The organism is Robbsia andropogonis, from assembly GCF_034047095.1.
Taxonomy (GTDB): Bacteria; Pseudomonadota; Gammaproteobacteria; order Burkholderiales; family Burkholderiaceae; genus Robbsia; species Robbsia andropogonis.
Map to the genome: position 1 here is coordinate 3227463 of NZ_CP139170.1, position 115343 is coordinate 3342805.

At 59.8% G+C, this 115343-nt stretch carries 91 protein-coding genes, 5 tRNA genes, 6 rRNA genes and 4 pseudogenes (2 of these 106 cut by a window edge); 47 read left to right on the forward strand and 59 right to left on the reverse strand.

Features of this window, described 5'->3' with window-relative positions:
- The 4 genes from SJQ66_RS27515 to secA all read right to left on the reverse strand — a co-directional run.
- Positions 1-128, reverse strand: partial view of an NUDIX domain-containing protein gene (locus SJQ66_RS27515; protein WP_236693621.1) — the 5' end (the start) only. It extends 241 nt beyond the left edge of the window; 128 of the gene's 369 nt are visible here — the first part of the coding sequence; it begins with the start codon at positions 126-128; the stop codon falls past the left edge of the window.
- A gap of 122 nt (positions 129-250) precedes the next feature.
- On the reverse strand, positions 251-1126 hold the full coding sequence (locus tag SJQ66_RS27520) for an ATP-binding protein (RefSeq protein ID WP_253463819.1): 876 nt from the start codon (positions 1124-1126) through the stop codon (positions 251-253).
- Positions 1127-1163: 37 nt separating this feature from the next.
- Positions 1164-2408, reverse strand: coding sequence for a bifunctional glutamate N-acetyltransferase/amino-acid acetyltransferase ArgJ (gene argJ / locus SJQ66_RS27525; protein ID WP_024901870.1), 1245 nt, complete (start codon positions 2406-2408; stop codon positions 1164-1166).
- A 45-nt stretch (positions 2409-2453) separates the two neighbouring features.
- The gene (gene secA / locus SJQ66_RS27530; RefSeq protein WP_024901871.1) at positions 2454-5381 is read right to left on the reverse strand and encodes a preprotein translocase subunit SecA; all 2928 of its coding nucleotides are present in this window, start codon (positions 5379-5381) and stop codon (positions 2454-2456) included.
- Positions 5382-5652: 271 nt separating this feature from the next.
- Between secA and SJQ66_RS27535 the strand changes: the two genes are divergently transcribed.
- Positions 5653-6243 carry a DciA family protein gene (locus SJQ66_RS27535; RefSeq protein WP_081764755.1) on the forward strand — a complete coding sequence of 197 codons (591 nt, stop codon included), beginning with the start codon at positions 5653-5655 and terminating at the stop codon, positions 6241-6243.
- 149 nt (positions 6244-6392) lie between these two features.
- On the opposite strand, the gene lpxC is transcribed toward SJQ66_RS27535, so the two are convergent.
- The 27 genes and pseudogenes from lpxC to apaG form a co-directional block, all read right to left on the reverse strand.
- A complete protein-coding gene (gene lpxC, locus SJQ66_RS27540; RefSeq protein ID WP_320534793.1) occupies positions 6393-7310 on the reverse strand; it encodes a UDP-3-O-acyl-N-acetylglucosamine deacetylase in 918 nt (305 codons plus the stop codon).
- Positions 7311-8222: 912 nt separating this feature from the next.
- Positions 8223-9419 carry a cell division protein FtsZ gene (gene ftsZ, locus SJQ66_RS27545; RefSeq protein WP_024901875.1) on the reverse strand — a complete coding sequence of 399 codons (1197 nt, stop codon included), beginning with the start codon at positions 9417-9419 and terminating at the stop codon, positions 8223-8225.
- 291 nt (positions 9420-9710) lie between these two features.
- Complete coding sequence (ftsA, locus tag SJQ66_RS27550; protein WP_024901876.1) at positions 9711-10943, reverse strand: cell division protein FtsA; 1233 nt, start codon at positions 10941-10943, stop codon at positions 9711-9713.
- 117 nt (positions 10944-11060) lie between these two features.
- Positions 11061-11819, reverse strand: coding sequence for a cell division protein FtsQ/DivIB (locus SJQ66_RS27555; RefSeq protein WP_024901877.1), 759 nt, complete (start codon positions 11817-11819; stop codon positions 11061-11063).
- Between the two features lie 12 nt (positions 11820-11831).
- Positions 11832-12848 carry a D-alanine--D-alanine ligase gene (locus tag SJQ66_RS27560; protein WP_320535391.1) on the reverse strand — a complete coding sequence of 339 codons (1017 nt, stop codon included), beginning with the start codon at positions 12846-12848 and terminating at the stop codon, positions 11832-11834.
- A 77-nt stretch (positions 12849-12925) separates the two neighbouring features.
- On the reverse strand, positions 12926-14335 hold the full coding sequence (gene murC / locus SJQ66_RS27565; RefSeq protein ID WP_320534794.1) for a UDP-N-acetylmuramate--L-alanine ligase: 1410 nt from the start codon (positions 14333-14335) through the stop codon (positions 12926-12928).
- A 152-nt stretch (positions 14336-14487) separates the two neighbouring features.
- Positions 14488-15594: pseudogene (murG, locus tag SJQ66_RS27570) on the reverse strand (undecaprenyldiphospho-muramoylpentapeptide beta-N-acetylglucosaminyltransferase); the annotation flags it as partial.
- Between the two features lie 122 nt (positions 15595-15716).
- Positions 15717-17030, reverse strand: coding sequence for a putative lipid II flippase FtsW (gene ftsW, locus SJQ66_RS27575; protein WP_024901881.1), 1314 nt, complete (start codon positions 17028-17030; stop codon positions 15717-15719).
- Positions 17027-19045, reverse strand: a complete 2019-nt coding sequence (locus SJQ66_RS27580; protein WP_456153918.1) for a Mur ligase family protein — start codon at positions 19043-19045, stop codon at positions 17027-17029. The genes ftsW and SJQ66_RS27580 overlap by 4 nt, the downstream gene beginning before the upstream one ends.
- 1 nt (position 19046) lies before the next feature.
- On the reverse strand, positions 19047-20216 hold the full coding sequence (mraY, locus tag SJQ66_RS27585; protein ID WP_024901883.1) for a phospho-N-acetylmuramoyl-pentapeptide-transferase: 1170 nt from the start codon (positions 20214-20216) through the stop codon (positions 19047-19049).
- Between the two features lie 157 nt (positions 20217-20373).
- Positions 20374-21963: a UDP-N-acetylmuramoyl-tripeptide--D-alanyl-D-alanine ligase gene (locus SJQ66_RS27590; RefSeq protein ID WP_046153830.1), complete on the reverse strand. Its 1590-nt coding sequence runs from the start codon at positions 21961-21963 to the stop codon at positions 20374-20376.
- Positions 21960-23837, reverse strand: a complete 1878-nt coding sequence (locus tag SJQ66_RS27595) for a UDP-N-acetylmuramoyl-L-alanyl-D-glutamate--2,6-diaminopimelate ligase (protein WP_082103058.1) — start codon at positions 23835-23837, stop codon at positions 21960-21962. The genes SJQ66_RS27590 and SJQ66_RS27595 overlap by 4 nt, the downstream gene beginning before the upstream one ends.
- Before the next feature lie 80 nt (positions 23838-23917).
- Positions 23918-25849, reverse strand: coding sequence for a peptidoglycan D,D-transpeptidase FtsI family protein (locus SJQ66_RS27600; RefSeq protein WP_082103037.1), 1932 nt, complete (start codon positions 25847-25849; stop codon positions 23918-23920).
- 272 nt (positions 25850-26121) lie between these two features.
- Positions 26122-26433, reverse strand: a pseudogene (ftsL, locus tag SJQ66_RS27605) (cell division protein FtsL); the annotation flags it as partial.
- A gap of 65 nt (positions 26434-26498) precedes the next feature.
- Positions 26499-27473, reverse strand: a pseudogene (rsmH, locus tag SJQ66_RS27610) (16S rRNA (cytosine(1402)-N(4))-methyltransferase RsmH); the annotation flags it as partial.
- Positions 27474-27491: 18 nt separating this feature from the next.
- Positions 27492-27920 carry a division/cell wall cluster transcriptional repressor MraZ gene (gene mraZ, locus SJQ66_RS27615; RefSeq protein ID WP_024901889.1) on the reverse strand — a complete coding sequence of 143 codons (429 nt, stop codon included), beginning with the start codon at positions 27918-27920 and terminating at the stop codon, positions 27492-27494.
- 720 nt (positions 27921-28640) lie between these two features.
- Positions 28641-29270, reverse strand: a complete 630-nt coding sequence (gene coq7, locus SJQ66_RS27620; RefSeq protein WP_024901891.1) for a 2-polyprenyl-3-methyl-6-methoxy-1,4-benzoquinone monooxygenase — start codon at positions 29268-29270, stop codon at positions 28641-28643.
- A gap of 86 nt (positions 29271-29356) precedes the next feature.
- Complete coding sequence (locus SJQ66_RS27625; protein WP_024901892.1) at positions 29357-31120, reverse strand: AMP-binding protein; 1764 nt, start codon at positions 31118-31120, stop codon at positions 29357-29359.
- A 399-nt stretch (positions 31121-31519) separates the two neighbouring features.
- Positions 31520-33640 carry a molybdopterin-containing oxidoreductase family protein gene (locus SJQ66_RS27630; protein WP_407691580.1) on the reverse strand — a complete coding sequence of 707 codons (2121 nt, stop codon included), beginning with the start codon at positions 33638-33640 and terminating at the stop codon, positions 31520-31522.
- Between the two features lie 259 nt (positions 33641-33899).
- A complete protein-coding gene (locus SJQ66_RS27635) occupies positions 33900-34436 on the reverse strand; it encodes a transglycosylase SLT domain-containing protein (protein ID WP_024901894.1) in 537 nt (178 codons plus the stop codon).
- Positions 34437-34711: 275 nt separating this feature from the next.
- A 5S ribosomal RNA gene (rrf, locus tag SJQ66_RS27640) occupies positions 34712-34825 on the reverse strand.
- A 180-nt stretch (positions 34826-35005) separates the two neighbouring features.
- A 23S ribosomal RNA gene (locus tag SJQ66_RS27645) occupies positions 35006-37888 on the reverse strand.
- A 328-nt stretch (positions 37889-38216) separates the two neighbouring features.
- A tRNA-Ala gene (locus SJQ66_RS27650) sits at positions 38217-38292 on the reverse strand.
- Between the two features lie 79 nt (positions 38293-38371).
- Positions 38372-38448, reverse strand: a tRNA-Ile gene (locus SJQ66_RS27655).
- Between the two features lie 64 nt (positions 38449-38512).
- Positions 38513-40043, reverse strand: a 16S ribosomal RNA gene (locus tag SJQ66_RS27660).
- The 16S, 23S and 5S rRNA genes sit together here with 2 tRNA genes alongside, the layout of an rRNA operon.
- 620 nt (positions 40044-40663) lie before the next feature.
- Positions 40664-41809, reverse strand: a complete 1146-nt coding sequence (gene mltA, locus SJQ66_RS27665) for a murein transglycosylase A (protein WP_081765221.1) — start codon at positions 41807-41809, stop codon at positions 40664-40666.
- Between the two features lie 74 nt (positions 41810-41883).
- The gene (apaG, locus tag SJQ66_RS27670) at positions 41884-42258 is read right to left on the reverse strand and encodes a Co2+/Mg2+ efflux facilitator ApaG/CorD (protein WP_024905944.1); all 375 of its coding nucleotides are present in this window, start codon (positions 42256-42258) and stop codon (positions 41884-41886) included.
- Positions 42259-42681: 423 nt separating this feature from the next.
- Here apaG and rpe point away from each other — a divergent pair, with 423 nt between their 5' ends.
- From rpe to SJQ66_RS27715, 9 genes are all read left to right on the forward strand, one after another.
- Complete coding sequence (rpe, locus tag SJQ66_RS27675; RefSeq protein WP_024905945.1) at positions 42682-43389, forward strand: ribulose-phosphate 3-epimerase; 708 nt, start codon at positions 42682-42684, stop codon at positions 43387-43389.
- Positions 43390-43399: 10 nt separating this feature from the next.
- The gene (gph, locus tag SJQ66_RS27680) at positions 43400-44140 is read left to right on the forward strand and encodes a phosphoglycolate phosphatase (protein WP_024905946.1); all 741 of its coding nucleotides are present in this window, start codon (positions 43400-43402) and stop codon (positions 44138-44140) included.
- 445 nt (positions 44141-44585) lie between these two features.
- The gene (locus SJQ66_RS27685) at positions 44586-44819 is read left to right on the forward strand and encodes a hypothetical protein (RefSeq protein ID WP_320534796.1); all 234 of its coding nucleotides are present in this window, start codon (positions 44586-44588) and stop codon (positions 44817-44819) included.
- Between the two features lie 4 nt (positions 44820-44823).
- Entirely contained in the window at positions 44824-46320 is a 1497-nt protein-coding gene (trpE, locus tag SJQ66_RS27690) for an anthranilate synthase component I (RefSeq protein ID WP_320534797.1), read from the forward strand.
- A gap of 1 nt (position 46321) precedes the next feature.
- Positions 46322-46885 carry an anthranilate synthase component II gene (locus SJQ66_RS27695; RefSeq protein WP_024905949.1) on the forward strand — a complete coding sequence of 188 codons (564 nt, stop codon included), beginning with the start codon at positions 46322-46324 and terminating at the stop codon, positions 46883-46885.
- 83 nt (positions 46886-46968) lie between these two features.
- Entirely contained in the window at positions 46969-48021 is a 1053-nt protein-coding gene (trpD, locus tag SJQ66_RS27700; protein ID WP_036013297.1) for an anthranilate phosphoribosyltransferase, read from the forward strand.
- A 6-nt stretch (positions 48022-48027) separates the two neighbouring features.
- Positions 48028-48834, forward strand: a complete 807-nt coding sequence (trpC, locus tag SJQ66_RS27705) for an indole-3-glycerol phosphate synthase TrpC (protein ID WP_320534798.1) — start codon at positions 48028-48030, stop codon at positions 48832-48834.
- Positions 48835-48850: 16 nt separating this feature from the next.
- The gene (locus SJQ66_RS27710; protein ID WP_052738441.1) at positions 48851-49636 is read left to right on the forward strand and encodes a CYTH domain-containing protein; all 786 of its coding nucleotides are present in this window, start codon (positions 48851-48853) and stop codon (positions 49634-49636) included.
- Positions 49633-50397, forward strand: coding sequence for a uracil-DNA glycosylase (locus SJQ66_RS27715; RefSeq protein ID WP_024905953.1), 765 nt, complete (start codon positions 49633-49635; stop codon positions 50395-50397). The genes SJQ66_RS27710 and SJQ66_RS27715 overlap by 4 nt, the downstream gene beginning before the upstream one ends.
- Positions 50398-50524: 127 nt before the next feature.
- Here the strand turns inward: SJQ66_RS27715 and SJQ66_RS27720 are convergent, their stop codons facing one another.
- On the reverse strand, positions 50525-51124 hold the full coding sequence (locus tag SJQ66_RS27720; RefSeq protein ID WP_253466390.1) for an FMN-dependent NADH-azoreductase: 600 nt from the start codon (positions 51122-51124) through the stop codon (positions 50525-50527).
- A gap of 207 nt (positions 51125-51331) precedes the next feature.
- On the opposite strand from SJQ66_RS27720, the gene SJQ66_RS27725 reads away from it, so the two are divergent.
- Positions 51332-52444 carry a LysR family transcriptional regulator gene (locus SJQ66_RS27725; protein ID WP_320534799.1) on the forward strand — a complete coding sequence of 371 codons (1113 nt, stop codon included), beginning with the start codon at positions 51332-51334 and terminating at the stop codon, positions 52442-52444.
- Here the strand turns inward: SJQ66_RS27725 and SJQ66_RS27730 are convergent.
- From SJQ66_RS27730 to SJQ66_RS27740, 3 genes are all read right to left on the reverse strand, one after another.
- Entirely contained in the window at positions 52431-54398 is a 1968-nt protein-coding gene (locus SJQ66_RS27730; protein WP_082103083.1) for a M61 family metallopeptidase, read from the reverse strand. The genes SJQ66_RS27725 and SJQ66_RS27730 overlap by 14 nt on opposite strands.
- Positions 54399-54609: 211 nt before the next feature.
- Entirely contained in the window at positions 54610-55383 is a 774-nt protein-coding gene (locus SJQ66_RS27735) for a DsbC family protein (RefSeq protein WP_407691530.1), read from the reverse strand.
- A gap of 66 nt (positions 55384-55449) precedes the next feature.
- On the reverse strand, positions 55450-56712 hold the full coding sequence (locus SJQ66_RS27740; RefSeq protein WP_320534800.1) for a UbiH/UbiF family hydroxylase: 1263 nt from the start codon (positions 56710-56712) through the stop codon (positions 55450-55452).
- A gap of 190 nt (positions 56713-56902) precedes the next feature.
- On the opposite strand from SJQ66_RS27740, the gene ychF reads away from it, so the two are divergent.
- The 19 genes from ychF (at position 56903) to SJQ66_RS27835 (ending at position 69137) form a co-directional block, all read left to right on the forward strand.
- The gene (gene ychF, locus SJQ66_RS27745) at positions 56903-57997 is read left to right on the forward strand and encodes a redox-regulated ATPase YchF (RefSeq protein WP_024905959.1); all 1095 of its coding nucleotides are present in this window, start codon (positions 56903-56905) and stop codon (positions 57995-57997) included.
- A 185-nt stretch (positions 57998-58182) separates the two neighbouring features.
- Positions 58183-59385 (forward strand): tyrosine-type recombinase/integrase, encoded by a 1203-nt coding sequence (locus SJQ66_RS27750; protein ID WP_320534801.1) that lies wholly within the window; start codon positions 58183-58185, stop codon positions 59383-59385.
- Positions 59386-59480: 95 nt separating this feature from the next.
- Positions 59481-60290 (forward strand): hypothetical protein, encoded by an 810-nt coding sequence (locus tag SJQ66_RS27755; protein WP_320534802.1) that lies wholly within the window; start codon positions 59481-59483, stop codon positions 60288-60290.
- A gap of 110 nt (positions 60291-60400) precedes the next feature.
- Positions 60401-60610 carry a helix-turn-helix transcriptional regulator gene (locus tag SJQ66_RS27760; protein WP_320534803.1) on the forward strand — a complete coding sequence of 70 codons (210 nt, stop codon included), beginning with the start codon at positions 60401-60403 and terminating at the stop codon, positions 60608-60610.
- A gap of 12 nt (positions 60611-60622) precedes the next feature.
- Positions 60623-60910 carry a helix-turn-helix domain-containing protein gene (locus SJQ66_RS27765; RefSeq protein WP_046153530.1) on the forward strand — a complete coding sequence of 96 codons (288 nt, stop codon included), beginning with the start codon at positions 60623-60625 and terminating at the stop codon, positions 60908-60910.
- A 251-nt stretch (positions 60911-61161) separates the two neighbouring features.
- Positions 61162-61656 carry a hypothetical protein gene (locus tag SJQ66_RS27770; RefSeq protein ID WP_320534804.1) on the forward strand — a complete coding sequence of 165 codons (495 nt, stop codon included), beginning with the start codon at positions 61162-61164 and terminating at the stop codon, positions 61654-61656.
- Positions 61649-62002 carry a hypothetical protein gene (locus SJQ66_RS27775; RefSeq protein WP_320534805.1) on the forward strand — a complete coding sequence of 118 codons (354 nt, stop codon included), beginning with the start codon at positions 61649-61651 and terminating at the stop codon, positions 62000-62002. Before SJQ66_RS27770 ends, SJQ66_RS27775 begins: the two co-directional genes overlap by 8 nt.
- Positions 61999-62190: a hypothetical protein gene (locus SJQ66_RS27780; protein WP_046153488.1), complete on the forward strand. Its 192-nt coding sequence runs from the start codon at positions 61999-62001 to the stop codon at positions 62188-62190. The genes SJQ66_RS27775 and SJQ66_RS27780 overlap by 4 nt, the downstream gene beginning before the upstream one ends.
- Positions 62187-63557, forward strand: a complete 1371-nt coding sequence (locus SJQ66_RS27785) for an AAA family ATPase (protein ID WP_320534806.1) — start codon at positions 62187-62189, stop codon at positions 63555-63557. The genes SJQ66_RS27780 and SJQ66_RS27785 overlap by 4 nt, the downstream gene beginning before the upstream one ends.
- Position 63558: 1 nt before the next feature.
- Positions 63559-63993, forward strand: coding sequence for a hypothetical protein (locus SJQ66_RS27790; RefSeq protein WP_320534807.1), 435 nt, complete (start codon positions 63559-63561; stop codon positions 63991-63993).
- Between the two features lie 386 nt (positions 63994-64379).
- Positions 64380-64964, forward strand: coding sequence for a recombinase family protein (locus SJQ66_RS27795; protein ID WP_320534808.1), 585 nt, complete (start codon positions 64380-64382; stop codon positions 64962-64964).
- A complete protein-coding gene (locus tag SJQ66_RS27800) occupies positions 64961-65482 on the forward strand; it encodes a hypothetical protein (RefSeq protein WP_320534809.1) in 522 nt (173 codons plus the stop codon). Before SJQ66_RS27795 ends, SJQ66_RS27800 begins: the two co-directional genes overlap by 4 nt.
- 188 nt (positions 65483-65670) lie before the next feature.
- Positions 65671-66423: a hypothetical protein gene (locus SJQ66_RS27805; protein WP_320534810.1), complete on the forward strand. Its 753-nt coding sequence runs from the start codon at positions 65671-65673 to the stop codon at positions 66421-66423.
- Between the two features lie 450 nt (positions 66424-66873).
- Complete coding sequence (locus tag SJQ66_RS27810) at positions 66874-67029, forward strand: hypothetical protein (protein ID WP_157685836.1); 156 nt, start codon at positions 66874-66876, stop codon at positions 67027-67029.
- Between the two features lie 94 nt (positions 67030-67123).
- Positions 67124-67372 (forward strand): hypothetical protein, encoded by a 249-nt coding sequence (locus tag SJQ66_RS27815; protein ID WP_082102896.1) that lies wholly within the window; start codon positions 67124-67126, stop codon positions 67370-67372.
- 85 nt (positions 67373-67457) lie between these two features.
- Positions 67458-67703 (forward strand): helix-turn-helix domain-containing protein, encoded by a 246-nt coding sequence (locus SJQ66_RS27820; RefSeq protein ID WP_046153494.1) that lies wholly within the window; start codon positions 67458-67460, stop codon positions 67701-67703.
- 444 nt (positions 67704-68147) lie between these two features.
- On the forward strand, positions 68148-68585 hold the full coding sequence (locus SJQ66_RS27825; protein ID WP_320534811.1) for a PAAR domain-containing protein: 438 nt from the start codon (positions 68148-68150) through the stop codon (positions 68583-68585).
- A gap of 64 nt (positions 68586-68649) precedes the next feature.
- A complete protein-coding gene (locus SJQ66_RS27830) occupies positions 68650-68853 on the forward strand; it encodes a hypothetical protein (RefSeq protein WP_320534812.1) in 204 nt (67 codons plus the stop codon).
- 23 nt (positions 68854-68876) lie between these two features.
- Positions 68877-69137 (forward strand): hypothetical protein, encoded by a 261-nt coding sequence (locus SJQ66_RS27835; RefSeq protein WP_320534813.1) that lies wholly within the window; start codon positions 68877-68879, stop codon positions 69135-69137.
- A gap of 20 nt (positions 69138-69157) precedes the next feature.
- On the opposite strand, the gene SJQ66_RS27840 is transcribed toward SJQ66_RS27835, so the two are convergent.
- The 3 genes from SJQ66_RS27840 to SJQ66_RS27850 all read right to left on the reverse strand — a co-directional run bounded on the left by SJQ66_RS27840 (position 69158) and on the right by SJQ66_RS27850 (position 72480).
- Positions 69158-69367: a hypothetical protein gene (locus tag SJQ66_RS27840; RefSeq protein WP_320534814.1), complete on the reverse strand. Its 210-nt coding sequence runs from the start codon at positions 69365-69367 to the stop codon at positions 69158-69160.
- A 373-nt stretch (positions 69368-69740) separates the two neighbouring features.
- A complete protein-coding gene (locus tag SJQ66_RS27845) occupies positions 69741-70307 on the reverse strand; it encodes a DUF2939 domain-containing protein (protein ID WP_046153904.1) in 567 nt (188 codons plus the stop codon).
- 148 nt (positions 70308-70455) lie between these two features.
- Positions 70456-72480, reverse strand: a complete 2025-nt coding sequence (locus SJQ66_RS27850) for a glycosyltransferase family 9 protein (protein ID WP_320534815.1) — start codon at positions 72478-72480, stop codon at positions 70456-70458.
- A gap of 304 nt (positions 72481-72784) precedes the next feature.
- On the opposite strand from SJQ66_RS27850, the gene SJQ66_RS27855 reads away from it, so the two are divergent.
- Positions 72785-73036, forward strand: a complete 252-nt coding sequence (locus SJQ66_RS27855) for a hypothetical protein (RefSeq protein ID WP_036013329.1) — start codon at positions 72785-72787, stop codon at positions 73034-73036.
- Between the two features lie 132 nt (positions 73037-73168).
- Here the strand turns inward: SJQ66_RS27855 and SJQ66_RS27860 are convergent, their stop codons facing one another.
- Positions 73169-73852 (reverse strand): outer membrane beta-barrel protein, encoded by a 684-nt coding sequence (locus SJQ66_RS27860; RefSeq protein WP_024905963.1) that lies wholly within the window; start codon positions 73850-73852, stop codon positions 73169-73171.
- 274 nt (positions 73853-74126) lie between these two features.
- Here SJQ66_RS27860 and ettA point away from each other — a divergent pair, with 274 nt between their 5' ends.
- Positions 74127-75794 (forward strand): energy-dependent translational throttle protein EttA, encoded by a 1668-nt coding sequence (gene ettA / locus SJQ66_RS27865; protein WP_024905964.1) that lies wholly within the window; start codon positions 74127-74129, stop codon positions 75792-75794.
- Between the two features lie 99 nt (positions 75795-75893).
- Complete coding sequence (locus SJQ66_RS27870) at positions 75894-77282, forward strand: DUF748 domain-containing protein (RefSeq protein ID WP_320534816.1); 1389 nt, start codon at positions 75894-75896, stop codon at positions 77280-77282.
- A 156-nt stretch (positions 77283-77438) separates the two neighbouring features.
- Here the strand turns inward: SJQ66_RS27870 and SJQ66_RS27875 are convergent, their stop codons facing one another.
- Positions 77439-79253, reverse strand: a complete 1815-nt coding sequence (locus SJQ66_RS27875) for a M24 family metallopeptidase (RefSeq protein ID WP_320535393.1) — start codon at positions 79251-79253, stop codon at positions 77439-77441.
- Positions 79254-79492: 239 nt separating this feature from the next.
- A complete protein-coding gene (locus tag SJQ66_RS27880) occupies positions 79493-79948 on the reverse strand; it encodes a hypothetical protein (protein WP_052738444.1) in 456 nt (151 codons plus the stop codon).
- Between the two features lie 142 nt (positions 79949-80090).
- Here SJQ66_RS27880 and hemA point away from each other — a divergent pair, with 142 nt between their 5' ends.
- The 5 genes from hemA to SJQ66_RS27905 all read left to right on the forward strand — a co-directional run bounded on the left by hemA (position 80091) and on the right by SJQ66_RS27905 (position 84862).
- Positions 80091-81410 (forward strand): glutamyl-tRNA reductase, encoded by a 1320-nt coding sequence (gene hemA / locus SJQ66_RS27885; RefSeq protein WP_024905968.1) that lies wholly within the window; start codon positions 80091-80093, stop codon positions 81408-81410.
- Between the two features lie 254 nt (positions 81411-81664).
- Positions 81665-82750 (forward strand): peptide chain release factor 1, encoded by a 1086-nt coding sequence (prfA, locus tag SJQ66_RS27890; RefSeq protein ID WP_024905969.1) that lies wholly within the window; start codon positions 81665-81667, stop codon positions 82748-82750.
- 65 nt (positions 82751-82815) lie between these two features.
- Complete coding sequence (gene prmC, locus SJQ66_RS27895; RefSeq protein ID WP_046153911.1) at positions 82816-83823, forward strand: peptide chain release factor N(5)-glutamine methyltransferase; 1008 nt, start codon at positions 82816-82818, stop codon at positions 83821-83823.
- 149 nt (positions 83824-83972) lie between these two features.
- Positions 83973-84284: a Grx4 family monothiol glutaredoxin gene (gene grxD / locus SJQ66_RS27900; protein ID WP_024901896.1), complete on the forward strand. Its 312-nt coding sequence runs from the start codon at positions 83973-83975 to the stop codon at positions 84282-84284.
- A gap of 374 nt (positions 84285-84658) precedes the next feature.
- Positions 84659-84862: a cold-shock protein gene (locus tag SJQ66_RS27905; protein WP_024901897.1), complete on the forward strand. Its 204-nt coding sequence runs from the start codon at positions 84659-84661 to the stop codon at positions 84860-84862.
- A gap of 170 nt (positions 84863-85032) precedes the next feature.
- On the opposite strand, the gene SJQ66_RS27910 is transcribed toward SJQ66_RS27905, so the two are convergent.
- Entirely contained in the window at positions 85033-86313 is a 1281-nt protein-coding gene (locus SJQ66_RS27910; protein WP_024901898.1) for an Hsp70 family protein, read from the reverse strand.
- Positions 86314-86712: 399 nt separating this feature from the next.
- On the opposite strand from SJQ66_RS27910, the gene SJQ66_RS27915 reads away from it, so the two are divergent.
- Positions 86713-88191: an MFS transporter gene (locus SJQ66_RS27915; protein ID WP_024901900.1), complete on the forward strand. Its 1479-nt coding sequence runs from the start codon at positions 86713-86715 to the stop codon at positions 88189-88191.
- Positions 88192-88803: 612 nt separating this feature from the next.
- A complete protein-coding gene (leuA, locus tag SJQ66_RS27920) occupies positions 88804-90528 on the forward strand; it encodes a 2-isopropylmalate synthase (RefSeq protein ID WP_046153907.1) in 1725 nt (574 codons plus the stop codon).
- A 300-nt stretch (positions 90529-90828) separates the two neighbouring features.
- On the opposite strand, the gene SJQ66_RS27925 is transcribed toward leuA, so the two are convergent.
- Complete coding sequence (locus tag SJQ66_RS27925) at positions 90829-91341, reverse strand: winged helix DNA-binding protein (RefSeq protein WP_024901902.1); 513 nt, start codon at positions 91339-91341, stop codon at positions 90829-90831.
- Positions 91342-91569: 228 nt separating this feature from the next.
- Between SJQ66_RS27925 and pxpB the strand changes: the two genes are divergently transcribed.
- From pxpB to pxpA, 3 genes and pseudogenes are all read left to right on the forward strand, one after another.
- Positions 91570-92226, forward strand: coding sequence for a 5-oxoprolinase subunit PxpB (gene pxpB / locus SJQ66_RS27930; protein ID WP_024901903.1), 657 nt, complete (start codon positions 91570-91572; stop codon positions 92224-92226).
- Positions 92223-93389, forward strand: a pseudogene (locus SJQ66_RS27935) (5-oxoprolinase subunit C family protein); the annotation flags it as partial. The gene pxpB and the pseudogene SJQ66_RS27935, both read left to right, overlap by 4 nt.
- A gap of 387 nt (positions 93390-93776) precedes the next feature.
- The gene (pxpA, locus tag SJQ66_RS27940; RefSeq protein ID WP_024901905.1) at positions 93777-94547 is read left to right on the forward strand and encodes a 5-oxoprolinase subunit PxpA; all 771 of its coding nucleotides are present in this window, start codon (positions 93777-93779) and stop codon (positions 94545-94547) included.
- A gap of 56 nt (positions 94548-94603) precedes the next feature.
- Here pxpA and SJQ66_RS27945 read toward each other — a convergent pair whose 3' ends face one another.
- From SJQ66_RS27945 to SJQ66_RS27955, 3 genes are read right to left on the reverse strand one after another with little or no spacing between them, the layout of a single operon-like run.
- On the reverse strand, positions 94604-96724 hold the full coding sequence (locus SJQ66_RS27945) for a cation:proton antiporter domain-containing protein (protein ID WP_320534817.1): 2121 nt from the start codon (positions 96722-96724) through the stop codon (positions 94604-94606).
- A gap of 19 nt (positions 96725-96743) precedes the next feature.
- The gene (locus SJQ66_RS27950; RefSeq protein WP_024901907.1) at positions 96744-97145 is read right to left on the reverse strand and encodes a DUF423 domain-containing protein; all 402 of its coding nucleotides are present in this window, start codon (positions 97143-97145) and stop codon (positions 96744-96746) included.
- A 59-nt stretch (positions 97146-97204) separates the two neighbouring features.
- A complete protein-coding gene (locus tag SJQ66_RS27955) occupies positions 97205-98443 on the reverse strand; it encodes an MFS transporter (RefSeq protein ID WP_320534818.1) in 1239 nt (412 codons plus the stop codon).
- Between the two features lie 529 nt (positions 98444-98972).
- Here SJQ66_RS27955 and SJQ66_RS27960 point away from each other — a divergent pair.
- Positions 98973-99629, forward strand: a complete 657-nt coding sequence (locus tag SJQ66_RS27960; protein WP_024901909.1) for a DsbA family oxidoreductase — start codon at positions 98973-98975, stop codon at positions 99627-99629.
- A gap of 327 nt (positions 99630-99956) precedes the next feature.
- On the opposite strand, the gene rrf (SJQ66_RS27965) is transcribed toward SJQ66_RS27960, so the two are convergent.
- The 10 genes from rrf (SJQ66_RS27965) to eat form a co-directional block, all read right to left on the reverse strand.
- Positions 99957-100070, reverse strand: a 5S ribosomal RNA gene (gene rrf, locus SJQ66_RS27965).
- Positions 100071-100250: 180 nt separating this feature from the next.
- Positions 100251-103134: ribosomal RNA gene (locus SJQ66_RS27970) — 23S ribosomal RNA — on the reverse strand.
- A gap of 328 nt (positions 103135-103462) precedes the next feature.
- Positions 103463-103538, reverse strand: a tRNA-Ala gene (locus SJQ66_RS27975).
- Between the two features lie 79 nt (positions 103539-103617).
- A tRNA-Ile gene (locus SJQ66_RS27980) sits at positions 103618-103694 on the reverse strand.
- Positions 103695-103758: 64 nt separating this feature from the next.
- Positions 103759-105289: ribosomal RNA gene (locus tag SJQ66_RS27985) — 16S ribosomal RNA — on the reverse strand.
- Between the two features lie 734 nt (positions 105290-106023).
- Entirely contained in the window at positions 106024-106623 is a 600-nt protein-coding gene (locus tag SJQ66_RS27990) for a Pr6Pr family membrane protein (RefSeq protein WP_320535394.1), read from the reverse strand.
- Between the two features lie 292 nt (positions 106624-106915).
- The gene (locus SJQ66_RS27995; RefSeq protein WP_320534819.1) at positions 106916-108184 is read right to left on the reverse strand and encodes a helix-turn-helix domain-containing protein; all 1269 of its coding nucleotides are present in this window, start codon (positions 108182-108184) and stop codon (positions 106916-106918) included.
- Positions 108185-108349: 165 nt separating this feature from the next.
- Complete coding sequence (gene eutC / locus SJQ66_RS28000) at positions 108350-109186, reverse strand: ethanolamine ammonia-lyase subunit EutC (RefSeq protein WP_024901912.1); 837 nt, start codon at positions 109184-109186, stop codon at positions 108350-108352.
- Between the two features lie 27 nt (positions 109187-109213).
- Positions 109214-110599: an ethanolamine ammonia-lyase subunit EutB gene (locus SJQ66_RS28005; RefSeq protein ID WP_320535395.1), complete on the reverse strand. Its 1386-nt coding sequence runs from the start codon at positions 110597-110599 to the stop codon at positions 109214-109216.
- A 114-nt stretch (positions 110600-110713) separates the two neighbouring features.
- Complete coding sequence (gene eat, locus SJQ66_RS28010) at positions 110714-112162, reverse strand: ethanolamine permease (RefSeq protein ID WP_024901914.1); 1449 nt, start codon at positions 112160-112162, stop codon at positions 110714-110716.
- 375 nt (positions 112163-112537) lie between these two features.
- Between eat and SJQ66_RS28015 the strand changes: the two genes are divergently transcribed.
- From SJQ66_RS28015 to SJQ66_RS28025, 3 genes are all read left to right on the forward strand, one after another.
- Positions 112538-113167 carry a DUF938 domain-containing protein gene (locus SJQ66_RS28015; protein WP_320534820.1) on the forward strand — a complete coding sequence of 210 codons (630 nt, stop codon included), beginning with the start codon at positions 112538-112540 and terminating at the stop codon, positions 113165-113167.
- Positions 113168-113288: 121 nt separating this feature from the next.
- The gene (locus tag SJQ66_RS28020) at positions 113289-113690 is read left to right on the forward strand and encodes an FKBP-type peptidyl-prolyl cis-trans isomerase (protein WP_320534821.1); all 402 of its coding nucleotides are present in this window, start codon (positions 113289-113291) and stop codon (positions 113688-113690) included.
- A gap of 118 nt (positions 113691-113808) precedes the next feature.
- Positions 113809-113994 (forward strand): tautomerase family protein, encoded by a 186-nt coding sequence (locus SJQ66_RS28025; RefSeq protein ID WP_024901917.1) that lies wholly within the window; start codon positions 113809-113811, stop codon positions 113992-113994.
- A 221-nt stretch (positions 113995-114215) separates the two neighbouring features.
- On the opposite strand, the gene SJQ66_RS28030 is transcribed toward SJQ66_RS28025, so the two are convergent.
- From SJQ66_RS28030 to SJQ66_RS28040, 3 genes are all read right to left on the reverse strand, one after another.
- Positions 114216-114291 (reverse strand) — tRNA-Thr (locus SJQ66_RS28030).
- A gap of 29 nt (positions 114292-114320) precedes the next feature.
- Positions 114321-114941 carry a ClpXP protease specificity-enhancing factor gene (locus tag SJQ66_RS28035; RefSeq protein ID WP_024901918.1) on the reverse strand — a complete coding sequence of 207 codons (621 nt, stop codon included), beginning with the start codon at positions 114939-114941 and terminating at the stop codon, positions 114321-114323.
- Between the two features lie 148 nt (positions 114942-115089).
- On the reverse strand, positions 115090-115343 hold the end of the coding sequence (locus SJQ66_RS28040) for a glutathione S-transferase N-terminal domain-containing protein (RefSeq protein ID WP_024901919.1). Its footprint extends 385 nt past the window's final position; only the last 254 of its 639 coding nucleotides appear in the window; its start codon lies beyond the right edge, outside the window — the gene reads right to left on this strand; its stop codon occupies positions 115090-115092.

Genomic DNA, 115343 nt, shown 5'->3' on the forward strand with positions numbered 1-115343 from the left:
TCCCGCGCGAGCGCGGTCTCGACTGTCTCGTCCTCTTCCAGCTTGCCACCAGGAAATTCCCAATATCCGGCATACGGCTTGCCGTCGGGGCGTTGCGCCAGCAGAAAGCGTCCTTGCGCATCGAGCATCACTCCCACCGCAACCCGCGTAACAGGTCTCCCGTCGAGCGTGCGGGTGGGCGCGTCGCGGTCATTCGACGCGCCCACCGCTTCGGTAACGTCACGACTGACCTGGGATTGCGGGATGTCACTCATGGTGCCGACGCCATACGCTTGCCGCACCAATCCCGTGCGAACTGGAACGCCACCCGGCCGGAACGCGAGCCCCGCTCGAGCGCCCAGACCAACGCATCGCCACGCGCCGTTTCCACGGTGGTGTTGTCGCACCCGAAGTGACGCAGCCAGTGCGAAACGATCGATAGGTAGTCGTCCTGCTTGAATGGATAAAAACTGACCCACAAGCCGAAGCGCTCTGACAACGAGATCTTTTCCTCGATGACCTCGCCCGGATGAATCTCGCCATCGCTGGTGTGCTTGTAGGTCTCATTGTCCCGTTGATATTCGGGCAGCAGGTGACGACGATTCGACGTCGCGTAGATAAGCACATTGTCCGACTGCGCCGCGATCGATCCATCCAGCGCCACCTTCAGCGCCTTGTAGCCCGACTCGCCGTCCTCGAACGACAAGTCGTCACAGAAGATCACAAAGCGCTCCGGTCGCGCCGACACGAGGTCGACGATATCGCCAAGGTCGTGCAAATCGTCCTTGTCCACCTCGATCAGGCGCAGGCCGCGGGCGGCATATGCGTTCAGGCAGGCCTTGATCAACGATGATTTGCCTGTGCCGCGCGCCCCGGTCAGCAACACGTTATTGGCCGGACGGCCTTCGACAAACTGCCGGGTATTGCCGTCGATCGACGCTTTCTGGCGGTCGATGTTCTGCAAGTCCGCTAACGTGATCGAGGAAACAGACGGTACCGCCTGAAGATAGCCGCGTCCCTGACGCGTGCGCCAACGGAAAGCAATGGCCTGCTCCCAGGCCACCTCGGGCATCGTCGGCGGCAGCAGCGCCTCCAGCCGGCCGAGCAGTGCCTCGGCCCGCGTCAGAAATTGGTCAAGCTTTTCCATGGGCGCGGCCTCCTCCGCAAAGCGTCGTGTCGACAGGTCAGGACCGATAGTCGGCGTTGATGCTGACGTATTCATGCGACAAGTCGCACGTCCAGATCGTCGCACTGGCGTCGCCGCGCCCCAAGACCACACGTACGGTAATTTCGCTCTGCTTCATCACCCGCTGTCCGTCTTCCTCACGGTAATCCGGATTGCGGCCACCCGACTTCGCCACCCAGACATCGTCCAGATACAAATCGATCCCACCAACATCCAGATCGTCGACACCGGCGTAACCGATCGCGGCGAGGATACGCCCGAGGTTCGGGTCCGAGGCGAAGAACGCGGTCTTCACCAGCGGCGAATGGCCGATCGCATAACCGATCTTTCGGCACTCGGCCGGATTCGCGCCGCCTTCAACGCGGATCGTGATGAACTTGGTCGCGCCTTCGCCGTCCCGCACGATCAATTGCGAGATCTCCTGCGCCACCGCGAGCAAGGCATCGCGCAATGCCGCATAGGCGGGCGCATCGGCTGACATAATCGGCGGCAGTGACGAATGCCCAGTAGCCGCAATGATGAACGAGTCGTTCGTCGAGGTATCGCCATCGATCGTCACGCAGTTGAAAGAGCGGTCCGCGATGTCCTTGACCAATGCATCCAGCAAAGCGGGCGCGATGCCGGCATCGGTCGCCATGAAGCCCAACATCGTCGCCATGTTCGGCTTGATCATGCCGGCACCCTTGCTGATGCCGGTAATCGCCACGCGATGCCCGTCGATCGTCACTTCACGCGACGCCGCTTTCGGCAGCGTGTCCGTCGTCATGATCGCCTGAGCGGCCTCATGCCAATGCGCGGGCGACTGTTGCGCCAACGCCTGCGGCAGACCCGCGACCAGACGATCGACCGGCAGTGGTTCGAGAATCACGCCCGTGGAAAACGGCAGAATCTGCTTTGCATCCAACCGCAGTAACGCCGCGAGTTCGGCGCAAGTCTGACGCGCATGCGCCATGCCGGGCGCACCGGTCCCGGCGTTCGCATTGCCTGTATTGACCACCAGCGCCCGGACGCCCGGCGCGCCCGCCTCGCGCTGCGCCGACAGGTGTTCACGACACACGGTCACTGGCGCGGCGCAAAACCGGTTCAACGTAAAGACACCAGACACGCTCGTGCCCTCGTCGAACCGCATCACCAGCACATCCTTGCGGTTCGGCTTGCGAATATGCGCCTCGGCCCACCCCAGTGTCACGCCGGCGACGGGATGCAGTTGTTCGGCACGAATGTCAGGAAAATTAACGGCCATCGCGCGGCCCTCTCGAAAAAGATCTTCAGAAAAACACCGCCAGCATCAGCTCAGCTTGCCGTGACATTGCTTGTATTTCTTGCCGCTGCCGCAAGGACAAGGGTCGTTGCGCCCCACCCGCGGCACCGCCGCACCATCTTCCGCCACAGGCGTATGGGCCGGCGGCGCGGCAATCGGCGATTCATCGGTCTGCCCGTAGCGCCCGGCCGACGCCGCGGCCGGATGCACGCCGGCGGCCAGCATCGCGGCCGAACCGCTGGACACGGCGCCCGCCGCCACTGCAATCGGTGCCCGCGTGCCCGGCACACCTACACCGGATACGGCTACATCGCCATGCTGAACGATCTCCGCGCCAGTCTCGTCGCTGGAATGGAAGGCGACGCCGGCCAGCTCTTCCGCCGCCAGCTCCTCCACGCGTTCCGTCGCGTCTTCGAGCTGCTCTGGTGACTGGATCTGTACGGTCATCACGAAGCGGATCACCTCGGACTTGATCGCATCCAGCGTCTGCGCGAACAACTCGAACGCCTCGCGCTTGTATTCCTGCTTCGGGTTCTTCTGCGCATACCCACGCAGATGGATACCCTGACGCAAGTGATCCAGCGCGGCGAGGTGCTCGCGCCAGCGGGAGTCCAGTGTCTGCAACATCACCGAGCGCTCGAAACCATTGAAGCTCTCTCGGCTGACCATGCCGACCTTCATTTCGTAGGTGGCGTCAGCATCCTCGAGCACCTTCTCCAGAACGTCCTCATCGGTCACGTTCTGCGCCGCCTTGACCAGTTCCGTCAATGGCACGAACATCTGCCAGTCGTCGCGTAGTACCTGTTCCAGCCCCTCGAGCTGCCACTGTTCCTCGATACTGCCGGCGGGCACGTAGGTGCGGACCAGATCGTTGAACACCGACGCACGCATCGCCGCGATCGTCTCCGAGATGTCACTGGCTTCCAGCAGCTCGTTGCGCTGCTGATAAATGACCTTGCGCTGATCGTTCGACACATCGTCGTATTCGAGCAATTGCTTGCGGATATCGAAGTTGCGTGCTTCCACCTTGCGCTGCGCGGACTCGATCGACCGCGAAACGATGCCCGCCTCGATGGCTTCGCCTTCCGGCATCTTCAAGCGGTCCATGATCGCGCGAACGCGGTCCCCGGCAAAAATACGCAATAACGGATCTTCCAGCGACAGGAAGAAGCGCGACGAACCCGGATCACCCTGACGGCCCGCGCGACCGCGCAACTGGTTGTCGATGCGACGCGACTCATGCCGTTCGGTACCGATGATATGCAGGCCACCGGCACTCTTCACCTGCTCATGCAGCGTCTGCCACTCGTCGTGCAGTTTCTTGATCATCGCCGGTTTGGCATCGGCCGCAATGCTGTCGTCTGCCTCGACGAAACCGGCCTGCTTCTCGACGTTGCCGCCCAACACGATGTCGGTACCGCGACCGGCCATATTCGTGGCGATGGTGATGACGCCCGGACGTCCCGCCTGCGCGATGATCTCCGCCTCGCGCTCGTGCTGCTTCGCGTTCAGCACCTGATGCGGCAACTTCACCTGGTTCAGCAGATGCGACAGCAACTCCGAGCTTTCGATCGACGTCGTGCCCACCAGCACCGGCTGCCCGCGCTCATTGCACTCCTTGATCTCGCGAATGACCGCATCGTAGCGTTCCTTCGCGGTCTTATATATCTGGTCCTGGCGATCGGTCCGCTTCGGCGGCCGATTGGTCGGGATCACGACCGTTTCCAGGCCGTAGATTTCCTTGAATTCGTAAGCCTCCGTTTCCGCGGTACCGGTCATGCCGGACAGCTTCGCGTACATCCGGAAGTAATTCTGGAACGTGATGGACGCAAGCGTCTGGTTCTCGTTCTGGATCTTGACGCCTTCCTTCGCCTCCACCGCCTGGTGCAGGCCCTCGGACCAACGTCGGCCGGACATCAGACGTCCGGTGAATTCATCGACAATGACCACTTCGCCGTTCTGGACCACGTAGTGCTGGTCGATCAGGAACAACGTGTGTGCGCGTAGCGCGGCGTACACGTGGTGCATCAACGTGATGTTCTGTGGTGCGTACAGGCTCTCGCCCTCACCGATCAAGCCCCATTCCGACAACAACTTCTCGGCTTTCTCATGACCACTTTCGGTCAGGAACACTTGGCGCTGTTTTTCATCGACGGTATAGTCACCCGGCACTTCCACGCCGGTACCGTCGGATTTTTCTTCCCCGATCTGACGCGTCAATTCTGCCGGCAGTGCATTCATCCGCACGTACAGGTCGGTATGATCCTCGGCCTGGCCGGAAATGATCAATGGCGTACGCGCTTCATCGATCAAGATCGAATCCACTTCGTCGACGATCGCGAAGTTCAACTGGCGTTGCACGCGGCCTTCTACCTCATAGACCATGTTGTCGCGCAGATAGTCGAAGCCGAATTCGTTGTTCGTGCCGTACGTGATATCCGACGCATACGCCTGCTGCTTCGACGCGTGATCCATCTGCGACAGGTTGACGCCGACGCTCAGCCCAAGCCAGTTGTACAGGCGTCCCATCGACTCCGCGTCACGCTGCGCAAGGTAGTCGTTGACGGTGATCACATGCACGCCATGACCGGACAATGCATTCAGGTAGGCGGCAAGCGTGGCGCAAAGCGTCTTGCCCTCGCCGGTGCGCATTTCGCTGATCCGACCGTCATGCAAGGCCATCCCGCCGATCAACTGCACGTCGAAATGCCGCATGCCCAGCACGCGCCGGCTGGCTTCACGGCATACCGCGAACGCCTCCGGCAGCAACTTGTCCAGCGTATCGCCTTGCGCGATCCGTTGGCGGAACTCGACCGTCTTGCCTTGCAGCTCGGCATCGCTGAGCTTTTCGATCTGCGGCTCTAGCGCATTGATCACGGCGACGGTTTTACGGTACTGCTTGATCAGCCGTTGATTGTGGCTGCCAAATACCTTCTGGAGAATTCCGGAGATCATCAGGTCGTTTCTATGCGTCGCGCCGCGCTATGACGGCAGGTTGATCGGCAGCGGGGATCCCAGACGGATCGACGCATGGATCGCCCTGGCCGGGCCACGGCCCGACGCCGGCGCGGCGATAAAGGCAGCGGGCAGCGTCGGTTTGCTTGTAAAGTGAATTGGGCATTTTATCACGCGACACCCCGCAGCCGCGTGCAACGGTGGTATCTTAGACCATCTGGCGGAATCCACCCGAATCTCGTTCAGGTTATCTGTCCGTTCCTCGCTGCTTATGCCGCCTTTCTCGTCCGTCCCCTGGTCCGACTCTCCTGCTCAAGCGCCCGAGCGCGTCACCGACAAGCCGTCCGGCCAGGCGCCAGCACGCGGGCGTGGCGCCGATCGGCGAACCATTCGGCCGAACGGTCGACCGGATCGCGGCGACCGCGCCAGGCGTCCGGTAGCGATCAGCGATGCACTGGCATCGAACGATGCCTTTGCGGCACTCCGAGAGGGCGTTGCGCGACTTCAGGCGCTGGAGACCGATATCGGCGCCTGCTTGCCCGCCTACCTGTGTGGCAACGTCTCGCCAGCAGGCACGCAAGATGGCACGTTGACACTGCTGACGCCGCATAACGCTTTGGCCGCGCGCCTGCGGCACCTCGCACCAACGTTGGTATCGGCACTGCAGGCGCGCGGTTGGCAGATCGAGGCGATCAAGGTACGCATTCGTCCGGTTGCCGCAACGCCTCCACCCCAGCCGAAAACCGCACGGATCAGTCCGGTAGGGCTTGCCTGCCTCGATGCACTCCGCGCATCACTGGAACCGTCGCCGCTAAAGGATGCACTCGAAACGATGGTGTCGCGGCATGGCAGACATCGTTGAGCAATATGCGCGTGTAGCAAAAGCCGCGAGCAAACAAAGTGGCACGCGTAAAAAAACCTGCTGTGGTTCGTTAGAACGCACGCAGGTTTTTGCTTCCGGCCGACACGCCCAGCAACGCGCCTCAGCCAGTTGTCAATAGGCGCCGGCTTTCAGGCATAGACTGATTGCAGGTCCAACGCGACACCCTTGGGTGCCTTTTGAATATCGTCGAACGTAACGATCTCATAAGCGTCTTCATGCGCAAACATTTCGCGCAGCAGCAAATTATTCAATCCATGCCCCGACTTGTACGCAGTATAGGCGCCCAGCAGCGGATGACCGGCAACGTACAGATCACCAATCGCATCCAGGGTCTTATGCTTGACGAATTCATCGTCGTAGCGCAGTCCGTCATTGTTCAAAATGCGGTATTCATCGAGCACGATCGCGTTTTCCATGCTGCCGCCACGCGCCAGGCCCATCTCGCGCATCGCCTCGAACTCGTAAGCGAAACCAAACGTTCTCGCTCGCGCGATATCCCGGATATATGACGTCTCGGCGAAATCCACTTCCACCTCCTGCCCCGTCTTATCCACCGCCGGATGCTGGAAATCGATCGTGAACTTCAGCTTGAATCCGAAGTACGGATCGAGCCGGGCATATTTGTCACCCTCACGCACTTCCACCGGCTTCTTGATGCGAATGAAGCGCTTCAGCGCATTCTGCTCCTCGATTCCCGCCGATTGCAGCAAGAAGACAAACGATGCGGCGCTGCCATCCATGATCGGGATTTCTTCGGCAGTGATATCGACATATAGATTGTCGATTCCCAAGCCCGCGCAGGCAGACATCAAGTGCTCGATCGTCGACACGCGTACACCATCCTTCTCCAGCACGGAGGCCATGCGCGTGCCGCCGATCGCGTGCGCCCGCGCCGGGATCTCGACGACCGGGTCGAGGTCGACCCGCGTATATACGATGCCGGTGTCCTTGGGCGCCGGACGCAACGTCAGTTCCACCTTGCGGCCCGAATGCAGGCCGATACCGGTGGTCTTGACGATCGTCTTGATGGTTCGTTGTTTCAACATAAGCGTCACTCTTCGTGGTCCTGCGCGCGTTTTCCGCGATTGCCGATGCGCCACAGCGCAATCAACCCACGGAAATTACGTCGAGCGTGCCCCTGGATGGGGTGCCTGTCCAATCAATCGCATCGTTTAGCACACAAACGATTGATTTGATTAATCGGACGCTCTTATTCCATAGTCCGTATTCTACCAAAGCACGCTAAGGCACGATGCTTCATCGTGCTTCATTGTGTTTCGGTTTGTTATCCCTGCAACAACGTTTGCTACGCAAGGCCCTTTCGCTTGATATAGCAAAAACCGTGACAGCCAAATGACACAACGGCTCGACAGGTTGGGGGGAGGCATTCCCCATCCCGTCGAGCCGTTGTCTGAAAGTGCAACTTACGTTGCGTTTAAGCGACGCTCAGGCTCCGATTCCGCCGGCATCCTGCCCGAGATGCGTAATGACGATGTGTCGCCCCAACCTGAAACAGCCCGATGTCAGGCCTGAATCGCACCCTTCATCGGTTGGGAACGTGCCACCAATCGTCATATCGGCGGCGGTATCGGTGTCTGAATGAACATCCACTCTCACGTCCGGATACTGCCGTGCCGCTGCATCACGGTCGACTTTCGAGACAACTACGGATAAAGCGGGCGATCTTGCCGGATGTCCATCGGCAACCGTGCCGACAGCGCCGCCGAATGCAGATCATTCGTCGGTTCCTTTCATCCGATGTCCGTTTCGCCGGGGGGCGCGGTGCCCTGCGGGTCCTGAACCCACAATGATGCACGCCTCGCCGTCCTCATAGCTTGTCTAACGGACGATCACTCCGCAATCTTGAGTCAAAAGACTCACGCTTTTAGCGCATCCGCACTCCTGCTCTCTCGAAATCAACCCGTACCGCACCGTCACGACATGGCCGGCACGCGACGTCAGTCCGCCTGCTTGCGCAAGAAAGCCGGAATGTCGTGTGTTTCCACGCCCTTTTCACGCAACGCCGCCACGTGCGCCGACGCCGTCTCACGTGTGTTGCGCCACACCGCCGGTGTATCCAACGAACCGTAGTCGGCAACCCCACTGCCGACGTGGTGCGTGGCATTACCGTGTTGCATGTGGATCATCGCGTTGTCGGTACCGGTACGCAACAGCGTCATCGGTGCAGACTGTGCCTTTTTACCGGCACGACCAAGGCCCGTCGCCACAACCGTCACGCGCAGCGCATCACCCATTGCATCGTCGTACACGGTACCAAAGATCACCGTCGCGTCTTCCGCGGCGTAGCCCTTGATCGTGTTCATCACTTCACGCGTTTCCGACAAGCGCAGCGAGCGGCTTGCCGTGATGTTGACCAGCACGCCACGCGCCCCGGACAAGTCGACACCTTCCAGCAACGGGCTTGCCACGGCTTGCTCCGCGGCCAGGCGTGCGCGATCGACACCGGCAACCGTCGCCGTGCCCATCATCGCCTTGCCCTGCTCGCCCATGACCGTCTTCACGTCTTCGAAGTCGACGTTCACCAGACCGTCGACATTGATGATTTCCGCGATACCGGCCACGGCGTTATGCAGCACATCGTCGGCGCATTGGAAGCACTTGTCCATCTCGGCATCGTCGCCCATGACTTCGAACAACTTGTCATTCAACACGACGATCAGCGAGTCAACGTTCTCTTCAAGTGATTGCGCGCCGGCTTCCGCCACGCGCTTGCGCTTGCCGCCTTCGAACTCGAACGGCTTGGACACCACGCCTACCGTCAGAATCCCCATTTCCTTCGCGCATTGCGCAACCACCGGCGCCGCACCAGTACCGGTGCCCCCCCCCATGCCGGCAGTGATGAACACCATATGCGCGCCACGCAGTGCGTCGCAGATGCGCTCACGCGCTTCTTCCGCCGCCGCGCTGCCCATTTCCGGCTTTGCGCCTGCACCAAGGCCGGTCTTGCCCAACTGGATCACCGTGGTTGCCTTCATGCGTGCAAGCGCTTGGGCATCGGTATTCATGCAGACGAATTCCACGCCTTGCACGCCGCGATTGATCATATGCTCGACAGCATTGCCGCCAGCGCCGCCTACTCCCACCACCTTGATTACGGTGCCGTTGGTTTCGGTTTCCAGCATTTCGAATTCCATGTTTGCCTCCATCTTGAATTAAGAACGTTACCTCGACTCGGCGCTCACGCAGCACGGCAATCGTGCTTTGTATCGCGTCGTGGTACTCGGGCAAGTACCACGACGTGCGCCGCCGCCGCGCGACGCAAAAACCATCATGACTGTTCACTACCCTTCTACAGCAACCTGCTCTCTACTGCTGCAACCTTTTGCAACTGCCCCGCATTGGCATATCGATGACCTAACGCATGACCCTTGCCTGTCGATGACACCACCAATGCAATTGTGATTCGATACCGCCACACCATCGGTTTAGAAATTGCCGACAAACCACTCTTTCATGCGCGAGAAGAACCCGTTCATCGATCCCGTCTTCGGCGACACCTTGCGTCCCCGCGCGCGTTGCGCATGCGCTTCATGCAACAACCCCATCGCCGTCGAGTAGCGCGGATTACGCACCACGTCGGCCAGCCCTCCGGAATACTCCGGCACACCTACGCGCACGGGCTTCAGGAAGATGTCTTCGCCGAGCTCGACCATGCCCGGCATCATTGCGGCACCGCCGGTCAGCACGATACCCGACGATAACAATTCCTCGTATCCCGACTCACGGACCACCTGCTGGACCAGCGACAGCAATTCCTCGACGCGCGGCTCGATCACGGCCGCCAGAGCCTGGCGCGACAACGTACGCGGACCGCGCTCGCCAAGTCCGGGCACTTCGATCATCTCGTCCGGATCCGCCAGCGCCTGCTTCGCGATGCCGTGCGCGACCTTGATGTCTTCCGCGTCCGGCGTTGGCGTGCGCAGCGCCATCGCCACGTCGCTGGTGATCTGGTCACCAGCAATTGGGATCACTGCTGTGTGCCGGATCGCGCCTTCGCTGAAGATCGCGATATCGGTCGTGCCGCCACCAATGTCGACCAGCACGACCCCCAGTTCACGCTCGTCGTCGGTCAATACAGACAAACTCGACGCCAGGGGATGCAACACGAGATCGTTGACTTCGAGACCGCAGCGACGCACGCACTTGACGATGTTCTGCGCCGCGGACACCGGGCCAGTCACGATGTGCACCTTCACTTCCAGGCGAATACCGCTCATGCCGATGGGCTCGCGCACGTCCTCCTGCCCATCGATGATGAATTCCTGCGTCAAGATGTGCAGCACCTGCTGATCCGTGGGAATGTTGATCGCTTTCGCGGTCTCGATCACCCGGGCCACGTCGGCCTGCGTCACTTCCTTGTCCTTGATCGCCACCATGCCGCTCGAATTGAAGCTGCGAATGTGACTGCCAGCAATACCGGTGAACACATTCGTGATCTTGCAATCGGCCATCAACTCGGCCTCTTCCAGCGCACGCTGAATCGACTGAACAGTGGCCTCGATATTGACGACGACGCCTTTCTTCAGGCCGCGCGATTCGCTCTGGCCAAGGCCGATGACCTCGTAGCGCCCATCGCCACGCAGTTCACCGACGATCGCCACCACCTTCGAGGTGCCGATGTCGAGCGAGACCAACAGTTCCTTGAAATCTTTACTCATGGCGTGTGTGTAAAACGTTGGCGTTATCGTGTGTCGCTGAAACTGCTGCCATCAGTGCGCTGGCTTCTACCAACGCCGCAGTACTTTTTGTTGCATTTGCCGCCCTTGCCGCAACCTTCATCGGTTCGCTCCGGTCGCTCGCGGATCTTTCGCGAACCGCATCGAGGCCGCCCGGATCGAAAAACCATTTGGATAACGTAAGTCGGCGTGATCGATGTCGGGCCCCCACTGCTTGGTTATCTCTGGCCAAGCCTTCACCAGGCGCGTTGTGCGCTCATCGAGCGTCTGCGGATTACGTTCGCGGCCCAGATCGACCTCCAGCCCATTGTTCAGTTTCACAGTCCAGGCATACCGGGCGGACAGCGTGACCGACTCCGGCACCGCGCCCAGTGGCTTAAACCATTGCGTGAAGTCGTGATACCGCTGCACGACCATCTTTTCACTACCCGGCGGCCCACTGAACGCCGGCAAGTCACCATCCACCTCGTCCTGGTTCACCGTAAACAAATCCCCATCCACACTCACCATCTGGTCGTCGCCCCATGTCGCCAGCGGCCGGTATTCCTCTAACGAGACCGCCAGCCCGTTCGGCCAGACGCGTCGAACACTTGCGTGATGCACCCACGGCATCTGCTCGAATGCAGCCTGCGTACGCTCCAGGTCCACCGTAAAGAAGTTGCCATGCAGCGTGCTCAATACGTCCGCCCGGATGGTCGGAGCGTTCACGTGCGCGACATCTCCCTCCACCGCAATCGTGCGCAGCGAGAACATCGGTCGCTGCGCGCACCAATAACCGGCCGCGCCCAATAATGCCAACAGCGCCAGTGCCGTCAGCAGGCTTGCCGCCGCATTCAACTGACGCACGTTGTGCCACATGCCGCTCATCCGTCAGGCATCCAACGTCAACGACAACACATGCAGGACCAGATCCTCATACGACACGCCAATCGCACGTGCCGCCTTGGGTGGCAACGAATGATCGGTCATGCCTGGCGCGGTATTGACTTCGAGGAAATACGGATCGCCCTTCGCATCCACCATGAAATCGACGCGGCCCCAGGTGCCGCCACCCAGTAACGCGAACGCCTGTTTCGCCAACACGGAAAACGCTGCTTCGCGCGCCTCGTCGAGACCCGACGGAATGAGGTACTGCGTTGCATCCGACAGGTACTTCGCGTCGTAATCGTAGAACTCGTTTTGCGGCACGATCTTGATAATCGGCAGCGGCATGTCCCCAGCGATCGCGATCGTGTATTCCCCTCCGATACTGGTCAGTGGATCGCCGCCCGCCTCGATGCTCTGCTCCACCAATACGATCTTGTCCGCGAGCGCGGCCGCCGCAACCGCCGGTGCCAGCGCATCGGCCGTCTTGACCTTGTACACCGCCACGCTAGACCCTTCGCTAGCGGCCTTGACGAACAACGGCAGGCCGAGCTTCGCGATGATCTCCGTCGCACGCGGCTGATAGGCTGGCGCGTCAGCCGGCGCGCCGGACGCGCCGAGCAACCGGAACACCGTCTCGAACGGCGGCGTGGGAATACCCGCCTGCTGCCACACGAGTTTGCTGCGGAACTTGTCCATTCCCAACGCCGATCCCAATACGCCCGGACCTGTATACCGAACGCCAAGGAAGTCCAGTGCCCCCTGCAGGCGGCCGTCTTCGCCATAGCCGCCATGCAATGCGTTGAAAACGCGCGTAAAGCCCTGGTCCTTCAATGTCAGCAGAGACTGCTCCGACGGATCGAAGGCGTGCGCATCCACGCCGTGGTGCCGCAGCGCCGCCAGCACCAGCCCACCGGATTTCAGTGACACCTCGCGCTCCGCGCTTTCGCCACCGAGCAGCACAGCGACCTTGCCAAAGCGTGCCGGGTCGCGTTGGGCATGCGCTTTCCACGACGTCTGCATCGTGCTGGCCAACGGATTACTGGCCAGCCTGCCCGGATCGCTCATCGCGCCGACGATCGGATTTTCCGAGGATGCGTTCATGCGCCCTCCCTTGCCAGAATGCCGGGTACGCCGCCAATCGTGCCCGCACCCATCGTGATCACGACGTCGCCCGCCTTGACGATATGACGAATGCCCTCAGGCAACTTCGCGACATCGTCAACGAACACCGGCTCGATCTTGCCCGCCACCCGAACGGCGCGAACCAGCGCCCGTCCATCGGCGGCAACGATTGGCGCTTCACCGGCGGCATACACCTCCGTCATGACCAGGGCATCGACCGTCGACAGCACCTGGACGAAATCCTCGAAACAATCACGCGTGCGCGTGTAGCGATGCGGCTGGAACGCCAGCACGAGTCGACGCCCCGGAAACGCACCGCGTGCCGCGGCGATCGTCGCCGCCATCTCGACCGGGTGATGACCGTAGTCATCGATCAACGTATATGTCTGGTCGACAGTGTCGGCGCCGGCCTCTTTCGGCACGAGCACTTCGCCGTAACGCTGGAAACGCCGACCCACGCCGGTAAAGCCTGCCAACGCGGCGCAGATCGCGGAATCCGGCACTTCGAGTTCAGTCGCAATGGCAATCGCCGCCAATGCATTGCGAACGTTATGCTCACCGGGCAGATTCAGTACGACATCCAGCGGCGCCATCTCTTCGCGCACGACCGTAAAGTGCATCTGCTGGCCCACTGGACGAACGTCGATCGCGCGTACCTGCGCCTCCGGATTCATCCCGTAACGGACAATAGGCTTGGATACGAACGGCAGGATCTCGCGCACGTTCGCATCATCGACGCAAAGCACCGCGATGCCGTAGAAAGGCAAGCGCTTCGTGAAATCGACAAACGCCTGCTTCAAGCGCGACACGTCGTGCCCGTACGTGTCCATGTGATCCAGATCGATATTCGTGATGACCTCGATCACCGGGAACAGATTCAGGAAGGACGCATCGGATTCGTCCGCCTCGGCAACGATGAAATCACCGGTACCGAGTCGCGCGCTCGCTCCTGCGCTGTTCAAACGACCACCGATGACGAACGTCGGATCGAGACCGCCCTCCCCGAGCACGCTCGCAACCAGGCTCGTGGTCGTCGTCTTGCCATGGGTGCCGGCAATGGCGATGCCCTGCTTCAACCGCATCAATTCCGCGAGCATGCTGGCGCGCGGCACGATCGGGATGCGCTTCGCGCGTGCGGCCAGCACCTCCGGATTGCCGGAATGCACCGCCGTGGATGTCACCACGCAATCCGCCTGCGCGATATTGGCTGCTTCGTGCGTATAGGCAAGCGTCGCGCCGAGAGCGGCAAGCCGCTCCGTCGTCGCGCTGCGTTGCAAGTCCGAACCGCTGACCTGGTATCCCTGGTTCAACAGCACCTCGGCGATGCCACTCATGCCTGAGCCGCCGATGCCGACAAAATGAATGCGTTTGACGATGTGTTTCATGATCTGCTTCCTGCATCGCCGCCCCGCGCCCCGGAAGGGCCGTGGTGGACGTCGACGCCGTGTTCTTGCTTACTATCCCGCGTCCCGCTCCGATTGGAGGCCGAACCGTCGCCCCGGAGGGTACTTCTACCCTGGCCCGAACGTCGCGGCCGCGCCGTCTCGGCGCAGGCTATCGCGACCTGCGCGGTGGCATCGGGCCGCGCCAGCGCACGCGCCTTGCACGCCATGTCCAACAACGTCGCGCGCGTGAGGCCGGCGAGCCAGTCGGCCAATGTGTCGACCCGCAAATCACGTTGCTGGATCAACACCGCCGCGCCCCGCTCGGACAGAAATTGCCCGTTGGTCGTCTGGTGGTCATCCACCGCGAAGGGGAACGGCACAAACAGCGCCGCCACGCCAATCGCCGCGATTTCCGATACCGTCATCGCACCGGATCGGCAAATCACCACATCCGCCTGGGCATACGCCTGCGCCATGTCGTCGATAAAGGGCACCAGTTCCACGCCGGAGCCCGGTTCAACCGACAGACCCGCATCGGCATAGTGCTTATGCAGCGCATCCAGATGCTTTGCGCCGGCTTGATGCACGACATGCGGCCGCGATGCCACCGGCAGACGCGCCAGCGCACGAGGTACCGTTTCATTCAATGCCGCCGCCCCCAGACTCCCGCCAACGACCAGCAGCTGCAACGCACCGCCACGGCCCTCGAAACGCGTTTCAGGCGTCGGCACGCCGACCACATCGGCGCGCACCGGGTTACCGGTCCACTCGGCGTCGGGCAGCGCATGGGGAAACGCCACCAGCGTTCTGCGCGCGAGCTTTGCCAGCAGGCGATTCGCCATGCCTGCAATCGAATTCTGCTCGTGCAGCACCAGCGGCACGCGCTTGATCGCCGCAACCAATCCTGCTGGAAACGTGATGTAGCCGCCCATCCCCAGGATCACGTCCGGTTGCACCCGTCCCAGCACACCAGCCGCATCGAAGCATGCGCGCACCAGCTTGAACGGCGCGGCCAGTTTCGTTGCCAGCCCCTTGCCGCGCACACCGCCAAATCGCACGAACGCGATCGGCACGCCATGCTTGGGTACCAGCGTGGCCTCCATCCCGTTCGGACTACCCAGCCACACGACGTTCCAGCCCGCCTGCGCCATCCGATGCGCGACCGCCAATCCTGGGAAAACATGCCCGCCGGTGCCCCCGGCCATCACCAGCAGCGTACCAGGCGGCTGCAAGGCCTGATCCACCTGCTGCGAAGACATCGGTCGCGGCGTTGTCGCGACCGATGCATCGGCAGATGCCCACGGCCTCTGCGCAGGCGACGCCAGGCCACGACGCGGCGATGTCGCGTCGTCGTGGCTGCCAGCAGTGACCGGCCAGGCCGTCATGCCTTGCCTCCTCGCATCAACAGCCGGTTCTCATAATCCACACGCAACAACACCGCGCAGGCGATGCAGTTGATCAGGATGCCGGAGCCGCCATAGCTGACAAGTGGCAAGGTCAATCCCTTCGTCGGCAACAGGCCGAGGTTTACGCCGATGTTGATGAACGCCTGCGCCCCCATCCAGATGCCGATGCCCTTGGCAACCAGCCCCGAGAACGTGCGATCCAGCGCCAGCGCCTGGCGGCCAATATCGAACGCCCGGCGCACGAAACCGTAGAACAGCAGGATCACCAGCATCACACCGACAAAGCCCAGTTCCTCACCAATCACGGCGAGAATGAAGTCCGTATGCGCTTCGGGCAGGTAGTTCAGCTTTTCAACGCTGTTGCCCAGGCCCACGCCGAACCACTCGCCGCGCCCGAACGCGATCAACGAGTGCGTCAACTGGTACGCCTTGCCCTGCGCGTATTCGACATTCCATGGATCGAGATACGCGAAGATCCGCGCACGGCGCCACGGCGACAACCAGATCAAGGCGCTGAAAGTCCCCACGGCCGTCAACACAAGACCGGCGAACAGTCGTCCATTGACGCCGCCGAGGAACAGCGCGCCCATCGCAATCGTCGCGATCACGAGGAAGGCGCCCATGTCCGGTTCGAGCAGCAGCAGGGCGCCGACGAAACCCACCGCCATCGCCATCGGCAGGAAGCCGCGGCCAAAGCTCTGCATGAACTCCTGCTTGCGCACCACGTAGTTCGCCGCGTAAATCGTCACGGCGAACTTCATCAACTCCGAAGGCTGCATGTTCAAGATGCCGAGCGGAATCCAGCGACGCGACCCGTTCACCCCCTTGCCCAGATGCGGTACCAACACAATGATCAGCAGCACCAGCGAAAACAGGAAAATCTTCGGTGCGATCCGATACCACGTCTGCATCGGGATGCGGATCGCGATGAACGCCGCCGTGCCCGCAACGCTTAACGAGAAGAGATGACGGATCAGAAAATGCGCGGGGCTCCATTGCGAATAGCGCGGCGAATCCGGCATTGCGATCGACGCCGAATACACCATGATCAACCCCAGCGACAACAGCGCGATGATGATCCACAACAGCACCTGATCGTACTCGAGCATTTTCGAGCGTTTCGGCCGCGCGCCGTTCACGGCGTTCGACAGACCGGCTAATTCCCTGCCGCCCACCGGCATACCCGGCATCGCGCCTGGTGCCATGGTCGAGGCGCTCGAACCGGGACCACTGGGCATCGCGTTCTTGCGACCCGGCAATAGCGAAACGATCTTGGCGATAAAACTCATAACATCACTCCCTGCGCGGCGGCGCGCTCCGCGACGCATTCGTGAAACACCGCTGCGCGATGCGCATAACCACGGAACATATCGAAGCTCGCGCATGCCGGCGACAACAAAACGACGTCGCCTGGTGCGGCATGCGCCGCCGCGGCATCCACCGCCGCTTGCAACGTGGAATGATCCTCCAGCACGACGCCAGCGCTTTCAATCGCCGCACGTACCTGCGGACCATCCCGGCCGATCAACATCACGGCCTTGCACCACCGTGCCACCGCGGGCAGCAATGGCGAGAAATCCTGTCCCTTGCCATCGCCGCCGGCAATCAGAATCGTCGGCGCGGCCAGGCCGTCCAAGGCCGCCACGGTCGCACCCACGTTGGTTGCCTTGCTGTCGTCGACGTAATCCACGCCCTCCAGCGTCGCGATCACCTCGACCCGATGCGGCTCGCCACGGTATTCACGCAAACCATGCAGCAACGGCGCCAGCGGCAAGCCAATGCCTCGGCACAGCGCCAACGCCGCCAACGCGTTACAAGCGTTATGCAGGCCGCGCACGCGCAACGCGTCCACCGGCATCAACAATTTCGTCATGCCTTCCGGTTCGACAAACGCTTTACGGCGCCGCCGACGCGGCGTCTTGCCATCCTCGCTATCGACCGGCTCCGCCAAGACCGTCTCGGCCACATCAGCAGCATCGGTCTCGTTGGCCAAGGCCATCGAGGCCTCCGGATCGGTCGGTGTCGATGACAGCGCCACGTCATCCGTCAGGTCGGCATGCCCGTCGACATCGGCTGTGTCGCCATCAGCTACGCCATCCTCGGCGACATCCGACGTCACGACCGCATCAGCATCGGCTTCCGTTTCCGGCGGCATCGGCGCAACAACAACGCCCCGCACCGGATCAAGCCCCGCCATCGGCGGCACGTCGTCCACGCCATCCGCGCGCACGACATGTGCAAGCCACGTCAAGCCGCCTTCTTCGACAAGCCCGAAGTCACCCGCCAACGTTGGTGCACCCATGCCGAAGGTCGCGGCGCGGCGCGGCGCGGTGCCCGCTTCGCGTGCCACCTCGGCCTGCATCCCGCGCCATTGCGCGAGCCATGCCGCACCACGCGCATCGTCGCGATTGATCACCGGCCGCGTGTGTGCACCGAAAATACGGAATTTCGCCGCGGCGTAGGCATCCATGCCGCCGTGCCAGTCCAGATGATCCTGAGTCACGTTCAGCACCGCGGCAGCGTCGGCTTCGAATGTGCGGGCCGTTTCCAACTGGAAGCTGGACAGTTCGAGCACCCAGACCTGCGGCAATGACTGCTGCTCGATGGCATCAAGCAAGCGCGTCAACATGGCCGGGCTGATATTGCCCGCGACAGCAACAGTGCAACCGGTACGCGCGACCAACTGACCCGTCATTGCCGTGGTGGTGGTCTTGCCGTTCGTGCCGGTGATCGCGATCACGTGCGATGGCTGTCCCGCGGCGCGCAACGCACGCAGCGCGCGAGCAAAGAACTCCAATTCGCCCCAGACCGGAATGTCCCGTTCGTGCGCAGCCGCCAACAACATCGCCACCGACGGATCCAACGGCGAAAGGCCTGGGCTGATGGCCACCAGATCGATGCCGCCATCGAGGAGACTCGGCGCAAAGGCATGGACCTGCCCGGCGCTCGTATCGGCGCTATCCACGACATCAGCCTGTGCCGATGCGAACGTATGCGGCCCTTGTACTCCCGACGGCAATGCCAAGGCGGCATCACGATTCGGCGGCGACGTGCGTGAGTCCGTCAGCCGCAACGTGCAGCCATGCGTCGCGCACCAGCGCGCCATCGCGAAACCCGATTCGCCAAGGCCAAGTACCAGTACATGCGGTGCGCGCAGCCGGTCTGCATCGGTCTCGGAATCCCATGCGGCGTCACCACGCTCGTCCACCATCGCGCCGGTCGCCGATTCCGCGCGCGCGCGCGCCCGCCGCGTATCCTCTGGATACGCGGCTTCGCCGAACAGGATGGAGAGATCAAGCGTCATATCAGCGCAATTTCAACGTGGACAAGCCCACCAGCACCAGCATCAAGGTGATGACCCAGAAGCGGACCACCACCTGCGTTTCCTTCCAGCCACTCAATTCGAAGTGATGGTGCAACGGCGCCATCTTGAACAGCCGTCGCCCTTCACCGCGAAAGCGTTTCGTGTACTTGAACCAGCCCACCTGCAAAATCACGGACACGGTCTCGGCCACGAACACGCCCCCCATAATGAACAGCACGATTTCCTGCCGCACGATCACGGCAACGGTACCCAGCGCGCCACCCAGCGCCAAGGCACCGACATCGCCCATGAATACCTGGGCGGGGTGCGTGTTGTACCAGAGAAAAGCGAGCCCCGCACCCGACATCGCCGAGCAGAAAATCAACAATTCCCCCGCCCCAGGAATATGTGGAAACAGCAGATAACGCGAATACACGGCACTACCCATCACATAGGCGAAGACACCAAGCGCGCTACCCACCAACACGACAGGCATGATCACGAGGCCATCGAGGCCATCGGTCAGGTTCACTGCATTGCTCGACCCGACGATCACCAGGTACGTCAGCGTCATGAACCCCGCCAGCCCCAACGGATAGCTCATCGATTTCAGAAACGGCAAAATCAGATTCGCGCGATCCGGCAGGTCCGTTGGCAAGCCATTACGAAACCAATTGATCAGCACTTGAAACACATGCGCATTGCTGGACTGCGACACGCTGACAGCAAGATAGACCGCGGCGATCAGGCCGATCAGCGATTGCCAGAAATACTTTTCGCGGGAGGACATCCCGCGCGGATCTTTGTGCACGACCTTTCGATAATCATCGACCCAGCCGATCAGGCCGAAACCAAACGTCACCAACATGACGATCCAGACAAACCGATTCGTCAGATCAGCCCACAACAACGTGGACACGGCGATGCCGATCAAGATCAGCACGCCGCCCATCGTCGGCGTACCGCTTTTGACCAGATGGGTCTGCGGGCCGTCGTTGCGCACTGCCTGCCCCATCTTCAGGGCGGTCAGCTTGCGAATGACAGCCGGCCCGCAGACCAGGCCGATGACGAGCGCGGTGATGGTGGCCATCACCGCACGAAACGTCAGGTAATTGATGACACGCAAATAGCTTGCATCACTTTGCAGCCATTGCGCCAACAGCAGCAACATTGACAATCCTTCCCTTAAATCCGGTCCGCAGCGGTGTTCCTCACCGCGCGTTCCAGGTTACCCCTGCACTTACGCGCCCGTTCCGCCTTACTGCCCCTGTCGCGCGTCCGTCACGTCGTTACCGCACCGCGAGGCACCTCCCGCTACGGCACCGCCCTCAATGTGGCGCGGTCGACGTCTCGCCGACCAGCGCCGCCACCACCTTCTCCATCGCCATGAAACGAGACCCCTTCACCAATACCGTCACACCGGAAGCAGACTGCGCGGACGACAACGACGATCCGCCCTGCAGCGCGGCGATCAGCGCATCGGCGTTATCGAAATGCCAAGCACTGCGTCCACCGACACGATCGTGGTTCGACGCATCGTCCTGCGCCCGCGCGGCATTGAACGCATCGCAGACACCGCGCGATGCCCGGCCCAGCGCATAAAGCGCATCCACGCCTTGCGCATAGGCATACAGACCCACTTCACGATGCGCGACGGCTTCCTGATCTCCCACCTCGCCCATGTCACCCACCACCAGCACGCGCGGCGAAGCGGCCTGCGCCAGCACATCGATCGCGGCGCGCATCGAATCCGGATTAGCGTTGTAGGTATCGTCGATCACGCTCGCACCGGCCAACGCTCCCACTGTTGCCCGTTTCTGCTGCAAACGCCCGTTGACCGGCGCAAACGCCTGCAAGCCGGAGCGGATCGCATCGACGCCGACACCCGTGGCTACGGCCGCGGCGGTGGCCGCCAACGCATTACGCAGGTTATGACGACCTTGCGTACGCAGCGCCACCGAGAATGTACCAATGGGCGTTTCAACCTCAAGCTGGCCATTCGATTGCCCATCGGCGCTCGCCCCCGCCGCACGCCACCGGCCCGTCACCGCGGCACGGATCACGCCACGGCCGGCCTGACCATCGCTCCCGTCGTCGAGCAGTGCGAAATCGATGATGCGTCGTGTATGCGCGGCCACTCGCCAGATCGCGGCGTACGCGTCGTCCGCCGGGTAGACCGCCGTGCCATCAACCGGTAATGCGTGAATCACGCTCGCATGTTCCAATGCCACCGCTTCCACGGTGTGCATGAATTCCTGATGCTCACGCTGCGCGTTGTTCACCAGTCCGACCGTCGGCTCACAGATACCGGCGAGATAACGCGTCTCGTCAGGATGGTTCATGCCCATTTCGATGACCGCCAGGCGATGCGTTGCACGCAGTCGCAGCAGCGTCAGCGGCAAGCCGATGTCATTATTGAAATTCCCGCGCGTGGCGAGACAATGATCGGCACCCACCGCAGCGGCGAATATCGACGCGATCATCTCCTTAACGGTGGTCTTGCCGTTGCTCCCGGTCACCGCGACTATCGGCATGCCCGAACCGCCCACGGCCGACTCGACTGAGCCCACCGCCGCCACCGATACCGTGCCCCCGACGCGCGCGGCGAAAGTCCGGCGCCAACCGCGTGCGAGTTCACCCAACGCCCGACGGGTATCCGGCACCAACAGATAGGGCCGCGAAAATGACGCTGGCGCCCGCGCGACGATGACTGCCGCGACGCCCTGCGTTGCAACGGCATCGAGAAAATCGTGTGCATCGAAACGATCGCCGCGCAACGCGACAAACAGATCGCCTGCGCCGGCCTGGCGACTATCCGTGACAATGCGGTCGATCACGACCGCCGCGGCGTCGGCCGCGCCGACAACCCGCGCGCCTTCGATCCATTGCGCCGCTTGCGCCAAGGTCATCATCGTCATGACCGCTCTCCCTGTCCGCCGTGCCCGTGGTCGCCACCGTGCTCCCCACCGCGAGACTCGGATCGGGCTTCCGAGCGCATCTGCGTCGCCCGTGTGGCCAAGGCGAGCAGCGCGTGATCCTGATCCTGGAACGGACGTTTCTTGCCCATGACTTCCTGCGTCGCTTCATGCCCTTTGCCGGCCAACAACACCACATCGCGTTGCGCCGCGGCGCGCACCGTCTGCAAGATCGCGCTCGCCCGATCGTCGATGCGACGCACCCGGTGCTGCAACGCGTCCGACGACATGCCGGCGGCGATCTGATCGATGATGGATGCAGGAACTTCGGTACGCGGATTGTCGCTCGTCAACACGACATGATCCGCGAGCCGCTCGGCGATTCCCCCCATGATTGGCCGCTTGGCATTGTCGCGATCGCCACCGCAACCGAACATGACCGTCAGTGCGCCGCCGCGTGCCGCCGCTACTGGCCGTAATGCACGCAACGTCTTGTCCAGCGCATCCGGCGTATGGGCATAGTCGATGACGATCAACGGTTCGTCGCGCTGGGGATTGCCGCCCAGGCGCTGCATCCGCCCCAGCACCGGCTGCAAGGTCACAAGCGATTGCACAGCCGCATCGAACGAAACGGCATCGATACCGGCGGCGACATCACAGGTGGCGAACAACACCGCGCCCAGCACAGCCATCAGGTTCGAGACGTTGAAGGCGCCCATTGTCGCCACTTCGATCACCGCCGTATGCACGAGCGCGGCCCGATCGGCGAGTAGCCCGTGTGCAACCGCGCGGTCATCAGCACGCGCGACATTGGTCGGCATAGAATCGGACGGGGCACCCACGGCGGGGGACGACGGGCGTTGTTCATAGCGGATCGTCAGTGCCGTGCCACCCGATGCGGTGGCGCGCAACGCAGCCGCACTCAGGACACCCACGGCGCCCGCACAAGCGTGTTCGATAGCCGCGCGTGCAGCGCTCGCAGCTTCGTCGTCCTCGATCGCATCGTCGACTAAATACGCGATGACCAATGGTGCATGCACCTGGTGCGCGGCACCGGCAGGTAATGGCCATTGCATCAATAAGCGTCGCCCTGCAGCGTCGTCCGCATTGATTACCGCCGCGCGTAAACCGGGCCAGTTGAAGAGCCTGGCTTTGGCGGCTTCATATCCTTCCAGCGTACCGTGATAGTCGAGATGGTCCTGCGTCAAGTTCGTGAAGACGGCGATATCGAACGCCGTGCCGTTGACACGCCCCTGGTGCAGTGCATGCGAAGATACCTCCACCGCCACGGCCACCGCACGTTCGTCTCGCATCTGCGCCAACTGCTGCTGGAACTGCGCGGCATTCGGCGTTGTAAACCCGGTCCACTGCAATTTGTCGGGCATGCCCGAACCGAGCGTTCCGATAACGGCGGTGCGAATGCTCATATCCGCCAACGCTGCCGCGATCCACTGGGTCGTCGATGTCTTGCCATTCGTGCCAGTGACGCCCATCACGCGCAAGGCGACGCTCGGCGTGCCGTACCAGCCACTCGCGATATATCCAGCAAGTACATCAAGGTCCCGCACGGCCAGCGCCGGCGTTCCGCCGCCCGCGTCTTGCACCGCTCCTACGCCATCCTGGTCCAGCGCGTTTGCCACCACCGCCGCATCGGACACGTCGACGGACGATCGCCCCTCTCCCGCCGGCTGCAGCACGATGGCCTTCGCGCCACGCGCAAGCGCATCAACGATATGCGGCCGGTTGTCCGCCCCCTCCACCGCGTAGGCGAGATAGCCATCGCCCGGCTGGACGGCACGGCTATCGGTGCGCAGGTTCGCGCTTGCCGATAGCACGGAACGCAACCATGCCACTGCGCGCTGTGCCGCGGCCGGCATCGGCAACGCGCCGGCGCGAGGCACATTGGCATTGACGAGGGCGGCGGCGGACATCGCGGCGGAGCGATCGGTGCGGGCGATCATCGCATGACCTTTCGCGCATACGATTCATGCGCGGACGCGGCATAGCCATGGGGCGCATGCACCGTGCCGCCATCGTGCAATGCCGCGCGGACGACATGCGCCCCGCCCGTCGTCGCCTGCGCCACTGCGCGCGGCGCCGGGCCGGACACACCGGGTTGGACGGTAGGCGACACGGCGGCAACCGTCTGCTTGAACGGCGCGTCCGGCGCGACATTCAGCGCACGCAGAATCTCGCCCGCAATCGTCGAGAAGACCGGCGCGGACACCTGTCCACCGAAGTGCTTGCCACCACGCGGGTCATCCACCGAAACGGCGACGATGATCCGCGGATTCGACATCGGCGCGATACCGACGAACGACGCGCGATAGCGCGACTTGTCATAACCATGCGCAAAGTGCTTGTATGCCGTACCGGTCTTGCCACCCACCGTATAGCCTGGAACACGGGCCAACGGTGCCGTACCACCAGGGCCGACAACCGATGCGAGCATGGTGCGCAACTCGGCCATCGTCTTCGGCTCGAATACCTGCGGCCCCGATTGCGGCGCCCCATCCAGCTTATACAGCGACAACGGCAGTTCGCGGCCATTGTTCGTGAACACCGTATACGCATGCGCCAGTTGGAACAGCGACACCGAAAGGCCATAGCCATAAGACATGGTTGCCTGCTCGATCCGGCGCCAGCTCTTCCAGGGACGCAGACGACCGGCCACCGCGCCGGGGAACCCGATATTCGGCGCGACGCCGAATCCCAGGCTCGTGTACATATTCCACTGCTCCTCCGGACGCAACTGCATCGCGATCTTGCTGGTACCCACGTTACTCGACTTCTGCAGCACGCCACCCACCGTAAGGGTGCCAAAATCGGCATCGTCGGTGATCCTTGCGCCATCGAGCGAATACGACCCCGGGGCAGTATTGACGATCGTATTCGGCGTCACCCGATGCAGATCGAGGGCAAGGGATAACGTGAACGGCTTCATGATCGAACCGGGCTCGAACGAATCCGTGAACACGCGATTGCGCAACTGCTCGCCCGTCAGGTGCGAGCGGTCGTTCGGGTTGTATGTCGGATAGTTCGCTAGAGCCAGCACTTCACCTGTGCGTGCGTCGACGACGACCGCGGCGCCGGCCGCGGCCTTATTGTCGACAACGGCATTCTTCAGTTCATTGAAAGTGATGTATTGGATCTTGCTGTCAATCGACAGACGCATGTCCTTGCCGTCGCGCGGCACGGTGAGTTCATCGACGTCTTGAACGATATGACCAAGACGATCCTTGATCACACGACGACTGCCCGGCGCGCCCACCAGTTGATTCTGCATCGCGAGTTCGACACCGTCCTGACCTTCGTCGTTGATGTCGGTGAAGCCAACCAATTGCGCGGTGATCTCGCCTTCCGGGTAATACCGCTTGTATTCCACGTTCTGATGAATACCGGGAATATCGAGTGCCATCACCTTGTCGGCGGTCTCTATCGGCACCTGCCGCTTGATATAAGCGAACATTGAATTGCGCGAGAGTTTCACGCGTAATTCCTTCGAATCGACGTCGAGCAATTTCGCCAAGGCGTCCCGCTTGCTTGCGGGCAAGTCTTCAGGCACGTCATCGGGAACGGCCCAGATCGCCCGCACCGGCAACGTGGTCGCGAGCATCAATCCATTGCGGTCCATGATCTTGCCGCGGCTTGCCGGCAGCTCGATCGTCCGTTCGAACCGGCTCGCACCTTGCCGCTGATAGAACGCATTTCCCGGGCCCTGAATCCAGAACGCCCGACCGGCAAGCGCCACGAACGCGAGGAAAATCAGGAACACGACGAGCTTCGAGCGCCACATTGGCAGACTGACCGACAACATCGGGCTCGATGAAAATTGCACGCCGCGGTCGCTGCGCCGCGCTCGGAGCGGGGTATCCGGCTGCTTCTTCATTGCCGCCCCCCGCCGTTCGCGCCAGCCTTGCCGGACATGATGGCCGCTGCCGCAGCCGCGGCGGCACGATCGTCCCGCGCGGCACGTGCGGCATGCGCCTCCTGGGCGGCGCGCTCATCATGCGTTGCGCGCGCCGGACGCGACGAAGCCGCGGACTTGAGCGCGGCAGTGGGGACTTGCTTTTTGACAGCGGATTGTACCGGTGGTTTCGCTACCGTGGCTTGCTGCACCGGACGACTGGGGGAAGGCGCCGTCGATGAACGGGGCGATGGCGCGACGGCGGACACGGACGCCGGCAACGGCGCGATGCTCACCGCGCTGCCATCCTCATTCAGATATTCGGTACGCCCAGCCGTCACCGCGCTCATGCCCAACTGATTACTGCTGATATCTTCGATGCGCGACGTCTTCGACAAGGCACTTTGCTCGTACTGCAGTCGCGTCCAGTCCTGGCCAAGACTTTGCTGTTGCCCCTGCGCCCGCTCCAACTCGACGAATACGCGTCGCTGCTGGTACGTCGAATTGACGACCGACAGCGCGCACGCGATCAGCGCGAGCAAGAGGAAGGCATCAAGGCGGCTCATCCGCGCGCTCCGCGGGTCGGACGGTGCCCGGCGCGCGTGGGCGCACCCGCATCGTGCGCGTGATACGGCCCGACCTTCTCCGCCACGCGCATCACGGCCGACCGCGCGCGTGGATTCGCCGCCACTTCCGCCGCACCCGGAAGCAGACGCGCCACGCGGCGCAATGGCGGCGTAGGCAGCGCGTCCGCGCGAATGGGCAGACGACGGTCGAGCGCGGGCGTGGTCGAGTGCGTTTGCATGAACTGTTTGACGATGCGGTCTTCAAGCGAATGAAAGCTGATCACCACCAGCCTGCCACCCACCTCCAATGCGGACAAAGCCGCGTCCAACGTTACCTGCAGCTCCGCAAGCTCTTGATTGACGTGAATCCGTAGAGCCTGAAAGGTGCGGGTGGCCGGGTCCTTGCCTTTCTCGCGAGTTTTGACGGCGCCCGCCACGAGTGCGGCAAGCTCACCTGTTCGGGCGAGAGGGCCGAGCGTATCGGACGCTGCCCTGCGAGCAGCAATCGCCTTTGCAATCGAAAAAGCAAACCGTTCTTCCCCATAATCTCGTATCACCCTCGTCATGTCTTCGACCGACGCATGCGTCAGCCATTGCGCGGCGGATTCACCGCGCGTGGTGTCCATCCGCATATCCAATGGACCATCGGCTCGAAAGCTGAAACCCCGCGACGCGTCGTCCAATTGCGGCGACGACACCCCCAGATCCAGCAACACGCCCGATACGGCAGCCATACCACGCATGGCCAGCGTGTCTGCCAACGTGGCAAAACTATGGTGGACGATGTCGAATTCCGCGGCATCGGCCTGTGCTGCCTGCTCCGCCTTGACCACCGCCGCTGCGGCAATGGCCGACGGGTCCTTGTCGAACGCAAGCAATCGCGCACCCGGCGTCAATTTGCGCAACACCGCCCGACTATGACCGCCTCGCCCGAACGTGCCGTCGATGTAGGTGCCATCCCGACGCCACACGAGGGCATCGACCGCATCATCAAGCAGCACCGTTCGGTGCAGGAATTCGTTATTAGCCGCGTCTGGCATCACGTCACGCCTTGCGGCTCAGAAACTGAAATTCTTCAGAGCGTCAGGCATGCCCTGCGACATCGCTGCCTGCTCTTTCGCTGCATACGTCTGCGCGTCCCAGACTTCGAAATGACTGCCCATGCCCAGCAACATCACTTCTTTTTCCAGATTCGCCGCCATCCGCAACTCCGGTGACACGAGCACCCGCCCGGTCCCGTCCATCTCGACATCCGATGCATTTCCGAGGAAAATCCGGCGCCACCAATGCGCATCCATTGGCAACGCGGCAATCTTCGTGCGAAATACTTCCCATTCGGGACGTGGAAACAACAACAGGCAACCGTCGGGATGCTTGGTCATCGTCACGCGGCCTTCAGCCTGCCCAAGCAGCGCGTCACGATGCCGGGTCGGAATCGACATCCGCCCCTTTGCATCGAGAGTCAGCGCTGACGCCCCTTGGAACACGCCCTTGCCTCCTGGACGCGCCGTCTGATCGGTTCGCCCTTCCTAAAAACACCACCTGCGGTCCGTCGCGCTCACTGTCGCTTCCGGGTAAATTTCACACAAAAATGCACTTTCCCACACCTTTTCCCACTTTAGAGTAAGCAACCTGCCCGGTCAAGGTCGCCGCAACGATTTCGAATAATTTTTATCCGCCAGAACAATGACTTACAGGTGATACCAGACAAGACTCACGCAAAATTATCAATAAAATGAAGGTGATAGGAATTCTTCTGAAAGTGATGCGTGAGAACGCTGGGGCATTTCGACGCAACAACCAGCAACAGTGCGTGAAAATTGGCGACAAAAGGCGACACGATGCCGGTGAATTTCACCAAAAAGCTGTAGAAGTTACGAGTATCGCGCAGGATCCGGAAAATTTTTCGCAAACGTGACGGCAAGAAGACGAACGGCGCGGCCGCTGGCTTCTACGCTTGCCTGACTGTTGCAGCGGTTGACGCCGACAAGGCTGCTAAGTCGGTCATGTGAATAAAATTTGATTTAGATACAGAACTGTATCAAACGGATGTATCGCCGCCGCCATTGCCGCGTTAACAGGCGATCTCCTGGTTGCTACCCGCATGCGGCCTGGGGCGAGCAGCGCATGAGCGATGCGAAGTGGGCGAAGGTTTCGGACAACACGCGCCGCATGCGTGACGCAATACGGCGGGATAATCGAAATGGCTAAAGATAGTAGGCGGTCTTGGTCATGACTTTCGCCGCCGCACGCATTGCGGCGGTAATAGGGAATGGCAGATCGATCCCCCCTGCCTCGCTAGCACTGCGCGCATGCGCCATTTCATCGGTACGCATCTGTGCCACCACGGCGCGCGACGCCGCGTCGTTTTCGGGAAGCGTATCGAGATGCCCCTCCAGATGCTTTTCCACCTGGCGCTCGGTCTCGGCCATGAAGCCGAGGCTTACGCGGTCACCAAGCCGCCCCGCGGCGAAACCGATGGCCAACGCGCCGGCATACCACACGGGATTAAGCACACTCGGGCGAGAATTCAGCGCCTTCAGGCGCCCGGATGTCCAGGCGAGATGGTCTTCTTCCTCACGCGCCGCATGGGCGAACGCATTACGCAGCTTCTCAGAGCGTGTTGCGACCTTCTGCGCTTGGTACAACGCCTGGGCGCAGACCTCGCCTACGTGATTGACACGCATCAAACCTGCTGCGTGCTTTTTTTCTTCCGGCGTCAGCGTGGCGTCGCTGTCCACATGTGCGGCGGCGGGGTCCGGACGTGCCGATCGTGTCACACCCGTCAGTGAACGCAGCCCGCGATCAAACTCGACGATCCAGTTGTCGAACATCATGCACCCTGCGAGAAAGACAATAGCGCATGGTAACAAAGGTTCGCCAGGACAGCGTGACACCGAGCGGGTGCGTGTAGCGCCGATGACTAAGGCAGTTCGCGCAATTCGCGCCGCAGAATCTTGCCAACCGGCGTTTTCGGTAACGTCTCCCGGAACACGATCTTTCGCGGCATCTTGTACCCGGTCAGGCGTTCACGGCAATATGCCAGCACAGCAGCCTCATCAAGTCGCGGATCACGACGAACGATGAAAAGCTTGACCGACTCACCGGTACGGGCGTCCGGCACACCGATGGCGGCCACTTCCGCCACGCCGTCAAGCGATGACACGACATCCTCGATCTCATTTGGATACACGTTGAAACCGGAGACCAGGATCATGTCCTTCTTGCGGTCGACTAATTTCAAGTTACCTTCGGCATCGAAGCGCGCGATATCGCCAGTACGGAAATAGCCATCCGACGTCATCGCGGCGCGCGTTTCATCGGGACGTTGCCAATAGCCTGCCATTACCTGCGGCCCCTTGACGCACAGCTCGCCGGATTCGCCGTAGGCCACTTCAGCGTCATCGGCACCCCGAATCGAGACGTCGGTGGAGGGCATCGGCATGCCAATCGACCCGCTGAAGGCAGATGCGATGGTGGACGTGCAACTGACAATCGGCGAGGTTTCCGACAGCCCGTACCCCTCTACCAGCACCCGTCCCGTCAATGCCTCCCATCGCTTGGCAACAGCCTCCTGTACCGCCATTCCCCCACCGATGGCCACGATGAGATTCGAGAAATTCGCCTTACCGATATCGGGATGATTCAGCAGCGCGTTGTATAGCGTGTTGACGGCAGGGAAAATATTGACGGGATGGCGACGCAGGACTTTGATAACCGCAGGCAGGTCGCGCGGATTGGGTATCAGCAGGATCTTGCCGCCAATGCGAAGCGGAAAGATGCCGCACACCGTCAATGCGAAGATGTGATAAAGCGGCAACGCCGCTGCTATCACCATCGGCATAGCCTGTCCCCGATCCGTCAGTTGCGCAACCGCGGGGCCAAACCAGGCCTCGGCCTGCAACACGTTGGCGAGCAGGTTGCGGTGCAACAGCACGGCACCCTTCGCCACGCCGGTGGTACCCCCCGTATATTGAAGGACGGCAATATCGTCCGGTGACAAGGGCACCGCCACCGCACCACGCTGCCGGCCAATCGACAACGCGGCATGCCAGCCATTGTGCTGGGGAAGGTCCCACTCTGGCACGGCCTTCTTGATGTGCCGCAGAACGAAATCGATCACCCTGCCTTTTGGCCCGAGCATCGCACCAACCGACGTCACCAGCACATGGCGAATCACGGTTTCCGAAAGCGCCTTCTGCAACGTGGCGGCGAAGTTCTCGAGGATGACGATCGCCTCGGCCCCACTGTCGCGGAGCTGCTGTGCGAGTTCACGCGGTGTATAGAGCGGATTGACATTGACGATGACGCATCCGGCCCGCATCGCGCCGTACAGCGCCACCGGATACTGCAAAACGTTTGGCAGCATGATCGCCAGTCGCGCCCCTTTTTTCAACCCAAGCGACTGGACCCAGCCTGCAAACGCTTCCGCATCGTCGGCAAGCCGTTGATAGCTGATCGCCTGTCCCAAACAGACGAATGCCTCACGCTGGGCATACTTCCGGCAACTGTCCTCGATCAGGCTGACGAGCGTCTCGCCTGGCGTCAGCGAGATCTCCGCCGGCACCCCCTTTGGATAGCGCGCGACCCACGGCCGCGCTGGTCGCGTCGCGGCACCGGAAGCAGGAGGCGCCCCCTCGACGGACCGCGCCTCACCAGCCACATTTGCGTACTGCGTAGTCTCCATCTCTGTCTCCACCCGACCCATGTCACATTGTTGTCGCGCTGTGGCGGCGTCGACGCATTTTTATCGGTCCCATGTCGCATCAACCACGCGCGGTGCGGCGTTTCGCGTACAACGTCGCGCGCCGGCGTCAAGCCGCGTCCCGGAACAACGATCCTGGAAAGACGGTCTTTTTAGCATGACCGTTCGTTTTCAGCATCGTAACGGGCCGTTCGGCCCAGGGCAAGTGATTAGATCCGGGCCTCGGTCTGGATCTACGCCGCCCCTATCGCACTTGGAGAATTGCGTGGCACGCACAGGCGTTATTCGCGCCACACACTTGCACGCTCCTTATCGCGTTGGTCTTTTAAGGAGCAATGTGAAAGCCCGCGCGCGGAACGTCACATGTGCGCCCGGCACGCACTAGGCACTTACCTCAGCCGATTTGGCCATGGGAGCAACCTCGACAAGACAATCGTAGAAGGATGCCGAATTGCCCAAGTCAGTAAGCGCCTGACTGGTTAATTCATTGACATTACGTCCATCCGAGGCCAGCTTGCGCCACCAGATGCCCATGCCGACAACCACCCCGTTCCGGGCACGGTCGCTGACATCCGCGCGCGCGGTCAATGCGCCACGATCGTTGAAAATTCGCACCTGCTCCCCGTCGACGATGCCTCGCACGGCCGCATCGTCAGGATGAATCTCGATACGCGGGACTTTTTCCGTCTTGCGCAGACTTTCGATATTGACGAAGGTCGAGTTCAGGAAATGACGTGCAGGCGGCGAAATCATCGCCAATGGAAACCGCCGGGCGAGTGCCGGATCTCGCTCTCGGGACTCCCGCGGAGGCAGGTAATCAGGAAGGGGGTCCTGTCCGAGTGCGGCCAGGGTTGATGAGACGAACTCGCACTTACCGGACGGCGTACGGAAGCCGCCTTGGGCGAATGGCGCATCGGGCAGCGTCAGCCGCGCCCAACCGTCACGCTGCAATTGGGCCGCGTCAACACCGCCCATTAACGGATCGTCCCAGCGAAACGCCTGTTCGAGCAATGCTTGGTCGCTGTCAAACAATGCCGGCTCCGTCAACCCCATTGCGCCGGCAATACCCCGAAAGATCTCCGTATTCGGCTTCGCGTCGGCCAGCGGCGCGATGGATGGTTGGTTCACCATGACATAGGTGTGCCCATAGGATTTATGGACATCCAGATGTTCGAGCTGGGTAGTTGCCGGTAACAGCAGATCCGCGTAGTCGGCGGTATCCGTCTGAAAATGTTCGAGAACGATGGTGAAGAGATCCTCACGCGCAAAACCCGCGACGACCTTGCGCGAATCCGGCGCAACTGCCACGGGGTTCGAATTGTAGACGATGATCGCCTCCACCTTGGCGCCAAAGTCCCGCCCATCGTTCATGCCTGCGACAATGCCACCTGGATGGGTCAACGCGTCGCCGATGGCGCTCATATTGATGCTGCGCGGAATCTTGCCGACAGGCAGCAGGTCCGGACGTTGGAGACGCACGTCATCCACCGGTGCATAGCCCGATGTAGACAGCAGCAGGCCACCCGCACGGTGCCGCCAGGCACCCGTCAGCGACGGCAGGCAGGCAATCGCGCGGACGGCGTTTCCACCACCGTAGACACGTTGCATCCCGTAATTCAGTCGGATCATGGACCGTTTTGACGCACCATACGCGTTGGCAAGCCCCAGCAATTGGGAAACAGGGATGTCACACGTTTCCGCGACCCGCGCGGGTGGCCAGGCTGCGGCACGCTCCCGCAGCGCGTCGAATCCGATGGTGTAACGTGCGACGTAGTCCTCGTCCACGGCACCATTCTCGATCAAGAGATGGATCACACCGAGTGCCAGCGCGCCATCCGTACCCGGGCGCAACGCGATGTGCTCATGACATTTCTCCGCGCTCAGCGAGCGATAGGGGTCGATCGCGATAAGCGTAGCACCACGTCGCTTCGCTTCCTGCGCACGTGTCCAGAAATGCAGACTCGACGTAACGGGGTTGCTCCCCCAGATTACGATCAGATCGCTTTCCTCGGTGAACTCGACCCGTGCACCGATGCTACCGCCATAGGTATGTTTCAGTCCCGCCGCACCTGCCGACGCGCAAATCGTCCGTTCGAGCCGGGATGCACCGAGCACATTCCACAGTCGCGCCGCGATGGACTCTCCTTGGAGCAACCCCATCGTCCCGGCATAGCTGTAGGGCAAAATCCCCTCTGGGTCACGCGCGGCGATTTCACGGAGCTTATCGGCCGCGAGTTGGTAGGCGACATCCCAACTGATCGGCTCGAATTGGCCACTGCCCTTGGGCCCGACCCGGCGCATCGGCTGCGTCAGGCGGTCACGGTGGTAGGTCCGCTCCGTGTAGCGTGACACCTTCGTGCACAACACCCCTTGTGTTGGTGGATGATCTGGGTCGCCCTTCACCGCGATCGCCTTTCCATCCTGTACCGTGATGCGCATGGCACACGTATCCGGGCAATCGTGCGGGCAGACGCCGCGCACCGAGTGTGCTGTCGATTCCACGACCGGGTGTGCGATCCCTGAGGAACTGTCGATGCGTTCGGATGAGGACATAGATCAGACTCTCACTAACCTCAAAGGCGGATGTAATAAACGACACGGCGATTTTCCCGCGCCATCGTGACCTATTTCGCGCCATGGGGAAGCTGACCGATTGGCCTTGATGAATAGGCCAAACGCTCGCACGCTTTCGCATGCCTTGGCCACGCGTGTATTGTAGTATCTTTTCAGATTTACCCTGCTCCACGCGTGCCCTGCCGCATCAATAAGCTCGGAAAGCAACAGGCCGAACGCCGGACTTCGTCGCGAGGAGATGGGCGTAGCATGCCCATACCTTATCGATATAACGACGACGAGCGGAGGCCCTCGCAGTTGCGCTGCCAGCGTTATAGGCACCTACGGCGTACCAACCGTAACCGTGTCGCGCAATCAGCGCTGCGAGGATCTCGGCGGCCACCATCACGGAAAGGCAGGGCTGGGCCATGAGCCGCCGCTCATCGATTCCGCGTGCCTTTAAATGAGGAAGATGCATGCTATTTATCTGCATCAATCCGATGTCGCGCGTGCCATTGGCATTGTGATGCATCGCATTGGGTTGGAGATTCGACTCCACCGTCGCAATGGCTTCCAGCAAAAGCGGATCGATACGATGCACCTGCCCCGCGGTTTCAAAGCAGAACGCTGCGGCGAGGCGAAAAATGGACAATGGCAACGCGACGATCAATTGCCGAACCAACCTGACCTTGAAGGGAATTTGACGCCTGCAGCCGATTCCGATCCGGTTGGTGCAAGGGTGCATGACACATATCGACATCGTTCAATCTCTCGAAGCCCAGTTACCTCGATGATCGACAAAAGAAGCGAGGTCGACTATGGGAGATCGCCTAGAGAACGGATTTTTGACTGAAGGGCCGAAGGAATATTGCCGAAGCGCGCTGGGGCGATGGGTAAGTTGATAGATTGGGGGAGAGTGGTAGCGATGCAAGGCGGGTTTTGCTGCGAACCTTGATCTAAAAAGCCAAACGCCCCGATCACGATAAGGTGAGTCGGGGCGTATGGATTTCAGCATTGGGAGCCTGACGATTACCTACTTTCACACGGGCAATCCGCACTATCATTGGCGTGGAGTCGTTTCACGGTCCTGTTCGGGATGGGAAGGGGTGGGACCGACTCGCTATGGTCATCAGGCAAAGAGGGTTGTGCCGTTGGCAGTGCCACGGCACCAATCTGGAAGAAGTTCGCTTCTGTGTTCTTACCGCTTTGGGTTGAGCTGTATCGGGCACATGTCCACCGATTGTTTCACTCACCTCGCGCGCCTGGGTGGCGGCCTGTTTCTCTGGCCGTCTTACACACAAACGCACTGGTTATAGGATCAAGCCTCACGGGCAATTAGTACTGGTTAGCTAAGGACATTACTGTCCGTACACACCCAGCCTATCAACGTCCTGGTCTCGAACGACCCTTTAGGGGAATCAAGTTCCCAGGGATATCTCATCTTAAGGCAAGTTTCCCGCTTAGATGCTTTCAGCGGTTATCTCTTCCGAACATAGCTACCCGGCGATGCCACTGGCGTGACAACCGGTACACCAGAGGTTCGTCCACTCCGGTCCTCTCGTACTAGGAGCAGCCCCCTTCAAATATCCAACGCCCACGGCAGATAGGGACCAAACTGTCTCACGACGTTTTAAACCCAGCTCACGTACCTCTTTAAATGGCGAACAGCCATACCCTTGGGACCGGCTACAGCCCCAGGATGAGATGAGCCGACATCGAGGTGCCAAACACCGCCGTCGATATGAACTCTTGGGCGGTATCAGCCTGTTATCCCCAGAGTACCTTTTATCCGTTGAGCGATGGCCCTTCCATACAGAACCACCGGATCACTATGACCTGCTTTCGCACCTGCTCGACTTGTGGGTCTCGCAGTTAAGCACGCTTATGCCATTGCACTATGAGCACGATTTCCGACCGTACTTAGCGTACCTTCGTACTCCTCCGTTACACTTTGGGAGGAGACCGCCCCAGTCAAACTGCCTACCATGCACTGTTCCCAATCCCGATTCAGGGACCAAGGTTAGAACCGCAAACAAACCAGGGTGGTATTTCAAGGGTGGCTCCACAAGAACTGGCGTCCCTGCTTCATAGCCTCCCACCTATCCTACACAGATTTGTTCACAATCCAATGCAAAGCTACAGTAAAGGTTCATGGGGTCTTTCCGTCTAGCCGCGGGGAGATTGCATCATCACAAACACTTCAACTTCGCTGAGTCTCGGGAGGAGACAGTGTGGCCATCGTTACGCCATTCGTGCAGGTCGGAACTTACCCGACAAGGAATTTCGCTACCTTAGGACCGTTATAGTTACGGCCGCCGTTTACCGGGACTTCAATCAAGAGCTTGCACCCCATCATTTAATCTTCCGGCACCGGGCAGGCGTCACACCCTATACGTCCACTTTCGTGTTTGCAGAGTGCTGTGTTTTTATTAAACAGTCGCAGCCACCAGTTTATTGCAACCCCTTCACCCTCCAGGCGCAGGCCTGTCAAGCTACAAGGGCGTACCTTATCCCGAAGTTACGGTACCAATTTGCCGAGTTCCTTCTCCCGAGTTCTCTCAAGCGCCTTAGAATACTCATCTCGCCCACCTGTGTCGGTTTGCGGTACGGTCTTGTTAGACTGAAGCTTAGAGGCTTTTCTTGGAACCACTTCCAATTGCTTCGCCGCTTTAAGCAGCTCGCCTCGTACCCTTGAATTCCGCGCCCGGATTTGCCTAAGCGCCTTCTCCAATACAAGGACCGGGACTTCCAACACCCGGACAACCTTCCGCGATCCGTCCCCCCATCGCATCTAACAATGGTGCAGGAATATTAACCTGCTTCCCATCAGCTACGCATTTCTGCCTCGCCTTAGGGGCCGACTCACCCTACGCCGATGAACGTTGCGTAGGAAACCTTGGGCTTACGGCGAGGGGGCTTTTCACCCCCTTTATCGCTACTCATGTCAGCATTCGCACTTCTGATACCTCCAGCATCCTTCTCAAGACACCTTCACAGGCTTACAGAACGCTCTCCTACCATGCAGATAAATCTGCATCCGCAGCTTCGGTGACTGGCTTAGCCCCGTTACATCTTCCGCGCAGGACGACTCGATCAGTGAGCTATTACGCTTTCTTTAAAGGATGGCTGCTTCTAAGCCAACCTCCTGACTGTTTTAGCCTTCCCACTTCGTTTCCCACTTAGCCAATCTTGGGGACCTTAGCTGGCGGTCTGGGTTGTTTCCCTCTTGACACCGGACGTTAGCACCCGATGTCTGTCTCCCGTGATTGCACTCTTCGGTATTCGGAGTTTGCTATGACGAAGTAATCCGCAATGGACCCAACAATCATTACAGTGCTCTACCCCCGAAGGTGATACACGAGGCACTACCTAAATAGTTTTCGGAGAGAACCAGCTATTTCCAGACTTGTTTAGCCTTTCACCCCTATCCACAGCTCATCCCCTAATTTTTCAACATTAGTGGGTTCGGACCTCCAGTACGTGTTACCGCACCTTCATCCTGGCCATGGATAGATCGTCTGGTTTCGGGTCTACGCCCAGCAACTAAAGCGCCCTATTCGGACTCGCTTTCGCTACGCCTTCCCTAGTCGGTTAAGCTTGCTACTGAACGTAAGTCGCTGACCCATTATACAAAAGGTACGCCGTCACCCCATTAAGAGGCTCCGACTGTTTGTATGCATGCGGTTTCAGGATCTATTTCACTCCCCTCCCGGGGTTCTTTTCGCCTTTCCCTCACGGTACTGGTTCACTATCGGTCGATTACGAGTATTTAGCCTTGGAGGATGGCCCCCCATCTTCAGACAGGATTTCACGTGTCCCGCCCTACTTGTCGTACCCCTAGTTCCACACATAAGCTTTCGCATACAGGGCTATCACCTGCTATGGCCGCACTTTCCAGAGCGTTCTGCTAACTCACATGCTAAAAGGTACAAGGCTCTTCCCATTTCGCTCGCCACTACTTTGGGAATCTCGGTTGATTTCTTTTCCTGCGGCTACTTAGATGTTTCAGTTCACCGCGTTCGCTTCTCTTGACCTATGGATTCAGTCAAGGATGACCCATTCGGGCCGGGTTTCCCCATTCGGACATCTCCGGATCAAAGCTCGTTTGCCAGCTCCCCGAAGCTTTTCGCAGGCTACCGCGTCCTTCATCGCCTGTAATCGCCAAGGCATCCACCACATGCACTTATTCGCTTGACCCTATAACGAGTACGTCTGCATCGCTGCACACGTCACGCCATAGGTGAGTATCGGTGTTGTGCCGTATTCCAATTTCGTGCGCCTCTCTCAAGACACACTGCTTTGAGATACTTCTCGATACAATCTCAACCCAAATTTCGGCAGCATCCCGCACGCCATCTCTAACGCACAGCACGCCACCATTGAATTGAACTTCTTCCAAATTGTTAAAGAACGACAGCCGATTTAGATTCTCATCGAATCCATCAGTGTTAGGCCAAGCCTAAGCTAAAACGCACTCAGCGCACATCCTCGCGGATACGCAACAAATACCCTTTAGCTTAGGAATTGGTGGAGGTTGACGGGATCGAACCGACGACCCCCTGCTTGCAAAGCAGGTGCTCTCCCAGCTGAGCTAAACCCCCAAGACACCACTACTACTGTAGGTACATCCCTTAGTTCGTCACCCAACCACACCAGTTAGCGCAACCAACCAGACCAAGATGGTGGGTCTGGTTGGATTCGAACCAACGACCCCCGCCTTATCAAGACGGTGCTCTAACCGACTGAGCTACAGACCCTACAGCCTGTCGTATGACAGCCGATAAGCGTGAGCGCTTTAGCAACTTATGCTTCAAGCTCGAGAAAGGAGGTGATCCAGCCGCACCTTCCGATACGGCTACCTTGTTACGACTTCACCCCAGTCACGAATCCCACCGTGGTAAGCGCCCTCCTTGCGGTTAAGCTACCTACTTCTGGTGAAACCCGCTCCCATGGTGTGACGGGCGGTGTGTACAAGACCCGGGAACGTATTCACCGCGGCATGCTGATCCGCGATTACTAGCGATTCCAACTTCATGCACTCGAGTTGCAGAGTGCAATCCGGACTACGATCGGTTTTCTGGGATTAGCTCCCCCTCGCGGGTTGGCAGCCCTCTGTTCCGACCATTGTATGACGTGTGAAGCCCTACCCATAAGGGCCATGAGGACTTGACGTCATCCCCACCTTCCTCCGGTTTGTCACCGGCAGTCTCCTTAGAGTGCCCTTGCGTAGCAACTAAGGACAAGGGTTGCGCTCGTTGCGGGACTTAACCCAACATCTCACGACACGAGCTGACGACAGCCATGCAGCACCTGTGTATCGGTTCTCTTTCGAGCACCCCCTGATCTCTCAAGGGTTCCGACCATGTCAAGGGTAGGTAAGGTTTTTCGCGTTGCATCGAATTAATCCACATCATCCACCGCTTGTGCGGGTCCCCGTCAATTCCTTTGAGTTTTAATCTTGCGACCGTACTCCCCAGGCGGTCAACTTCACGCGTTAGCTACGTTACTAAGGAAATGAATCCCCAACAACTAGTTGACATCGTTTAGGGCGTGGACTACCAGGGTATCTAATCCTGTTTGCTCCCCACGCTTTCGTGCATGAGCGTCAGTGTTGGCCCAGGGGGCTGCCTTCGCCATCGATGTTCCTCCGCATATCTACGCATTTCACTGCTACACGCGGAATTCCACCCCCCTCTGCCACACTCTAGCCTGCCAGTCACAAATGCAGTTCCCAGGTTAAGCCCGGGGATTTCACATCTGTCTTAACAAACCGCCTGCGCACGCTTTACGCCCAGTAATTCCGATTAACGCTTGCACCCTACGTATTACCGCGGCTGCTGGCACGTAGTTAGCCGGTGCTTATTCTTCCGGTACCGTCATCAGCAAAGGATATTAGCCCTCGCCTTTTCTTCCCGAACAAAAGTGCTTTACAACCCGAAGGCCTTCTTCACACACGCGGCATTGCTGGATCAGGCTTGCGCCCATTGTCCAAAATTCCCCACTGCTGCCTCCCGTAGGAGTCTGGGCCGTGTCTCAGTCCCAGTGTGGCTGGTCGTCCTCTCAGACCAGCTACAGATCGTCGCCTTGGTAGGCCTTTACCCCACCAACTAGCTAATCTGCCATCGGCCGCCCCTATAGCGCGAGGTCCGAAGATCCCCCGCTTTCATCCTTAGATCGTATGCGGTATTAATCCGGCTTTCGCCGGGCTATCCCCCACTACAGGACACGTTCCGATGTATTACTCACCCGTTCGCCACTCGTCAGCGGAGCAAGCTCCCTGTTACCGTTCGACTTGCATGTGTAAGGCATGCCGCCAGCGTTCAATCTGAGCCAGGATCAAACTCTTAAGTTTAATCTCTGTTACTGTTTTCTATTCTTCCGAATAGGTCGCTCAACTCAAGAATCAACAAGTAGTACGAACCGAAATTCATACCCTTACTTCTTCTCTTGTGCGAGCTCTTGATACTTTTGCTTTGCGCTCATCGGCCTAAACCAACAAACGCGCATCCGTCACCAAGCGCCCACACTTATCGGCTGTAAATTTTTAAAGAACCGTTTAACGACTGGCTGGGCATTCCCTCGCACTAGGCGACCCGTCGATTCACCGCAAACACCACCACTTTTGCTCCACCGCGCTGTTTTGCTGCAGAACAGAAGCGAGATTATGTACCACCACCACCATCTCGTCAAGCAGTTTTTTGTCACCCCCGGCAACGCGTCTCTCATCAACCCAGAAACCATCACCTGACAATACACACCGCTCAACCACCCAGTCTCAGCACCTGCAGACCAAGCCTACCCACACCAGCAACAAGAAAGGACCCTTCAAATCAAGTACCTTCTCTCACCACCGCCCCACCACCACAACAAACGCTTCGCCTTGTCTGCAGCGGGGAGCCGAATAATAGGACACACCCAGCAAACCTGCAAGTACTTTTGTGACATTTGTCACACGCCAGCAAAATGAACCGGCTAACGCTTCGGCAGGAGCAGCCACATTCGGCCGGATTGTTTCATGCGTCCCGCCAGGTCGCCGGCGTCATCACCATGCCCCCAGAAGTAATCCGCCCGCACGCCGCCACGAATCGCCGAACCCGTGTCCTGGGCAAATACCAACCGGTTCAATGGTGTGTCGCTAAACGGGCGCGTTGTCGACAGGAACACCGGCACGCCCAGCGGAATAGACGTTGGGTCCACCGCAATCGAACGCTCCGGCGTCAACGGCACGCCCAGCGCGCCCAATGGCCCGTCAGCATCGTCGCCGACGATCGGCGGCATTTCCTTGAAGAAGACAAAACGCGGGTTCACATCCAGCAAGGCGGGTACGCGTGAAGGATTCGCCCGCGCCCAGGCCTTGATGCCCTGCATGGTTGCCTGGGACGGGGTAATTTCACGATTGCGCAGCAACCAACTGCCGATAGACTCGTACGGCTGGTTGTTCGTGCCGCCAAATCCCACGCGCATGACTGATCCATCGTCCATGACGACACGTCCAGACCCCTGTACTTGCAGGAAAAACGCTTCGATCGGATCGTCAACATAGACCAGTTCGTTTCCTTCCAACACGCCCGCACGCTCCAATGCAGGTCGCGCAGGCAATGGCGCACCACGACGCACCCCCATCGGCCAGCGATAGAGCGGATACAGATACGGCGCCCGCTTCACACGGGAGCCGTGCAGCAACGGCTCGTAGTAGCCGGTGATCAGGCCATCCACGGTGCCATTCCGATTGGCTAATTGATAGGGCTGGAAATATTGCTGGAAATAGGCACGGGTAGCACTCTCGTCCAACTCGTCGAGCTGCTGGGCGGCTGCGCAGGCGGTCCGCCAGTCCGGCAAGGTTCGCAACCGCAGGCAGCTCTGTCGTAACGATGCCGTTGCGCCCAGCAAGGAATCCGTCTGCCAACCCTGCACGGCGTCCCAGCCAACCGGCGTCAGCCGATCCGCCGAAATGATGTCCGACACACTCGGCATGGACAGCGGCGACAAGGTTCCACGCGTGGCGTAACCGGCGTCAGGCGCAGAACCACGGACGGACGGCGACGGCCCCGAGGAACATGCCGCCAGTAACACAGCAACCAGGCAAGCCATCGAAGCGCCTGCCGTATGCATTGTCATACCGGCAACACCACGCCACAAAGAAACGCGCCGCAGCGCACCCAACACACCCATCATCAACCGTTCGCCGTTCTTCAATGGAGGGTTCGCGGCATCGCGAGGGTAAATTCCGCTACAGGCGCATCGAAACGTTCGCCGTCCTCAGCCACGCAGAAGAACGAACCGCGCATCGTACCGATCGGCGTCGCGATCATGGCCCAACTGGTGTACTCGAATTGCTGGCCCGGCGCCAACAATGGCTGGCTACCCACCACGCCCAGACCCTTGACCTCCTGAACGTCGCCATTCGCATCGGAAATGATCCAGTGTCGGGCGATCAACTGCGATGCAACGCTGCCCGTATTGCGAATCGTGATCGTGTAGGCAAACGCAAATTGCCGTTGCGACGGCTCGGACTGGTCCGGCAAAAAGCGCGGCGACACCGTCACCGTCATCTGATACTGGCTCATTCGGCGGAATATTGGCAAAGGAGGTAAAGGGCGCGGTCACCGACTGAAAACGACAGCGGGCAACCCGCAAGGCCCCAGGCCGCCGACATATGCAGGCGACGAACGGGTCGCCGGACATTCTGAGGCATGCACCGGTCAACCGCAACTCGTAGCCGCGCATCGATCGGCGATCCGGCGAACGTTCTCCACAAACGCGCGACACCATATCGCGCCGGATGGCTTGAATGCCTTGTGCGCGTCGCTTAGATGCCGATTCGGTAGAATAACGTCTATAGGAAATACAACGGTACGCGCAGCACGCGACGCCCGGCGTGCGCCCACCGCCGGTCCAAGCCGCGGCGCCACACCAGGGCCGCCGCCAAGACCCGTCTGAGACCGGGCGCGTGCGTTTCAATCACGGATCGAGCTTCCCCACCCATCATCATGAAAGACTATGTGATCGCCCCCAGTATCCTGTCAGCCGACTTCGCCCGCCTGGGCGAGGAAGTCCGCAATGTCGTGGCCGCAGGCGCGGACTGGATACATTTCGATGTGATGGACAATCATTACGTGCCGAACCTGACGATGGGACCGATGTTTTGCGAGGCACTGCGCCCACATACGTCGGCTCCCATCGACGTGCACCTGATGGTGAAACCGGTGGATGCGCTGGTGCCCGCCTTCGCCAAGGCCGGTGCGAATAACATCAGTTTCCACCCCGAGGCGTCCGAACATATTGATCGAACCCTCGGCCTGATTCGCGAACACGGTTGCACGGCGGGCCTCGTTTTCAATCCCGCCACGTCGCTGTCTTATCTCGACCACGTAATGGACAAGATCGACCTGATCCTGATCATGTCGGTCAATCCGGGTTTTGGCGGCCAATCCTTTATTCCCGAAGCGCTGAACAAGCTGCGTGAGGCCCGCGCGCGAATCGATACGTACACGGCACGAACAGGACGCACGATCCGACTGGAAGTGGATGGCGGCGTGAAAAGCGGCAATATCGGTGAGATCGCCGCGGCCGGCGCCGACACTTTTGTTGCCGGATCAGCGATTTTTGGGCAATCGAACTATGCGGCGGTCATCGAGGAAATGCGCGCGGCGCTCGCCACGCAGTCCGAAGAGGTAGCCGCCCATGCCACCCCATGACGCGATAATCATGACCGATCAATCATCAGCATCGCGTGACCATGGTGCCCGCTTTCTCGATCGACCGGTGCGCGCGGCCATCGTAGACCTCGACGGCACGCTCGCTGATACCGCGGACGATTTCACCGCAGCGCTCAATATCATGTTGCGCGCGCTTCCCACCCCACTGGAACAAGTCACGCGCGAGGAGGTGGTGCGTTATATCGGCAAAGGCACTGAAAAGCTGATTCGCGACGTGCTGGCCGCACGCCTGCCAGAGGGAGAGGCACGCGCTTGCTTCGACATCGCATTGACCGCCTATCATGAGGGTTACGAGCAGATCAACGGTATGTACGCGCGGCTTTACCCGGACGTTGTATCCGGATTGACGGCGCTGAGGTCGCTCGGGCTCGCCCTCGCCTGTGTCACGAACAAGCCCGAACGGTTTGCGCGGGGCCTGCTGGCACGTCACGACCTGCTGTCGTTTTTTCCGGTCGTCATCGGTGGCGATACCGTGGCGCGTAAAAAGCCGGACCCGCTCCCCATGCTGACCGCCTGCGAGCAGCTTGCCACGACGCCAACGCAGACTGTTGCCATCGGCGACTCGGAGAACGACCTCCATGCGGCACGTGCCGCGGGCATCTCGAGCATGACCGTGCCGTATGGCTATAACCACGGGAAACCCGTGCAGGAACTGGCGACCGATGCTATAGTTTCAACGCTGCTCGAAGCCGCGCGCCTACTGGGATTCGCTTCCCATCAAGTTCGCTGACAAGGGGTAAGACCTTATCGAGTAGGCGAAGTCGATGCAATAAACTGATTGGTGGGCGAGTGCTTCGTTGCTTGCCCTGGCGATATAGACGACGCTTGGTACATCATCCGGGCGTTTTTTCGACGATTCGAACATTTTCGATCGATTGCAATGTTTCTGAACAAAAAACGGAGTCATGGCGGCATTGACCGGGGGGCCTGGCCCTGGCGTCGCTTGTCTTGGTGATTTCGCCCCGAGGCTGCTGAAGCACCCCCTGCTTCAGCTTCCGTTTTTTGCTGTCCCCTTTGCTGTATCTTGACGTTGCCGCCGGCTATAGGCCGGTACGCGGAGCTAGCGTAGCAACACGTCGGTAAAGGTATCGTGCCCTGGGTTGTCGAGTAACACGTTGTTTCTGGTGCAGCGCGGACCAGTCGTGTTCCCCGACAGCGCGCCGAGGTTTCGGAGCGTGTTCCCCTGCCGTTACCCTCCCGAGGTGTATCCGCGCCGGATGCGTGATCTGACGCACACCATGCTCGCCTGTTGTGGCCTGCACCTCGTGTCGTCGCACCGCGTCCGCGCCTTGCATGCTGCCTCGCGTCCGACCGAAGCGTCACCGCCGCACCACTTTGTTGCTGCCATCCCGGAACCGCCGCATCCGGGCGGGCGCGAGTGTGCGGCGATGCCGGACAAAGAGACCTGAAACCATGACTGAAATCGAATTCCAATCCTTGGCCGCCGCAGGCTATAACCGCATTCCGATGGTCGCTGAAGCACTCGCCGACCTGGAAACACCCCTGTCCGTCTATCTGAAACTGGCACAGCGCGAACGACATGGCGCGAATTCCTATCTGCTCGAATCGGTCGTCGGAGGCGAACGCTTCGGCCGTTACTCGTTCGTTGGCTTGCCAGCACGCACGTTACTGCGCACCCACGGCGTGAACGTCGAGGTGGTGACCGACGGCCAAGTGGTCGAGACGTCTACGGAAAACCCACTCGACTTCATCGCCACGTTCCAGCAGCGGTTCAACGTTGCCCCGCGACCTGGCCTACCGCGCTTCGTCGGCGGATTGGCAGGCTATTTCGCATACGACGCAGTGCGTTACATGGAACGCAAGCTCGCGCACTCGGCGCCGACGTCGGATCCGCTGGACATGCCGGACATCCTGCTGCTGCTCACCGAGGAAGTCGCGGTCATCGATAATCTCGCGGGCAAGCTCTACCTGATCATTCATGTCGACCCGGCACGGCCGGAAGCGTATGCCAACGGCCGGCGGCGCCTGCGCGAATTGCGCGACCGCCTGCGCGAACCGGTGCAGCCACCGGTGACGTCGGCGTCGGTACGGACCGCTATCCATCGCGAATTCGCAAAGCCGGACTATCTCGCCGCCGTGCATCGCGCAAAGGAGCAGATCGAGGCAGGCGAATTGATGCAGGTACAGGTGGGACAGCGCCTGGTGAAACCGTTCCGCGACGCGCCGCTGTCGCTGTATCGCGCGCTACGGTCGCTGAATCCCTCACCCTATATGTATTACTACAACTTCGGCGAATTCCATGTCGTGGGCGCGTCGCCGGAAATACTGGTGCGCCAGGAACCGCGTAATGATGAACGGATCGTGACGATTCGTCCGCTGGCAGGCACACGGCCACGTGGCGCGACGCCGGAGGCCGATGCACAGTTGGCCACCGAACTGCTCGCCGATCCGAAGGAAATCGCCGAACACGTCATGCTGATCGATCTGGCCCGTAACGACGTCGGCCGTATTGCGCAGACCGGATCGGTGCAGGTCGTGGACAAGATGCAAATCGAAAAATACTCCCATGTGCAGCATATCGTAAGCGCGGTGGAAGGAACGTTGAAACCGGGTCTGTCGAACCTCGATGTGTTACGCGCAACGTTTCCGGCCGGTACGCTGAGCGGTGCGCCGAAAGTGCGCGCCATGGAATTGATCGACGAACTGGAACCAGTCAAGCGCGGTCTCTACGGGGGCGCCGTGGGCTATTTGTCCTTTTCCGGCGAAATGGATCTTGCTATCGCGATTCGCACCGGCATCATCAAGGACGGCAACCTGTACGTGCAGGCAGCGGCCGGCGTGGTCGCGGACTCGGTGGCGGAATCCGAATGGCAGGAAACGGAGAACAAGGCGCGCGCCGTGCTGCGCGCGGCCGAACGGGTGCAGGACGGATTGGACGGGGAGTACTGACATGCTGCTGATGATCGACAACTACGATTCTTTTACGTACAACCTCGTGCAGTATTTCGGTGAGCTGGGCGTGGACGTGCGAACGGTGCGCAACGATGAAATCACGCCTGGCGACATTGCCAAGATGGCACCCGACCAGATCTGCCTGTCTCCCGGACCAAGCGATCCGCAACATGCCGGCGTGACATTGCAAGTGCTACATGAATTTGCCGGCAAGCTGCCGATCCTCGGCGTCTGCCTGGGCCATCAAGCCATCGGCGAAGCGTTTGGCGGCAAGGTGATTCGCGCCAAGACAGTGATGCACGGCAAGGTCAGCGAGATCGAAACCGATCAGCAAGGCGTCTTTACCGCCCTGCCAAAGCGTTTCATCGTCACCCGGTATCACTCGCTGGCGATCGAACGCGAGACGTTGCCGGATTGCCTGACCATCAGCGCGGAAACCGCCGATGGCGAGATCATGGGCGTACGTCATAAGACGCTGCCGGTGGAAGGCGTCCAATTTCATCCGGAGTCGATTCTCAGCGAACACGGGCATGCGCTGTTACGCAACTTCGTCCAGCGCTGAATCGCGGGTCCCCCGGGCAATAGGCGCCCGGGCATGCATCGCTGGCGACATCCCTCTCTTACGCATCCGCAACCGATATCGGCATGAACGACGTCTCCCACGCTACCCCTATCAGTCCGCAAGAAGCCCTGCAACGGACCATCGAACACCGCGAGTTGTTCTTCGACGAAATGGTGCATCTGATGCGCCTGATCATGCGCGGTGAAATCGCGCCGGAAATGTGCGCGGCCCTGCTGACGGGCCTGCGTGTGAAGAAAGAAACGATCGGCGAAATCACGGCGGCGGCCACCGTGATGCGTGAATTGGCGCTCCACGTTCCGGTGGACGACAAGACGCATTTCGTCGATATCGTCGGTACCGGTGGTGACGGGGTACACACGTTCAATATCTCGACCGCGTCCATGTTCGTGGTCGCGGCCGCAGGTGCGAAGGTCGCGAAGCATGGGAACCGCAGCGTATCGAGCACGTCAGGCAGTGCCGATGTGCTCGAAGCATTGGGAGTCAATTTGCACCTGACCCCGTCGCAGGTAGCACAATCGATTGCCGCTACCGGCATCGGTTTCATGTTCGCTCCGAATCACCATCCCGCGATGAAGAATATCGCGCCAGTGCGCAAGGCACTGGGTGTCCGAACGATTTTCAATATACTGGGACCGTTGACCAACCCCGCCGACGCACCGAACCAGTTGATGGGTGTGTTCCATCAAGACCTGGTGGGTATCCAGGTGCGCGTCATGCAACGCCTTGGCGCAAGGCATGTCCTCGTGGTACATAGCCGTGACGGCATGGACGAAATTTCGCTTGGCGCGCCGACCCTGGTAGGCGAATTGATTGACGACGAGGTGCGAGAATACGAAATTCATCCGGAGGATTTCGGCCTCCAGATGACGTCGAATCGATCGATCCGCGTTGGCAGCGCAACCGAATCGCAAGCGATGTTGCGCCAGGCTCTCGGCGATATGCCTGGGGCCGCGCGCGACATCGTCTTGCTCAACGCCGGCGCGGCGCTGTACGCGTCCGGCCTCGCTGCGTCGATTGCCGAGGGAATCGATCGTGCGCGTGACGCCTTATCGAGCGGCGCGGCCCAACGCAAGGTCCAGGACCTGGTGGACTTTACCCAATTCTGCAAAGGATAAGAAAAAATGTCGAATATTCTCGAGAAAATTGTCGCTGTCAAACGCCAGGAAATCGCCACCGCGCAGTTGGCGGAACCGCTCGCGGCACTGCGCTTGCGCGCCGAGTCCCGCGATGCCGCCGATGCGCGCGACTTCGTTGGTGCGTTGCGCGCAAAACGCGCAGCCGGCCTGTCCGCGATCATCGCCGAGGTGAAGAAGGCCAGCCCGTCGAAAGGCGTGATCCGCGAGCACTTCGTGCCCGCCGATATCGCCCGCTCGTATGCCGCGCATGGCGCCGCCTGCTTGTCCGTGCTGACCGATGTGCAATTCTTCCAGGGCGGCGTGCCCTATCTAGAGGAGGCACGCGAAGCTTGCGCATTGCCGATATTGCGCAAGGACTTCATCGTCGATCCGTATCAGGTGTACGAAGCAAAGGCGATGGGTGCCGACTGCATCCTGTTGATCGCCGCGATCCTGACGCCGGAAGTAATGCGCGATCTCGAAGCGCTGGCGTTGTCACTCGGCCTTGCAGTCCTGGTCGAAATTCATGGTCGTGACGAACTCGCCGCGGCATTGACCTTGAAAACACCCCTGCTGGGCATCAACAACCGTGATCTGCGCACGTTCGACGTGTCGCTGCGCACGACGCTGGATATGCTGGCCGATCTTCCGGAAGACCGGTTCGTCATCACGGAATCGGGCATTGCGAACCACGACGACGTGGCAGTGCTGCGTCACGGCGGCGTGCCCGGATTCCTGGTCGGCGAGGCATTCATGCGCGCGTCGGAACCCGGTGAGGAAATGGCTCGACTGTTCTTCACATCGCAAAGCTGACAGGACAACATGCGGGATGGCCATCGAAAAGGAAATGAAGTTGGCGCTTGGCGGTACGACACCGCAAGCACTGACGCAATGGTTACAGCAAAGGGCATCCGCCGTCGCCCCCGGCGCGCGCGCAGGCGACAAGCGTGTGGGCAGCAGCGGCAGGGCATCCACCTTTGCGTTGCGGAATATCTATTACGACACGCCGGCACTGGATCTGGCACGCGGCAAGATCGCATTGCGCTTGCGCTTGTCGCCGCACGGCTGGTTGCAAACGTTGAAAACCGCAGGCAAGTCGGTCAATGGCCTGCATGCCCGCGGCGAATGGGAAATGCCGGTGGCCGGCCCCAGCTTGGATCTGGAAGCATTGCGCACCGCCTGCGATGACCCTGCGGCGCTGACCACGCTGCAGGCATTCCACGATGCGGGCATCGCACTGATCCCGGTGTTCCGTACGGACTTCGATCGGACCGTTTGGCCTATTCGGCATCACCATGCCGATATCGAAGTGGCGCTGGATCTTGGCAAGGTTTTCGTACCGGATGAACGCAACGATGCGCCGCACGCCGATAGCGCCTCGCTAGCGATTGAAGAGCTGGAGCTCGAGTTGCAAGGCGGTGACGGTAGTGACGAGGAAAGAGAAACGGCGTTAGTCGACTTTGCGAACACATTGCGCGCAACCTTTCCAGACTTGCGCGCGGACGATACGTCGAAAGCAGCACGCGGCTATGCCTTGTTCAAGGCACGGCAGGCGCTACCCGTATCGTCCAGTGGCAACGCGACTCCGGGTTCGGCACAAGGTGGTGCTGTATGACGCACGACCATCTCGACCAGACACCGCTCGCGCGGCATTTCGACGCGCTGCCTGACGGCTGGCGTGCCTGCCTGACGGATTTCCTGGCCAGTGACACCTATCCGCGGCTCTGCCAATTCGTCGATGGTGAGCGGGCAGCCGGCAAGACGATCTACCCGGCCGACCCATTCCGGGCTTTGACGTTAATGGATGCCGATCACGTCCGCGTGGTCATTCTCGGGCAGGACCCGTACCACGGTGAAGACCATGGCATTCCACAGGCGCACGGACTGGCCTTCTCGGTGCCACCAGGCGTCCGGCCTCCACCATCGCTGCGCAATATCTGCAAGGAAATCAGCGCGGAGTTTGGCCACCCCCCCCCTACGCATGGTTGCCTCGATCATTGGGCGCGCCAAGGCGTGCTGCTGTTGAACACGGTCCTGACAGTCGAAAAAGCCAATGCCGGCAGCCATGCGAAGCACGGCTGGGAGCGCTGCACCGATGCCTTGATCGCCCGGCTCGGTGCAAGCCCGACGCCGTTGGTGTTTCTGCTATGGGGTGCCCATGCGCAAGCAAAACGCGCATTGCTGATGCAGCACGCGCATCATCTTGTATTGGAAGCACCGCATCCTTCACCGTTATCCGCACATCGGGGTTTTCTGGGCTGTGGCCACTTTGGGGAAGCCAATCGCTTTCTCACGCACCACGGTTTCGCCCCGATCGACTGGTCGATTCCAGCGGCGGCGATCGTCGAAAGTCAGGCTAACGGCACGCTGTTTTAACTGCGTCCGCCCGAAGGCTACTTTCCATCACACACACACTAAAGCGGCACGATTCCCCTGTTGAACCAGGGGTCGATCGTGCCGCTAGAGGCCGTGCCAGGCCGCGCGTTGCGCGAGAAAAAACAATTTACAGCGCGGCAATCGCCTCACGCGCGCTCGACAGCGCCAGCGCGGCTGCATCCGGCCCCATCGCGAAACCTTCGGCATACACGAATGTCACATCGGTCATGCCCAGGAAACCCAGAATCAACTTCAGGTAAGGGGTCTGCACATCCATCGGCGTACCCGTATACTTGCCACCCCGCGCCGCGGCGACGATCACTTTCTTGCCCTTGATCAGCCCTTCCGGCGTGCCTTCCGGCGTGTAGCGGAACGTCACGCCGGCACGTGTAATCCAGTCCAGATAGCCCTTCAATTGCGTCGAGTCGGCGAAGTTGTATAACGGCGCGCCGATGACGACGATGTCTGCTGCGCGCAGTTCGTCGATCAGTGCGTCGCTACGGGCAACGATCGCCTTCTGTGCGTCGCTGCGAGATTCCGCCGGCGTAAAGAATGCGCCCAGGATTTCGTCGCCCAGCAACGGCAATCCTGTCGACAACAGGTCGCGCACGACAACCGTCGCGCCCGGATGCTTGGCTTTCAGATGTGCGGTGGTTTCGTTGGCCAGCAATGTCGAGTTCGCGCCTTGCGAGCGCGCGGCACCATTGATTTGAAGAATCGCGGTCATGGTGGTTCCTGTCCAAAAAAGGAGGTCACATGGAAGATCGATCGTCCGTCACCTGAGCGGTTTGGCGACCCTGCATGACAAGGCCGTGGCATCCAGGCGTGCACGGTAATCGTGATGGCTTCATTGTAGACTTCACCGTTTTTGGCACAAGTCGCAAATTTGGGTAACATTGTCCCGTTTTTGGGACAAATGCCAAGGAGCCCGCCAATGGCCGCGATGGACGATCTGAACGACATGCTGGTATTCGCCGAGGTGGCACGTTCGGGCAGTTTGACGGCCGCCGGGGCCGTGCTCGGCATGCCCAAGACCACCGTCAGCCGGCGTCTTGCAAAACTCGAACAACGGTTGGGCACCCGGCTGCTGGATAAGACCACGCGCAAATTGGAATTGACGGAAGTCGGGGAAGCCTACCTCCAGCACTGTCTGCCGATTCTCGAGGATGTTGAAAATGCGCGAGATTTTGCATCGCAATTAGCGCAGCGTCCGCGAGGTCTGCTCCGTATCTCTGCGCCCCCGGATTTTTCCGAGCTTTGGCTCGCCGGTCCGCTTGCCGGTTTCAGCGCGCGCTACCCGGAAGTCACGCTGGAATTCGATCTTAGCGCACGTCATGTCGACCTGATTGGCGAGCGAATCGACATCGCCATTCGCGCGGGTCATCTCACGGACTCGACGCTGATTGCCCGGCAACTGGGGGTGATGACACGCTCCCTGTATGCCAGTCGCGCCTACCTGGATCGCGCGGGCCGCCCGGAAACACCGGACGATCTGGCACGACATCGCTTCGTGCTGCTGCGTGGGGCGCGCAAGGTGCACGATCGCGATACACTGACCCGCGTCAGGCAGACCGTGGAACTCAAGATGCGCGGGCGCGTGGAAGCGAATAGCCTGACGATGGTACGGGAACTGGTTTCCGCGGGAGCAGGCATTTCGGTACTTCCGGATGCGATGACGGGGGAACAACGGCAGCGGCATGAACTCGAACGGGTATTGCCGGAATGGCAACTCCCCACTACCGCGATACATCTGGTGACCCCATCACGGCGTTTCGTGCCACGCAAGACACAAGCGTTTATCGAATATGTGACCGAGATCGAACCCATGTGCCGCGCGATCGAACGCGCCAGTCTTGGCCAACCCGTTTCGCCACGCGTGACGCTGTCCGACCCGGCACCGCCCTATCCCGTGATCGATGCTACGACCCATGCAGCCGTGTCATGTGACCAACGGCCCGCCCAGCCTTACCGTATGCGGCCAATGCCCGATTTCGGTGGCAGCCCCGCCGCCTCCGAAACCATCGAGCCCCCTCTCAATCGCGGATAATTCCCAGCCAAGCGTCGAAATAACGCCGCGCGGAGACATCATCGAACGGCACCCCGGTGGCCGTTTCCGGAATCGTACCGGGGAAGTTGTCGACCGACACTTCCCCGGCGCGCTCCTTCGCCGCCCCTTCATCCGCCGAATACACCTTATCAGGCGCACGCGTGGAATCGTGCAGCGCGTATTCGGTCACATCCGGTGCATCGAGTGTCAATTCGCAGATGCGTAACTGGTCGCGGCGGAACGCATGGAGCGTGACCGTGGTCCCGGGTAGATAACGCGAGAGCAAGCCATCCAGATTCGACCCGGTAACACGATACCCATCGAGTGCAACCAGGACATCACCCGCCGACAGGCCGGCGCGACGCGCAGCCCCCCCATCGTGCACCACCGCCAGGGAAGCATCCCCCTTGACGCGCGCGCCAATCGACACCGATTGCTTCGCCTTGACCGGCGAAATCGTGACACCAAACGGCGCCAGCAGTGCCGCAAGCGGAAGGTCCTCCGTGCCATCGACCGCCAACGCATGCAATTCGGTCAAATCGACGCCGGTTGCCTCGCGCATTAATGGCACGACCTCATCCGGCCGGACGCCACGGCCGCCATCCGCGGTATAGAACGTCCTGCCATAGCGTTGCCACAGAAGCCGCATTACATCGTCAAGCGACTTCTCGCCGTCCGTATGCGCCCGGATGCGCAAGTCGAAGGCCAGCGCCACCAACGATCCCTTCGTGTAATAGCTGACGATCGCATTGGCCGCATTTTCGTCCTGCCGGTAGTACTTGGTCCACGCATCGAACGAACTTTGCGCCACGCTTTGCTTCAGGCGACCGCTATTGCGCAACACGCCACCCAGTGTCTTTCCCACCAGTTTCAGGTAGTCCTTCTGACCGATCACACCGGCCCGAACCAGCATCAGGTCGTCGTAATAGGACGTAAAACCCTCGAACAGCCACAGCAGCGGCGTATAGCATTCCTCGTGCAAGTCATAAGGCGCAAAGACATCGGGTTTGATGCGTTTGACATTCCAGGTATGAAAGTATTCGTGACTGCAAAGGCCGAGGTACGTGCGATACCCGTCGGACATCGGCGTATCCGCTGGTTCATCAAGAATCGGAAAATCGCTGCGCTTCGCGACCAACGCGGTGGAGGCCCGATGCTCCAGTCCGCCATAACCGTCCGCGGTCGCCATCGTCATGAACACGTAGCGCGACATTGGCGCGCGACGGGTTTCCGGCTCGAAAAGAGCGATCTGTGCCTCGCAGATTCGCTTAAGGTCGCGGGTCAACCTGTCCATGTCCAGTCGTGGCACACCACCACTGATGACCACGTCGTGCGGCACACCATGCGCATCGAAGCTGGCCAGCACAAATTCACCCAGCGTGACCGGATGATCGATCAGTTCGTCGTAGTTATCCGCTTCGTACAAGCCAAATCCGTATCGCGACGTCCCTTCGGCTTCCCGCAGAGAGGTTGCCACACGCCATCCTTCGAATGAGGTGTTCGAGACATTGTCGCCAGACACAGGGGCGTTGACCGCGGCACGGCCCGGCTGGGCGATATCGATGGTACAGCGCGACGTCTCCCGGCCTTCCACGGCCAGAAACACGCTGGTGCCATTGAAGAAACCAACATGCTGGTCCAGGTGGGCGCTGCGCACCGACAGATCCCAAGCATAGACCTGGTAATGCAACGTCAGCCCGCGTCCGGGTGCCAGTGGCCCGCATAGCCAGCGATCCTTCCTGGTCTGGTTCACGTGCACGGGCGCACCGGTGTCATCCTCGGCACGCAGTGTGACAATATTGCGCGCGAACTCCCGGATCATATAGCTACCGGGAATCCACGCCGGCAGATAGACTGCCTGCACCGTGGCGTCAGGATCGGCGATCGTCAGCGTGACGTCGAAGAGATGCGCGGCGGCCTGGTCCGCGCGAATGCCGTAACGTATCGTGCTCATGAAAGCATGATAGCCCGCGTGCCGAAATTCGGCGAGCGTCCCGGAGCGCGGCGAGGGCACCGAGGGCACGCTTCATGATGCACGTCTCCGGCCTGTGTGGCAAAACGGCGCCTGGCAGGCGGCGTTTCAGAAACCGCGGGCGTTGTTTGTAACGCCGCAGCGCGGACATTTCCCCCCTTTCGCGGAGGTTCAGCCCGACGCGCGCATGGCGTCAGCTGTTTTTGTTACTGGCTTGGGCAGCCTTCAACGCTTTCTCGAGACTGTCGCTGTCGACCGCACCAGGCAGGCGATTGCCATCGACCAGGAATACCGTGGGCGTACCCGTGACATTCATCGACTGACCCATCGCAAGGTTCCGCTGCAGCACCGCAACATTGCAACTTCCGTCATTGCCCGGCACCTGCTTACGCAGCATCCAGTTTTCCCACGCGGCTCCCCGGTCCTTCGCACACCAGATCGCCTTGGATTTTGCGACTGAATCCGGTGACAGGATCGGGAACAGGAACGTGTAGACCGTCACATTGTCGACCTTCTGCAGCGTTTCTTCCAGCTTATGACAATACGGACAATGTGGATCCGAGAACACCGCGATTTTGCGCGCGCCGTTGCCATGCACCACCTTCACCGCATCTTGCAATGGCAGCGATGCGAAATCGATTCGATTGATCTGATCCGTCCGCTCCTGGGTCAGGTTCGCCCCGGTAGTCGTATCGCGGATCTCGCCTAGCATCAGATATTGGCCAGTGGGGTCGGCGTAATACACCTGCTTATTCACATCGACTTCATACAGACCTGCGATGGGTGACTTGCGGATCTCGCTGATCTCGGCCTTGCTACCAAGGCGCTCTTGGAGCGTCTTTTTCAGCGCCTCGACTTTGGCGTCGGTTTCGGCATGCGCGCCCAGCGACATGGTCGTCGCCAAGGCCAGGACCAGCGCAGCCCCCACGCGACGGGCGGCCAAGCGGCCTGGATTGAAAACAGTCATCGCGCACCTTCCTCTACGATAGATTTGATTCGACGCGGCGCCATGGCACCCCGCCCCCTTCCTACTTCAACCCAACGCGTGCTCGACGAGCCAGCGCTTGACAAACGGCTGTGCCGATACGAGCGACATGCCCACGTTCCGTAATCCTTGCGCCACCGTTCCGGGTAACGCGAACAACCGGTGCAAGCCATCGGTGGCAAGTGTCAGCGATGCGATGTCTTCCCGGCGCGCACGCTCGTAACGTCGCAACAACACACGATCGCCCAGGTCCCGGAACGTTTCCTTCTCCCGCAGCACGTCGGTCAGCGCGGCGACATCACGCAAGCCCAGATTCACGCCCTGTCCCGCCAGCGGATGTATCAGATGCGCGGCATCGCCCACCAGGGCGACACGTGGCGCGATTAGCTTGTCCACCCGTTGCAATGCCAGTGGGAAACCTACTGGCGAGGTCACACATTCAAACGTTCCGTGGGTCGCGCCGGCCAGCCGCTCCAGTTCCGCAGCCAGCACGTCCCCGCCCTGCGCCACCAGGCGTTGCGCATGATCAGTCTCGGCAGACCAGACCAGCGAGACATACGGGCCCGCCATCGGCAACAACGCAATAATCTCGCCGTCCCGGAACCATTGCCAAGCGGTTTCCGCATGGGGCAGTGAAATCCGGAAATTGGCTACCACTCCGGTCTGCGCATAATCCCGACGCTCGACGCTCGCACCAATCTGCGCCCGCACCCATGAATGGGCGCCGTCAGCCCCGACGATCAATTCCGCTTCCAGCGTTCGACCGTCGTCCAACGTCAACAACGCCGGTTTATCGGACCTGACCGGATCGATTTGCAAGCCCTGCGCGCGTGCGTTCAGCCAGGTCAGTTGCGGCTGGAAGCGCAAAGCGGCATCCAGTGCGTTTTCCACCTGCAACGATTCAACAATATGGGCCAGTTGCGGCACGGCTGCCTGGAATGCGGAAAAATGCAATGCACCGGTGCCATCGCCCAGCACGCGCATATCGGATACCGGTCCAAGTCGCTCGGGGTCCAACGCCTGCCAGACACGCAATCTTTCGAACAGTGCCTGCGAACTGGCGGACAAGGCATAGACACGCTGGTCGAATGGCTGGTCCGCCGGCAGGGGCGCCGCTTGCGGCGCAAGCAGCGCAACACGCAATCCAGACTGGCTCAGCGCAAGCGCAGCGGCTTTACCCACAAGACCACCGCCAACGACGATCGCATGCTGCGGCAATGCCGCTTTTCGAGACGTGTGGAGGGGGCTGTGCGGCGCGCCATGAAGAGGCTTTTGGGCTGGCATCGGATGCGGTGGGGGGCGAGGGGACATCGATGCATTATACCGTTGGGCGTTTACACGGCCGGTATGCTTGCGCAACTTAAAATTGCGCAAGCAATGGTTGTAAAGTCGAATCTCAGAATCCCGTCGCAGCGGAAACAGCTGCCGCTCGGGGTACAATCGCGGTTTGCGCACGCAGCGTATGCCGTGCGGCCACATCCCAGATTACCGAAGGTCCTCCATGAGCCTCCAATGCGGCATCGTCGGCTTGCCGAACGTCGGCAAGTCCACCCTGTTCAACGCGCTGACGAAAGCCGGCATCGCGGCGGAAAACTATCCGTTCTGCACGATCGAACCGAATGTCGGCATCGTCGAAGTGCCCGACCCACGCCTGGCGGCCTTGAGCGCCATCGTATCGCCGGAGCGTATCGTCCCGGCCGTGGTCGAGTTCGTCGACATCGCGGGGCTGGTGGCCGGCGCATCGACCGGAGAAGGCCTGGGCAACAAATTCCTCGCGAACATTCGCGAAACCGATGCAATCACGCACGTCGTACGATGCTTCCAGGATGAAAACGTGATCCACGTGGCCGGTCGCGTCGATCCGATCGCCGATATCGAAGTGATCAATACCGAACTCGCGCTGTCCGATATGGCCACGGTGGAAAAGGCCCTAACACGGTATTCCAAGGCCGCAAAATCCGGCAACGACAAGGAAGCAGGAAAGCTTGTCGCCGTGATGGAAAAGGCGCAAGCGCAGTTGAATGAGGCCAAGCCGGTGCGCGCATTGGATCTGTCGGATGATGAGATTGGGTTGCTGAAACCGTTCTGCTTGATCACGTCGAAACCGGTGATGTACGTGGCCAACGTCAAGGACGACGGTTTCGAGAATAATCCGCTGCTGGACGCGGTAAAGGCCTATGCGGCCGCGGAAAAGGCACCGGTCGTATCCGTCTGCGCCGCCGTGGAAGCAGAAATCGCGGATATGCCCGAAGAGGATGCAACGGTGTTCCTCGCCGATATGGGGATGGAAGAGCCGGGCCTGAACCGCGTGATCCGCGCCGCATACAGTCTGTTGGGGCTGCAGACGTATTTCACGGCCGGCGTGAAAGAAGTACGGGCATGGACGATCCGCGTCGGTGCAACCGCGCCGCAAGCGGCCGGTGTCATCCACACGGACTTCGAGCGTGGTTTCATCCGCGCCCAAACCATCGGCTTTGACGACTACATTCATTACAAGGGCGAACAAGGCGCGAAGGAAGCAGGCAAGATGCGCGCCGAAGGCAAGGAATATGTCGTCAAGGACGGCGACGTGCTGAACTTCCTGTTTAACGTCTAAACGAACCCATTGATCTCAGGAAGTCTTGTAGAATCTCTACAAGCCCGATAAACCCGCCTTCGAGCGGGTTTTTTTGTCTCTGATGATCCATCGAGACGATCGGGCATACCCGGTTTTTCCGGGTACGAAACCGGGTATACGAAAACCGGGTACGGTGAAAAACCGGGTATACGGGAACGAGAGCCATGCTGACCGACGTCCAATGCCGCAATGCCAAGCCGAAAGACCGAGCCTATAAGCTGACGGACGGCAAGGGTCTGTACCTGGAAATCAAACCGAACGGCACCAAAGCTTGGCGGTACCGTTTCGAGGTGGCCGGCAAGGAGAGCGTCTTTGCAATCGGGGACTATCCGGCCATCAGCCTGTCGGATGCCCGAGTGGCGCGCCAGGCCGCACGCGATCAAGTGAAAGAGGGCCATAGCCCCGTGCGAGCCCGGCAGCTCGAGCGGATCAAGCGCCAGCAAGCGCACGCTGTCACGTTCGAGGAAGTCGCCAAAGAGTGGCTTGGCCTGAAGGATTGGACGGCCGAGACAAAGGCCCGACGCCTAGACATGCTGGAACGCATCGTATTCCCTGCGATCGGCAAGCTGGGCATATCGTCCGTCACGTCCGCCCACGTCCTGGCCATCCTCCAGAAAACCGCCAAGAAAGCGCCCACGGTCGCAGCAGAGGCGCGTCGGTCGATGTCCGGGGTGTTCGAGCTGGCTGTCTCGACTCTGCGCGCGGAAGCCGATCCGGTGTACCCGGTCCGCAAGGCCCTCCCCCCGAACAAGACGCAGCACAAGCGACCGCTGACAGCCGAAGAAATCGGCGCGTTTCTGCGGGACCTCCAGACCATGGAGAACAGCTTCCAGACCGTGGCCGCCTTCCGGCTGATGTGGACGACGCTCTGCCGGCCGTCCGAGGCGATCGAGGCCGAATGGTCGGAGTTCGACCTGGATACCGCCACCTGGACCATTCCGGCGGCCCGGATGAAAAAGCGCGAGATACATGTCATCCCGCTGCCGACCCAAGCCGTCGATATCCTGAGATCCATCCAAGGCGTGACGCGTCGGTCGAAGTTCGTATTCCCCCATCGGGACGACCGCGATAAGCCCATGACGACCGCATCGCAGCGCACCGCCATTAAGGCGCTAGGCTGGTCGACGAAGTACAGCCCGCACGCGACCCGGACGACTGGCAGCACGCGCTTGAACGAGCTGGGCTATCCGGCCGACTGGATTGAGCGTCAGTTGGCGCACGCGGAGCCTAACAGGGTGCGACGGACCTATAATCAGGCAACACACTTGGATGAACGCCGCGGCATGATGCAGTCCTGGGCAGACCTGCTCGACGCTCTGCAGGCCGGCGGCAAGGTGATCCCGGGTAACTTCCGCAAGACCGCATAACCGTCTCACGCTGCGCCTAGATCGGCCAATCGAAAAGCGGGCACCCTACCCGCCTGGCGCAGCACCTATTCCTAGGGGATGTGCGAGGGGCACATATGGACAAACTAGAAAAACAGGTCGGACAAGAAATCCGCGACGATTTTTTCAACTCGAAAGCGGCCGAAGTTTGGAGGCAGCGGCAGCGAAAGATAGACAGGGCAAGGGCGTCGGGGGCGGTGGAATCGGAAGCTATACGGCAGCTTCAGCACTACGAGCGCAACACTCCAGATCATGTGAAAACGATATTGAACTACGATATCGACCATTTTCTGCTGGAGACATCCGAGAAGCGCCGGCCCAAATGGTCCAAGTGGTCACACATTCCGAGGGTCAAACTATGGGAGGCGGTCGCCCTTTCCCTCGACATTGAGCCGTCAGTGATCACGCGGGAAAAAGACGGCTGGATGGCCTCAAAGGTAGTCTACGCGGAGGGCCCAGACTTTGACGACCGTATGCTCATCGCCGAGAGAAACCTCGATCATGCGATCAAGCTGAAGTCGATCGTCATGGGAAATCCCCAAGAATGTGAAGTCGATACAAGCCAGTTCGCTGAGTGGGCTGCGTCAATAAATTGGGATATTCCAGAGGCATTGCGGGCAAAGATTCCGACGCCTATTGAAGAGCCCGTTGCCACTCCCTCGACAACATATGAGAAGCCACTTTCAACCCGCGAACGAAATAACTACCTCCTCATCATTGCTGCACTGGCGAAAGGCGCGAAGATTGATGTCACGGTAGAGCCGTATACGGCAGCCAACAAAATCATTGCGCTTGGCGAGCAGATCGGTTTTCAGTTGAAACAAGAGACCGTGGCAACGAAGCTCAAACTGGTCAATGCTGCGATCATCGACAACCAGGCTAAATGATCCTAATTAGGATGTCCGAGATCCAAATTAGGAATATCTGACGGGCAAAAAAATAACCTGCTGACACCGAGACGAATAAACGTCTTGCGAGACTTCCAAGAGGAAACGTCATGTCAGCAGAGATGCAACAAGGGCGCGCCATGCGCCCGTCCAAGGGTGCCGAATACCTTGGCATCGGACTGTCCACCTTCTGGCGCTACGCCCGGACCCTCCCCGATTTCCCTCGCCCTGTGAAGGTGTCGCCGCGCGTGACGCTGTTTATGGAAGACGAGCTATCCGCGTGGCTCGAAAAGCGCGCAGCTGAGCGCCAAGCGGCCTAATGGAGGATGATCATGAACCGCGATGCCCAACTGGCTGCAATCATGAAGGCCATCCCTGGTAACGAAAGCGTCGCGCAACGCGCCCGCCTTGTTACCGCCCTTCAAAAGCTAGGCCCTATCACCACGCTCGAAGCTCGCCGCCACCTCGACGTGCTAATGCCAGCCGCCCGTATCCACGAGCTACGGCATGGCCAGGGAATGAACATCCTGACGCATCGGCTCTTGCGCGAGACGGAGGCCGGCAACCTGCATAGCGTCGGCGTGTATGCGTTGCATCCCGGCAAGTGGAGGGGCGCATGAGTGAAATCCGCTTGACGACCGTAAACCCAGTGGTCTATTCTGATTTCACGGTGCTCAAAACACCTCGTACAGCGGTCAAGCCACCCCGACAGTCCGTGGCTATAATTTCGTCTATTGGTTTTGCTCCAATGGGCGGGAGTGCGGCTAATAAAAGACCCGTAAGGGGAATATGCCCGCCGCCTGTACGCGGTTTTGAGCTCCCGCCCGCCTGTCTCAAAAGCAGGTTACGTCTCACGTACAGGAGCAAAGCCATGCATGGCAAAGACCTCGCTCGTTCTGAGCAAACGCAATCCAAAAAGTTCTCGTATCCCAGTCTGCCCGAGGTAGCGAACGCTCAAGGCGTCTCGCGCTTTCTGGCCGACTCGACGGCTACCGCTGATATCCACGGCACGCCATCCATTGGCGATGTCATCAGCACGCACCAAGCCGGCCGCATTGGCACCGTCACGCGCGTCTATAGCGACAAGTCGGTGTCCGTCCGCTGGCACGACAAGCCCAGCGTCGCTGACGATCTCGGACATGAGCGTATCCCGCGCCGCTCGTTCTCGATTTTTGAGACAAGCGATATCCGGTCAATCTGCATCAAAGCAATCCGCGATGCCGCTCTAGCCCGCACTGACCACGAACTCCTCGACGTGGCCGGGGACGCCTTGATGCGCATTGCACGGCTGCAAGCTGCTGATTCGTCAGCAGAACGCGAAATTGCGTTTTGCGGCGTCTCCCGTTCGGAGGTGCGTCATGGATAACCAGAAAAATTTCCTAAACGAAGACTGGTCTTACTTCTCCAAAGCGGCCATCGAAGCGGCTGAGTGCGGCAATCTTTCCAACGCAGAGCCGCTGCTGCGGCAGCTGCATAAGATGGCGCTTGTCTCGTCGGGGGTCGGAGAAATTCTCGCTATGTATCAGGCGAACGCTGTTCGCGAAGACGCGTACGGGGAGCGTGACTCGGGCGATCCGATGGAACCTCCCGTCAGCCGTTTCACTATGTCGGCACTTATGAACGTCGCTGAGTACGCATGTCGATCTATGACATCAGACGTAGAGAGCTTGGCAAAGTGGGTCGATAGGCACGGTGTCAAGGTGCAGAAATGACGATCCCAAATCTCAAAGCCACCGACCTCAAGGCGCGCGTCAATCGGATGATCGAGCGGGAGCTGCAACGGTGCGAACGGGCCATGGGCCCGGCCGCATGGACACGGCACCGCGAATGGGTAACTGAACATGTCGTTTGCGGCGCGCGTGCGTGGCTGAACGAGCAAGCACGCAATGGAGCGCTATGAGCGATACCGACTACTTGAAGGACATTGACCTCGACGCGATTGCTGACGTGAACGAGCGGCAGAAAGTCGTCCGCAAAGCCCTGGCTGCGATAAAGCCGACCGCACCGGTTACGCAAACCTCTCGCGTGCTGCTGACGTGCGCCTCAGACGTCGTTCCAGAGGCGATATCGTGGCTCTGGCGCTACTGGCTGCCAGCGGGGAAGCTGACGCTATTGGCGGGGTCTCCGGGCACCGGCAAGACCACCATCGCGCTGTCTCTGGCTGCGATGGTATCTAAGGGCAATGTATGGCCGGACGGCGCTCCGAACACCGGTGCCGGTACGGTGCTGATGTGGTCGAGTGAGGACAACCCCGCCGACACGCTGGTGCCGCGGCTGATCGCCGCCGGCGCTGATCTGAAGCGCATTCACTTCATCAGCAACGTCGCCGGACCGGAAGGCGAGATTTTGCCCTTCGATCCGGCGCGGGATATCGGCCTGCTCGGCGAGCGCCTGGCGCAGATGGGCGGAGCCACGCTCCTGATCCTCGACCCTATCGTCTCGGCGGTCGCCGGCGATGCGCACCGCGTCAACGACGTGCGCCGGGATCTGCAGGCCCTAGTCGACATGGCGGGTGCCTACCGGTGCGCAGTGCTCGGCATCAGCCATTTCGCAAAGGGCGGCAAGGGCACCAGCCCGGCGGAGCGCGTGATCGGGTCTCAGGCGTTCGTGGCGCTCGCTCGAATGGTGCTGGTGGCCGCCAAGGACGAGGCGGCGGAGCGGCGCATCCTGGCTCGCGCGAAGAGCAATATCGCCCCCGACGATGGCGGCATTGCGTACACATTGGAACAGGTAGACGCCAGCGGCATCGAGGCGAGCCGCGTCGTCTGGGGTGCACTGATCGAAGGTAGCGCTCGAGACATTCTGGGGGACGTTGAGGAAACGGACGACGACGCGAAAAGCGAGCTTGATGAGGCTGGCGAGTTTCTGCTTGGATTGCTTGCTGACGGCCCCATGAGCAGCAAGGACGTCCGCTCTAATGCCACCGGCGCGGGTTATGCCTGGCGGACGATCGAACGGGCAAAGCGGTTGTTCGACATCCAAGCCAAAAAAGAGAGCCATGGAGGATGGAAGTGGCACCCGCCGGGGCAAGACCGCCACCGGGAAAACCAAGACCGTCACTCCCATGGAAGTGGCGGTCTTGGCGGTCTTGGCGGTGTTCAAGAAAATCAAGGACTTACAGAAATAGCAGAAGACGGAAAAACACCGAAGACCGCCAATTCTAGGGAAGACCGCCAAGACCGCCAACACCGCCAACTCCAGGAGAGTGGCGGTGTTGGCGGAGATGGAGACGAAAACCACCACTCTGACGACAAACGTGAGGTGTGAAGTGGCAGCTCTCGACACATTGGACAGACTCTATGGAGACGGTTTCCGCGTCACCTTGGACGAAACTGGAAGCCGCCTCTACGTTTCGCCGAAGAACGTGCCAGCTTATTTTCTGGCTCAGTTGCGCGCGGACAAAGAGGCGATCATTGACCTGCTGCGACACCCGGTAGACCCTGAGAGTGGCGCGAGGTTTATGCCGTGGTGTGCACCGATGACGTTGCAGGAGTTCCACGATCGGCGCGCGGAATTGATTGATTTGATCGAGGAAATCGCGGATCTGGAGTGGTGGAGCCCGGGCGATCTGGACGACGTGATGCACCACGCCGTCAACGGTCCGGTGTCCGATCTTATGCCGAATCTCCACTACTTTCGCGAGCACGTGGTGCAGGCGCGGAGTCGAGGTGAGGCTTGCGAACCGCGCCGACGGCAGCGATAGTCGAACGCCAGCCCCCGGCGACGGGGTGCTAAATTTCTAGCAGACTCCCCCCATCGTGTCTGAATTAAGCGTCTAAGCCCAATTCTCGCGCCCTTTGAACAAAGCGCTCTTTCCATGCCGGAGCAACACGGGAGAGATGTTCCGGGGCCTCTTGAATACGGCCGCCTTTTACCAAGTCGTTTAGATACCCCGTTATTTCCTCTTCGCTATCCATCGCGTATGGCTCGATCATTTTTATGCTCCGTGCAGGTTTGGGTCTCCTATTGTACGAAAACGACCGGTTTAGGACATACCTGGAAACAGGTGTACGAAAATTAGTGCAAAGCAGTTACGGACATGTTTAAATATTCGTACACCACTTTCGTACACCTTGTTAGGTATCTGACATGTCCCGCACCTTCATCTATGCCCGCGTCAGCACCGCGGACCAGACCACCGACAATCAGCTGCATGAGATAGAGGCCGCTGGGTTCTCCGTCGATAAGCGTCGCATCGTCACAGAGAGCATTAGCGGCTCCATCGCTGCAGCAGAGCGCGCGGGTTTCGCCAAGCTGCTCGACCGGCTCGAATCGGGCGATGTTCTGATCGTGACCAAGCTGGACCGCCTCGGGCGCAACGCTCTCGACGTTCGGGCGACCATCGAACGCCTTGCAAGTATGGGCGTGCGCGTTCACTGCCTGGCACTCGGCGGCGTCGACCTGACCAGCGCCGCCGGCAAAATGACGATGCAGGTTTTATGCGCGGTCGCTGAGTTCGAACGTGATTTGCTTATCGAGCGCACTCAGGCCGGCCTAGCGCGTGCGAAGGCGCAGGGAAAGAAAATGGGCCGCCCTGGCGCCTTGACGATGACTCAGAAAGTCGAGGTCACTGATCGCCTCGCCGCTGGTGCCACGGTGTCACAGATCGCTCGTGACTTCGGAACCACTCGACAAACCATCATACGCGTCCGGGACGCGAGCGAGGCACTATGACCGAGGAAACCGTAGACGATCACCTATACGACCGACTGTTGCGCAGCGACCCGCTGATAGACCGCCTCAATCGCGCACAGGCTGGAGACACGCACGCGGCTCGCGATGCTCTGATCGATATTGCGATGTTGATCTCCCCTCGCAACCCCGCGCCGATCCCGGATTACGTCCGCGAATACCTGTTCGCCGCTTTGCACCAGATTGCCACGGATGGCGTAGACGCTCGCAAGGCGCTGCACCTGAAGCGACCTGGACGCCCTAACCGATCGAAGTTGGATAAGCGCATTGGCGCCGACATCGTCAAGCAAGCGCACGACGCCGGGGCGAGCATTGAAGATGCCGCAGCATCGGGCGCCGACATGCTGAACCGTTTTGCCATTCGCAACGAGCTTTGCGGCCGGTGGCAGCGATTCAATGGAACGATCACAGAGCCTGAACAGTTGGTAGGCTGGTTTTATCAAATGAAGGACGAACTCGACGCCATACGTAAGGCTGCTGGCGCTCCCTGTCATTTGTAAAACCCGCCTGGGTTACACAAATGACAACCTGCGCAACGCGCCCTATTCTTCGACAAATCAGCAGTCGAACGAGATAGGGGCAACACATGATCGGCGCAGCACTCGGCAACACCACACAGACTTGGCGCGTGGTCGACCGCGAGGGGAAAGTACATCACACGGGTCTGACGTATAACCAGGCGAATGCCATGCTCGATGCGATGGTGACGAGCGGTCCGTTCGCAGGCTTCCATACCAAACCGGATAACGAGCCGGCTCCCGAGCTCCCGCCGCACGCCGCAGTGGCCATCAAAGAGGCGGCAGAGGCAGCCTTATTGACCGCCATCGAGCCAGGTAGCGAGCGCGAAGCGCTGAAGCTGGCGATCGACCGGCGTCAAGCCGCATCGACCACGGAAGAGCAGATCCAGACCGCATTGAGTCGCGCACGCGAACTTTTGACCGTGCGCCAATCAGAGCTGGATGCACTGACTGACGCTCGTGACGAGGCAATTGCGATCGACGGCGAACGATTGGCCCTCGCGCTCCGGTCCGGCGATGTGAGCGACGACTGTAGCAGCGAGTTCAACCGCAGCGCCATCCTGGATGCCGAGGCACGACGCGACACTGCGCGCGCCGCCGTCGATCATCTGGAAAAGGAATCGACCGCGATCAAAAAGGAAATTGGCGAGGCTGAAGCGGCGCGCGGCGCGGCTATCAAGGCCATCATGCGCAGCGAGGCGGAAACACTCGCGGAATGGCTCGACGAGCTCAAGCAAGAGACCTCTCTCGTTCAGGCACATATCTCCGCGCTTCGGTACCGCGGCGTCCCGATTTCCCAGAAGGCCACCAATGCGGTGAACGCGGCGCTGCAAACGGATGAGTCCGCCGCCGGTCGTAAATGGAGTGCTTTCAGCGACGCTCTCACCAACAATGCCAATGCGCAACTGGGAGCCCTGAAATGAACAAAACGGTTGGCAAATTCACTTGCGACGCGCTAATCGTCCGACCGTCGCAGGGCGCAAACGGCGCTGGTGCTAAACGGACGCGCAATGCAAAAACCAGCGACCGTGCGGCTTCAAATCACCCTGGCATTGCCAAAAATACCGTCACCGATCCGTACCCCAGCGGCAAGCCCGCACCGGCAGATTTGAACGAGATCCACCGGAAGTTCTGGGCTCGATAGTTTCTGGCGGACATAGCAGTACGCGGATTAGTCAGCGAGTGCCGCAGTCCGTAAAACCCTGACAACCGGCGGGCGCACTCCTCAAGCTCCTTGGTGCCGCGGCCGGTGTTTTTCCGAAGTGATGTGATCAGCGGATTAGTCGGTGAGTGCCGCTCGCAGAAAAAACCCCGACAGCCGGCAGGAGGCCTACTCAGCCATCGTGGCCGGCACCCCAAATTCAGAGGTAATCATGGCAGACGCACAGACCCTGTATCAGATCATCGACCCGCAAGGTCGCATTATCGTGAACTACATGCCGCACACGATCGCGTGGCAGATCGTACAGCTGTTGCAGCTGCATAGCCCAGTCAGCATCCGCTATATGCTCCAGGCAGTGCCGGCATGATTCGCTGATCCTGGTCTATCTGATATTCGCAGAAAAACACGCTCTTTAGCTGAATTTAGATTGATAGCCGAGACAACGAACTAATGGAGTCAATATGGCCAACGGCTGGACACCGCAGCGGCGCGCAAAGCAAGCGGAAGCCATTAGAAGATGGAAACCATGGGAGCAATCGACAGGGCCAACAACCGACAATGGAAAGTCCGTGTCGTCATTGAACGCTATGCGGCGTGGTCGAGGCGATCCGCAATACCGGAAGGAGTTGGCCGAAGCTAAGCGACAGGTGCGCCGCATCATGGCGGCGCTGGACGAGGCTTACCCTCTAGGCGGCCGTACACGCAAGTGAGATTGCAAGGGGGTAGTAAAACGCCCCCCCCCTTCAAACGGCAGCCAGCCCTAGCGACCCCGCATAACCCCGCAGATTCAATCCCATGAAAATGACCGAGATTCAGGTATTCGAGGCTTTTGCGCGTGCCGTGCAAGGCGAATCAGTGCGCTCTCTGGCGCGGGAGTATGGCGTCGATGAATCGAGTCTGCGGGAGCGCTTCAAGCGGGGAGGATCGACGCCCAAGGAGGTTCGGCGACTGACGTTTGACTGGTTCTATGCTCAGCGGCGGCTCGCGATGTTGAGCGAGGCTGAGCGTAAGCAGGTGGGGCACCTGATCGGCGTCGGGTGACCGCGCGTGGAAACACACCCCCATGCAAGGAGGTACTGATGGCCAGGTCTGGCGCCCAGGCCGGCCGTCTCCACCTGCCGTAGATGTGCGGACTTTTCCACCAACGGTGGATATTCACACCCTCAGTTTGAGGATGTGAGACTAAGCACCTATCGACTTTTCCTCCATTTGAGGAAATCTCTGCGGGGTCATAGCTGAACCCTGCGGCACATCGGCAATTTCTTGAGTCCATAAAACGCGCGGGCGGGCGTATAGAGACGACGGGGCGCACATCATCATTTGCGAGCAGTACGCGCGTGCGCGCGTAACGGGCGCTGGAGCGGCGATCCTGTTGACCACGATGCGGCGGCGGGTAGTATACGAATCGGTACAACAACCCTTTCTGCACATATGGTGACCCGATACGTCATCCACGTTGGCGACAAGACATCCACGGATGGAACGGTGCTGACCACCGAGCAACAATTGCACGGGGCCTTCGGTAAAGGGACCGCTTTAATTGGAGATCCGGTCTACTGCCCAGCCTGCAAGACAACCGGCCAGATCATCGCGAACGGCCCTCGCTTGCCGATGACCATATCAGGACGACAGATCGCGCTAAGTGGTGACCTGTGCCTGTGCAAATGCGCCAAGCTTCCCGAACTGGTGGCGGTTCACCAGAAATTGGCCGTCAAGGTTGGCGACAGCGCCGAGGCCACGCCAGCCCCCGCCCAGCAGCTTGCGGCCCGTGGAGTGAGCGAGCAACAAGAGGCCGAGTGCCACGACCAATATGAGGTAGACATGGAGATGTGCCAATTCGAGCGAGCCATGCGGGGAAGCCGCGCATACGCGGCGTGTACCCAGCGCGCTTTTCAACGTTATCAAACATGTCGAGGCTACTGAAATGACAGCGAATCGCCCGCCCCAATGCGTCGTCTCATTTTGGGATGACGACACAAAAGCGTTTGTGTCCTACGCAATCGATGCCCAAAAAGTTCGCCAAGCAGTCGGCAACGCTATGCCGCTTGATATGAGTGTGGAAGACCATGACAGCAAAATAATCGACGACGAATTTGCGCGCGTTTTGGGTGGTCGGATCATCAAGTTTCTGTCCGCCACCAATCCGGCGATCAAGCCCCTCGATCAAATCACGACTCACCCGGACGCCTAGCGACTCGAAACGAGGGACGCACCATGCAAGTGAACCTAAACGACCTGATGGCAGCCTACGCAAGCCTGGCGCGACCGACTGGCTATTACGCTACGGCGCTACGGCACTTGATCGGTGAACGAGAAGCGACGCTACGGACCGATATAGCGCGGCTGGCGGTGGAAGTATCGACCCGCCAGCATTGGACGCCAGAGCATCGCGACCGGATGCTGCACTTTGCCGAGCATGGAGCGGCGGCGGATCTGGAGGCGACGTGGCGGTATCTGGCGGGGTTGGTGCATTGAGCCCTATTCTCTGGGTGCGATCACATCAGGCGACGACAAGCAAGCAAGGTACTTGGGCCGCTCTGGCCGTACACGCTGATACTTTGGCCGGTTCGAAGATTTCTAAGATTCTCGCCGCCCAGGGAATCTAGATCACCACGGAGCTTATCGCCCACCTCGACCTCCGTGGCGCTTAGCAATTCGAACACGGCGTAATCGCCGCTGCCGTTGCCAATCTCCACGATAAACATCCCTCGTCTCCGGCTAATTTCTACTACCGTGCCAGTCTGCATACGGCCTCCATGTCATTTCACAATTGCGATCATCGAGACGCATGTTAAATCTGAAAAAATAGCGTGAGCGCCACCGAAACCGGGTATAAAACCGGGTATGACTTCGCCACCGCAAACCACACATCACTGACTGACGCGCCTTTCACGCCAATATTTACGGTTTAACGTCTAAGCCACTTGCTCTCAAAAAGACGTCGATAAAAAAAGCGACCGAATGGGTCGCTTTTTTTATCCCGAATTTTTGCCAGATATTCCTATCCCTGGCGCTTCCATCACGCACCGGAAATGCATGACGTGTGCGATGAAAGACGAACCGGCAACCCGTGCACGGTCACTGCCCCGCAGCCCCCATTTCCAATCCCGCCAGTCGCCACGACCACAACCCGGCGCGACGAAACACGAAAACGACCGGATGATCATCACCACGCTGGACCGATGCGGCCACCGTCGACATGTCGCGGTAGCGAACCGCATAATGCAGCGGTTTGCCATCGACGATGTTATCGTCGCTGCGAACATCGTCACGCTGTGATGCATGCGCGTCACCCGGCGTACCGGTCATCGATGACGGCCCGGCTCCCGCCGTACCGCTCGCCCCCTCACCCGCCGCGGCACTACCCGCCGCATCGGACGGAGGCGCGGCGGGAGGCAATGGCACACCAGGCAAAGGCTGTGCATTCTCCATTACCCACATGACCGTCTGGGGCGTCACCGCAATGTTCACCACCGCACCGCCCACTTGGCGTCCCAGCATTTGACCCAGCCTGCCTAACGCATTGCTGCTGGGCGGTGCCTCGGTCGTCGGAAACATCTGCGCGCGAACGCTCTCACGCAGTGCCGCGTAATCGACATACGACGAAAAAGTTTGCGCATCGCGCGCCTGCACCGCATTGCGCATCGCCCTTAACGTCCACCACGGGCTTGCATACACACTAGCGATAAACCCGATTGCCACGATCGCGACAACCCATATCGCAGGCCGCGACGCACCGCGTTGCCGAGTCAAACATCCTGTTAACCGATTCACTCCCACAGCGCGCTCCCCGCTATCCGTCGTTTTCCACCATGGCGAGATACTGCCGCATCACACGGCGACAGTGCAGCGTCTCCCGCCAATACCGTTCCTTCATCGACGCCCCCGGCAACCATTGCCACCCGAGCGCCACCTGTCCCCGTCCCCATGCCGGCCGCCAACGTTGCGCCGAACCACGGCGGCGGAACAGGCTCAAGGTCGGAATACCCAGGTTCGACGCCAGATGCCCAATACCTGAATCGTTTCCGATAAACCAGCCGGATTCATAGATCCATTCCGCCAGCACCTGCAAATTCGCGAAGTGCGGCGCAGGAATGCCGCTGGCCGCCAAACCGGGCCACCGCGTGCGCTCGTGCGGCGCGATAACGAAATGCGGCTCGTATCCCTTCTTGCGCAGCAACGCCGCCAAACGCACGAATCGATCGTTGCCCCAACGCTTGTCGTCCGTGGTGGCTTCCGGATGGATGACCACGCGCATCCGGTGCAAGCGATATCGCTTGTTCACCGGCGGCGTCAGGCCATTGTCGATGCTCGCATGCGCCAGATCGAACGTCGCCTGCGCATACGCGGCAAAGCGCTCCGCCATGCAGGCGCCGTGCTTGGAATATTCGACCTCCCGCAACGTTCGTGCTTGTGGCAGGTGCTCCGTCAACCGCGGAATCGGCTGATGATCGTGCATCTGCAGCACCGTCGGATAGTCGCGTAATGCCGCGATGCAAGCCTCCTCATCCTCTGGCGGCAAGACGATATCGACATCAGGAAACAACGTGCGCAACGCATGCGCGGTGCGGCCGAAGACAGTCACCGGGATGCGGTGTTGCATCAAATTGCGCACGACCACCATCATCACCAATGTGTCGCCGATCGCGCCGGACATCGATATGGCGACCGCCCCGGCCTGCGGGGAGAGACCCGCCGCAACCGTTGCGCCATTCGCCATGGCAACGTCAAAACCAGCAGCGTCGGCGCGAGCCACGCCGCCATGCGGAACCGCATCGACACCCGCCGCTTCGGATCGCGGCCTGACCGGGACGCGCTTAAGTGACGCCCCATCCCGCCCATCCGCCGTCTGGGCACGCAACGCGGCAAATGCCTGCCACACCCGATTGACGGTCAGCGCATGTTTCCAGAAACGCTCTTTCAACTTGCCGGTGGGAATGCCCTGGCTGCCGATCAGGACGTGTCCCGACCCCCAGGACGGACGCCAGGTCCGAGCAATGCCTTTGCGCATGAACAGCGAGAGCGTCGGCACGCCGAGATTCGACGCCAGATGCCCGATGCCGGAATCGTTGCCGATGAACCAGCCGCTTTCATAGATCCAGGAAGCCAGCGCCGAGAGCGAATCCACCTCGGCGACGGGAATGCCCGCTCGCGCCAGCCGCGGTGCCCACGCGGCGCGTTCGTGTGATGCCAGAATCATATGGGGATCGAAACCCGCGCCGCGCAACCGTGTTGCCAAGACGAGAAACCGCTCCGGCAACCAACATTTGTCCGCGGTACTGGCCATGGGGTGGATCGCGACGCGCCGCGCGTGGCGCCTGGACTGAAGGCCCCGCGGAGCCTGGAGGCCGTTATCGCGCGTGGCATCGACGCACCCGAAAAGAGTCCGCGCGACGGCCTGCATCCGATCGACCATCGCGGCATCGCCACGCACGTCGAAAACCGGCTCCAGCACCACCGCGCAACGATGCGCCGAGGCCAGATCCGGCACGGGCTTTTGGTGATGGAGCTGCACCACCACGTCGAAGACCGCCAGCGCGGCCTGGATGGCGGCACGGGACGCAGGTTCCGTCACGCCGTTGCCGGATTCAATAGCAGGAGCCAGCGTCAGACCAGTCTGGTGCGCAAACCAATCATGCAACGCCATCGTCTGGCTACCGAAGACGGTCACGCACGCCCCCGCTCGGGCGAGATTATTCGCGATAATCATCGTGACCAGCGAATCGCCCAAGGCCGGCGACAATAATATGGCCACGCGCTGCTGCACCCAATCGTGCGGGAGAGGTGGCACGCCCACGCTCAAAGCTTCCAGTTCCAACGTTGCGATCTCGAGGGTGACAATTTCCGAAAATGAAGCGCTACAGCGCGGCGCCCTTGCATGGGGCGTGCTGCCGCAGCCGAAGCGTAACCCGGAAAACCCTGGCTGCCTACCGATAGCGCTTGCACCCTGTAAGCAATCGCAACACATGCGCGGGGTCTTTACGAAGCAGCTCGGCGCGACTTGCGTTACATTGCGAGTTCCAACGCCTTAAAGCCGCACTGTCATGTTCCGCTCCTTGCTCTCCGCCGTTTCAGATTCGCCGATAAAGCAACGCGCTCGACGGCGCACGCACGTCTTACCGTTGCTGCTTGCCCTTTCCGGGGCCACGTTATGCGCCGCACTGGCAAGCCCAGCCTGCCTTGCGCAAAATTCGCCCGGTGTGCCAGGCGGCATCCTGGACTACAAATTCCAAATCAACGAGCATCCGGACATGCCCTTCGCGGCGTCGGCACCCAGCGCAAAGTACCAGCGCGGCAAGCCATCGGAAGCACGCAAGCGTGCCGACTATGGCGATCCGGACGGATGTAACTTGAAGTGCGGCCCGAACGACTGACGCCGCGCGGATTCGCTGGTGCCACGCAACAACGCCGCCACGAATTCGTGGCGGCGCTTGACCCATGCTTGCTTGGTAAGGGAAACAGGGCACTTACCAGGAAGCAGTTCTTCCCCCTGGAACGGACCTGGGTCAGAACGAATATTGCAGACCGATTTTAACCATGCCCAGGTTTTGCCGCCGCAGCGTCACGTCCGACGCATCTCCCGAGGAAACGGCTATGTTCTCATCAGCACGCGCCTTGCGGCCGACCTTGACCTGATATTCGTACTCGGCTCTGAACGCCAAGTTCGGCGTTACATAGTACGTCACACCCACCCCGATCGCAGGAACGATGCGTCCTTTACGCTGATTGGCAACCGCGCCTGCATAGTTCAAACGCGTTCGCGTGAATTCGTATCCAATCGAGGCCTTCGTGAAGACCTCGAAATTTGACGACAGCGGCACAATCCCGAGTACGCCGGCACGCACGCCCATCATATGTGTGCGGAAATCCCCATTTGCACCAAAACGACCAGACTGCGGCAGTCCGGCATTGATGCTCAATTCGGTAGCAACATTGGGCGAAAATCGATAGCCCACGCCCAGTTCACCACCAAACGTGCCACGACGGCTGTTCGCCGCGGCGCCGACTTGGGCTTCCTTGCCAGGCTGTGCGGCTGGCGTGGCGGTAACCTTGGACGGATCAAGGGTACCTAGACCAAAAATATAGATCGGCGACCGTTCCTCGGCGATCGCAGAAACGGACCACAGAACACTAAGAGTTGCAGCCAATCCGATCAGCAAGGTGCTTCGCGATAAAAGAGAAGAGGTCATGATAGGAAGGGTCTCGGGAGTAATGGCAAGCGGCCATTCTCGGTCATGCCTCATCGGGAGGGCTATGGGACTCTTCGCAAAAATCCTAAGCAATTCAAGCCTCTCCGTCGTTCGCCCGACATCCCGTAGAATGCGGATATGCACAGGCAGTCGCTTCCTTGGCGATTGCCTTTCGTCAAACGGCGGTCTGTTTATCGTGGCTGATTCGCGCACCCCGTTTTGCACCGTCAACCCTTCCGAACACAGGCGCCACCTCGCGCGCCTCAATTGAAAAATGGCACAGTACGTTTTCACCATGAACCGCGTGGGCAAGATCGTTCCGCCCAAGCGCCACATCCTGAAGGACATCTCGTTGTCGTTCTTTCCAGGCGCCAAGATCGGCGTGCTCGGGCTGAACGGGTCCGGGAAGTCCACGCTGCTGAAAATCATGGCCGGCGCCGACAAGGAGATCGAAGGCGAGGCCACACCGATGCCGAATCTGACGATCGGCTATCTGGAGCAAGAGCCCAAGCTGGACGATACCCAAACCGTGCGCCAAGCCGTGGAGCAGGGCTTGGGCGAAGTATTCACCGCCCAGCAAAAGCTCGAAGAGATCTACGCCGCCTATGCGGAGCCCGACGCGGATTTCGACGCGCTGGCCGCGGAACAGGCACGCTTCGAGGCGATCATCGCCGCGTCGGATGGCGCAAACCCCGAACAGCAATTGGAAGTGGCCGCTGACGCGCTACGCCTGCCGGCCTGGGACGCCGTGATCGGAAATCTGTCCGGCGGTGAAAAGCGCCGTGTCGCACTGTGCCGCCTGCTGCTGTCGAAACCGGACATGTTGTTGCTCGACGAGCCGACCAACCACCTGGACGCGGAATCCGTCGATTGGCTGGAACAGTTCCTGTTGCGCTTTCCGGGCACCGTGGTCGCCGTGACCCACGATCGCTACTTCCTGGACAATGCGGCCGAATGGATTCTGGAACTGGATCGCGGTCACGGGATTCCCTGGAAGGGCAACTACAGCAGCTGGCTGGATCAGAAGCAGGACCGACTGAAGCAGGAAGAATCCACCGAGTCGGCCCGTCAGAAAGCGTTGAAGCAGGAGTTGGAATGGGTTCGCCAGAACCCGAAGGGACGTCAGGCAAAGTCGAAGGCGCGTCTGGCCCGGTTCGAGGAATTGAACAGCCAGGAATACCAAAAGCGTAACGAGACGCAGGAAATCTTCATTCCGGTCGCGGAGCGGCTCGGCAACGAGGTGGTGACCTTCGAGAATGTCAGCAAGGCCTACGGGGATCGGCTGCTGATCGACAACCTCAACTTCACATTGCCGCCGGGTGCCATCGTCGGGGTCATCGGGCCCAACGGCGCTGGTAAGTCGACGCTATTCAGGATGCTGACCGGCAAGGAAACACCGGACAGCGGCACCATCAAGATCGGCTCGACGGTGAAGATGGCTTACGTGGGACAAAGCCGCGAGGACCTGGAAGGCGATAAGACCGTATTCGAGTCCATCGCCAACGGCGCGGACCTGATCACCGTTGGCCGATTCGAGACGCCCGCGCGCGCCTACCTCGGCCGCTTCAATTTCAAGGGCGGCGATCAGCAGAAACGCGTGGATACGCTGTCCGGCGGTGAGCGAGGCCGGCTACACATGGCCAAGACGCTGTCGGCCGGTGGCAACCTGCTGCTGCTCGATGAACCATCGAACGACCTGGACGTGGAAACGCTGCGGGCGCTTGAGGACGCGCTGCTCGAATTCGCCGGCTGCGTCATGGTGATTTCGCACGATCGCTGGTTCCTGGACCGGATCGCGACTCACATCATGGCATTCGAAGGCGACTCGCAGGTTACGTTCTTCAACGGCAACTACCAGGAGTATGAAGCGGACAGGCGTGCGCGCCTTGGCGAAGAGGCCAGCCGACCGAAACGCCTGCGCTATCGGCCGATCACCCGCTAAGCGCCAGGGTAAAACGGCGGGATCTGTCCGCCGTTTTACATCGCCCCTCCTCTCGTCCTGTGCCGGTCCATCTCGGGCCAGCGTCAACCGGAGCGCCGAATGCACTCACGCCAGGCTCGCCGCGTGTTCGGCGGCATCATCGTCATCGCCGTGCTCGCCATAGGCACGTTGGTCGCGACCCAATGGGCAACGCATACCCTGCGCAAGCAGGTCGTGGCGTTGCTGGGTCCCACCGGCCATGCTGCCCATATCGATGTTTCGCTACGTCAGATCATTCTCGACGATGTCACGATCGGCGGCCCGCCCGGTTGGCCCGCGCCACAGACATTGCGCGCGCGACGAATCACGCTGTCGCTCGCACCCCTGGCGCTGTTGCAGCATCAGGTGGTGATCCGGGACGCGACGTTCGACACCCCGTATCTGTCGATCGTACGGGGAAGCGACAAGCGCATCACGCTGCTTCCCAACCTTCGCGCCAAGCACGATGTCAATGGCGCGCCACCCAATACGTTGACGACCGGGGGCGCGGAAGCGGCAGGCGCGGCGGCGCCGTCCCCGGCATCATCCCCCGGGATGGCTCCCACGACATCGGTCGCGGACAAAGCCAGTAGCGTACGCACAGCCCAGCCATCGGTCGGCAGCAGTACCGGCAGTGGCACGTCGCGCAGCTATCCTGTCCGGCTGGATAACGTGACGATCCGCGATGGCACGCTGGATTTCTACGATCGCCGCGTCTCGCCAGACGCACGCATTGATACGCTTGCTGGCGAAGGGGACCATGCGGCACCGTATCGACTGACTTTCGATCGGCTGCAAGCGCAGATCGGCCCGATGCAGTTCCCAAGCGGCGATGCCAAGACGGTCTTTACGATTTCCGCCAACGCCCGAGACGCCGACAGCCCAAGCAGCGCCGGAAGCGCGCCCGCCACTGCGTCATCCTCGGCGGCGGGATCACCATCAACCACCGCGAACAATGAGAAGGCGACAACCGGAAGCAGTCCGGTGCATATGGATGGATGGATCGTGCTGTCCACGCAGCAATCCGACATACGCACGCATTTCGAGAATGTCGACGTCCGCACGTTGACGCCCTACCTCGATCCGCATGGGACAATCGCTTTCGAGCACGGCCGGGCCGCGCTGAGCGCGCATTCGACGGTCGAGAATCGACAATTACAGGCGAACGGTACCCTTTCCCTCGCACAACTCCAGGTCGCGCGCGGGCATGGCCCGACATCGGTGTTGGAGACGCTGCCGCGCGAGGCGGTCATCAGCGCACTGCAGGACGAAAAGGGACGGATCTCGCTGAATTTCACGCTCTCCGGAAATCTCTCCGATCCGTCGTTTTCGCTGGATGAGACGCTGTCCACCCGCATCATCGCGGGATTGGCGAAAGCCCTCGGCGTCAATGCCGAAGGGGTAGCTCGAAGCGTCGGCGATACGACAAAGGGGCTCGGCGACGCGCTACGCGGGTTGCTGGGCAAATAACCCGGCGCGCGCCGCGCTCAGGCGACCCTACACCGCGCGTGGTGCGGAACAGCCTTGCACCGCCGTCGCAGCATCTTCTCGCATTGCATGCGGCGAAAAGCCCCCTTGGGCGATGCGGACACGGCAGGCGCAAAACACCGCGCCTCGCGTCGTGGCTCACAACGGTTGCGTTCGCTTCTCGAGCCAGGCCAATGCATCGCCCTCGACCAAAGGCGCGACCCGCTCGCGCACAGTGACATGGTAGGCATCGAGCCATGCACGCTCCTCCGGTGTCAATCGCTCGGACTGGATACACCGCGTATCAATAGGGCAAAGCGTCAACGTCTCGAACGCCAGGAACTGTCCGAACGTGTCGCCTTCCGCTGTCCGTGGCGCCGGCTGGTTCATCACCAGGTTCTCGATTCGCACGCCCCACTGCCCCGCGCGATAGACACCCGGTTCGATCGACGTGATCATCCCTGGCAACATCGCCGTGGCCGCATCGGCATTCGCATAGTGCGAAATCACCTGCGGCCCTTCGTGTACGTTCAGGAAATAACCAACGCCGTGCCCGGTGCCATGACCAAAGTCGATGCCCTCGGCCCACATCGGTGCGCGGGCGATGGCATCGAGCATCGGGCCGCGAATCCCATGCGGAAACCGTGCTCGCGAGAGGGAAATCATTCCCTTCAATACCGTCGTATAGTCCCGTTTCTGAGCCTCCGACGGCGTACCAATCGGCACCACCCGGGTGATATCGGTGGTCCCGCCATGATATTGCCCCCCCGAATCGATCAACAGCAACCCATCGCCGTCGATCACTGAAAACGCGTCCGGCGTGGCGCGATAGTGCGGCATCGCACCATTTGCGTTGAATCCCGCGATGGTCGCGAAACTTTCACAGACGTAACCCGGCTGCTGCTCGCGAGCGGCGCGCAATCTGGCGTCGATCATCAGTTCGTCGATCGGCGGCTGCGACACATCACCGGCGGCCCGCGCCGCAAGCGCCTGCTCCAGCCAGGCGAAGAACACACATAAAGCGGCACCGTCCCGCGCCATCGTCCGTCGAATATGCTCGGCCTCCTCCGGGATCTTGCACGCTTTCGCCAGCGTCGACGGATTGGCCGCCTCGACTAGCACCGCGCCAGCATCAAGCGCCGCTTGCGCCATACCGAGGGTGGCCCGTTTCGGGTCGATCAGGAGCAGGCTTCCGGGGGGCAATGCGCGCACGGTGGCCTCCGCCTTGTCATACGGCGCCAGCGTGATACCGTCCGCTTCCAACTCGGCCGCCAGGGACGCGGGTACCTTTCGCGGGTCGACAAACAACGTCACGCCGGTTATCGTTCGCCCATCGACACCCGTTGCACGTCCGATAAGGGCATGGCCGAGAAAGACCGGGTTATAGCTGACGTCCGCGCCGCGCAAGTTCAGCAACCAGCCGAGATCGTCGAGTGTGGATACCAGATGCCAATGTGCATCGTACGATGCCATCACCTCGCGGACGACGGCAAGCTTGTCCGTACGCGCGCGCGGCGCATACGGCGACGCATGCGCGTAAATAGGCGTGTCGGGCAACGCGGGACGGCCGAGCCAGATCGTATCGAGCAGGTCGACGTCGGTGCGCAGGGTCACACCCTTGTCCGCGAGCTGCGTGGTCATCGCCTGTGCCGCGCCCAGCGCCACCACGTGGGCATCGATTCCCACCTGCCCGCCCCGCTCGACATGCTCCGCCAGCCAGGCGATATGAGGCGCGACCTGGCCACCCTGCAACTTCGCCAGCACGATCCCGGTGCCGGCCAATTGCGCTTCCGCTTGCACCCAATAGCGGCTGTCGGCCCATACCGCGACATGGGTTGGCGTGACAACCAGGGTCCCCGCCGATCCGGTGAATCCGGAGAGCCAGGCACGGCCCAGCCAGCGCGCGGGCGGATACTCGGACAAGTGCGGATCCGATGACGGTACGACATAGGCCGCCAGTCCCGCTGCCGCCATCGCCGCTCGCAAAGTGGCGATCCGGCCCTGAATCTGCGTGACGCGTTCCAGCGCTGACTGCTGGGCAGTCGCCGTCACCGCTTCGTCCGCCCGCCTTACGACAACGCTTCCCGCATCGACTGCGCCTTGCCCGTTCCCCATCATGCCGCCCCTTGTACGTTTGCCCGATCCGACGCGTTTTTCCGTGATGCGACCGCTCCGCTCACACGAACGCCCCTACTATCAACAGACACATTCCGTCATGCGCTGCCGCGTTTGTTACGTAGACGCCCTGCCGGCAGTTGCTGCACGACGCCCAGCATCAGCATCGCCGCGCCAACGGAACAGAGCCATTCCGCAATAGAACCATCGTCAAACACGTCGACAATATTCCCCGCCATCTTTATCACCATTGCCGCCAACGCACACGCCAGCACGACAATCCAACGCGCGTGCCGGGTGGCGCCGGCGCGTCCACGCCAGGTGCCCGCCCATCCGATCACCGCGCCAATCATCAATGTCCCAAGCCACCCCATCGCCCGTCTCCACGCTCGTATCACCAAATCCCGCCCCGCCGTCATGCGCATTATCAACGACGGCGCCACCCAACGCCTACGCGTTCCATCGGCATCGTTTTCATGCAACGTCGACCGGAACACATGCCCATTGAAGGCAGGCAACGCTTTCCCCTGCCGTATCCCCGCATCGTCCGCCACCGCAAAGCTGCCATGGCATCCAATGTTGCGCCTTTACGTCATTTCCGACCGGGAATGCCTTGTAGGACGGAAGGACCTTGGGCAATCGGGAAGGGTAAGAGAGAAGCGACTATAATGGCGGCGTACCAGCGAGTCATAAAAAATGCAACTGCTCACAATCGGGATCAACCATCATACGGCGCCGGTCGCTTTGCGCGAACGTGTGGCGTTCTCGATCGAGCAAATCAAGCCCGCATTGCAGACATTCAAATCGATCTGGCTGGGTCGTTCGACCGCAGGGCCGTTGGCGCTGTTCGCACAGCCGTCTGGCGGTGCCTTACCGGAAGCCGCCATCCTGTCGACGTGCAACCGCACGGAACTCTATTGTGCGACCGACAATCGTGCCGGCCAGGATCTGGCGGTGCAATGGCTCGCCGAATACCATAACGTCCCGGTCGAAGAGCTCGCGCCGCATGTCTATGCGCTGCCGCAGTCGGAAGCGGTCCGCCATACGTTTCGCGTCGCCAGCGGTCTCGATTCGATGGTGTTGGGAGAGACCCAGATCCTCGGGCAGCTGAAGGATGCGGTCCGTACGGCCGCAGAGGCCGGCGCGCTGGGCACCTATCTGAATCAATTGTTTCAACGCACGTTCTCGGTCGCAAAGGAAGTGCGTGGCCAGACGGAAATCGGGGCGCACTCGGTCTCGATGGCCGCCGCCGCCGTTCGGCTGGCCGAGCGGATCTTCGAACATATCCAGGACCAGCGGGTGCTGTTCATCGGTGCCGGCGAGATGATCGAATTGTGCGCGGCCCATTTTGCCGCACGCGCGCCGCGCGAGATCGTCATCGCCAATCGGACAGCGGAACGCGGCGAGCGCCTGGCGGCGCGCTTCAACGGCCGATCGATCGGCCTGGCGGACCTCCCGACCCGGCTGCAAGACTTCGATATCGTCATCTCATGCACCGCCAGCACGTTACCGCTGATCGGCCTTGGCGCGGTCGAACGCGCCATCAAGGCGCGGCGACGCCGGCCGATCTTCATGGTCGATCTGGCCGTGCCGCGCGACATCGAACCCGAAGTCGGGCAGATGGAAGACGTTTTCCTCTATACCGTCGACGATCTGGGCGACGTGGTCCGGCAAGGGAACGCCGCGCGGCAGGCCGCCGTCGCGGAGGCGGAAAAGATCATCGAGGCGCGCGTTGCGAATTTCATGCAATGGATCGAGACACGGTCGGTCGTGCCGGTGATTCGCTCGATCCACCAACAGGCCGACGCCATGCGCCGCGCGGAACTTGAACGTGCGCAAAAATTGCTGGCGCGTGGCGAAGACCCAATGACCGTGCTGGACGCCCTGTCGCATTCATTGACGAAAAAATTCATGCATGGCCCGACCCAGGCATTGAACCAAGCCAATGCGTCGGATCGCGAGCATCTGGTGCAATTGCTACCGGATCTGTTCCGTCACGGCCCGCCCGAACGTTAGCGCCGCTACCACGACTTACGATACGGCAACACGGCGCACCGGACAGCCTGGCAGCCCTTGTTGGAAGGCCACCGCAACATCAGTCTCACTTGCGTAATCGAGGTTTCAAAGGCACGTTCCCGCGCGCCGGCGCTCCTCGCCTCCCGTGTATGCCGGCCGCCCCCTGCCGCCCGGCGCATTACACCGACCGGGCACCCTGAACGAACAGCGCCTGCTCCTTCCCCGCAGCAGACGCCACAGCAAGGTCCGCATCGATGAAAGCAAGCATGCAAGGCAAGCTCGATCAATTGGTCAGCCGCCTCGACGAATTGACGGTCATGCTAGGTAGCGAAGACATTGCGTCCGACATGAATCAATACCGTCGCCTGAGCCGCGAACACGCGGAGTTGACGCCAGTTGTCACGCAATATGGCCTATGGCGTAGTGCCGCCAGCGACGAGCGGGATGCACAGGAAATGATGTCGGATCCGTCGATGAAGGCCTTCGCCGAGGACGAAATGCATCAGGCACGCGACCGCATGGCGACGCTGGAGCGCGAGTTGCAGACGATGCTGCTGCCGAAAGACCCGAACGACGATCGCAATATCTTTCTCGAAATCCGCGCCGGCACCGGTGGTGACGAAAGCGCGCTGTTCGCGGGCGATTTGTTGCGCATGTACCTGCGCTATGCGGAACGCCAGGGCTGGCAGGTGGAGACGATGTCCGAAAACGCGTCGGACCTGGGTGGCTATCGAGAAGTCATTGTCCGCCTGGTCGGACAAGGTGCTTATTCGAAGCTGAAGTTCGAATCCGGTGGCCATCGCGTCCAACGTGTCCCCGCGACCGAGTCACAAGGCCGCATCCATACGTCGGCCTGCACCGTTGCGATCATGCCGGAAGCGGACGAGGTTGCCGAAGTCACGCTGAATCCGGCGGAGCTGCGCATTGATACATTCCGTGCATCCGGTGCCGGAGGACAGCATATCAACAAGACCGATTCCGCGGTCCGCGTCACGCACCTACCAACCGGTATCGTCGTTGAATGCCAGGACGACCGCTCGCAGCACAAGAACAAGGATCGTGCATTGAAGGTCCTGGCCGCCCGAATCAAGGACAAGCAGGATCAAGCCGCGCATGCGGCGGAGGCGGCCACACGGAAAAGCCTGATCGGCTCTGGCGACCGCTCCGAACGCATCCGGACCTATAACTTCCCGCAAGGCCGGATGACCGATCACCGTATCAACCTCACCTTATACCGCCTCGATGCGATCATGGACGGCGATCTCGACGAAATGATCGGCGCCCTTGCATCCGAACACCAGGCGGAACAACTGGCCGCACTCGGCGAGGCGGACGCGTGACGGGCAGCGGCAGCGGCAGCGGCAGCGGCAGCGGGCCAGACAAACATGCCGGTCTCGACGACGCAATACCTGAAAAGCGGGCCGATGCCGGGCCGGCTGGCGCCAGTGTCGCGCATGTGCTGCGTGCATCGGGCTTGGACAATGTGGATGCACGGGTGCTGTTATGTCATGCGCTGCGGTGGCCACGCGCCTTCCTGGTCACCCGTGCCGACGAACGCCTCGACGTCACACAGCCCGATGCATTGCGTGCTTTCCAGGCACTGGCCGCGCGGCGACATGCCGGTGAACCAGTCGCCCAGTTGGTGGGTGCACGGGAATTTTACGGACGTGATTTTCAGGTAACGCCCGACGTTCTTATTCCCCGCCCTGATACCGAGCTGCTGGTGGAGCAGGCATTGGCGGTCATCGACCGTCACCTGCGCCTCGGACGCGCCGACACCCGGCCTGTACGTGTCCTGGACTTGGGTACAGGTAGCGGTGCCATCGCCGTCACATTGGCGGCGGAACGGCCGACTGTCGAGGTGGTCGCGACGGATCGCAGCGCGGCCGCCTTGGCGATCGCCCGAGCAAACGCTGCCGCGTTGCTCGGGGAGCGCCGCCGCCAATCCATCCGTTTTATCGAGGGAGACTGGTTCGAAGCGTTGTCAGTGGCGGGGATCGATGCATCGTTCTTCGATGTCATCGTCAGCAACCCTCCTTACATACACCGCGACGATGCGCATTTGTCGCAAGGTGACCTGCGTTTCGAACCACGTGGCGCGTTGACTGACGACGCGGACGGCCTGGGACCGTTGCGCATCCTGACGGCTCAAGCGATGCGCTGGTTGCGGCATGCCGATGGCACGCCGGTGACTGCCATGCCGGAACCGGTGCACGATGCGACGCCGCGATACCCAGCCACGTCGCGGTCGCAGATCGATCACGCCTGGCCAACCTTGCTAGTCGAACATGGCTACGACCAGGGTGAATCGGTGCGCGCGTTGTTCCGTGCGTCCGGGTGGCAAGACATCCGGACAACACAGGACCTGGGTGGTCAGGATCGGGTAACGTGTGGTCGTCCGCCTGGCGGATAATCCGGCGCATTCCCGCCTTCCCAACGGTGCCGATCCGCTAAGGCCCCTCGGAATCCGCTATCATTTGCCCAATAACGTGGCGCTTCGCCCGCTTCACCGTGGCGACGGCGAGCGCGCCGTCCCCTTTCTTGTTTTTCAGGTTTTTCGTCATGGACACGCAAGCACGCATCCAACAACTGGTCGACGAGCACCCCGTGGTGCTCTTTATGAAAGGCACCGCGCAATTCCCGATGTGCGGGTTTTCTGGCCGCGCCGTGCAGATCCTGAAGGCCTGCGGTGTTGACAAGCCGTTCACCGTGAATGTGCTGGAAGACCCGGAAATCCGCCAGGGCATCAAGGAATTCTCTGCCTGGCCGACCATTCCACAGCTCTATGTCAAGGGCGAATTCATCGGTGGTTCGGACATCATGACCGAGATGTACCAGTCGGGTGAATTGCAGCAGGTCTTCACTGCCGCCTGACCGTTCAAACAGTGTGTGGTAAGCCGCGCAGCGTCACCAAACGACGCTGCGCGGCTTTTATTTTGCGCACGACAACAGGATCACGCCAAAAATACGCGGTGGAACCAAAAATTAACTATATGATTATTCATTAGTTTTTGAATCGTTGTCGCGTAACGCACACGAAGGCATCTATCTGTGTATCATGTGTGTTGAGGGGGTTGACGATTGTCGGATTTAACCGTATAAAGAGTGAGCAAGATTTTCAAGCGTGAGCATTTGTCTGCACGTAGTTGCCTCAACACGGTACTTCTGTCGTCATTTCTACCTCCTTGATATCATGCACTCCGGGCGCTTTCGCCCACTTCAACACAAATAGTTAGGAAAGTACGTAAATGGCAACTGGTACCGTCAAGTGGTTCAACGACGCTAAGGGCTTTGGTTTCATCACTCCGGATGGCGGCGGTGACGATCTTTTCGCCCACTTCTCGGAAATTCGTAGCGAAGGCTTCAAGTCGCTGCAAGAGAACCAAAAGGTCAGCTATGACGCAAAGCAAGGCCCGAAAGGCCTGCAAGCGTCGAACATCCAGCCGATCTAAAGAAGCATTGGGTTTCGGCCCGATCACCTTGGTAAACGACCAAGGTTTAGCTTAACGGATCACAAAATTCGGTAAGCACGGTGCCTTCGATGGCACGGTGAACAAAAACCGCGCTCCCTGAGCGCGGTTTTTTTATTCCCACGCGCAACATGCGCGCAGGCATTGCCACATCAGACAGCAAACATCCGCTGCGCATGAATACCCAGGCCCTTGGCCACACTGGCAAGCGGATCGCCGCGCACGGCATGAGCATTGGGGAAGGCCGTCGCAATGGCATCGGCCAGGAACCGCAGCCCCGTCGACCCGCCAGTGAAGTAGACCGCCGCGACATCCGCCTCGCGCACACCGGCCTGCCGCGTGGTTTCCCGCGCCGCGGCGACGATGCGCGCCGCATCCTCGGCCGCCGCTCGCGCCATCACCGTTTCCGTAAAAGCCACGCTCAAGTCGGGTTCGACCAACGACATGTCTATCATCGTCTCGCCGCCGTTCGACACCGCGATTTTTGCTTTTTCAGACAGTCCGATCAGCGCGTGGCCCAATCGGTTGCGCAACACACGCGTCAACCGCGTTGGATGCGCCGGGTCGATAAACAAGTGCTTCATCTGATCGAATTCCGCCATCCGCTTTGGGCTGTAAAGCGCATTGACCAAATGCCATGTCGAGAGATCGAAGTAGATGCGGTTCGGCATCTCCCGGCCAGACGGGTCGAGTGCCTGGAAACCCAGTTCACGCATGACGCTGGCGAGTGCAACCCGCTTGTCGATATCGGTACCGGCAACGTGCACGCCAAAGTGACCCAGCACGTCGTCATGACGCGCTGCCTGCCGGACCCGGTCCGGCCCGACGCGTACCAGCGAAAAGTCGGACGTACCGCCGCCGATATCGACCACCAGCACCACTTCTTCACGATCCAGTGTCGACTCGTAGTCGAACGCCGCGGCAATCGGCTCGTACTGGAAGACGATGTCACGCAACCCCACCGAGCGTGCCGCCGCTTCCAGTTGCGATTGCGCCGCCGCATCGGCTTTCGGGTCGTCATCGACGAAGAAGACCGGACGCCCCATGACCGCTTGCGTCACCGGGCCACCGGCCTCGCGCTGCGCCGTCTGCAGCAAATGTCGCAGGAAGAGTCCGATGATTTCGGTGAAAGGCATCGATGCGCCGTCGCCAATTTCGGTCGACGCGTCGGCGAGATGGGTGCCGAGGATGCTTTTCAATGACCGCATCAGGCGCCCGTCATAGCCATCGATGTACTCGGCGATTGCCTGGCGCCCAAAGACATGCCGATGCTCGTCGGTATTGAAGAACACCGCCGTGGGCAGGGTCAGGTTGCCGCCTTCCAATGGAATCAGGCGAGGCGCCTCGAATGCGCCCCCGCTTGTGGCAGCGCCGGGCTTTGCCAGCGCCAACGCGGAATTGGACGTGCCGAAATCGATCGCGCAGTAAGTCATGGTCGTCGTGTCCGCTACGCATGCACGCGGGAATCCTGGCCGAACATTCGGCAAGGACGACGCGCACGCAAGTCAATCTTGTTTTTTAGCACATCCTGATGCATTTGCGGCAATCGGACCGAACGAAGCGCTCATCGCGCCTACCTACCCTGGCGAAGCGTGGTGTTCCTGACAACAAGATCGCGGAAATCCGGGCTCGCTTTCCGAATACGACGGAGATCATGTGGAAAAAACGCGGCCCACCTGTGATGGCGCAGCAATTGGCTTACCATCAATGAACGTCACGGACACGGCGATCTCCGGGGCGGAAAGAGCGCCACCGCGGCGCCCCAGGACCGTTGGCCCGATCGCAGACCCCGGGGCGGGCGGCAACCGCCCCTATCCTTCCAGCGCACTGGCATGCCCGATCATCAGACATCCCCTCCCAACGCGGACGCGTCGCCCGCTCCAGACCGCTCGCTGATCGTGACAGACCTCCCGGCTCGCCTGGATCGACTGCCCTGGCGGCGCTTCCACACGCTGGTCGTGTTTTCCCTAGGGATCACCTGGCTGCTCGACGGCCTGGAAGTAACATTGGCAGGCGCGGTGGCGGGCGCGTTGAAATCGCCGGACTCGCTGCATTTCGATAATGCCGATATCGGGATTGCCAGCAGCGCGTACATCGCCGGGGCGGTGCTGGGGGCATTGGGCTTCGGCTGGCTTACCGATCGGCTCGGCAGGCGCAAGCTGTTTTTCATCACATTGCTGCTTTACGTGGCGGCCACGTTTGCCACGGCCTTCTCCTGGAGCCTGGCCAGCTTCGTCGTCTTCCGCTTCCTGACCGGGGCCGGCATCGGGGGAGAATATACGGCGGTCAACTCGACGATCCAGGAACTGATGCCGGCCCGTGTGCGTGGCTGGACCGACCTTGTCATCAACGGCAGCTTCTGGCTTGGTGCCGGCCTGGGTGCCGCAGGTTCGATCGTGCTGCTCGATCCGGCGTGGCTGGCCGTCGACATCGGGTGGCGCGTGTGTTTCGGCATTGGCGCGCTGCTCGGATTGATCATTGTTTTCTTCCGGCGGCATTTGCCCGAGAGTCCACGCTGGCTACTGACCCATAACCGCGAAGCGGAGGCAAGCGAAATCGTCGCAGCGATCGAGGCCGACGTCGTCGGCGGTACGCCTCATGACAGCACGCCATTGCCGAAGATCAAGCTGCGCCGCCGCAGCCATGTCAGCCTCCGCGAAGTGGCGCAGGCGTTGTTCGTGCAGCACCGCCAGCGGGCCTGGGTCGGCCTGATGCTGATGTCGGCACAGGCGTTTTTCTATAACGCGATCTTTTTCACTTACGCGTTGGTGCTGACCGACTTCTACGGCGTTCCGGCCGCGCATGTCGGTTGGTTCCTGCTGCCGTTCGCGCTTGGCAATTTCGCCGGGCCGGTGCTGTTGGGCAGGCTGTTCGATGTCATCGGTCGACGTCCGATGATCGCGTTTACCTATGCGATGTCCGGCATTCTGCTCACGGTATCCGGCTATCTGTTTTCAATAGGCGCTTTGGATGCACGCACGCAGACCATCGCCTGGACGATCATCTTTTTCTTCGCCTCGTCGGCCGCCAGTGCGGCCTACCTGACCGTCAGCGAGACGTTCCCACTGGAAATCCGTGCACTGGCCATCGCATTTTTCTATGCGGTGGGCACCGGTGCAGGGGGGATTGCCGGACCCGCACTATTCGGCTGGCTGATCGACAGCCACCAACGGCTCAATGTATTCGCCGGCTATGTGTTCGGCGCGGTCTGGATGATCGCCGCCGCCGCGGTCCATCTGCGTTGGGGCGTCGCCGCCGAGGGTAAGTCACTCGAAAGCATCGCCGCCCCCTTATCGACCCATGAAGACTGACGACATTGACATGCCCATCCATGTACGCGGACGGTATCTGGCCTGCCCCGCCCCAATGGGCCATGCACGGGACCGGTGGCGGCCTAAAGCAGGCGGAACCTGCGGCAAGTAATCGATTGGCACTGGCTTCAACCGCGGACGATTCGTCGCAATTTTCATCGGAACGCGCAATTTCTGCTTGACAAGCCCACTTCCCGTTGACGATACTTTACGCATGTCTGCATTCAAGACCCCCCTTCTTTCCGCACTACTACTAGCCCGACTAGATCGGCTAGGCCTACTAGCGCGCATCTAAAGTCCGGCCAGTCGACCCTCGCAGTACCAGATCGACGCCCCAGATTTCACGACTTTAGCTGCGCCGACGCCCGCCCCTCGGTTTTTGTAGCATCGCTTTCCCTCCCATCGTAGTAAAGCCGTACGGTTTCAGCAGTCAGCGTTGTCTTGGCGCATCTGGTGCATGCATAACGGTAGCGAATAACAGCGACCGCACGCCCCACCCGGTGACCTGCCAAGGAGCGAGGACAGATCGAGATGATCTGAAACCATGTGGGCCGGGGATGGCAAACAGAATTCACGAACCTTTCAGAACACGTCTTTGCGAGCGAACCGATCATGTTGAACAACCCGTCCACCAAGTACCGTCCCGTCACGCCAGTCGACATTCCCGATCGCACCTGGCCGACGAAGACACTGACGCGTCCGCCGATCTGGATGAGTACCGATCTGCGCGATGGGAACCAGTCTTTGTTCGAGCCGATGGACGGTGAGCGCAAGATGAAGATGTTCAAGACGTTGGTGCAGATCGGTTTGAAGGAAATCGAAGTCGCCTTCCCGTCCGCGTCGCAAACGGATTTCGATTTTGTCCGCACGTTGATCACCGACGGCCATATCCCGGACGATGTGACGATCGAAGTATTGACGCAATCGCGGGAAGACCTGATCCGTCGCACGATGGCGTCGGTCGAGGGCGCAAAGCGCGCGATCGTCCACCTGTACAACGCGACGGCGCCGGCATGGCGCAATATCGTGTTCAACATGGACAAGGACGCCGTGAAGGCGTTGGCATTGACGGGCACCAAATTGATCCGGGAAATCGCGGATCAGCATCCGGAAACGGAATGGACCTTCCAATACAGCCCTGAGTGCTTCACTGCAACGGAACTCGCATTCGCGAAGGAAGTATGCAATGCGGTGATCGAGGCCTGGGGTCCAACGCCGGAGCGCAAGATGATCATCAACTTGCCGGCCACAGTGGAGGTGGCGACACCGAATCATTATGCGGACCAGGTCGAGTGGATGCATCGCAACCTCGCACGTCGCGACAGCGTATTGATCAGCGTGCATCCACACAACGATCGTGGCACGGCCATCGCAGCCGCTGAACTCGCCGTGCTTGCCGGCGCGGATCGCATCGAGGGTTGTCTGTTTGGCAACGGTGAACGCACCGGCAACGTGGATCTGGTGACGTTGGCGTTGAACCTGTATTCGCAAGGCGTGCATCCGGGCCTGGATTTCTCGCAGATCAACGATGTGGCGCGCGTGGTAGAGGAATGCAACCAGTTGCCGATTCACCCACGTCATCCCTACGTGGGCGACCTGGTCTTCACCGCGTTCTCCGGGTCGCACCAGGATGCGATCAAAAAGGGTTTTGCCGCGCAGAAGCCGGAAAGCGTGTGGGAAGTGCCCTATCTGCCGATCGATCCGAGTGATGTTGGCCGTACCTATGACTCCGTGATCCGAGTGAACAGCCAGTCCGGCAAGGGCGGTATCGCTTATCTCCTCGAAAACCGCTATGGCCTGGCAATGCCCCGCCGCCTGCAAGTGGAATTCAGCAGCGCAATTCAGAAGATTACCGATGCAAACGGCACCGAAGTGACCGCGGAAAAACTGTGGGAAGCCTTTCAACAGGAATACATCCGCGTGGCCGCGCCGATCGAGTACGTCAAACATCACCTCGACGATCAAGGCGAGCGCGAAACCATCACGCTGACCGCAAAAATCGACGGCGAGACCCGTGTGCTGACAGGTAGCGGCAATGGTCCGCTGGATGCACTGATGCACGCCTTGCAAGTGCCGGTTCGCATTCAACACTATGAAGAACGCGCAACCGGCCAGGGTGCCGATGCGACTGCCGTCGCGTTCGCTGAAATGACCTGTGACGGCGTGCCTGGCAGCGTCTTCGGCGTTGGCATCAACCCGAACCTGACGACCGCGTCGATTCGTTCCGCCATCAGCGGCATCAATCGTACCTATGCCCGGGCCGACAAGGCTGTAAGAGCGACGTTCTTCGTCAAACAGGTAACGACGGTCGACACAAAAGCAACCGCCACGGCCTGATGCCCCACGCACCATCGACCACGTCATAAACCAAAGGCACGGACGAAATCGTCGTCCGTCCAATCAGGCCATCCGCGCGCCCAGAACGCCGCGGACCGTATGCGACAGTTGCAGCATCAGCGCCACGAGCGCCTGTCGGTGGCATACCTTATAGAGTCAATGCCCGTCATCGGACCAGATGCTTTTCCCAAGCGATGCCCTGCCTCTTCATGCCGCCAATGCACCGGCGGCCACAGGCAACGGCATCGCGTTTTTATTGCGATACCGCTTGTTCCCGCGCCGTTGTCGCGCCTCGGCGTACTACAGCGACGCCGCCACGCGTGCGGCGGTATCGTAAATGCCTGAAACATTGCGCAGCAGTTGTGCCGCCTCGCTGATCTGCTGATTCGTCAAGCCGGACTCTGGCAGCGTCGACATCAGGCAGGTCTCTCGAATCCCACGATATTTGGCGCATAACGCCCGCCCCTCGTCCGTGGTGGAGAACAACACCTCCTTGCCGCTCTTCTCGGTGGTTACATAGCCGCGACTAACCAATTTCTTCAAGCTGTAGCTCGCCACGTGCGTATCTTCGATGTTCAGGACAAAACAAATGTCCGCGAGCTTCTTCTTGCGCTCACGATGATTCACGTGGTGCAGCAGTGACACTTCCAACGCCGTCATGTCGTCGACGCCTGCCGCCGCCATGCAGCGCGTCATCCACTTGTTAAAGGCGTTGCTGGTCATGATGAGTCCGTACTCGAGCTCCGACAATTCCGCACTGACCGGCGATAACAAGTGGATCGATGAAACGATGGGCGCGTTCGTGTTGGGCATGGGCCCTCTCGGGAAATAAAAAAGAGGAAGAAGGTCCATCGGGACGAACCCCGATGTCAATAAAAAACACCGAAAACCTCACCATATCGACAGCATACACCGAGTCAAAAGCAAAAAAACAAATATAAATTATCGACATTTTATTGGCATTGTAGAATGACTCCATCAATAACTCATTACGTCTTTGTGAGAGGCTCTGGTCCCGAGCCACACACAGGCCCTTGCCCCATGTCCGATCCTCGAATCCAGTCGTTCGGCGATAGCGCGCTTGTCCTGAACTGCGCGCCTCCGGCCTCGCTTGCATGTCAAAAACGCATCTGGGCCCTCGCAGCCAGTGCCCGCCGCTGGGAATACGTCATCGACGTCGTGCCCGGCATGAATAACCTGACGGTGGTGTTCGACCCGCTCCGGGCGGACGTGGAAACGTTGACGGCCCGGTTGGGCGCCGCATGGCAAACGCCCGAGCCCGAGGCAATCGCCCAGTCGCGCGTGGTGGAGATACCCGTGCATTACGGCGGCGACGCCGGGCCCGATCTGAGCGAGATTGCCGCCGCACGCGGCATGTCGGCGGGAGAATTCGCGGAACGGCATGCGTGCGGCCACTACACCGTTTATTTCCTGGGTTTTCAGGCGGGATTTGCCTATCTGGGCGGCCTGGAAGCCGCGTTACACACCCCACGCCGTGCGGAACCCCGGATGAAAGTGCCGGCGGGTGCTGTCGCCATCGGTGGCGAGCAAACCGGTGTCTATCCGAGCGAGTCGCCGGGAGGCTGGAACCTGATTGGTCATACCGACGTCGTGCTGTTCGATCCGGCTCGTAATCCTTCGAGCCTGATGCAACCGGGCGACCAGGTTCGTTTCACTATTGCGAGCGTGATGTCATGATCGAAATTCTGAAAGCGGGATTGTTGAGCACGGTCCAGGATCTGGGGCGAACCGGATCGCGACACTTGGGGGTGATCAGCGCCGGTGCGATGGATCAGGTCGCGCTGCGGGTGGCGAACCGCCTGGTAGGTAACGAGGACGATGCAGCCGCGATAGAAATCACCGCCGGCCTGCCGTTCAGCGTCGTTTTCCGGCAGGCGACGCGTATCGCCTTAACCGGTGCCGATTGCCGGGCCACGCTTGATGGCACGCCCATTCACGCATGGTGGAGCGTACCGGTAGCGGCGGGCCAGACATTGGCCTTGCAAAGCGCGAGCCATGCGATGCGCGCCTACCTGGGCGTGGCGGGCGGCATAGCCGTACCATTATTGCTGGGATCACGCAGCACGGATCTGAAGACCGCCTTCGGCGGCGCCAATGGCCGTGCATTGGCCGATGGCGACACACTGGCGATCGGTGAGCATAGCGCCGCGCAGCGTGACGTCGCCACAGTGGCCACAACCACGACAGACGTCTCGACCACCGGCACCGCGACGGCGCAGCAGCTCACCACCATCGCCCGCGCCGCATTGCGTGCGGCATTGGATCAGCCCGCCTTCGGCGTGAAATCACCAGCCTGGTGTCGTCTGGCCTATGCCGGTGCGTTACCGTCTGCAACCGCCGAATCAACGTCCGCCCGAGGCAATGGGGCCGAAGCGCTGGTCGTGCGCGTCATTCCGGCCGCGGAATACACCATGTTCGATGCTGCGGCCCAGCAAGCGTTCTGGCATGCCGATTGGACCATCACACCTAACAGCAATCGCATGGGCTATCGCCTTTCCGGTCCGGCACTGAAACGTACGGCAAAAGCCAATGACGTCGAGCTGCTGTCGCATGCAGTGCTGCCTGGGACGATCCAGGTCCCGCCAAATGGCCAGCCCATCCTGCTAATGGGCGATGCCCAGACCGCAGGAGGCTATCCAAAAATTGGCGCCGTCGTTACCGCCGATCTCTGGTTGCTGGCACAAGCGCGGCTAACGACGACAATCCGTTTCGTGCAATGCACGCGCGCAGACGCACTGGAAGCCCAACGTGCGCTGCTTCGCTATTTGGCGCAAGTGGATATCGCGATTGCGCGACGACCTGTCCAGCGCGAGACCAAACGCGCGGTCGCACACAACGCGCAACCAGATAACGCCCATATGGTGCAGGAAAAGTCCGTGGCGCCGACCACATCGACGCCGGCACCCGCGTCTTCAGAATCGGCAAAACAGTCCAAACCCACGAAGACCGACAGCAAGAACAAGAAAGAAAGGAAGGAGCCCGAAGGACGTTCGATCGTCAATAAAACCGTACCCGGCAATATTGGCGAGCTAATCATGGCGTTGTCGGACACGGACGCCGAGCTACCCGTCTCGGAGTTGGTCTCGGAACTGCTGTCCGGCGTACTCAAGGACTAACGATTGTGGGCGTCGCGCGTCGCCGGTCAAAGCAGGCCCGCAGCGCTCCGTGATCAGCCGCGACCTGTCCGCGCAAAGCGGCGCGCCTCAACCTTCTTTTTGAATTCAGTCATGACTTCCAAATTACATATCGACTTGAACGCGGACCTCGGCGAGGGCTGTGACAACGATGAGACCTTGCTAGAGCTGGTCAGCTCGGCAAATATCGCATGTGGCGGGCACGCGGGCGATGCGGATACGATGCGGGCCTGTGCTCGATGGGCTGTCGCAAAAGGCGTGTCCATCGGCGCGCATCCCAGCTATATGGATCGCGAGAATTTCGGTCGCACCGAAATAAAGCAGATCCCGAGCGATCTTCAAAAATCACTGTTGGCGCAACTGGAAACGTTGCGGAAAATTGTCTCGGAGGAAGGTGGTCGGATCGTTCATGTGAAGCCGCACGGCGCACTGTACAACCAGGCGGCACGAGACCCCGTCCTGGCCCGTCTTGTGGTGGCGACCATTCAGGCGTTTGACCCGAATATCGTCATCGTCGGGCTCGCGGGCGGAGAATTGATCGTGGCAGCCCGAGAAGCCGGCATGTGTACCTCGGAGGAGGCGTTTGCCGACCGTGGTTACCAGTCCGATGGCACGCTGGTTCCACGCGGCACCCCAGGTGCGATGATCGAGGACGAAGATACGATGATCTCGCGTATCCTGGACATGATCATCCATCGCAGGGTCAAAGCCATTGACGGCACTTGGTGCGACCTGAATGTCGAGACCCTCTGCTTGCACGGCGACGGTCCCCATGCCGTGACATTTGCGCGGCGCATCCGCAATACGCTGGACGAAAGACGGATCACGGTCTCCGCACAAGCAAGCATGTGCAGCATTGTCTAAGGCATAGCGCAAGCGTCTACACCGTGCGGCCTGTGATTTCTCGCCGCATCGATACATCAGATCGTATCGGCCAGCTCTCGCGCCAGTCCGCGCGCGATCTCATGTTTCTCGATAACGACCGCATGCGCGCCATGCGCCTCAAGGTGCTGCAATTCGGCGGTATTACCCGCTCGCGCCAGGATGCGAACCCCGGGTGCGAGTAGCCGCGCATGCCGAATCACCTCGGCCGCTTCGAAAGCATTCGGGATCGCGACGATAAGGAAGCGCGCGTTGGCCAGCCCAGCCTGCCGCAACACATCGGGCTGTACCGCGTTGCCGCATACGCTCCGCACATGCGCATCGCGCAGCCGCGCATGCATATCCGGCCGATCTTCGATCACGACAATATTGCGCGGCACGCCCGCCAACAACGTCCGCACGACCTCGCGCCCTACTCGGCCGTACCCCACGATGATCACCTCGGTCGCATCTGAGACATGTCGTCCGGTGGTCGTTTCTTCGTCATGTCGCGTTTCTTCCAGGGAGGCACCAGCCGCCGCAGTATCCGTAGGTGTGCGCATCTCGTCCGGCTTGCCTGCGATACCGGCTTGCCGCGCTGCTTCGTCCGCAAGACCGGTCGCACGCGCCTTCTCCGCCGCCGCCCCCCACGTGCCATCGAACGCACTGTGCACATCGTTGGTGGCGTCGCTCCGCGCCGTCCGTGCGCCTGTGTCGGAGCCAACCACGTTGTCCTGCCTCTCCATGGCAGGGGCAGGCGTGTTCACCTCACTGGTCCATGCGGTGGAAACGGGTCCGAGCGAACTTGCCGCATAGACATCCGATGGTACAGACGTAACCGAACCAGTCGATCCGGCGCCTGAAGCCGCGCGCTCTAGGTCTCCATCGCTTGCCGCACCATCACGCCAAGCGTGCTGACCCATCGCCTCCGTTGCCGGGGACAGTCCGTTTGCCGCGGTACGGCCAGCACTGGATGTCAGCCGGCGCGCGACCACGAATACAAAAGGATTCAGGATGATCGACAGAATGGCACCGGCGAGCACAAGGTCACGCCCGCTTTCAGGCAACAGATGCAGACTGACACCGAGTCCGGCGAGAATGAACGAGAACTCGCCGATCTGCGCGAGGCTGGCGGCAATCGTCAACGCCGTTTCCGTCGAGCGTTTGAACAGCCGGACAATCGCAAGGGCAGCAACCGATTTGCCAACGATGATGATCAGGCAGGTCACCAGGACCTGGATGGGTCGTTCGATCAGCACGTGAAAATCGAACAGCATCCCGACCGAAACAAAAAACAGGACTGAAAAGGCATCCCGCAGCGGCAGGATATCCTCGGCCGCGTCGTGACTCATTTCAGACTCGCCGAGAATCATCCCGGCAAAAAATGCACCCAAGGCGAAAGACACACCGAAGATCGACGCCGAACCGAATGCGACGCCCAATGCGATTGCGAGCACGCCGAGCGTGAACAGTTCCTTCGAGCCGGTCTTGACGATCTGGCTCAAGACCCACGGAATGACGCGACGGCCGACCACCAGCATCACCGCGATGAACGCGACGACTTTAGCCAGTGTCAACGTCAGCGTCCACAGCAACGAGCCCGTGGATGCAACGGGGGCGGCACCACCCGCCGTGGCGGCGTCATCGCTACCGCCGAGCAGACCAGCCAGTGGTGGCAGCAGCACCAGGGCGAGCACCATGACGAGGTCCTCGACGATCAACCAGCCAACCGCAATGCGTCCCTGGTCGGTATCAAGCAGACGCAAGTCCTGCAACGCGCGCAACAGCACGACCGTACTGGCGACCGACAGTGACAGGCCGAAAACGATGCCGGCGCCACTGCTCCAGCCGAATACGCGGGCAGCGCCCCAGCCGAGCAGCGTGGCAAAGGCGATCTGCACCAGCGCGCCAGGGACCGCGATGCGCTTTACCGCCAACAGGTCCTTCAGCGAAAAGTGGAGACCCACGCCGAACATCAGCAGAATCACCCCGATTTCCGCCAATTCCGGCGCGATATGTTGATCGGCGACATAACCTGGCGTAAACGGTCCGACGATGATACCTGCCAGTAAATAACCAGCAAGCGGCGGAATCTTGAAACGATTCGCAATCGCCCCGAAGACAAAGGCGATACAAAGGCCGGCGACAATAGTCGCGATCAGCGGCGTGGCATGGGGCATCGGCTGTCCTTATGAAAAATCAATCGTCACATCTCTGCAAATTGCGATTCGGTGCACGCCAGGCCGCCCAGGCGAACCCAGCCCAGGCGGCAAGAAAGGCAACGCCTCCGATCGGGGTGATCACCCCGATCCAGCGCACGCCGGTTAATACGAGCAGATAAAGGCTGCCGCTGAACAGCACAATACCAGCCAGCATCAACGTTCCACACAACGATAACGCCTTTTCACCGATATGCGGCATCGCGAGTGCGATCAGCAGCAATGCGATGCCATGAATCAGATGATACGTAACCCCTGTTTCCCAAACACCCAGCATCAGCGGCGAGACGACGTTGCGCAGACCGTGCGCGCCGAACGCTCCGGCCACCACCGCGATGAACATATTGATGGCACCTGCCACTAGTAACTGCCGGTCCTTCATGGTTTCCTCTTCTCTGCTAAACAGGGTGACAATGCGCGCCGCTCGGCCTGATTTTGGCCTTACGCAGCCAACCCGATTGGTTTCGCGTGACTGCGGATACGCAGTACCAGCACCGCGCCGAGGACACACAAAGCACCGGAGCAATACGTCGCGAGCTGATAGTTTCCCAGCGATGCCCGCATCATGCCTGCCGCGAGCGTGGCGAACGCAGCGCCGATCTGATGGCATGCGACGATCCAACCGAAGACGATCGGGCCGCGCTCGCGGCCGAAAATGTCGGTGGTCAAGCGGACCGTAGGCGGCACGGTGGCGATCCAGTCAAGACCATAAAACACCGCGAAAATCGGTAGGCCGTAGAAATCGAAACCGAAGGCAAACGGCAGGAACAGCAGGGATAAGCCACGCAAGCCGTAATACCAGAACAACAATTTGCGATTATCGAAACGGTCGCTCAACCAGCCAGATGCCGTCGTTCCCATCAGATCGAATATACCCATCGCGGCCAATAAGCTCGCGCTACGTACTTCCGATATGCCGTGATCGACGCACATCGAAATAAAGTGCGTACCAATGAAGCCGTTCGTACTTGCACCGCAGATAAAGAAGCTGCCGGCCAACAGCCAGAAACCCTTGTGATGCATGCCCTCACGCAGCGCGCCGAACGCATTGCCAAATGGATTCGCGCTTGCAGGGGTTGGCGAGACCGGGACACCCTCTGCCGGAAGGTGCCCTCCGATGGGCGCAAGACCCAGGCTTGCCGGCGACTCTCGCATGGCAGTCCATGCCAATGGCAACATGATTACGGCACCGAGCCCCGAGGTCCAGACGGCGCCCTGCCAACCATAGGTGGTCACCAATGCCGCCATCAACGGCAGGAAAACCAGTTGTCCGGTAGCGGCACTGGCGGTCATCAGCCCCATCGCCAAGCCCCGGTGCTTGATGAACCAGCGGTTCGCGACAGTCGCGCCCAATGTCAGTGCCGCCATGCCGGAGCCCGTGCCAACCATGAACCCCCACGTCAAGGTCAACATCGCCGTCGATGACATGGTCAGACTGAGCAATGCGCCACTTGCAAGCAACGTCAACGCGATGACGGCAACCCGGCGTACTCCGATGGTTTGCATCAACGCCGCTGCGAAAGGTCCCATCAGGCCATACAGGACCAGATTGATCGAGATTGCAAAGGAGATTTCACCCGCACTCCAGCCGAATGCGCTCTGGAGCGGGCGAATCAGGACACCTGGCGTTGCGCGTACACCTGCGCCGGCCAGCAACACAAGAAACGTCACGCCCATCATGATCCAACCATAATGGAGCCGTGGCTTTGTGGCGGGGTCTGATGCCGATGGTGGGCTTTGTGGCGATGGATCGGGCATGAGGTGGACTTTTGACGAACAAAGCGGATCGAATGCAGTCAGGGCCTGTTTATTCGGCGTTCTTGGATGCCTGCGTCCAATTGCGCCTTTGCAACGGGGCGCATTGGGCACATGAGTTCATCGGCAAGACGCGGGCGAACAGGGTTCGGATGTCTCGTCGCTATGATACCGCGCCGTCGAAACCTGCTACTTTTTAGGGCTGGGGCGGAAGTTCCCTATTCAGTCCAAGTCGTCGTGTCAGTCGAAGAATGAGCCGGAATCGGCATTGTGATGCGCAACGCGCTACCATTAAGGCACAGCGCATACCCGCGCGGGAACGACTTCCGCCGATACGGCAGTGCCGCCGCCTGTCTGTTAGGAAAGGCGTTAATGTGTTCGTAGGCGGGCTACGCTGAACCAAGTCTGAAATCCACGCGTGCTTCACCACACGCGCTTTTGCCGAGAAAATCCGATGGCTAGCGGAGCAACGCTCTACCTTGATATCTGGTCCGACTACGTCTGCCCTTTCTGCTATCTCGAATTGCCCGTACTGCACCAATTTCGCGATGCGTATGGCGATGCGGTCGAGCTGCGCTGGCACGCGTTCGAACTCCGTCCTGAGCCTGTCGCGCTTCCGGAGCCCGACGACGAATCGCTAGTGGAAAGCTGGGAACGCAATATCTATCCGATGTCCGCAGAGCGTGGCTTGACGATTCGCATGCCTGCGGTACGCCCGCGTAGCCGAAAAGCACTCGAGGCGGCCCGTTTCGCATTGGAGGCAGGCGCCTTCGATGCAATGCATATGGCACTGTTCAAAGCATTCTTCGAAGACGGTCTGGATATCGGCGATGTCGATATCCTGATCGACATCGGCAGTACTGTTGGGCTCGACCCCGAAGCGCTAGACGAAGCCCTTCGAGAGGACCGCTTTGCATCAGCGGTGCAGGAAGACGAGGACTTCGCCAAACAGCTGGGCATATCGAGCGTTCCGTTCATTGTGCTGTCGCGAGACCCTGCCGTGGGCGAGGAAACACCACCTCCACCAATCGCATTGCGCGGCGCGGCGCCAATAGCGCATTTCGAGGCGGCGGTGCAACGCCTTTTCCCCGATGGTTTCCCGGAACTATGAGCGGGCGATAGGTCCGAAATCGTCGCGAGCGACGCTTGCCGGCAATGCGGCAAGTGCGCGATTGGACGCCAATTTCTGGGTCGAGGGGGTTACTAGGGTGGGGGGTGGATCAGGTGGGGTGGTATCGCGTGCGTGGGTCGCGGTGCGCTGTTGAAGCATGGCATGGTAGTGGCGCGCGTGCGCGGCCGCGCTCACCCATGCGCACGGGTGGTTCGCCGTGGTGCGGTGTTATGAGTGCATCTGGGGTATTGGAGGAAGGGCAGCTAAAAAGCCAAACGCCCCGATCACGATAAGGTGAGTCGGGGCGTATGGATTTCAGCATTGGGAGCCTGACGATTACCTACTTTCACACGGGCAATCCGCACTATCATTGGCGTGGAGTCGTTTCACGGTCCTGTTCGGGATGGGAAGGGGTGGGACCGACTCGCTATGGTCATCAGGCAAAGAGGGTTGTGCCGTTGGCAGTGCCACGGCACCAATCTGGAAGAAGTTCGCTTCTGTGTTCTTACCGCTTTGGGTTGAGCTGTATCGGGCACATGTCCACCGATTGTTTCACTCACCTCGCGCGCCTGGGTGGCGGCCTGTTTCTCTGGCCGTCTTACACACAAACGCACTGGTTATAGGATCAAGCCTCACGGGCAATTAGTACTGGTTAGCTAAGGACATTACTGTCCGTACACACCCAGCCTATCAACGTCCTGGTCTCGAACGACCCTTTAGGGGAATCAAGTTCCCAGGGATATCTCATCTTAAGGCAAGTTTCCCGCTTAGATGCTTTCAGCGGTTATCTCTTCCGAACATAGCTACCCGGCGATGCCACTGGCGTGACAACCGGTACACCAGAGGTTCGTCCACTCCGGTCCTCTCGTACTAGGAGCAGCCCCCTTCAAATATCCAACGCCCACGGCAGATAGGGACCAAACTGTCTCACGACGTTTTAAACCCAGCTCACGTACCTCTTTAAATGGCGAACAGCCATACCCTTGGGACCGGCTACAGCCCCAGGATGAGATGAGCCGACATCGAGGTGCCAAACACCGCCGTCGATATGAACTCTTGGGCGGTATCAGCCTGTTATCCCCAGAGTACCTTTTATCCGTTGAGCGATGGCCCTTCCATACAGAACCACCGGATCACTATGACCTGCTTTCGCACCTGCTCGACTTGTGGGTCTCGCAGTTAAGCACGCTTATGCCATTGCACTATGAGCACGATTTCCGACCGTACTTAGCGTACCTTCGTACTCCTCCGTTACACTTTGGGAGGAGACCGCCCCAGTCAAACTGCCTACCATGCACTGTTCCCAATCCCGATTCAGGGACCAAGGTTAGAACCGCAAACAAACCAGGGTGGTATTTCAAGGGTGGCTCCACAAGAACTGGCGTCCCTGCTTCATAGCCTCCCACCTATCCTACACAGATTTGTTCACAATCCAATGCAAAGCTACAGTAAAGGTTCATGGGGTCTTTCCGTCTAGCCGCGGGGAGATTGCATCATCACAAACACTTCAACTTCGCTGAGTCTCGGGAGGAGACAGTGTGGCCATCGTTACGCCATTCGTGCAGGTCGGAACTTACCCGACAAGGAATTTCGCTACCTTAGGACCGTTATAGTTACGGCCGCCGTTTACCGGGACTTCAATCAAGAGCTTGCACCCCATCATTTAATCTTCCGGCACCGGGCAGGCGTCACACCCTATACGTCCACTTTCGTGTTTGCAGAGTGCTGTGTTTTTATTAAACAGTCGCAGCCACCAGTTTATTGCAACCCCTTCACCCTCCAGGCGCAGGCCTGTCAAGCTACAAGGGCGTACCTTATCCCGAAGTTACGGTACCAATTTGCCGAGTTCCTTCTCCCGAGTTCTCTCAAGCGCCTTAGAATACTCATCTCGCCCACCTGTGTCGGTTTGCGGTACGGTCTTGTTAGACTGAAGCTTAGAGGCTTTTCTTGGAACCACTTCCAATTGCTTCGCCGCTTTAAGCAGCTCGCCTCGTACCCTTGAATTCCGCGCCCGGATTTGCCTAAGCGCCTTCTCCAATACAAGGACCGGGACTTCCAACACCCGGACAACCTTCCGCGATCCGTCCCCCCATCGCATCTAACAATGGTGCAGGAATATTAACCTGCTTCCCATCAGCTACGCATTTCTGCCTCGCCTTAGGGGCCGACTCACCCTACGCCGATGAACGTTGCGTAGGAAACCTTGGGCTTACGGCGAGGGGGCTTTTCACCCCCTTTATCGCTACTCATGTCAGCATTCGCACTTCTGATACCTCCAGCATCCTTCTCAAGACACCTTCACAGGCTTACAGAACGCTCTCCTACCATGCAGATAAATCTGCATCCGCAGCTTCGGTGACTGGCTTAGCCCCGTTACATCTTCCGCGCAGGACGACTCGATCAGTGAGCTATTACGCTTTCTTTAAAGGATGGCTGCTTCTAAGCCAACCTCCTGACTGTTTTAGCCTTCCCACTTCGTTTCCCACTTAGCCAATCTTGGGGACCTTAGCTGGCGGTCTGGGTTGTTTCCCTCTTGACACCGGACGTTAGCACCCGATGTCTGTCTCCCGTGATTGCACTCTTCGGTATTCGGAGTTTGCTATGACGAAGTAATCCGCAATGGACCCAACAATCATTACAGTGCTCTACCCCCGAAGGTGATACACGAGGCACTACCTAAATAGTTTTCGGAGAGAACCAGCTATTTCCAGACTTGTTTAGCCTTTCACCCCTATCCACAGCTCATCCCCTAATTTTTCAACATTAGTGGGTTCGGACCTCCAGTACGTGTTACCGCACCTTCATCCTGGCCATGGATAGATCGTCTGGTTTCGGGTCTACGCCCAGCAACTAAAGCGCCCTATTCGGACTCGCTTTCGCTACGCCTTCCCTAGTCGGTTAAGCTTGCTACTGAACGTAAGTCGCTGACCCATTATACAAAAGGTACGCCGTCACCCCATTAAGAGGCTCCGACTGTTTGTATGCATGCGGTTTCAGGATCTATTTCACTCCCCTCCCGGGGTTCTTTTCGCCTTTCCCTCACGGTACTGGTTCACTATCGGTCGATTACGAGTATTTAGCCTTGGAGGATGGCCCCCCCATCTTCAGACAGGATTTCACGTGTCCCGCCCTACTTGTCGTACCCCTAGTTCCACACATAAGCTTTCGCATACAGGGCTATCACCTGCTATGGCCGCACTTTCCAGAGCGTTCTGCTAACTCACATGCTAAAAGGTACAAGGCTCTTCCCATTTCGCTCGCCACTACTTTGGGAATCTCGGTTGATTTCTTTTCCTGCGGCTACTTAGATGTTTCAGTTCACCGCGTTCGCTTCTCTTGACCTATGGATTCAGTCAAGGATGACCCATTCGGGCCGGGTTTCCCCATTCGGACATCTCCGGATCAAAGCTCGTTTGCCAGCTCCCCGAAGCTTTTCGCAGGCTACCGCGTCCTTCATCGCCTGTAATCGCCAAGGCATCCACCACATGCACTTATTCGCTTGACCCTATAACGAGTACGTCTGCATCGCTGCACACGTCACGCCATAGGTGAGTATCGGTGTTGTGCCGTATTCCAATTTCGTGCGCCTCTCTCAAGACACACTGCTTTGAGATACTTCTCGATACAATCTCAACCCAAATTTCGGCAGCATCCCGCACGCCATCTCTAACGCACAGCACGCCACCATTGAATTGAACTTCTTCCAAATTGTTAAAGAACGACAGCCGATTTAGATTCTCATCGAATCCATCAGTGTTAGGCCAAGCCTAAGCTAAAACGCACTCAGCGCACATCCTCGCGGATACGCAACAAATACCCTTTAGCTTAGGAATTGGTGGAGGTTGACGGGATCGAACCGACGACCCCCTGCTTGCAAAGCAGGTGCTCTCCCAGCTGAGCTAAACCCCCAAGACACCACTACTACTGTAGGTACATCCCTTAGTTCGTCACCCAACCACACCAGTTAGCGCAACCAACCAGACCAAGATGGTGGGTCTGGTTGGATTCGAACCAACGACCCCCGCCTTATCAAGACGGTGCTCTAACCGACTGAGCTACAGACCCTACAGCCTGTCGTATGACAGCCGATAAGCGTGAGCGCTTTAGCAACTTATGCTTCAAGCTCGAGAAAGGAGGTGATCCAGCCGCACCTTCCGATACGGCTACCTTGTTACGACTTCACCCCAGTCACGAATCCCACCGTGGTAAGCGCCCTCCTTGCGGTTAAGCTACCTACTTCTGGTGAAACCCGCTCCCATGGTGTGACGGGCGGTGTGTACAAGACCCGGGAACGTATTCACCGCGGCATGCTGATCCGCGATTACTAGCGATTCCAACTTCATGCACTCGAGTTGCAGAGTGCAATCCGGACTACGATCGGTTTTCTGGGATTAGCTCCCCCTCGCGGGTTGGCAGCCCTCTGTTCCGACCATTGTATGACGTGTGAAGCCCTACCCATAAGGGCCATGAGGACTTGACGTCATCCCCACCTTCCTCCGGTTTGTCACCGGCAGTCTCCTTAGAGTGCCCTTGCGTAGCAACTAAGGACAAGGGTTGCGCTCGTTGCGGGACTTAACCCAACATCTCACGACACGAGCTGACGACAGCCATGCAGCACCTGTGTATCGGTTCTCTTTCGAGCACCCCCTGATCTCTCAAGGGTTCCGACCATGTCAAGGGTAGGTAAGGTTTTTCGCGTTGCATCGAATTAATCCACATCATCCACCGCTTGTGCGGGTCCCCGTCAATTCCTTTGAGTTTTAATCTTGCGACCGTACTCCCCAGGCGGTCAACTTCACGCGTTAGCTACGTTACTAAGGAAATGAATCCCCAACAACTAGTTGACATCGTTTAGGGCGTGGACTACCAGGGTATCTAATCCTGTTTGCTCCCCACGCTTTCGTGCATGAGCGTCAGTGTTGGCCCAGGGGGCTGCCTTCGCCATCGATGTTCCTCCGCATATCTACGCATTTCACTGCTACACGCGGAATTCCACCCCCCTCTGCCACACTCTAGCCTGCCAGTCACAAATGCAGTTCCCAGGTTAAGCCCGGGGATTTCACATCTGTCTTAACAAACCGCCTGCGCACGCTTTACGCCCAGTAATTCCGATTAACGCTTGCACCCTACGTATTACCGCGGCTGCTGGCACGTAGTTAGCCGGTGCTTATTCTTCCGGTACCGTCATCAGCAAAGGATATTAGCCCTCGCCTTTTCTTCCCGAACAAAAGTGCTTTACAACCCGAAGGCCTTCTTCACACACGCGGCATTGCTGGATCAGGCTTGCGCCCATTGTCCAAAATTCCCCACTGCTGCCTCCCGTAGGAGTCTGGGCCGTGTCTCAGTCCCAGTGTGGCTGGTCGTCCTCTCAGACCAGCTACAGATCGTCGCCTTGGTAGGCCTTTACCCCACCAACTAGCTAATCTGCCATCGGCCGCCCCTATAGCGCGAGGTCCGAAGATCCCCCGCTTTCATCCTTAGATCGTATGCGGTATTAATCCGGCTTTCGCCGGGCTATCCCCCACTACAGGACACGTTCCGATGTATTACTCACCCGTTCGCCACTCGTCAGCGGAGCAAGCTCCCTGTTACCGTTCGACTTGCATGTGTAAGGCATGCCGCCAGCGTTCAATCTGAGCCAGGATCAAACTCTTAAGTTTAATCTCTGTTACTGTTTTCTATTCTTCCGAATAGGTCGCTCAACTCAAGAATCAACAAGTAGTACGAACCGAAATTCATACCCTTACTTCTTCTCTTGTGCGAGCTCTTGATACTTTTGCTTTGCGCTCATCGGCCTAAACCAACAAACGCGCATCCGTCACCAAGCGCCCACACTTATCGGCTGTAAATTTTTAAAGAACCGTTTAACGACTGGCTGGGCATTCCCTCGCACTAGGCGACCCGTCGATTCACCGCAAACACCACCACTTTTGCTCCACCGCGCTGTTTTGCTGCAGAACAGAAGCGAGATTATGTACCACCACCACCATCTCGTCAAGCAGTTTTTTTGTCACCCCCGGCAACGCGTCTCTCATCAACCCAGAAACCATCACCTGACAACACACACCGCTCAACCACCCAGCCTCAGCACCTGCAGACCAAGCCTACCCACACCAGCAACAAGAAAAGACCCTTCAAACCAAGTACCTTCTCTCACCACCGCCCCACCACCACAACAAACGCTTCGCCTTGTCTGCAGCGGGGAGCCGAATAATAGGACACACCCAGCAAACCTGCAAGTACTTTTGCGTTTTTTGTGAAATTGATAAGGCAACTGAATCGCGCACCCCGCGTCAGACAGCTTTCTGATCGATGCGCTCAAGGGAGAACCAGGATGCGCATGTCGTGCCATCACCATGCCACGACATGCGCGGCAAACCACGCGCGGCGTTTTTTACCGTCGGCGTCGATGATTGATAAGCAGGAACAACGCCATCAGGGCCAGAAAGCCAATGACCAGTCCCAGGGCATTACCAAGCACACGCTCAATGCCGAGACGTTCGACGTTGATGAACGGATAGGGATAGAAGTCCCTAAAACTGCCGCTCCACAACATGCAAAAAAGATAACCCAGCGGGTAGACCAACCACAGCCAAAGACGACGTGCATTTACAGTAAATCGAGGCACGTAAAGCATCCAATAGATCAGCGCCAAAATAGGCACGATGGTGTGCACCACCTCGTTGAGCACGGCACGCATGCCGGTAGGCGCCCAGTGACCACGCAGCAGCAGGTTATATCCGCAACCAACAAAAGCCAGATACAACGTCACAGCAGTAATCACCGACGCTCGGTAGCTCCACGGCGGCAACCATCGTTTAAGTGGTGTCATTGCAAGGAGCACGACGACAAAACAGACCGCCGACAAGGCAATCGTCAAATTTGTCAAATAGCTCGCGGTGCGAATAGCGCTTTCTGCCCAAGACCATCCTTGAGACATAAACCATGTCATTGTCTTGGTCACCTGGCCTACTGCACCAAAGCACGACAGCACCGCCAAGACCGTTACCAAACCGACAGCCCCAGGCTTCAGACGCACATTCGATTCATACGGCGGCGTCGGCAGGGGTGCCGGCGCGTTGTTTGCAACGTCATCGACGGACGCATTGGCAGGCGTGGACGGCGCAACACGGCTGCCCGTCGGCAGATGTTCCCTCGCCGAGCGGTTCCCGCCGTAGCGCGATGAAGACAGGGGTTCCGTTGGTGTACGCATGGCGGTAGTTTAAGCCCGAAACGAAACCGGATCAAAGATAGGCCCGACGGACGGCCCCTTCTACAGTCAGCTTTCAAACGCCACCGCGACGCTGCGTCTCCGAAGGCGTCATGCCGAATAACTGGCGATAATCCGCGGTAAATTGGCTGTGATGCCAAAAGCCCCATTCCGCCGCGATTTCCTGCACCGTCCGTCTCTCCGACATCACGGATGATCGCGAAAGACCCGCTTCGTCGCCCTTCGAGAAGGCTCCCAACGGTAAAGTTGATGACACCTTCACCGCCTCGGACAATAACGCGCGACGCACGCCGTTAAGACGCGTCGCACGCAGATACCGCTGCGGGCTCATGCCATAGATACCTTGAAAACAATATTGCAATGTCCGGCGACTCGCGCGCAGCGCCGTGCATAACTCCGGAATACCGATAGGCCGTTCTCGATTGTCCAGCACATATTGCCTCGCCGTATCGACTATCCATCGTCGATGCGGCTTCGGCATTGCAGGGATCGGTGCGACGTCTCCCGCCTGGCGCAAGCCGCTCGCAAGCAGCCGCAACACCTCATCTTGAAAATGCGCTGCCTGGAAGGGTGATAGACGTTCCGCCACACCAAAACTGTGTTCCGCGCAAAGGACGCGATACATGACCTCCCGCAGCGCATCGAGGGCGGTCAACTCGAAACGCACAAGATCGTCGCGGATTCCACCCGGGACATCCGGACAGTCATGCATCTCATGCATGACCTCGCGCCACGCGCTTTCCGTTATGACGATGCCAAAAATACGGAACCGGGACGGCGTGACCAATTCAAAATCCCGATCGCCCTGCTGGCAAGCGACCATGTCGACATCAATCGAACGCGCACGTATCTTTGCGCAGATGCAACCGAGGTCCTCCGCCCCCTCTTCCACGGGCACCATTGTCCCTGGCGCCGGCAAATGCCGATCCTTCCCGTCGAACGATGTCAGACGCCTGTCTGGAATGCCGAACCAGATCGCGCCAGATCGAACGCGACATGCCTGGCGCAACGCCTGACTCGTTGTTTCAGAGAAAAAATGAAAGCCATTTGACTGCCATTCGGTAAGCGAGCCTGAAAAAGGCCCGGTGCTAAGCTGGTCATATTGCTGCGTCCATCCCGAAATGGCGTCCGCCTGGATATTGGGGTCCGCGGAAACATGGCGCATGATTCGCGCGCTATCACTCGCATGTACCGCAGCAACGCGCTCCACGTCCGGGACGTTCGCGGCGGGCTGCACGCGCGCGGCATCAGCGGCCCATGCCATCGCGGGAGCACGGGTGCGCGGCTCGCGCGCGCGGTGTGACGCACTGGACATGATCGTCATTGTCGTTTCTCTCCGCCGAACGACTGAAATCATCGCATCGAAACACGGGGATGGCGAAACCGGACGCACCGGTTTCAATTCATACGCCAGTGTAGAAAGAAAAAAATAACGGTGCGCGCCCACGACGGGGCGCAGCTAGAACTACAGGGAGTGCAGGCAGCATTATTAGTCAGACGTGGGCGCCGGGAGTGCTCCAGGATCGGCAATGCGCGTCAGCAACGCGTCACTGTCGTCTTTCAGTTGAACGCCCGTCAGCTTGAGGCGTCGCGCCTCGGTGAGCAGATGGCATAACTTGAATGCGGCGGCGTCATATCCCAAACCTTCAGGACGGACGTTCGAGATGCAGTTGCGCTGCGCATCACTGGTACCGCGCCGTGGCGCATGGGTCAAATAAAGGCCGAGGCTGTCAGGAGAACTCAGCCCCGGTCGCTCGCCAATCAGCATGACCACGAGACGGGCATGCAGCAACTCACCCACGTCATCCCCCAATGCCACTCGCGATTGCGTTGCAACCACCACAGGAGCGATCCGCCAATCTGTCAGACGCTTTCGGACGCATTGCAACAATGGCACCGCATGACGGTCTGCGGCTTGGGATGATAAACCGTCCGCCACGACGAAAACCACATCCCATCGAGGGGCCGCCTCGCCATCGCGTCCGCGTTCCGATACGGCCGCTTCCGCAGCACACGCCCGCAACTGTTCGGCGCTGTCGTCGGCAAGGCGTCGGCCAAGGTCAGGTCGACGAAGGTATTCAAGACGATCCTTTGCAGCACTGCGGACACGCAATGCCTCGAACCCCGCGCTCTGCAGCGCCTGCAGGAGAGACGAGACGTCGAGCGGCTGGTGGACGGCGTCGCGTGCCTGCGCATGCGCGAGATTGAACGCGAGCAACGGCGTGGTAGGCATGCTGTTTCCCGCACGCCCCAAGGCAATGCGTGCGCCCGTGAACTGTCGCAACGCATCCCAAGGATTGGATTGCAGGGTCGGTTTGTCTCGCATTGAATCCGTATTTTCCAGTTCACGCCACTAGGCGTCGATCCATTGCTGCGCCAATAGCGGCTGCATCGCAGATGCAGGGAGGATGCGTCCCGCGCGATCCGCGATACGCATCGACTCGAGCCAGGCCTCGAACTCAGGCGCACGCCCTAGACCAAGCACCGATCGCGTGTACAACGCATCGTGAAATGACGTGCTCTGGTAATTCAACATGACGTCATCCGCGCCGGGCACCCCCATGATGAAGTTGATGCCTGCCACGCCAAGCAGCGTCAGCAGGTTATCCATGTCGTCCGAATCCGCTTCCGCATGGTTCGTGTAGCAAATATCGCATCCCATTGGCACGCCCAACAATTTACCGCAGAAATGATCCTCCAGGCCGGCTCGGGTGATCTGCTTACCGTTGTAGAGATATTCGGGACCGATAAACCCTACAACCGTATTCGTGAGCAAGGGATGAAATCTGCGTGCAACGCCATATGCGCGGGTTTCACACGTTTGTTGGTCCACGCCATGGTGTGCATCGGCTGACAACGCACTGCCCTGCCCTGTCTCGAAATACATCACGTTCTGTCCGACCGTCCCCCGCTGCAGCGACAAGCCTGCTTCGTACGCTTCCTGCAAAACCGACAACGTTACGCCGAAACTCGCATTCGCTTTTTCAGTGCCTGCGATGGATTGGAAAACGAGATCGACCGGCGCGCCGCGTTCAATCGCTTGAATCGTATTTGTCACATGGGTCAAGACACAGGTCTGCGTCGGTACATCGAACCGTTGGCGAAACTCGTCCATCATCACCAACAAGGTAGTGATGGCATGCAAGCTGTCACTTGCCGGGTTGATGCCGATAACGGCGTCGCCACAACCATACATCAAGCCATCCAGCATCGATGCGGCGATACCGCGTGCATCGTCGGTTGGGTGATTAGGTTGCAAGCGAACGGCCATGCGTCCCGGGAGTCCAAGCGTATTACGGAAACGCGTAATCACCGGCCGCTTTTTTGCGCCAAGAATCAGATCCTGATTCCGCATGATCTTGGAGACCGCTGCGACCATCTCCGGCGTCAGACCTTTGGCGACATCACACACCGCTTCCGACGACGTGGCATCCGACAGGATCCAATCTCGAAAATCGCCGACATTCAGATGGGAAATGGGCTCGAAAGCCGACAAGTCATGATCATCGATGATCAGACGCGTGACTTCGTCGTCTTCATACGGTATCAACGCCTGCTGCAGAAACGTCTTCAGCGGAACAGCGGCCAGCGCCATCTTTGCCGCCACGCGCTCTTCTTCGGATTGTGCACTGACGCCGGCCAGTTGATCGCCGGAGCGTTCCGGCGTTGCCTTAGCCATCAACGTTTTCAAATCGTCGAACACGTAACGGCGACTGCCAATGATTTCGGAGAACGCCATCATCTACTCCTCAAAGAAGCGGGCGGCACACATCGCATTACGCATCTCATGCCGCGCAAATCGAGAGAAGGCGACAGCGTCGTCTCGCCTCTCCATGCCGCCGCACACACGCAATCAGGGGTGCCGCTCAACGACAGCCGTATCGTTTTCCGCAAATTCCGCACTGGCGATAGCATCAGGCGACGCATGCAGGTCGCGCTGATTTCGCGTGGCAAGGAAGTACGCAAAACCGATCACTACGATCACCGCGAAGATGCCGGCAACAAGCGCATTGAAATACACCATCGTCACCAGACACAGCACCGCCGCGCACAGTGCGAATGCTGGAAAAATCGGAAACAACGGTGCCTTGTAAGGACGTGCCATTCCCGGTTCCGTGCGACGCAGCTTGAATAGCGCCGCCATGCTGATGATATACATCACGATGGCGCCGAATACGGACATCGTCACGATATTCGCCGTCAGTGTCTGGCCGGCGAACTGAATCAGGTTATCACTATAGATGGCCGCAATCCCAATGACCCCGCCAGCAAGGATGGCACGGTGGGGCGTCTTGAAACGCGGATGCACTTTCGCCAGTGCAGGCGGGAGATAACCCGCCCGGGCAAGCGCGAATATCTGACGCGAATATCCCAGAATAATGCCGTGAAAAGAAGCCACCAGGCCGAACAAACCTAGCCAGACGAGCATATGCAACCAATTACTGTTGTCACCAACGATGTATTTCATTGCTTGCGGCAATGGGTCGTTGATATTCGACAGCTTGGACCAATCGCCTGCGGCGCCCGCGAACACCATGACGCCGATGGCAAGAAGCACGAGCGTGATGATACCTGTCACGTAAGCGATAGGAATCGATCGACGCGGATTACGCGCCTCCTCCGCAGCCATTGCCACCCCCTCGATGGCAAGAAAGAACCAGATGGCAAAAGGAATCGCCGCAAAAATTCCCGAAAAACTGCCTAACGTGAAGTGATCGGCGCCGGACCATCCCCCTTTTGTGAAGTTCGCGAGTTGGAAACCCGGCGATACCACCCCCATGAATACGAGCAATTCGAAGATCGCCAGCACCGTTACGCATAACTCAAATGCCGCGGCGACCTGCACACCAACGATATTGAGTGCCATGAAGATGATGTAGGCTCCCACCGCGGCATTTTTGGGATCAAGGCCGGGAAACTGCACATGGAGATAGGCCCCGATCGCCAGCGCGATGGCAGGCGGCGCGAAAACAAATTCGATCAGCGTCGCAATGCCGGCGATATAGCCGCCAACGGGGCCAAACGCACGGCGCGCATAGGCAAACGGTCCACCTGCGTGCGGTATCGACGTCGTCAATTCCGTAAAGCTGAAAATGAAGGTGGCGTACATCGCCGCAATGAAGATGGCGGTCACTAGAAAGCCCAGCGTCCCCGCCGAAGCCCAGCCATAACTCCATCCAAAATACTCCCCGGAAATCACCAGACCTACGGCGATTCCCCAGAGTTGCCAGGTTCCCAGCGTTTGCTTCAAGGCTTGCGGCGCGGCAGGTAGTGCCGCCGAAGCGTTCATATCGGGCGTCATGGTATCCCCAGGTAACGTATGCGGTTTTCTTATTGGCACACTCGCCCAATGGCGGGGCCGCCTGTTTCCGCTACAGCGCCTTCACGCGCGGGAAATTGAATCACTCGATTCGAACACGCTGAAAATGGGGAGAGTTAGCGAAATTCGGCATAAATGTGAGATTTGCGGCGAACGTCCGCCACCTTAACGCACTGTTGGGTGGGCCGAGCAGTGGCACTGTCGACATGCCTCTCGCGTACCGCGTCTACGTACATCGCGGACGCCACGCCACGCGTACAATCGGACAACTTTTTAATGTGTGGGCAAGCGCGCCCTGCACGGGGCGTTGGCTTACCGCATGCGCCCTTACCGCATCGTCAAATAACAGGATTTTCCATGCATGAGCAGGCTTCTTCCCCGGTTCGCCGTCTATCCCCCTCCGCGGAGCGAAATCGCGATCCGATATTGCATGTCTTGACACGCGTTTTACCCAAGTCCGGCACGGTACTTGAGATAGCGAGTGGTACCGGCCAGCATGCCGTGCATTTCGCTGCTGCACTACCTGCCATCACTTGGCATCCAACCGATGTGGATGCCACTGCACGTGACTCGATAGAAGCGTGGCGCAAGCATGCAGCGCTCCCCAATCTCGCCGCACCGTTATCCTTGGATGTGCACCAATTTCCTTGGCCTTTGCCGGCATCGGCTGAATCGCTCGCGGCAATCGTGTGCATCAATATGATTCATATCTCCCCTTGGACTGCGGCGCAGGCATTATTCGATGGGGCGCAACGGTATTTGGCGGCGGACGGCGTGTTATGTCTTTACGGGCCTTATCGGCGCAACGGCGCGCATACGGCACCCAGCAATGCGGTGTTCGATGCGCAATTGCGCGCGACGGATGAGCGCTGGGGCATTCGCGATCTGGCCGATGTCGAAGCGCTCGGAACCGCGGCAGGCTTGCACCTCGCGGAAGTCGTCGACATGCCCGCCAATAATTTAACCTTGGTCTTTCGACGCGTTTGATGGGTACCTCGCATTGATCACATCGGACTGTGGCGGCGCGGCAAACCGATGCCCGACGTAGAATGAGGCGTTGGCATGGGGACAACCCTTTTCGTTTTCTTTTTAATCAGGCAATGAATTTATGAAGTCACTGAGCGCATTTCTTCTGGTCGCCGCGGTATCCACCTCCGCGTTCGCTGCCGCTCCGACAACCGAGACCCTGCCGTCCGGTGTCGTCGTGCAACAGCTCGTTCAAGGCACCGGCGCACAACCCAGCGCATCGGACAAAGTGACGGTGAACTACAAGGGCACCTTGTCCGATGACACCGTTTTCGATAGCTCCGCCCAACATGGCGGCCCGGCGACGTTCGGCCTGAACCAGGTAATTCCATGCTGGACGCAGGGTGTGCAGAAAATGAAGGTCGGCGGAAAGGCAAAGCTGACGTGCCCGGCAGCCACTGCCTACGGTAGCCGGCAAGTCGGCCCGATCCCGCCGAATAGCGCATTGACGTTCGAAATCGATCTGCTGAAGGTTGGCGGCTGAATCCAAGCGAAGAGCGATGCGCACGCAGCGCTACCGCATGCCGCATGCCGCATGCCGCATGCCGCATGAAAGTTGAGCGTGCTACGATTTTTCATCATTCATCGGACGGGAGTGCGTCATGCCGGAAATCGTCGTTTATGCCGCCGCGGGTAAAACCCCGGAACAGAAGAAGCAACTGATGCTGGGCATCACCGAAGCGGTTGAAAAATCATTTCAGGTGCCGAAAGAGTCAGTCGTCGTTTCAATAGTAGAAACGCCGAAAGCCGATAAGATGAAAGCAGGTGTGTTGTTTAGCGAACGGTAATGCCGTGGCTGTTTGGGGGCGCACCCCCGATGGTGCCGTGCTGTCGAGGGACACTAGATCGGCGCGTCGGCAGCGCATTCCGCCGCAAGCAGAGCGTCCTGCAAAAACGCGCGATGCTCGACAAGCTCAGTAATCGCGCATTCGTCCGGTAAATAAAAGCCCGCGAAGCCTTGCGCTATCGCGGGTTTGACATGCTCCGAGGTAACCCTCGGACTAGTATTTGGTGCCGGCTGCCAGACTCGAACTGACCACCTGATGATTACAAATCAACTGCTCTACCAGATGAGCTAAGCCGGCGGAACCGCGATTCTACCCGATTTTCGCGATCATTTGACAACCTTCAACCGCGGACGGTTCGGCGGCTTGGGATTATCGTCTGATCCGTCCCCATCTTCGTGCGATTCACTGTCGCTTTCAGACGACTTCTCGGAAAAATCCGCCACTGCGGCAGGCTCCCCGTCGCCAGCGCCATCACCGTCGATGGACCGCAGCGTTGTCTCCGCGCGCCGTTCAGACGGCACGGCCGACAGCACGATGTTGCCTTTCGCATCCGGCGGCGTCAGCGCACGCGCTTCGTCGGAGGTGTCGTCCCGCGCTACTTCCGAGCCCCCCACGTCCGTGTGCACATCCGCGCCTTCCTCCACCGGAAACGCCATCCCCTGGCCGTTTTCGCGGGCATAGATCGCAAGCACATTGCTTACAGGCACTTCGATCTTGTGCGCCGTGCCGCCAAACCGCGCATTGAACTCGATCCAGTCATTCTTCATTTGCAACCCGTTGGTCGCATCGAAGCTGATATTCAACACAATCTCGCCATCTCGCACGAATTGCGTCGGCACACGTGTGCGCTGATCCACCCGTACCGCAATGTGCGGGGTGAACCCATTATCCGTGCACCACTCATATAGTGCACGCAACAAATAAGGCTTTGTCGATGTATCGGACATCCGTTTTCCTCCGCGATCGTCCCATCCGGTTGATTCTCGCCATCGGGTACGGCAAGCTGCCGCACCGCGTCCGCCTTGCACTGTCACTCCGGCCCGAACCGAGCCGGTACCGCGAATCGCCAAGGCGCGGCGATATCATCCCCTACGATCAACGACGCATTACCTTCTCGGAAGGCGTCAGCGCTTCGATGTACGCCGGACGGCTGAAAATGCGCTCCGCATACTTCAGCAACGGCGCCGCGTTTTTCGACAACTCGATGCCGTAATGATCCAGGCGCCACAGCAACGGAGCGATCGCGATGTCCAGCATCGAATATTCGTCACCCAGCATGTGCTTGTTCTTCAGGAAAATCGGCGCCAACTGCGTCAACCGGTCCCGAATCGCCAGACGTGCACGCTCAT

Bases quoted from the DNA above. Each gene is read 5' to 3' on its own strand.
- SJQ66_RS27520 (WP_253463819.1), bottom strand. From the start codon at position 1,126: ATGGAAAAGCTTGACCAATTTCTGACGCGGGCCGAGGCACTGCTCGGC.
- argJ (WP_024901870.1), bottom strand. From the start codon at position 2,408: ATGGCCGTTAATTTTCCTGACATTCGTGCCGAACAACTGCATCCCGTC.
- secA (WP_024901871.1), bottom strand. From the start codon at position 5,381: ATGATCTCCGGAATTCTCCAGAAGGTATTTGGCAGCCACAATCAACGG.
- SJQ66_RS27535 (WP_081764755.1), top strand. From the start codon at position 5,653: ATGCCGCCTTTCTCGTCCGTCCCCTGGTCCGACTCTCCTGCTCAAGCG.
- lpxC (WP_320534793.1), bottom strand. From the start codon at position 7,310: ATGTTGAAACAACGAACCATCAAGACGATCGTCAAGACCACCGGTATC.
- ftsZ (WP_024901875.1), bottom strand. From the start codon at position 9,419: ATGGAATTCGAAATGCTGGAAACCGAAACCAACGGCACCGTAATCAAG.
- ftsA (WP_024901876.1), bottom strand. From the start codon at position 10,943: ATGAGTAAAGATTTCAAGGAACTGTTGGTCTCGCTCGACATCGGCACC.
- SJQ66_RS27555 (WP_024901877.1), bottom strand. From the start codon at position 11,819: ATGTGGCACAACGTGCGTCAGTTGAATGCGGCGGCAAGCCTGCTGACG.
- SJQ66_RS27560 (WP_320535391.1), bottom strand. From the start codon at position 12,848: ATGCAGACGTCGTGGAAAGCGCATGCCCAACGCGACCCGGCACGCTTT.
- murC (WP_320534794.1), bottom strand. From the start codon at position 14,335: ATGAAACACATCGTCAAACGCATTCATTTTGTCGGCATCGGCGGCTCA.
- ftsW (WP_024901881.1), bottom strand. From the start codon at position 17,030: ATGAGTTTTATCGCCAAGATCGTTTCGCTATTGCCGGGTCGCAAGAAC.
- SJQ66_RS27580 (WP_456153918.1), bottom strand. From the start codon at position 19,045: ATGACGCTTGATCTCTCCATCCTGTTCGGCGAAGCCGCGTATCCAGAG.
- mraY (WP_024901883.1), bottom strand. From the start codon at position 20,216: ATGTTGCTGCTGTTGGCGCAATGGCTGCAAAGTGATGCAAGCTATTTG.
- SJQ66_RS27590 (WP_046153830.1), bottom strand. From the start codon at position 21,963: ATGACGATGATGACCTTGGCGCAAGCGGCGCAATGGATCGAAGGCGCG.
- SJQ66_RS27595 (WP_082103058.1), bottom strand. From the start codon at position 23,837: ATGCCGGCCGCGGCACAGCGCGCAGTGGCATGGTTGCGTTCCGTGCTA.
- SJQ66_RS27600 (WP_082103037.1), bottom strand. From the start codon at position 25,849: ATGAAGAAGCAGCCGGATACCCCGCTCCGAGCGCGGCGCAGCGACCGC.
- coq7 (WP_024901891.1), bottom strand. From the start codon at position 29,270: ATGATGTTCGACAACTGGATCGTCGAGTTTGATCGCGGGCTGCGTTCA.
- SJQ66_RS27625 (WP_024901892.1), bottom strand. From the start codon at position 31,120: ATGGAGACTACGCAGTACGCAAATGTGGCTGGTGAGGCGCGGTCCGTC.
- SJQ66_RS27635 (WP_024901894.1), bottom strand. From the start codon at position 34,436: ATGCACCCTTGCACCAACCGGATCGGAATCGGCTGCAGGCGTCAAATT.
- mltA (WP_081765221.1), bottom strand. From the start codon at position 41,809: ATGACAATGCATACGGCAGGCGCTTCGATGGCTTGCCTGGTTGCTGTG.
- apaG (WP_024905944.1), bottom strand. From the start codon at position 42,258: ATGAGCCAGTATCAGATGACGGTGACGGTGTCGCCGCGCTTTTTGCCG.
- rpe (WP_024905945.1), top strand. From the start codon at position 42,682: ATGAAAGACTATGTGATCGCCCCCAGTATCCTGTCAGCCGACTTCGCC.
- gph (WP_024905946.1), top strand. From the start codon at position 43,400: ATGACCGATCAATCATCAGCATCGCGTGACCATGGTGCCCGCTTTCTC.
- trpE (WP_320534797.1), top strand. From the start codon at position 44,824: ATGACTGAAATCGAATTCCAATCCTTGGCCGCCGCAGGCTATAACCGC.
- SJQ66_RS27695 (WP_024905949.1), top strand. From the start codon at position 46,322: ATGCTGCTGATGATCGACAACTACGATTCTTTTACGTACAACCTCGTG.
- trpD (WP_036013297.1), top strand. From the start codon at position 46,969: ATGAACGACGTCTCCCACGCTACCCCTATCAGTCCGCAAGAAGCCCTG.
- trpC (WP_320534798.1), top strand. From the start codon at position 48,028: ATGTCGAATATTCTCGAGAAAATTGTCGCTGTCAAACGCCAGGAAATC.
- SJQ66_RS27710 (WP_052738441.1), top strand. From the start codon at position 48,851: ATGGCCATCGAAAAGGAAATGAAGTTGGCGCTTGGCGGTACGACACCG.
- SJQ66_RS27715 (WP_024905953.1), top strand. From the start codon at position 49,633: ATGACGCACGACCATCTCGACCAGACACCGCTCGCGCGGCATTTCGAC.
- SJQ66_RS27720 (WP_253466390.1), bottom strand. From the start codon at position 51,124: ATGACCGCGATTCTTCAAATCAATGGTGCCGCGCGCTCGCAAGGCGCG.
- SJQ66_RS27725 (WP_320534799.1), top strand. From the start codon at position 51,332: ATGGCCGCGATGGACGATCTGAACGACATGCTGGTATTCGCCGAGGTG.
- SJQ66_RS27730 (WP_082103083.1), bottom strand. From the start codon at position 54,398: ATGAGCACGATACGTTACGGCATTCGCGCGGACCAGGCCGCCGCGCAT.
- SJQ66_RS27735 (WP_407691530.1), bottom strand. From the start codon at position 55,383: ATGACTGTTTTCAATCCAGGCCGCTTGGCCGCCCGTCGCGTGGGGGCT.
- SJQ66_RS27740 (WP_320534800.1), bottom strand. From the start codon at position 56,712: ATGTCCCCTCGCCCCCCACCGCATCCGATGCCAGCCCAAAAGCCTCTT.
- ychF (WP_024905959.1), top strand. From the start codon at position 56,903: ATGAGCCTCCAATGCGGCATCGTCGGCTTGCCGAACGTCGGCAAGTCC.
- SJQ66_RS27750 (WP_320534801.1), top strand. From the start codon at position 58,183: ATGCTGACCGACGTCCAATGCCGCAATGCCAAGCCGAAAGACCGAGCC.
- SJQ66_RS27755 (WP_320534802.1), top strand. From the start codon at position 59,481: ATGGACAAACTAGAAAAACAGGTCGGACAAGAAATCCGCGACGATTTT.
- SJQ66_RS27760 (WP_320534803.1), top strand. From the start codon at position 60,401: ATGTCAGCAGAGATGCAACAAGGGCGCGCCATGCGCCCGTCCAAGGGT.
- SJQ66_RS27765 (WP_046153530.1), top strand. From the start codon at position 60,623: ATGAACCGCGATGCCCAACTGGCTGCAATCATGAAGGCCATCCCTGGT.
- SJQ66_RS27770 (WP_320534804.1), top strand. From the start codon at position 61,162: ATGCATGGCAAAGACCTCGCTCGTTCTGAGCAAACGCAATCCAAAAAG.
- SJQ66_RS27775 (WP_320534805.1), top strand. From the start codon at position 61,649: ATGGATAACCAGAAAAATTTCCTAAACGAAGACTGGTCTTACTTCTCC.
- SJQ66_RS27780 (WP_046153488.1), top strand. From the start codon at position 61,999: ATGACGATCCCAAATCTCAAAGCCACCGACCTCAAGGCGCGCGTCAAT.
- SJQ66_RS27785 (WP_320534806.1), top strand. From the start codon at position 62,187: ATGAGCGATACCGACTACTTGAAGGACATTGACCTCGACGCGATTGCT.
- SJQ66_RS27795 (WP_320534808.1), top strand. From the start codon at position 64,380: ATGTCCCGCACCTTCATCTATGCCCGCGTCAGCACCGCGGACCAGACC.
- SJQ66_RS27800 (WP_320534809.1), top strand. From the start codon at position 64,961: ATGACCGAGGAAACCGTAGACGATCACCTATACGACCGACTGTTGCGC.
- SJQ66_RS27805 (WP_320534810.1), top strand. From the start codon at position 65,671: ATGCTCGATGCGATGGTGACGAGCGGTCCGTTCGCAGGCTTCCATACC.
- SJQ66_RS27810 (WP_157685836.1), top strand. From the start codon at position 66,874: ATGGCAGACGCACAGACCCTGTATCAGATCATCGACCCGCAAGGTCGC.
- SJQ66_RS27815 (WP_082102896.1), top strand. From the start codon at position 67,124: ATGGCCAACGGCTGGACACCGCAGCGGCGCGCAAAGCAAGCGGAAGCC.
- SJQ66_RS27820 (WP_046153494.1), top strand. From the start codon at position 67,458: ATGAAAATGACCGAGATTCAGGTATTCGAGGCTTTTGCGCGTGCCGTG.
- SJQ66_RS27835 (WP_320534813.1), top strand. From the start codon at position 68,877: ATGCAAGTGAACCTAAACGACCTGATGGCAGCCTACGCAAGCCTGGCG.
- SJQ66_RS27840 (WP_320534814.1), bottom strand. From the start codon at position 69,367: ATGTTTATCGTGGAGATTGGCAACGGCAGCGGCGATTACGCCGTGTTC.
- SJQ66_RS27845 (WP_046153904.1), bottom strand. From the start codon at position 70,307: ATGCGCAATGCGGTGCAGGCGCGCGATGCGCAAACTTTTTCGTCGTAT.
- SJQ66_RS27860 (WP_024905963.1), bottom strand. From the start codon at position 73,852: ATGACCTCTTCTCTTTTATCGCGAAGCACCTTGCTGATCGGATTGGCT.
- ettA (WP_024905964.1), top strand. From the start codon at position 74,127: ATGGCACAGTACGTTTTCACCATGAACCGCGTGGGCAAGATCGTTCCG.
- SJQ66_RS27870 (WP_320534816.1), top strand. From the start codon at position 75,894: ATGCACTCACGCCAGGCTCGCCGCGTGTTCGGCGGCATCATCGTCATC.
- SJQ66_RS27875 (WP_320535393.1), bottom strand. From the start codon at position 79,253: ATGGCGGCAGCGGGACTGGCGGCCTATGTCGTACCGTCATCGGATCCG.
- hemA (WP_024905968.1), top strand. From the start codon at position 80,091: ATGCAACTGCTCACAATCGGGATCAACCATCATACGGCGCCGGTCGCT.
- prfA (WP_024905969.1), top strand. From the start codon at position 81,665: ATGAAAGCAAGCATGCAAGGCAAGCTCGATCAATTGGTCAGCCGCCTC.
- grxD (WP_024901896.1), top strand. From the start codon at position 83,973: ATGGACACGCAAGCACGCATCCAACAACTGGTCGACGAGCACCCCGTG.
- SJQ66_RS27905 (WP_024901897.1), top strand. From the start codon at position 84,659: ATGGCAACTGGTACCGTCAAGTGGTTCAACGACGCTAAGGGCTTTGGT.
- SJQ66_RS27910 (WP_024901898.1), bottom strand. From the start codon at position 86,313: ATGACTTACTGCGCGATCGATTTCGGCACGTCCAATTCCGCGTTGGCG.
- SJQ66_RS27915 (WP_024901900.1), top strand. From the start codon at position 86,713: ATGCCCGATCATCAGACATCCCCTCCCAACGCGGACGCGTCGCCCGCT.
- leuA (WP_046153907.1), top strand. From the start codon at position 88,804: ATGTTGAACAACCCGTCCACCAAGTACCGTCCCGTCACGCCAGTCGAC.
- SJQ66_RS27925 (WP_024901902.1), bottom strand. From the start codon at position 91,341: ATGCCCAACACGAACGCGCCCATCGTTTCATCGATCCACTTGTTATCG.
- pxpB (WP_024901903.1), top strand. From the start codon at position 91,570: ATGTCCGATCCTCGAATCCAGTCGTTCGGCGATAGCGCGCTTGTCCTG.
- pxpA (WP_024901905.1), top strand. From the start codon at position 93,777: ATGACTTCCAAATTACATATCGACTTGAACGCGGACCTCGGCGAGGGC.
- SJQ66_RS27945 (WP_320534817.1), bottom strand. From the start codon at position 96,724: ATGCCCCATGCCACGCCGCTGATCGCGACTATTGTCGCCGGCCTTTGT.
- SJQ66_RS27950 (WP_024901907.1), bottom strand. From the start codon at position 97,145: ATGAAGGACCGGCAGTTACTAGTGGCAGGTGCCATCAATATGTTCATC.
- SJQ66_RS27955 (WP_320534818.1), bottom strand. From the start codon at position 98,443: ATGATGGGCGTGACGTTTCTTGTGTTGCTGGCCGGCGCAGGTGTACGC.
- SJQ66_RS27960 (WP_024901909.1), top strand. From the start codon at position 98,973: ATGGCTAGCGGAGCAACGCTCTACCTTGATATCTGGTCCGACTACGTC.
- SJQ66_RS27995 (WP_320534819.1), bottom strand. From the start codon at position 108,184: ATGACGATCATGTCCAGTGCGTCACACCGCGCGCGCGAGCCGCGCACC.
- eutC (WP_024901912.1), bottom strand. From the start codon at position 109,186: ATGCGAGACAAACCGACCCTGCAATCCAATCCTTGGGATGCGTTGCGA.
- SJQ66_RS28005 (WP_320535395.1), bottom strand. From the start codon at position 110,599: ATGGCGTTCTCCGAAATCATTGGCAGTCGCCGTTACGTGTTCGACGAT.
- eat (WP_024901914.1), bottom strand. From the start codon at position 112,162: ATGACGCCCGATATGAACGCTTCGGCGGCACTACCTGCCGCGCCGCAA.
- SJQ66_RS28015 (WP_320534820.1), top strand. From the start codon at position 112,538: ATGCATGAGCAGGCTTCTTCCCCGGTTCGCCGTCTATCCCCCTCCGCG.
- SJQ66_RS28020 (WP_320534821.1), top strand. From the start codon at position 113,289: ATGAAGTCACTGAGCGCATTTCTTCTGGTCGCCGCGGTATCCACCTCC.
- SJQ66_RS28025 (WP_024901917.1), top strand. From the start codon at position 113,809: ATGCCGGAAATCGTCGTTTATGCCGCCGCGGGTAAAACCCCGGAACAG.
- SJQ66_RS28035 (WP_024901918.1), bottom strand. From the start codon at position 114,941: ATGTCCGATACATCGACAAAGCCTTATTTGTTGCGTGCACTATATGAG.